This is a genomic window from Caulobacter sp. Root1472 (genome assembly GCF_001426985.1).
Classification (GTDB): domain Bacteria; phylum Pseudomonadota; class Alphaproteobacteria; order Caulobacterales; family Caulobacteraceae; genus Caulobacter; species Caulobacter rhizosphaerae.
In genome coordinates this window covers 55,935-167,635 of sequence record NZ_LMFX01000023.1, presented here as the reverse complement: position 1 = coordinate 167,635, position 111,701 = coordinate 55,935, and the positions used below count along the sequence as shown (strand labels likewise).

Here is a 111,701-nt window from a genome sequence, read left to right as displayed (position 1 = left end):
GCTGGTGGTCACCGACTCGATCGAGGCTTCGGACACGGTCAAGGCGTGCCCCAAGATCCGCTACGTGTCCTGCGCGCCGCTGATCGGCGAGGCCATCCGCCGGATCGCCAACGAGGAATCGGTCTCCAAGCTGTTCGACTGAGGACGCTCGGCGAACCCGTCTCTTTGGGCTGAAACGCAACCTTGACGGTTGAGCTTGTCAAGACATGGTTAACGGGCTGACTGTCACAATATCGCCCGCGCGCCAGTGATAAGGCGGGCGCCTTATGTCATTGGGGATGTTTTCGGGATGCTTTCCACCACGCGTACGCGCGCCGCGCTGACGGCCATCGCCGTGGTCGCCGCCACCTTGCTGGCCAGCTGCGAGACGCCGCCCCCGCCTCCGCCGCCCCTGGTCGCCGCCCCGCCCGCCCCGCCGCCGATCACCCTGTCGTCCAGCATCGTCGAGAAGGCCAGCGCCTTCCGCGGCTACATGCAGCGGGCCGGCGCGATCGGCGCCACCTTCGAGAACCCCGACCAGATCCAGGCGTCGCTGAAGGTCGGCGTCGGCTACGAGCCCAAGCAGTTCCTGTCGGGCGCCACCGCCTATGCCGCCGTCCTGGCCCTGCAGGACCCGACCTACGTGGCCTCGGTGCGCGCGTTCGCGACCGATCCCGCTCAGCGCCAGTCGATCATCAACCAGCTCGTCGCCGATCCCGCCTACGCCGTCGGCTTCAAGGGCAGCGACACGGCCGCCGGCCGGATCATCGACACGCTCGGCGCCAGCGGCCTGCAGCTCTACACCGCCGGCAAGGCCGTGAAGCAGGCGGCCTATGACGTCCAGCGCGCGAAGTGGTCGACCCTGCCGGTCCTCGACCGCGACGGCCGCCTAGCCTACGCCAAGACCATGTCGGCGACCCCCGGCCTGGCCGACAGCGCCGACGTGGCGGCCCTGCAGCAGGCCTCGATGGGCGGCGTGCCGCTGGTGCCCGCGCCGCCGGCCGATCCCGCCGCCGCCGTTACGGTCTCCGGCCCCCGTTCGGCCCCGCCGCCCTACAAGCCGCTGGTGATCCGCGGCCTGGCCGTGGCCGCGCTGGCCGCCCTGGGCTACGCCGGCGACGACAAGTTGCCCCTGATCGAAGCCGTGATGGCCGAGCCGGCCAGCGCCATGTGCCTGAACATGGCCAAGCTGAACCTCTACCAGTGCCTGGCCGTGGCCAAGCCGCACTATGAGGACGTGTTCTGCCTGGGCCAGCACATCATGATCGACACCGGCATGTGCGTGCTCAAAGCTTCGGGCGCCGCCCTGCCCTACGAGCCGCCGCCCCCGCCCAAGCCGGAGCCGGTGGTGACCAAGAAGAAGCCCGTCGCCAAGAAGAAGGCGTCGGCGTCGGCAAAGAAGAAGAGCTAAGGCTGCTTCCTTCTCCCGCTGCGGGAGAAGGTGTCAGCGAAGCTGACGGATGAGGGGTCGCACCGGCCAGGGCCGTGCGGCCCCTTTTCGTTGGGCGTTTGAGAGAGCCCTCATCCGACCTCCTTCGGAGGCCGCCTTCGCCCGCAGGGGCAGAAGGCGCGATCTTGGGGCCCGTTGCATCGGACGGCCGCTGCGTGTATGGAGCGCGACCCAAAAACGTCGACCGGGCGAGGCAATCCAGTCTTGTGCGGCGGCTTCGCATTTCGAGAGCATGGGGCTCTCCAGAGAGACAAGACATGGCCGAGATCATTCTCAACGTCGAACTCCGCGACCGCGCCGGCACCGGCGGCTCGCGCGAAACCCGCCGCCAGGGCAAGGTCCCCGGCGTGCTGTACGGCGGCAACAAGGCCCCGGTGAACATCGCCGTGAAGGGCAACGAATTCCGCAAGGCGCTCTACACCGGCAAGCTGCTGGGCCACCTGGTGACCCTGCAACACGGCGACGAGAAGCAGTCGGTCATCGCCAAGGCCGTGCAGTTCCACCCCGTCACCGACGAGCCGATGCACTTCGACCTGTACCGCGTCGGCGAGCACCAGCTGATCAAGATCGAAGTGCCGGTGCACTTCAAGAACCACGACATCTCGGTCGGCCTGAAGAAGGGCGGCACGCTGGAAGTCATCCGCCACGTGGTCGAGCTGGCCTGCCCGGCCGACAAGATTCCCGAAGAGCTGGTCATCGACCTGGCCTCGCACGACATCGGCGACACCATCCGCATCTCGGAAGTGAAGCTGCCGGAAGGCGTGCGCCCGGCCCAGGACCGCGACTTCGTGATCGCCAACCTGAAGGCCTCGGCCGCTTCGCAATCGAACGAAGGCGACACGACGACCGCCGAAGCCTAAGGGCTTTTGGGTCGGGTCTCCGATCCGATATTCAGAACGGGCGGGCTTCGCGGCCCGCCCGTTTTTCGTTCCGGCGTGGGCCGTGCCACGAAACCTCGTCCTTCGACAAGCTCAGGATGAGGTTTTGAATGCGGGCTTTCCGTCGTCCTCATCCTGAGCTTGTCGAAGGACGAGGACGCCCCTACACGCTGGCCGTCAAAGTGGAAGCAAGCCGATGTCCATGCTGATCCTCGCCGGCCTCGGCAATCCCGAGCCGAAATACGAGAAGAACCGGCACAATGTCGGGTTCATGGCGGTGGACGCCCTGGCCCGCAAATGGGGCACGGCGCCGTGGCGCTCGCGCTTCCAGGGGCTGGCCTGCGAGGGCCAGGTCTCGACGCCGAACGGCCCCGTCAAACTGCTGCTGCTCAAGCCGAAGACCTTCTACAACGAGAGCGGCCGGGCCGTGGGCGAGGCGATGAAGTTCTTCAAGCTGGCGCCCAGCGACGTGATCGTCTTCCACGACGAGATCGACATGGCGCCCGGCCGTTTCCGGATGAAGGCCGGCGGCGGGGCGGCGGGCAACAACGGCGTGCGCTCGATCACCAGCCAGATCGGCGACGCCTTCCGCCGCGGCCGGATCGGCGTGGGCCATCCGGGCCACAAGGACGCGGTCATGCACTATGTGCTGGGCGACTTCCACAAGGTCGAGCACCAGTGGCTGGACCCGATGCTGGACGCCCTGACCGACGCCCTGCCCTTCGCGGCGGCCGGCGACGACGAGCGCTATCAGGCCGAGGTGCTGCGCCTGGCCCCCGCGCCCAAGGCCGATCCCAAGAAGGCGGCGCGCCAGGCCGAATAGTCGCTCTGAACGCGCCAAAGATTGACCTTCGCGCGCCGCCGGGACAAAGACCCAAGGTAGCGCTTGGAGTCTCCTATGCTACCCCTGATCGGTCCGTCCCTGATCTTCTCGATCATCCTGTGCGTCCACGTCGTGCGTACGCATCAGCAGATGTACTGGCTGTGGATCATCCTGGCGTTCCCCTATGTCGGCGGGCTGGTCTATCTGCTGGCGGTCGTGGCGCCGGAGTTCTTCGGCGGGGCCAAGGCGCGCCAGGTCGGCCAGGCGGCGCGCGACATCCTTGATCCGCAGCGCGAATACCGCGCGGCGACCCAGGCCGTCGACGACGCGCCGACCGTGGCCAACCGCGCCCGCCTGGCCTCGGCCGCGGCGGGCCTGGGCAGGCACGCCGAGGCCGAGCGCCTGTACGCCGAAGCCCTGCAGGGCATGTACGCCGACGATCCGCAGCTGCTGCTGGGACGGGCCAACGCCCTGATCGAGCTGGATCGCGCCGCCGAGGCGTTGCCGCTGCTGGAGGGCTTGAGCGCCCAGTCGCCGGCCGCGCGCACGCCGAACGTGGCCCTGGCCATGGGCCGCGCCTATCACGCCCTGGGCCGCCACGCCGAGGCCGACACCGCCCTGCGCTGGGCGGCGGCGCATCTGCCGGGCTTCGAGGGCATGGCCCGCTACGCGGTGTTCCTGGCCCAGACGGGCCGCAAGGACGAGGCGCGCGACGCCCTGGCCGAGATCGACAAGCGGCTGGCCAAGACCCATTCGCACTTCCGCAAGGAAGCCCGCGGCTGGCGCGACCTGGCGGCGGCGGCGATGGGGTGATCCTTAACGGTCGTCATCCTCGGACTTGTTCCGAGGATGACAGGCGAGGCTCAGCTGCGCTCGCGACCGTCACCGACCACCAGGTGGCCCAGCCAGCTGACCACGCCGACCACCACCGAGCCGAAGATCCCGGCCCACAGGCCGTCGACGGCGAAGCCCCGCAGCAGCCAGCCGACCAGGCCCAGCATCGCGGCGTTCACGACCAGCAGGAACAGGCCCAGGGTCACCACCGTGGCCGGCAGGGTGAGCATCACGACCACCGGCCGGACGACGGCGTTGACCACGCCCAGCAGCACCGCGGCGACCAGCAGGCTGGTCCAGCCGCCGGGCGCCCGGATTCCGGGGACGATCCTGGACGCCAGCCACAGGCCGAGGGCGGCGATCAGCGCGCGGACGATGAAGCGGATCACGGCAGGTCTCCCAGGGGTCAAGCACGACCATTAGAGGCGCGCCGCGCCCCTGGGACAAGCCCGTCCTCGTTCTGGAGGTGACGTCGCGTCCGCCTGACATTTTTGGCTTGAACTTTTGAGAATGAACGTTCATTCTCACTTCCGAAGCGCCAATACCCGACTCCGGGCGTCGGACATTACAAATACGTTATCGACCTTACCTTAGCCGCAACGCATTCCTATCTGACCCATTCCGGTGGGGATGAAGGCGCGCGATTGACGGGCGGATCCGCACCAAGGGGATAGTTTTTATGGCCGTGAATTCTCTATCGGTGATGTCGCCGGACGGCGGCCTGTCGCGTTATCTCACCGAAATCCGCAAGTTCCCGATGCTGGCCAAGGACGAGGAGTTCATGCTCGCCCAGCGCTGGAAAGAGCATCAGGACAGCGAAGCCGCCCACAAGATGGTCACCAGCCACCTGCGTCTGGTGGCCAAGATCGCCATGGGCTATCGCGGCTATGGCCTGCCAATCGGCGAAGTCATCTCCGAGGGCAACGTCGGCCTGATGCAGGCCGTCAAGAAGTTCGAGCCCGACAAGGGCTTCCGCCTGGCCACCTACGCCATGTGGTGGATCCGCGCCTCGATCCAGGAATACATCCTGCGCTCGTGGTCGCTGGTGAAGATGGGGACGACCGCCGCGCAGAAGAAGCTGTTCTTCAACCTGCGCAAGGCCAAGAGCCAGATCGAGGCGTTCCAGGACGGCGATCTGCGTCCCGAGCAGGTCAGCGCCATCGCCACCAAGCTGGGCGTGCTGGACAGCGAGGTCATCTCGATGAACCGCCGCCTGGGCGGTCCGGACGCCTCGCTGAACGCGCCGCTGCGCGCCGACGGCGAAAGCGAGTGGCAGGACTGGCTGGCCGACGACGACCAGGTTTCGCAGGAGACCGTGGTCGCCGAGAACCAGGAAAAGTCGCTGCGGATGAGCCTGCTCGAGGAGGCTATGGTTGAACTCACCGACCGTGAGCGCCACATCCTCACCGAGCGGCGCCTGAAGGACGACCCGACCACCCTGGAAGACCTGGCCGCGCAATACGGCGTCAGCCGCGAACGCGTCCGCCAGATCGAGGTCCGGGCGTTCGAGAAGCTGCAGAAGTCGATGCGCGAAGCCGCCATCGCCAAGAACATGGTCGAAGCCTGAGAAGGCCTGGACCTGAAGGCTAGATGCTCCCCCTCTGGGGGAGCTGTCGGCGAAGCCGACTGAGGGGGCTTTGCGGCGTCGGCCGCGCCGCCCCCTCCGGCCCTTTGGGCCACCTCCCCCAAAGGGGGAGGATCGTCGTATAGGATCGCCATGACCGATCCCCTTCCCCAACTGATCCTCCTGCCCGGCCTGCTGAACGACGCCGAGCTCTGGCGCGACCAGGTCACGGGCCTGGCCGACGTCGCCCGCTGCCAGGTCGCCGACCTGACGCATGGCGAAAGCCTGCGCGACCTGGCCGAGCAGGTGCTGGCCGAGGCCGCGCCGACCTTCGCCCTGGCCGGCTTCTCGATGGGCGGCTACGTGGCCCAGGAGATCGCCCGGATCGCGCCCGAGCGGATCGAACGCCTGGCCCTGATCGACACCGCCATCCGCGCCGACACCCCCGAACGGGCCGCGCAGCGCCGCGCGGTCAACGCCGCGGCCAGCCACGAGGGCGCCTTCCTCGGCGTCGCCGATCGGCTGATGGCCAGCTATGTCGACGCCTCTCGGCTGGACGACAAGGACCTGACCGGCCGCATCCAGGCCATGACCCAGCGCCTGGGCCGCGAGGTGTTCCTGCGCCAGAACGGCCTGGCGCGCGAGGACGGCGCGGCCGCCTTGCGGGCCCTGCGCTGTCCGATCGTCATCATCTGCGGCGAGCACGACGCGATCACCCCGCTGGCCGGCCAGCACGAAATGGCCCACGCCATCGGCTGCTCGCACATGGTGATCATTCCCAACGCCGGCCACATGACGCCGATGGAAGCGCCCGAGGCGGTCAACGCCGCCCTGCGCCGCTGGCTGGCGCGCTAGAGCAAGCCGCGCAATATAGGAATCGCTCGGCTTGCTCTAGGTTTTTGTTTTCGCATCGCTTTTGCGGAAAACCGGAACCCACTTTTCCGCGCGATGCTCTAGGGACGCTGAGGCTCAGAGCCCCAGCGCCGCCTTCACCGCCCGCCAGTCCGCCAGCTTGAAGTTCTGCCGCACGCGCGCGGTGGACGGGGCCTCGCCGTCGACATCGACATCGTCCTGCATGACGACCAGTCCCTCGGCATAGGGTCCGACCGCCCCGCCCAGCGCCGCGACGCCGTCGGTGCCGGTCACGCCGTCGACGCCCTTGGCGGCCACCACCGAGAAGCGCCCGGCATAGGCCGGCTGGGCGCCGTCGACTCGCCAGACCGCGAAGGCGCTGTCGCCTTGGCTGGAGGCGATCAGCCAGGTCTTTTCGCCCTCGCGCAGCAAGGTCAGGCCCTCGACGTCGGGCTTCAGCATGATCGAGGGCGCGCCGGCCACCAGGACGCGCGCGGCGCCCTTGGCGGGGTCCAGGTCGTAGCGCCAGATCCCCTTGGCCTCCTCGCCGATATAGAGCACGCCCTTGGCGTCATCGACGACGCAGCCTTCGGTCTGGCTGCCGACCGCGAAGCGCTGCTCCTCGGTCGCCGCCGGCTTGCCGTCGGCCCCGACGGCGATGCGCAGCTGCCGCACCTGGCCGTCCGTGCCGTTGACGATGACGATGAAGCCGTCGCCGCGCCGGCCCATGCACAGGCCGTAGGGCTCGGCCAGATCCAGCGGCGCCAGGCCCCAGGGCTCGACCTTCAGGGTGGCCGGATCCATCAGGTAGAGCGCCGCGCCGATTCGGCCGCGATCGCTGGCGGCGACCAGCACGCGCTCGCCATTGGCCGTGGCCAATCCGCCACGCAGGTCGACATTGTTCAGCCTGCCGTCCGGGATGAAGCCGGTGACCGCGCCGCTCAGGTCGTAGGTGTAGAGACCCGCCTGCTTGTCGGTGCCGAAGATCACGACGCGCGAGGGATCCTTGGGGTCGACCCAGATCTCGGGGTCGTCGGCCGCATCCGCACGTTGCGTGGCCACGGATTGGGTCTCGCCCGCCGCCGGGACCGGGGTTCCGACGCCGACCAGGATCTTGCCGGAGTCCGACCGAGCCTCCGGATCGAACGCCGCGCAGCCCGCCAGCAGGATAGATATTCCCGCCACCGTCACAAAGTTGAAACAAAAGCGTCCAAGAAACATCACTAGCCCCAAGATCGAGGCGAATTTATGCCCCGCCGCGTGAAATCACGTGCGAACGGCCGCGTCAACGGCCGCGCCGGCGATCGGGGATACTGACGATGAAGAAGACCGCACTGTTCGCCTTGGCCGCCTTGGCGCCCTTGACCTTGGCCGCGACGGCCTCGACCGCCGCCTGGGCCGCCGAGGCCGATGCGCCGATCGCCACGGCGGCGGAGACGCCAGCCACGGCGTCCGAACTGGTGGTCCAGGCCCAGATCGCCTACCGCAACCGCACCGATCAGGCCGCGCCGGTCCTGAACTACGACCTCGACTATTTCCAGCGCTTCGAGCCGTTGACCGCCGGCGACGCCCTCAAGCGCGTGCCCAGCGTCGCCTTCCTGTCGGACGTGCTGGAATCGGACGGCGTGCGCCTGCGGGGCCTCGACCCCGCCTACACCCAGATCCTGATCAACGGCGAGAAGGTTCCAGGCGCCGGCTCGGGCTCAGGCGCGTTCGGCTCGGGCGCCGACTCGGCCTTCTTCGTCGACCGCATCCCGGCCGAGCTGATCGAGCGCATCGAGATCGTCCGCAGCGCCTCGGCCAACCGCAGCGGCGACGCGGTGGCCGGCGCCATCAACATCGTGCTGCGCGACGCCTACGCCCTGGACGGCGGCTTCGTCCGGGCCGGCGCCCTGATGTTCGACGACAGGCGCATCCGCGAGACCGTCGGCGGCGTCTGGGGCGGGCAGGTCGGCCCCGGCCGCCTGCTGGTTGGCGCCAACCTGCAGGGCCGCCGCAACCCCAAGAACAAACTCAGCCTGCGCTATGGCGAGCCGGGCGCGCCGATCGACAACAGCGAACTCCAGACGGATGTGCGCAACGGCACGGACTATTCGTTCAATACCAGCTACCAGACCCCGCTGGCCGGCGGGGACCTGGACCTGAGCGGCTTCTATGTCCACACCGACCGCTACCAGAACGAGGACTCGATCGAGTACAACAACGACATCCGCGACAACGCCCACCTGTCGACCCTGAACGACAACGACGTCGACATCGAGCAGGACAGCTACTCGGTCAACGGCAAGTACGGCCACGACATGTTCGGCGGCCAGACCAGCGTGAAACTGGGCTACGCCTCGTTCAAAGACAAGGAGACCGAGTTCGAGGACGAGACCGAATACCTGCGCGACGCCGCCCCCTATCCCGATGGCGACCGCATCACCCGCGACAAGTCCAGGACCGAGCTGGAGGACACCGAGTTCTCGGCCAAGCTGGAACACAAGCGCGACCTGACCGACGGCGTGCAACTGCAGTTCGGCCTTCAGTACGAGAAGAAGCAGCGCGACCTGCTGGTCACCGAGGTTCCGCGCAACCGCTACAGCCTGCCCAGCGCCAACCCGCCCGCCTTCAAGCCCTATGCGGTGGTCGACGGCGGCGACGCTTCGTTCGAGCAGACCCGCCTGGACCCCTATGTGATGCTGGACGGCAAGTCGGGCGCGCTGAAGTGGGAAGCCGGCCTGCGCTACGAGACCACCGACGTCACCCTGCGGGACCGCACGGTCCCCTCGACCACCGATACCGACTACAACGTCCTGCTGCCCTCGGCCTCGCTGCGCTACAACCTGACCACCGAGGATCAGGTCTATGTCTCGGGCGCGCGCACCATCCGCCGCCCCAGCTTCGACTACCTGTCGCCAGCCCTGCTGACCGCCGAGCTCGGCGACAACGACTTCATCGGCAATCCGCGACTGAAGCCGGAAACCGCCTGGGGCCTGGACGCCGGTTACGAGCGGCGGATGGGTAAGCAGGGCGTGGCCGGGGTCAACGTCTTCTACCGCAAGGTCAAGGACCTGATAGAGCTGACCAACACCGGCGACGAGGGTGACGAGGGCCCCGGCACGTTCGTCTATTCCGCCCGCAACACCGGCGACGGCAAGGTCTGGGGGATCGAGTTCGACCTGTCGACGCCGCTGACCGTGATCGGCCTGGAGAACACCGGCGTGTTCCTGAACTACTCGTGGCTCGACAGCGACGTGAACGACGAGTTCGGCTCGCGCAAGTTCAACAGCCAGTCGGACTACGTGCTCAACGTCGGCTTCATCCAGGACCTGCCGACCTGGGGCGCCTCGTTCGGCGCGACTTACCGCAAGCAGGGCGAAGCCTATAGCCGCGTGGTCGGCGAAGAGGTCACCACCACCTATGGCGGCGACCTGGAGATCTTCCTCGAAAAGCGAATCGGCAAGGATCTGACGATCCGCCTGACCGGCTCCAACCTGCTGGACGCCAACAAGAAGGAAAGCTTCAACAAGTTCACCACCATCGAGGATCAGAACGACCGCAACTTCGATGAGTACGAACTGGAGCGCGAGAACGCCGGTCCGGTCTTCCAGCTGATCGCCCGCCTGGCCTTCTAGGCAGGTTCGGGGGTCCAAAACGACGAAGGGCGGCGTCCGTGGACGCCGCCCTTTTTTCGTGACCGATGATCCGGAGTGTCAGGCCGCGCCGCGGTCGCCGCTGTCCTCGACCAGGAAGCCCATCAGGCCGTCGATGCGCTTGATCAGTTCGGCTCGCGCCATGCCGCCGGCCGTGCAGGCCTCCAAGGCGGCGGCGGCCTCGAACAGGCGGGCGTCCTTGATCGCCTCGCCGACCTTCTTGAGTTCGACCGCCTGGGCGGCCAGGGCGCGCCGGGCCTGGGCCGGGTCGCTGTCCAGCGCCTGGGCGGCCGATTTGACGATTCGCAGGGCCTGGGACAGGCGGGCGGCCGGCGCGCCGCTGGCGTCCGCCTTGCGCTTGCGCGGACCCTTGTATTCGGCCGAGTTGAAGCGGCGGCGGTCGGGCCCGACATATTGCACGGCCTCGACCCAGTCGCGGGGCTTCAGTGTCACCGCCTCGAGCCGGCGCTCCAGGTCCTTGATCGTGAACGGCTTGCGCATGAACTCGTGGATGCCCGCGTCCCGGGCTCCGAAGATTGCGTCGGCCGTGGCCTCGGCGGTGCACATGATGATCGGGTTCTCGCGGCAGGCCAGGTCGCTGCGGCGGATCTTGCGGGCCAGGGCCTGGCCGTCGCAGCCGCTGGAGGCGTGCTCGACGAACATCAGCATCGGGTCGACCGTGCGGGCCATGCCCCAGCCGGCCTCGGCCGAAACGGCATGAAAGATCTGGACATTGCCGACATGGCGCAGCTGGTCGGCCAGCAGGCGCACGGCCGCGGTGTTCGGGTCGACGATCAGCACGCGCTGCATCTTCGCCGCGATACGCTGCAAGGTGCGGATGTTGCTGTCGAACACGGGACCCGGAAGCTCCAGAAAATCACTTGCCCGCAGACTAGCCGGGCGATGGTAAAAATCCGCTTAGTCTTCGCTCCTTGCGACAGAAAGTCCCGGATTCAGGCCGCCAAGCTGACGCTTAGGCCCGCGTCGAAGTCCTGCAGGAGGTCGATCGCGTCCTCGATGTCGGCGACCAGCGGCATGCCGGCCGGGAACCGGTAGCGCCAGAAGCTGGCGATGTGGGCGATCACCCCGACCTTCTCGCCCAGCGACAGGAACATGTCGGGCGCGCGCAGCAGGAACGCGCGGAACGCCTGGGGCCTGCCATTGTCGATCAGGTCGTTGAAGGCCCGGTCATAGACGTCCAGGGCCCGCATGATCGCCCGGCGCTCCAGCAATATGCCGCGCCGCAGGCGCTTGCGGGTGTCGTCCAGGAAGCGCTGGGTCCCGGCGTCGCGGTTGCCGGTGATCGTCAGCCGGGCGATCTCGCCGCCGACGGTGTCCAGCTCGGTCCACAGCCGGGTCAGCATCCACTTGTAATAGAGAAAGCCCTTCCAGCTGAAGACCCCCTCCTTGAAGCTCTCGCCGTCCATGATCAGCGTCTCGCGCAGCGGCTCCAGCCGCTCGTCGACGTCGGTCGACAGCAGGGCCTCGACCAGGCGTGCAGCGTGCGCGCCCGGCACGGCCCGGCCGGCGTCGCGATAGGCCAGGTCGATCAGCAGCGAGATCTGGGCCGAGACGAAGCTCTGCATCTGCTCCATGTCGGCGGTCGACAGGGCGAAATAGGTGGAGGCCACCGAGAGGCCATGGCGACGCAGGTGCTCGCGCAGCAGGAACGGGTCCAGGGACGGCAGCTGGTCGATCAGGCGCAGGGTGGCCAGGTCGCGCGCCATGTCGGTGTGTTCGTTGCAGGCCTCGCGCAACAGATCGACCCAGCCGCGCTGCCCCACGAAGAACGACTGGCCGCCCAGGCCCAGGTCGCTGCGCTCGAACGGGATGATGATCTTGGTGGCGTTGGGCCGGATCTCGTCGAACAGGAAGATGTCGTCGGCGCGCAGGCGATGCTTGACCACCAGGGCGGTGTTGAGGATGCGGTTGCGGAACAGCGGCGCCTCGCCGTGTTCGGGCCGGTGGCCGCTGCGGGCCTCGATGGCCACCAGGTTGAGCACCCGGCTGGTCGAGGCCTCGCGATCCAGCGCCCGCAGGCTGCGCGTCAGGCGATCCGCCTTGTTGGCGGACTTCATCAGGCGACGCGCAACGGCCAAGGGCGGCGAACCTCCGTTAGGATCCGGCCGTCATAAACCTTGGCCTGCTAAGCAATCGCTAATCCGCGACAAGCTTGACCGGCGCAGGCTTGGCCAGCGCGGGCGCGCGCCGCCAGGCGATGGCCTGGATCAGGCCGGCGGGCTGGATCGGCTTGGGGTGGGCGTCGTCGAAGCCGAGGCCGATCAGGCGCTCGACCTCGCCGGACATTGCATCGGCGGTCAGGGCCACGACCGGCATGTCGCGACGCCCGCCCTCGCCGTTCCGCAGGCGCCGCAGGGCCTCGACGCCGTCCATGACCGGCATGTGGACGTCCATCAGCACGACGTCAAAATCCTCGACCCGCAGCCGCGCCAGGGCTTCGCGACCATCGCCGGCCGTGGCGACCAGCACGCCGACCGCCTCCAGGATCGCCCGGGCGACGGCCTGGTTGGCCAGGTTGTCGTCGACCACCAGCACACGCGCGCCGGCCACGTCCAGCGCGACATCCGGGGCCGCCTCGGGCGCCGGCGCTTCGGCCGTCGCCAGGCCCAGGACGACGGTAAAGGTCGAGCCTTCGCCTGGCCGGCTGACCATGCCGACCCGGCCGCCCATCATCCCGGCCAGTTCGCGGCAGATCGACAGCCCCAGGCCGGTGCCGCCGAACCTGCGGGCGATCGACCGGTCGCCCTGGACGAAGGGGGTGAACAGCTTGGCCTGCTGCTCGGACGTCATGCCGACGCCGGTGTCGGACACCGTGATCTCGACGCCTCCGGCGGCGTGAGGCGCGATGGCGATGTCGACCCGGCCGTCCTGGGTGAACTTCAGCGCGTTGGACACCAGGTTCAGCAGGATCTGGCGCACGCGGATCGGATCGCCCGACAGCCAGCGCGGCGTGTCCGGCGCGATCTGCAGCGACAGCGCCAGGCCCTTGGCGCGAGCGGTCTCCCGCCACACCCTCTGGAGCTGGCGCCCCAGGACCCGGATCTCGAACGGCGCGGCTTCCAGCTCCAGCTTGCCGGCCTCGATCTTCGACAGGTCGAGAATGTCGTTGAGGATCGCCATCAGCCCGTCGCCCGACTCGACGATGATCTCCAGATAGTCGGCCTGGCGGGCGTCGAGCTTGGTCGAGCCCAGGGCGTGGGCCATGCCCAGCACCCCGTTCATCGGCGTCCGCAGTTCGTGGCTCATCATCGCCAGGAACGCCGACTTGGCGCGGCTGGCCTCCTGGGCCTCCACCTGGGCCCGCTCCAGAGCCAGTGCGTTGGCGCGCAGCAGGCGGGCCGCGTCGACCAGATAGCCGCCCAGGCCCAGCAGGGCCAGGGACGAGGCCAGAATCTCCATCCACAGCGGCTTGCCGACCGAGAACGGCATCGCCGCCAGGGCGATCACCGGCGGCGGCAGCAGGGAGACGGTCGCCGAGCGGCTGAGGGCGGCGTATTTCAGGCTTTCGACGATCAGACCCAGCAGGGTCAGCAGGGCCGCGAACTTCATGATCGGCGGGCCATGCTGCCAGGCCAGCAAAGCGCTCACGGACCAGACGCTGCTGAAGATCAGGGCCGGCGCCAGTCTGGCCGCCAGAGGAAGCGGCCTCTCGGCCCGTCCATCGAGGCCGTGCAGCAACCGCACCAGCCACAGCTCCAGGCCCAGGTTCGTCGCCACCCACGCCAGGGCGGGCGGCGGACCGAAGATGGCGGCCAGGAAGCCCGCCATCACCACCATGGCGATCAGGCGGCTGTTGCGCCCCCGCCGGCTCATGGCGAGGCTGTCGCTGTCGCGGCCGTCGTCGAGAAAGTCGCGCAGCCTCAATCGCCGCCCCTTCGCGCCTGAATTCGCGCGAAGCTTGGCCGAACAAGGTTCACAAGCGTTTACCGTGCGGCCGGTTGTCGCGGCCTTCTCGCCGCCGTCCGGACGCCCTGTCGAGCGCCCGGACGGCGGGAAGCGTGATTAGCCCTGGAACGGGTCGCGCATCAGGATCGTGTCGTCGCGCTCGGGGCTGGTGGACAGCAGGGCCACCGGGGCCCCGATCAGTTCCTCGACGCGGCGCACGTACTTGATGGCGTTGGCGTTGAGGTCCTTGAACGAGCGCGCGCCGGCGGTGCTTTCGCTCCAGCCTTCCAGCTCCTCGTAGATCGGCTGGGCGGCCTTCTGGTCGCGCATGCCGGCCGGCAGGTAGTCGACGACCTTGTCGCCGATCCTGTAGCCGACGCAGATCTTCAGGGTCTTCAGGCCGTCCAGCACGTCCAGCTTGGTCAGGGCCACGCCGTGGATGCCGTTGATGGCCACCGACTGGCGGACCAGCACCGCGTCGAACCAGCCGCAGCGGCGGGCCCGGCCGGTGTTGACCCCGACCTCGCGACCGACGGTCGACAGGTGCTTGCCGACCTCGTCATCCAGCTCGGCGGCGAACGGGCCTTCGCCCACGCGGGTGGTGTAGGCCTTGACGATGCCCAGCACATAGCCGGTCGCCGACGGGCCCATGCCGCTGCCCGCCGAGGCCTGGCCGGCCACGGTGTTGGACGAGGTGACGAACGGATAGGTGCCGTGGTCGACGTCCAGCAGCGCGCCCTGCGCGCCTTCGAACAGGATCTTGCGGCCGTCCTTATAGGCCTTGTCCAGCAGGCGCCAGGCCGGCTGGGCGTAGGCCAGGATGCGCGGGGCCAGGGCCATCAGGGCGTCGAACAGCTCGGCCGCGTCGGTCTCCGGCAATCCAAGCCCCCGGCGCAACGCGCCGTGGTGGGCCAGGAGCCGCTCGATCTTCGGCTTCAGGGCTTCCGGATCGGCCAGGTCCGCGACGCGGATGGCGCGGCGGCCGACCTTGTCCTCGTAGGCCGGGCCGATGCCGCGGCCGGTGGTGCCGATCTTCTGGGTCGAGGCGGCCTCGCGGGCCTGGTCCAGGTCCTTGTGCAGCGGCAGGATCAGGCAGGCGTTGTCGGCCAGCACCAGCAGCTCGGGCGTGATCGCCACCCCCTGCTCGGCGATCTTGTCGATCTCGGTCAGCAGGTGCCACGGATCGACCACCACGCCGTTGCCGATGACCGACAGCTTGCCCTGCACGACCCCCGACGGCAGCAGGGCCAGCTTGTAGACCTTGCCGTCGACCACCAGGGTGTGGCCGGCGTTGTGCCCGCCCTGGAACCGCACCACGACATCGGCCCGGTTGCTGAGCCAGTCGACGATCTTGCCCTTGCCCTCGTCGCCCCACTGGGCGCCGACAACGGTCACATTGGCCATGTTCAGATATGCCTTATCACCTGCCGAAAGGCGCCCGCGGCCCTTCGACAGGACTCGGCGGCGGACGTTTCATCTCTTGTGATCGGCGTGACGGCCTCACCCTTGAAGGGAGGCCGCCCGGTTCAGAACTTGTAGACCAGCCGGACCCCGGCGTCGTCAAGCCCCTGGTTCTTGCCCTGGTGGAAGATCTGGCCGTTCGACAGGTGAGTGTAGCTGAGCTCGGCCGACCAGCTGTCGTTGATGTCGTAGCCCAGGGCCAGTTCCGGCTCGAACAGCACCTTCGAGCCGAAGTCGATGCGGTGATAATAGAGGTAGGTGCGGCGAGCGCGTTCCTCGTCGCTGATGTTCGGGGCGTTGGCCGGCGGCAGCTGGGTTTCGCCGTCCGTATAGGCCAGGCCCATCCCCGGACGCAGGTAGAAGCCGCCCGGCTGGCCCAGCTCGATCCGCCAGTCGAAGCCGGCGGCCACGAAGTTGGAGGTGTTCTCGCTGTTGATCGAGACCATCGCGTGGACCTGGGGCTTGCCCAGCCAGCGCAGGCTTTCGATCCGGTTCGTGCGATAGCCCAGATGGACGTCGACGCCGTCCTCGCGGCCCGCGGCGCCCAGGCCGACGGCGTCGCCGATGAAGGTGACGTCGTGCTTGTAGACGCCGACGAAGGCTTCGCCGGCCAGGGCGGGCGCGGCGACGGCCACGGCGGCGCAGGCCGCGGCGGCGAACAGGGCTTTTTTCACGGTATATTCCCCAGCGGTCTTGTTGGTCCTCTTATGGCTTGAACGGCGCCGCTGGCAAAGGGTTTCGGCGCCGCTTGCGGGACGATAGACCTGGAGTCCATGACTATCGCCCTTTCCGACATCCAAGCCGCCGCCGCCCGCCTGGAAGGCCAGGCCGTCCGTACCCCGCTGATCGAGAGCCCGGCGCTGAATCAGCGGCTCGGCGGCCGGGTGCTGATCAAGCCGGAAACCCTGCAGCGGGCCGGGGCCTTCAAGTTCCGCGGCGCCTATAACCGCCTGTCCCAGCTGACCGACGACGAGCGCCGGCGCGGGGTGGTGGCCTTCTCGTCGGGCAACCACGCCCAGGGCGTGGCCCTGGCGGCCCAGCTGCTGGATTGCCTGGCCCTGATCGTCATGCCGTCCGACTCGCCGGCGGTGAAGGTCGAGGGTACGCGCGGCTTCGGGGCCGAAATCCGCTTCTACGACCGCTTCACCGAGGACCGCGTCGCCATCGCCGACCAGATCGCCGCCGAGCGCGGCTGCGTGGTCGTGCCGTCCTATGACGACCCGCACATCATCGCGGGCCAGGGCACGGTCGGGCTGGAGATCGTCGAACAGGCCCGGGCGCTGGGCGTCGAACTGGACAAGGTGCTGAGCCCGGTCGGGGGCGGCGGGCTGATCGCCGGCGTCTCGACGGCGGTCAAGGCGCTGTCGCCGGCCGCCGAGGTCTGGGGCGCCGAGCCGGTCGGCTTCGACGAGACCCGCCGCTCCCTGGCCTCCGGCAAGCGGGAGACCGTCGACCCGGACGCCCGCTCGATCTGCGACGCCCTGCTGACCCCGATCCCCGGCGACCTGACCTGGCCGATCAACAGCAAGACCCTGACGGGGATCGTCGCGGTCACCGACGCCGAGGTCACCGAGGCCATGCGCTACGCCTTCTCGGTGCTGAAGCTGGTGGTCGAGCCCGGCGGCTGCGTGGCCCTGGCGGCGGCCTTGGCCGGCAAGATCGACCTGAACGGCGCGAGCGCGGCCATCGTCTGCTCGGGCGGCAATGTGGATCCGGGACTGTTCGCTCGGGTGTTGAACGGCGAGCTTTAAAAGAACCGACCCGAACTCAGCGCGTGGTCCTCGTCCTTCGACAAGCTCAGGATGAGGACCATTGACAGGATGGGACCATTGATAAGCCCGAGCGCCCGAAAAACCTCATCCTGAGCTTGTCGAAGGACGAGGTTTTCGCCCCGGATCGATCCGGCCTAGAGATCCAGCTCCACCCACACCGGCGCGTGGTCGCTGGCGTTCTCCTCGCCACGCGCCCAGCGGTCGACGCCGGCGTCGACCAGCCGCTCGGCCAGGTCGGGCGTCAGCAGCAGATGGTCCAGACGCAACCCCTTGTCGTTGGGCCAGCGGTTGCGCAGATAGGCCCAGAACGTCCATAGCGGTCCGTCCGGATGAACGGTCCGCAAGGCGTCGGCCCAGCCTTGGTCGAGCAGGGCGCGGTAGGCGGCGCGGACCTCGGGCTGCAGCAGGGCGTCGTCCTGCCAGCGGTGCGGCTGGTAGATGTCGGCCTCGGTCGGCGCGACGTTGTAGTCGCCGGCCAGCACGACCGGCGCGCCCGACGCGCGAAGGTCGGCGGCATGGGCGATCAGCCGCGCGAACCAAGTCAGCTTGTAGTCGAACTTGGGTCCTGGCCGGGGATTGCCGTTGGGCAGGTAGAGCGAGGCGACAAGCACCCCGTCCACCGCCGCCTCGATGTAGCGAGCCTGGCTGTCGCCGCGATCCCCAGGCAGGGCTGTGCGGGTGACCACCGGCTCGGCGCCGCGCGCCAGGATCGCCACGCCGTTCCAGGTGCGCTGGCCTCGCCACACCGCATGATAATCCATCTGCGCCAGCGGCTCGGCGGGAAACCAGCCCTGCTCGGCCTTCAGCTCCTGCAGGCAAACCACGTCGGGCTCGGCCTCGGCCAGCCACGAGACCAGGTTGTCCAGTCGTTTGACGACGTTGTTGATGTTGAACGTGGCGATCTTCACGGGGTCCAAACGCGGCGGAACGCGGGTCGGTCCATCCGGCCTTCACGCTGAAGTCGGAGGATGACGGGCGCGGCGCCGGCGGCTAGGGTCCGCGCCAAGATCTGCTCCAAAAGAGAGACTCGATGAAACGCCTGCTGCTCGCGACCGCCCTGATCGCCGCTCCCATGCTCGCGCACGCCGCGGATGCGCCCAAGATCGACCCCGCCAGGCTGTCGGCCCACATCAAGGTGCTGTCGTCCGACGATTTCGAAGGCCGCGGCCCGGCCACCGCCGGCGAGACCAAGTCGGTGGACTATATCGTCGGCCAGATGAAGGCGATCGGCCTGGAGCCGGCGGGCGACCCGAAGGCGGACGGAAGCCGCGCCTGGACCCAGGACGTGCCCTTGGCCAAGTTCGACATCAAGGGCCCGGTCACCGCCCAGTTCACGATCGGCGGCAAGGCCGTCCCCCTGGCGCAGGGCGAGCAGATCGCCATCCGCGCGGCCATGACCAATGTCGACCAAGTCGCCATCAAGGACGCCCCGATCGTCTTCGTCGGCTACGGCGTCAAGGCGCCCGAGCGCAATTGGGACGACTTCAAGGGCCTGGACCTGAAGGGCAAGATCCTGGTCGTGCTGATCAACGATCCCGACTTCGAGACGGGGTCCGGCGACTTCGGCGGCAAGGCCATGACCTATTACGGCCGCTGGACCTACAAGTTCGAGGAAGCCGCCCGCCAGGGCGCGGCCGGCGTGCTGATCGTCCACGAGACCGCCCCGGCCTCGTACGGCTGGGCCACGGTCAAGAACTCCAACACCAACACCATGTTCGACATCGTCCGCAAAGAGCCGGCCAAGAGCCACCCGGCCCTGGAATCCTGGATCCAGCGCGACGTGGCCGTCGACCTGTTCAAGGCCGCCGGCCTGGACTTCGACACGCTGAAGACCCAGGCCCGGAGCCGCGACTTCAGGCCGGTGGAGCTGAAGGGCGCGACCTTCTCCGCCAGCTACGCCGTCGACCACGCGGTGATCGTCTCCAAGAACATCGCCGGCCGGATCAAGGGAACGGCCCGCCCCGACGAGACGGTGATCTACAGCGCCCACTGGGACCACCTGGGCGTCGGCCAGCCGGACGCCAAGGGCGACCGGATCTACAACGGCGCGATCGACAACGCCGACGGCATCGCCGCCATCCTGGAGCTGGCCCGCGCGTTCAAGAGCCAGCCGGCCCCGCAGCGCTCGATCCTGTTCCTGGCCGTCACCGCCGAAGAACGCGGCCTGCTGGGCTCGGAATACTATGCGGCCAACCCGCTGTTCCCGCTGTCCAAGACCGTCGGCGACCTGAACATCGACGCCCTGTCGGCCGCCGGTCCGGCCAAGGACATCACGACCTCGGGCGACGGCAAGGTCGACCTGCAGGACCTGCTGGTCGCCAAGGCCAAGGCCCACGGCCGCTACTTCACGCCCGACCCGTCGCCCCAGGCCGGCCACTTCTACCGCTCGGACCACTTCCCGTTCGCCAAGCGCGGCGTGCCGGCCATCTCGGTCGGCTCGGGCGAGGACCTGGTCCAGGGCGGCAAGGAAGCCGGCCAGAAGACCGAGGAGGACTACACCGCCAATCGCTACCACCAGCCGGCCGACGAGTGGCGCGCCGACTGGGACCTGACGGGCCAGGCCCAGGACATCGGCCTGTTCTACGAGATCGGCGCCGACCTCGCCAATTCGAAGACCTGGCCGCAATGGCAGGCGGGCTCGGAGTTCAAGGCGCTGCGGGACCAGACCAAAGCCGACCGGAAGTAGCTCGCGGCGCGAAAACCCTCGTCCTTCGATAGGCTCAGGATGAGGGTTTCGACTGCAAGTTTCCGTAGCCTTCCAGCGTTAGAAGCAGCCCTCATCCTGAGCTTGTCGAAGGACGAGGGCGGATCACAAGCATGACAGCCTCCGTCTTCGACCTGTTCAAGCTGGGCGTCGGCCCGTCGAGCAGCCACACCATGGGGCCGATGACGGCCGCGGGGCTGTTCGTCGGCCGGCTGCGCGACGCCGGCAGGCTGGCCGACGTCGCCCGGGTCGAGACGCGGCTCTACGCCTCCCTGGCCCTGACCGGCCGCGGCCACGCCACCGACCGCGCGGTGATCCTGGGCCTGATGGGCTTTCTGCCGGCGGAGCTCGACCCCGACGCCGGCGAGGCGGCCCTGCTGGAGGCCAAGGCGACCCAGTCGCTGAAGCTGGGCGGCTTGGTCGATATCGCCTTCGACGAGGCGCGCGACATCGTCTGGGCCGGCCATGAACGCCTGCCCCAGCATCCCAACGGCCTGACCTTCACGGCCTACGACGCCGCCGGCGCCGTGTTGGCCGAGCGCACCTATTTCTCGATCGGCGGCGGCTTCGTGCGCGACGAGAGCGAGATGGGCCGCAACACCCCGCCGGACGAGGGTCCGCGGGTCCCCCACCCGTTCGAGAGCGGCGCCGACCTGCTGCAGCGCGCCGCCGACGCCGGCCTGTCGATCGCCGGGGTGATGGGCGCCAACGAGCTGGCGCGGATGGAGCCGGCCGAGCTCGACGCGGGCCTCGACCGCATCTTCCAGGCCATGGAGGCCTGCATCGACCGCGGCATGCGCGAGACCGGGACCCTGCCCGGCGGCCTGGCCGTCAAGCGTCGGGCCCGCCAGATCCACCAGACCATCCAGGGCCGGATGGAGCGCCAGATCAGCGACCCGCTGGCGGCCATGGACTTCGTCAACCTGTGGGCCATGGCGGTCAACGAGGAGAACGCCGCCGGCGGCCGGGTGGTCACCGCCCCGACCAACGGCGCGGCCGGCCTGATCCCGGCGGTGCTGCGCTTCTACCACCGCTTCCACCAGGGCACGCCGCAGGGGGTGCGGGTGTTCCTGCTGACGGCGGCGGCGATCGGCGCGCTCTACAAGCGCAACGCCTCGATCAGCGGGGCCGAGGTCGGCTGCCAGGGCGAGGTGGGCGTGGCCTGCTCGATGGCTGCGGCCGGGCTGTGCGCGGCGCTGGGCGGCACCAACGACCAGATCGAGAACGCCGCCGAGATCGGCATGGAGCACAATCTGGGCCTGACCTGCGACCCGATCGGCGGCCTGGTCCAGATCCCCTGCATCGAGCGCAACGCCATGGGGGCCATCAAGGCCATCGACGCCGCCCGTCTGGCCCTGCTGGGCGATGGTCAGCACTCGGTGTCGCTGGACAAGGTGATCGCCACCATGAAGCGCACCGGCGAGGACATGAGCGAGATCTACAAGGAAACTTCGCTCGGTGGGCTGGCGGTGGGGCTGTCGGTGAACCGGGTGGAGTGCTGAGGGGGCGGAAAACCCCCTCAGTCGCTTCGTGACAGCTCCCCCAGAGGGGGAGCATCTCGCGCGAACCAGATCCTCCCCTCTGGGGGAGGTGGCCCGGAGGGCCGGAGGGGGCTTGCGGACGACCGAACCTCCCCATACCTTGCCGCAAGAACAGGAAGGGAACACGTGCATGCCCGGGACCATTCGCGCCGGCATCGGCGGCTGGACGTACGAGCCCTGGCGGGGCGGCCCCTTCTATCCCGACGATCTCAAGCAGAAGGACGAGCTGAAGTACGCCAGCCGGCACGTCACCAGCATCGAGATCAACGGCACCTACTATTCCACCTTCAAGCCCAACAGCTGGCAGAAGTGGCGCGACGAGACGCCCGACGACTTCGTGTTCTCGGTCAAGGCCAGCCGCTACTGCACCAATCGCAAGGTGCTGTCGGAGAACAACGACTCGATGGACAAGTTCCTGGCCCAGGGGCTGGAGGAGCTGGGTCCGAAGCTCGGCCCCATCAACTGGCAGTTCATGGCCACCAAGAAGTTCGACCCGGTCGATTTCGAGGGCTTCCTGAAGCTGCTGCCCAGGGAGATCGGCGGCCGGCCGGCCCGCCACGCCCTGGAGGTTCGCAGCCCGACCTTCGCCACCCAGCAGTTCTACGACCTGGCGGCCCAGTACGGCGCGGCCATCGTCTACGCGGTCGACGACGAGGAGCCGACCTGGCCCTGCATCGACGCGCCGACCGCCGACTTCACCTATGCGCGGCTGATGTCCAGCAAGCCCGACGAGCCCACCGGCATGACCTCGGACGAACTGGACGGCATCGCCAAGCAGACGCGGGACTGGGCCAAGCGCGGCGACGTCTTCGCCTATTTCATCGCCGGGGCGAAGGTGCGCAACCCGGCCGCGGCCATGGCGCTGATCGAGAAGCTGAAATAGGGCCCACCGAAGAGGCTACCGCATTTACACAAGTTCAAAATCAACTTGTTGACGAGCAACTTGCGTCGCCGAGCAGACCCTTCCTTCTCCCCTTGCGGGAGAAGGTGGCCTCCGAAGGAGGTCGGATGAGGGGTCACACCGACCTGTCCACCGAACCCTTGAAGAATAGGCGGCAATCGCGCGTCGACCCCTCATCCGTCGGCTTCGCCGACACCTTCTCCCGCAAGGGGAGAAGGATACCGCGCGGCAAGAGCGACACTACCCTTCGAGAGGTGTGAATGCGGTAGCTTCCTCATGGCGAGGGCGGTCTAGACACCCCAGCCCCCGCAGGCTTGCCGCCACCGCTGCATCCAGTGGCGTGTGTGGAACCTCCCCCAGGAACGTCCGGAGCTTGCGGTCGTCCAGCACCAGCGGCTCGCGCCACAGGTAGCGCATCTCCGCCATCTCGCGGAACAGCGGCACGACGGGCGACAGGGCCATGACCAGCCACCAGGGAAAGCCCATGACCGGCAGCCGGGGCTGGTCCGTCACTCGCCGCACCGAAGCCGCCATCTCGCCCCAGGCCAGGTGGTGGCCGCCGAAGTGGAAGACCTCGAAGGCCGAGAGGCGATCGGCCTGGTCCAGCAGCCGGGCCATGGTCTCGGCCAGGTCCGGCAGATAGGCCCAGGCGTGGGCGACGCCCCGGGTGGAGGGCTCGGTCACCGACTTCAACGCCGCGCCCGGCTTGATCACCGCCTGGCCGAACCAGGTGTTGCCGGCGTGCGGGCCGAAGAAGTCACCGGCCCGGACGATCAGCACCGGCGCCCCCTCGGCCGAAGCCGCCTTCAGCCGCCGCTCCATCTCGACCCGGATCCTGCCCTTGCGCGTGGCCGGGGCCTGCGGCGCGGTCTCGTCGATCCGCGGGAAGGTCTCGACGCCGAAATTGTAGACCGTGCCCGGCAGCAGGATCCGCGCGCCCTCGGCCTTGGCGGCGGCGATGGTGCTGTCCAGCATTGGCAAGACCAGCTTGCCCCAGTTGCGGTAGCCGGGCGGGTTGGCGGCGTGGACGATCAACTGGACGCCCCGGGCGGCGCCGGCGACGTCGGCGGCGACCATGGCGTCGCCCTTGATCCAGTCGATTCCCGCCCCCTTTGCGGTTTTGGGGGCCGGCTGGGCGCGACGGGTCAGGGCGCGGACCGTCCAGCCATGGCGGAGCAGGGCCGAAGCGGCCTCGCCGCCGATGCCGCCGGTCGCGCCGATCACCAGGGCGGTGCGTTGCTGGGTCGTGGTCATGTCGCTCTCTCCATCGGTTGTGAGGACAAGATCGGCCACGACAGCCCAAACGAGAATTGACGAACCTTCTTGATTTGCCATGCATGAATGCATGAGCGAACCGGACTGGAGCCTGTACCGCGCCTTCCTGGCGGTGATGACCGAGGGCAGCCTGTCGGCCGCCGCCCGCGCCCTGGGCCTGACCCAGCCGACGCTGGGCCGCCAGGTCGCCGCGCTGGAGCAGGCCCTGGGCGTGGCCCTGTTCACCCGCTCGCCCCAGGGCCTGAAGCCCACCGACGCCGCCCTGGACCTGCAGCCGCACGCCCAGGCCATGGCCGGGGCGGCCAGCGCCCTGGTCCGCGCCGCGTCCGGCGCCGGCGACACCGCCCGCGGCGTGGTCCGTCTGACCGCCAGCGAGATCATCGGCGCCGAGGTGCTGCCGCCGATCCTGGCCGACTTCCGTCCCAAACATCCCGGCGTGGCCGTCGAGTTGTCGCTGGACAACCAGCAGCAGGACCTGCTGCGCGGCGCGGCCGACATCGCCGTGCGCATGGTCCGCCCGACCCAGGAGGCCCTGGTCGCCCGGCGGCTGGCCGACACCCACCTGGGGCTCTACGCCCATCGCCGCTATGTCGAGGCCGAGGGGGCCCCCGCCACCCTCGACGCCCTGCCCGACCATGCGGTGATCGGCTTCGACAAGGGCACGCCGTTCCTGCGCGGCCTGGTCCAGCGCGTGCCGCTGCCGCCCCACGGCTTCGCCTTCCGGGCCGACAGCGACCTGGCCCAGCTGGCCGCCGTGCGAGCGGGCTTCGGGATCGGCTTCATTCAGCACGGGGTGGCGCGCCGCGACCCCGACCTGATCCCGGTCTGCCCCGGCCAGATCGGCTTCGACCTGCCCGTCTGGCTGGTCATGCACGAGGACCTGCGCGCGACGTTGCGGATGCGGGCGATGTTCGACCACCTGGCCGAGGGGCTGGACGCGTTCCTGGCGACGTCGCAGCCGTGACTGGGGACAGGCGCAGGCGCCTGTCCCCAACGGGTCTGGAGCTCGAGCGCCGAATCAGGGCGCTTAGCCCGCTGGAGCGAGGCGGGGAAAATCAGATGATGAAAGTTTCGAGCGCGCTCGCGGCGCTGCTGTCGCTGGCGGCCGGATCGGCCCTGGCGCAGGACACGCCGACGGCCCAGTTGCCCGCCCAGGTCACGGCCCTGACCGGCTGCTGGCGGGGCTCGGGCGAGGTGATGGGCAAGCCCGTGACCCTGACCCTTTCCGCCAAGCCGATCGCCCTGGGCGCGATGTTCCTCATCGAGACGGAAAGCCAGGCCAAGGCCGACCCGGCCGACCGCTACGCCGCTCACCTGGTGATCGGGACCCACGCGGCCAAAGGCGGCGTTCCCGCGACCCTGACGAGCTATTGGGCCGACAGCTTCGGCGGCGACTACACCGCCACGGGCGCGGGCTCGGTGCGCGAGGACGGTTTCGAGATCGCCTATCCCTACCCGCCCTCCAGCTTCCTGAACCGCTGGACCGGGGCGGGCGACCGGCTGGCGTGGCGGATCACCGCCCGCGAGGGCGACAAGGACCAACCGTTCGCCCATTACGAGGCCACGCGCGTGGCCTGCTCCTCGACCGAAAAACGTGGTTAACCGAACCTCAACGGGGCGCGGCTAGACTTCTGCTCATGCGCCGCGCCCTCGCCTGCCTGCTGATCCTCGCCACCCTGGCCGGCTCCGCCACGGCCCAAACGGCCAAGCCGACGCGGGTCGTCCCCTCGACCGCGACTCGCGCCCCGGTCCAGGACGACACCCCGGCCCTGCCGCCGCCGCTGATCCCGCTGACCGGCGCCGCCCAGGCGCGCGACCCCGACCAGTGCCGCTCGTCCTGCAACCGCACCTACTTCTTCTGCCGGGCCAATGGCGACGACGACAGCTGCCCCACCCAGTGGATGCAGTGCAAGTCGCGCTGCACGGCCACCTATTCCCCGCGACCGCTCGGCAACTGAACGCGCCGACCCAAGGCGGTTTGACGGCTGGCATAACGCTGATACGTTCACCTGAACAACGATAAGTCAGGGAGGAGGCGATGACCTCCGCTACGCCATCCGCACGGCTTCCCAAGGCCTGCATCATCGGCGCGGGCTGCAGCGGCTTCACCACCGCCAGGCGGCTGAAGGACGCCGGCGTCCCCTATGACTGCTTCGAGGCCTCCGACGACATCGGCGGCAACTGGTACTACAAGAACCCCAACGGGCTGTCGGCCTGCTACGAAAGCCTGCACATCGACACCTCCAAGTGGCGACTGGCCTTCGAGGACTTCCCGGTCCCGGCCGACTGGCCCGACTTCCCGCACCACAGCCAGGTCCTGGCCTACTTCAAGGCCTATGTCGCCCATTTCGGCCTGCGCGAGACCATCACCTTCAACACCAAGGTGCTGCGCGCCGAGCGCAACGCGGACGGCCTGTGGTCGGTGAGCCTGTCGACCGGCGAGACCCGGCTCTACGACGTGCTGATCGTCGCCAACGGCCACCACTGGGACCCGCGCGTTCCGGACTATCCCGGAACCTTCGACGGCGTCGCCTTCCACGCCCACGCCTATAGCGACCCGTTCGACCCCGTCGACATGCGCGGCAAGACGGTCGTGGTGGTGGGCATGGGCAATTCGGCCATGGACATCGCCAGCGAGCTGGCTCAGCGCCCGATCGCCGGCAAGCTGATCGTCTCGGCCCGGCGCGGGGTCTGGGTCTTCCCCAAATATCTGAACGGCAAGCCGCTGGACAAGTCCGCCATGCCGCCGTGGATGCCGCGCGGGCTGGGCCTGAAGATCGTCCGCGCGCTGGTCCGCAAGCACCTGGGCCGGATGGAGGACTATGGCCTGCCCAGGCCCGATCACCAGCCGCTGGAGGCCCATCCCTCGGTCAGCGGCGAGTTCCTGACCCGGGCCGGCTGCGGCGACATCACCTTCAAGCCGGCGATCAAGGCGCTGGAGGGGCGCCAGGTCCGCTTCGCCGACGACAGCGTCGAAGCCGTCGACGTGATCGTCTTCGCCACCGGCTATAGGATCAGCTTCCCGTTCCTGGACGACCCGGCCCTGGTTCCCGACGCCGACCACCGCCTGCCGCTGTTCAAGCGGATGATGAAGCCCGGCGTGCCCGACCTCTTCTACATGGGCCTGGCCCAGGCCCTGCCGACCCTGGTCAATTTCGCCGAGCAGCAGTCCAAGCTGGTCGCCGCCTACCTGACCGGCCGCTACGCCTTGCCGACGATCGCCGAGATGCGGCGCATCACCGCCAAGGACGAGGAGCGCCACACCGGCCACTATTACGCCTCGGCCCGCCACACCATCCAGGTCGACTTCGGGGTCTATTGCGCCGACCTGAAGACGGAGATCGCGGCCGGCGAGAAGCGGGCGCGAGCGACGGGCGGCGCCCTGCCCGTGCCGGCCCGCGCGCCGGACGCCTTGCCACTGGCGGCGGAATGAGATGGCGCCTTGCGTCCTTCGAGGCCCGCTGCGCGGGCGCCTCAGGATGAGGAACTCTGTCGCTGAATCCCTCATCCTGAGGTGCGCGCCGAAGGCGAGCCTCGAAGGACGCACGGTCTCGCCGCGAGCTGGAGCTTGCTCCCACCGCGGAATGAGGCTGAAATCATGACGGGGCGTCATCTGCGCCTCGCCACGAGTCGCGTCCGATGTCGAACATCGCCTATTTCCCGGTCCGTCCGTCGCCGGAGGACAACCGCCCCGGCAAGCGCGAGCGCACCAAGGTGGCCAACCGCCAGGCGATCCTCGATGCGGCGCGGGCGGTGTTCGGCGAGCTGGGCTACGAGGCCGCCACGGTCCGCGACATCATCCGCCGCACCGGCTTGGCCTCCGGCACCTTCTACAACTACTACAAGTCCAAGGAGGAAGTGTTCGACGCCCTGGCCGACGACGGCGCGCGGCGCTTCCGGCCCATCCTGCGGACCGAGTTCGAGAAGGCGGTCGACTTCGAGAGCTTCCTGCGCGGCGCGATCCGCGCCTATTTCGAGTTCCTGGCCGCCGAGCACGAGAGCTGGCGGATCAACCGGCCGGCCGGCGAGGTCTTTCCCCACGCCCGCGCCACGCCCGAGATCCAGGCCGTGTTCGACGAGGTCCATGCGGCCTTCGCCAAGGTGCTGGAGCACGACAACGCCCCGGCCGTCGACCTGGACTACTTCGCCGCCGCCTGCATCGCCGTGGCCCGCGAGGTCGGCGACAAGATGCTGGAACGCCGGCCGGTCGACGTGGACGGCGCCGCCGACTTCGCCGTCCGGATGATCCTGGGCGGCCTGCCCGCCCTGCCGCGTCCGTGAAGACGGAGCCGAGATCCTCGTCCTTCGACAAGCTCAGGATGAGGATCTCTACTGAAACGCAATAGCCCTCATCCTGAGCTTGTCGAAGGACGAGGGCGGCCCAAGAAGTCGAAGAAAGAGCCCGAATGGCCGACCCCGCCGTCCAGAAGTTCATCCTCAAGGCGCTGATGTCGCTGCCCAGCCCGGTGCTGCGGGCGATGTCGGGCGGCGGGACGGTCTATCGCGGCGGACGGACCCTGGATCCGCGCTTCCAGTTCCTGGCCGCGGCGGCGGCCAAGATGCCGTCGATGACCACCCTGTCGCCGGACGAGGCCCGCGCCGCCAGCGCCAAGGGCCTGGCCGCCATGAGCGGTCCGGCCGAGCCCGGCGTGCGCAACGAGAGCCTGTCGATCGACGGCCAAGACGGCCCGATCCGGCTGCGCGCCTACCGTCCGGCCGACCAGGACGGCGGCGCTCCGCTGATCGTCTTCGCCCACTTCGGCGGCGGGGTGATCGGCGACCTGGAGACCTGCCACGCCTTCTGCGGGATCCTGGCCCGCATCGCCCGCACGGCGGTGCTGTCGGTCGACTATCGCCTGGCCCCCGACCACCGCTTCCCGGCCGGGTTGGACGACGTGCTGGCCGCCTTCCGCTGGGGCCGCGACAACGCCGCCCGCTTCGGGGCCCTGCCCGGGACGGCGGCGATCGGCGGCGACTCGATGGGCGGCAACTTCGCCGCCGTCATCGCCCAGGAGATGCAGCGCGCGGGCGAGGCCCAGCCGGCCCTGCAGCTGCTGATCTATCCCGCCGTCGACGTGGCCAGCGAGACGCCGTCGATGACGACCTATGCCGACGCCTATCCACTGAGCGGGCCGGTCATGGACTGGTTCATGGGCCACTATATCGGCGCCGACGCCGACCCGGCCGATCCGCGCCTGTCGCCCGACCGGACCGCCGACCTGTCGGGCCTGGCGCCGGCCGTGGTGGTCACCGCCGGCTTCGACCCGCTGGTCGACCAGGGCGAGGCCTACGCCAAGCGCCTGATCGCGGCGGGCGTGCCGACCACCTACCGCTGCTACGACAGCCTGGCCCATGGGTTCACGGCGTTCACCGGGGTGGTCCCGGCGGCGGATGCGGCCTGCCGGGAGATCGCGCGGCTGGTGCGGGCGGCGTTGGAGAGTTCGAAGCTCTAAGCTTTTAAATCCGCTCATCCCGGCGAATGCCGAGACCCAGATGGACTGGCTTGGCGGCTGACGCCAAGGGCTCCAGCTCTTCCAATCCGCCACACAGCTAAGGGATCTGGGTCCCGGCGTTCGCCGGGATGAGCGGAGATTGAGGGAATCCATGACAGCCACCATGCGCGCCCTTGTCGTCGAGACCCTGGCCCCCGACTTCGCCGGCTGCGCCGTCCGTGAAGTCGCCACGCCGCAGCCGGGTCCCGGCCAGGTGCTGGTCCGCGTGCGGGCCGCCAGCGTCAACTTCCCCGACCTGCTGATGACCCGGGGCGAATACCAGTTCAAGCCGCCCCCGCCCTTCACGCCCGGCCTGGACCTGGCCGGCGAGGTCGCGGCGCTGGGCGAGGGCGTCACGGGCTGGAGCCTCGGCGAGGCCGTGGTCGGCGGGGCGCGGCTGGGCGGGTTCGCGCAATATGCCGTGCTGGCCGCCGAGGCCCTCAAACCCAAGCCCGCTCGGCTGTCGTTCGCGGAAGCCGCCGCCTATGGCGCGGCCTACCTCACCGCCTATGTCGCCCTGGTGCGCCGGGCGCGGCTGGAGCCCAGCGAATGGGTGCTGGTGCATGGCGCGGCCGGCGGGGTGGGGCTCGCGGCCGTCGACCTGGCCAAGGCCCTGGGCGCGAAGGTGATCGCCGCCTCGGCCTCGGACGAGAAGCTGGCGCAGATCCAGCGCCTCTACGCCCCGGACGCCATCGTCAACGTGACCGGCGGCTTCAAGGACGAGGTCAAGGCGATCACCGGCGGGCGCGGGGCCGACGTGATCTACGACCCGGTGGGCGGCGACGTGTTCGACGAGAGCGTGCGCTGCATCGCCTTCGACGGCCGGCTGCTGGTGATCGGCTTCACCTCGGGCCGCATCCCGACCGTCTCGGTCAACCTGCCGCTGATCAAGGGCTTCTCGGTGATGGGCGTGCGGGCCGGGGAATACGGTCGGCGATTTCCGGAGAAGGGACGCGAGAACACCGAGGCGGTGTGGCGGATGGCCGACGAGGGCGTGATTTCGCCGCATGTGCACGCCACGTTCAAGCTTGAGCATTGGCGCGAGGCGTTCGACCTCCTGGCCAACCGGCAGGTGGTCGGCAAGGCGGTGGTGCAACCGAACGAGGTTTGAAGGAGCTTGCGATGATCCGCGAAGTGACGCTGGCGGCAGCTCTCGCGCTGACGGCGAGCATGGCACACGCCGACGAACCGCCCCTGTACTTGAAAGGCGTGCTGATCAAATCCGTCGAGCGCTCCAGAGTCGGCTCGGGGATATTCGTTTTCTGGCATCGCTGGACCGTGGAACCGCGGGCCGGCGATACGATGTCGCTATTCTCTCTGAGCCTCTCCACCGAAGAGCCCCTGCCGAGCCCTGGCCAGCTTTGCGACGTGCGCTATCATTTGGGTAAGTTGGGAGGCATGCCAGGCCCTGCTTTCGATACGGCCAAGGATTGGCCGATCGTGGATGACTTCACCTGCGCACCGCTCTCGCAGAAACCCGGCCCGCCAAGCCCCTGATCCGACTCGGCTTCGTGTCGGACTCCGGTTGACAGCGCCCGCCCCTTCCCTTATCCACCGCCCCTCACTCGCGGCGGCCCTCCGGCTTCCGCGTCCCATTATTATCGGAGCCACCTCGTGAAGCGGACATTCCAGCCGTCGAAGCTCGTGCGAGCCCGCCGTCACGGCTACCGCGCGCGTATGGCCACCAAGAACGGCCAAAAGATCGTCGCGCGTCGCCGCGCCAAGGGCCGCAAGCGCCTGACGGCCTAACAGCCTTTCTCCCGTCTCCATTTCGACGGGATCCAGACCATGATGAAAGCCGCCCTTTCCTCGAACCAGGCCCAGCGCCTGCGCCGGAAAGGGCGGCTTTTTTCATGACCGACGCCTCGGTTGCGCCGCCGGCCAAGGCCGTGAAGATCGAGCGCCTGAAGAAGCGCCCCGACTTCCTGAAAGCCGCCAAGGCGCCCAACCTAGCGCGCGGGGCGGTGTTCATGCAGATGCGCCCGCGCCACGACGACGACCCGCTGATCCGGGTCGGATTCACCGCCACCAAGAAGATCGGCGGCTCAGTCCAGCGAAATCGCGCCAAAAGACGCCTGCGCGAGGCCGCCAGGCTGCTTCTCCCCCTTCATGGCCGCCCGTCTTGCGACTATGTGTTCATCGCCCGCGGCGGAACTGGCCAGCGGGACTGGGGGCGTTTGCTTGACGATGTTAAAACCGCGCTGATAAGCCTCGCCGCCGACCTCGATCGCGCGGGCCCGGGCGCGACGCCCGCTCCGCACGCCCCCGCCGCGTCCGATTCCTCCGTTTCTGGTTAAGTCCAACCCATGCAGAACGACTCCAACAAAAACACGCTGATGTTCATCGTCTGCGCGTTCGCGATCCTGATCGGCTACCAGTTCCTGGTGCTGGGTCCGCAGCAGAGGAAGGCCGAGGCCGAGCTTCGCGCCAAGAAGGTCGCCGAGGCCCAGGTCGCGGCCCAGCCAGGGATGACCCTGGGCGCCGACGGCCTGCCCCAGCCGCTGAAGCTGTCGCGCGACGAGGCCAAGGCCCAGAGCCCGCGCATCGCCGTCGACACCCCGGCCCTGTCGGGCTCGATCGCCCTGAAGGGGGCGCGGATCGACGATCTCTGGCTCAAGCGCTACACCCAGACGGCCGACAAGAACTCGCCGCCGGTCGAGCTGTTCCGCCCCGAGGGCGCCGAGCACGCCTGGTTCGCCGACTTCGGCTGGGCCGGGATCGCCGGCATGACCGGCCTGCCCACGCCCCAGACCGTATGGACCGCCGCGCCCGGCCAGGTGCTGCGTCCGGCCACGCCGGTCGTCCTGACCTATGACAACGGCCAAGGCCTGGTGTTCACCCGCACCATCTCGGTCGACGCCGACGCCATGTTCACCGTCGCCGACACCGTCCGCAACCAGGGCGGGGCGGCCGTGGCCCTGGCGCCCTACGCCTCGGTCCAGCGCCAGGGCATTCCGACCGAAGGCCCGCACGGCCTGGGCAAGACCCAGATCGTCTACGAGGGCGGCATCGGCGTGCTGGGCGGCATCGACGGCGTCGAGAGCGGAAAATACATCCTGCAGAACAAAGCCAAGTACCCGAAGTGGAAGAAGGACAAGCCGCTGCAGGACAACCTGGAGTCCAAGGGCGGCTGGATCGGCATGACCGACAAGTACTGGCTGGCGGCCCTAGTTCCCCAGCAGTCCGAGATGATCAAGGGCCGCTTCCAGGTGAAGCCGGTCAGCGGCGTCGACGTCTATGAATCGGCCTTCACCGGTTCGCCGCGCTCGCTGGCGGCCGGCGCCACCGTCACCAGCACCACCCGCCTGTTCGCCGGCGCCAAGACCGTGCCGCTGCTGACCCGCTACGAGTACGGCGGCAAGCCCGTGGTCTGGTGGCAGTTCTGGAACCGCCCGGCCGCCGCCATCCCCAGCTTCGACAAGGCCGTCGACTGGGGGATGTTCGAGGTCATCACCCGGCCGATCTTCAACGTCCTGGAGATCTTCTACAAGCTGGTCGGTAACTTCGGCGTGGCCATCATGCTGCTGACCGTCACCCTGAAGCTGATCCTCTTCCCGCTGGCCGACAAGAGCTACGAGTCGATGGCGAAGATGAAGAAGATCGCCCCCGACGTCGAAAAGCTGAAGGCCAAGCACAAGGACGATCCGGCCAAGCAGCAGCAGGAGATGATGCAGCTGTACGCCAAGGAGAAGATCAATCCGATGATGGGCTGCGTGCCCATGCTGATCCAGATCCCGATCTTCTACTCGCTGTACAAGGTGCTGACGGTGACCATCGAGATGCGGCACGCACCGTTCTTCGGCTGGATCGTCGACCTGTCGGCGCCCGAGCCGACCACTCTGTTCAACCTGTTCGGGCTGATCCACTGGGATCCGGCCACCCTGCCGATCCTGGGCGCTTCGGTCGCCCACCTTGGCGTCTGGCCGCTGCTGTACGGCTTCACCATGTGGCTGACCACGGCGATGAACCCGCCGGCTGGCGATCCCATCCAGCAGAAGATCTTCCAGTTCTTCCCGATCGTCTTCACCTTCACCCTGTCGAACTTCGCGGTGGGCCTGGTGATCTACTGGTGCTGGAGCAACGTGCTGACCATCATCCAGCAGTACATCATCATGCACCGCTACAAGGTCGAGAACCCGATCGACAAGCTGATCGCCCGCTTCAGCGGCAAGTCCGTCGGGGCCACCTGATGAGCGAGCTGGGTATGGACGAGCTGGGTTACGGCGAAGAGGAGATCGAGGCCGCCCGCGTGCTGTTCGCCCAGCCGGCGACCTTCATGATGGGCGCGGTCAAGATGGACGGCATGCCGGCCCCGACCCTGCCGGAAGTGGCCTTCGCCGGTCGCTCCAACGTCGGCAAGTCCAGCCTGATCAACGGGCTGGTCGGCCAGAACCACCTGGCGCGCGCCTCGAACTCGCCGGGGCGCACGCGGGAGGTCAACTTCTTCGTGCTGGCCGAGAAGCTGCGCCTGGTCGACCTGCCGGGCTACGGCTTCGCCCGGGTGTCCAAGAGCATCGCCGACAAGTTCCAGGACCTGGGCCGGGCCTATCTGCGCGGCCGGGTGAACCTCAAGCGGGTCTATCTGCTGATCGACGCCCGCCATGGCCTCAAGTCGGTGGACGCCGAGGCCCTGGACGCCCTGGACATCGCGGCGGTCTCCTACCAGATCGTCCTGACCAAGGCCGACAAGATCAAGCAATCCGAGCTGGACGTCACGGTCGACAAGACGCTGAAGGCGATCGCCAAGCGTCCGGCCGCCTTCCCCAAGGTCCTGGCGACCTCGTCGGAGAAGGGCTACGGCCTGCCCGAGCTGCGCGCCGAGATCGCCCGGACCTGCCTGAGCTGAAACGGCTCAGCCGCGGGCCGAGGACACCACCCAGCGGGCCGCGCCGACCGTGATCGCGTCTTCGACGAGACCGGTCGGCGTCTGGCCGAACCGGCGCATGGCCCGCTTTCGCAAGCCGAAGGTGACGTAGGCGGACACGACGGCCGCCGCCGCGCCCAGGGCCGCGCCCTCCAGCGCCCGCCGACGGGGAGCCAGGGCCGCGCCGGCCAGGCCGCCGCTGACGAGGCGCGCGAGGATGCCGGCCAGCACGATACGGTCCGGCGCCGAACGCAGCTTGTCGCCCCATAGCTCGCCGCCCGCCAGGATCGTCGAGCCGGTCGCCACCAGCGGATCGCCCAGCCAGGACGGCGCGCCGGTGTCGCGCGGCAGCTGGCCCTTGCGGGCGGCCTCGCTGACGGCGGCGAAGGGGGTGACCGCGCGGGCGCCCGCGACCAGCCCGATGAGGAAGGATCGGATCATGTCCACACAAACCCGCCGGTCGCCGGTTCGATCCCGCGACGCGCGGCCTGCGTGATTGCTATAGAGTCCGGGCTCGGCTAAGAGCGCCGCCCCGTCCCTGAAGAACCCGCCCATGACCCGTCACGAACTGAAGACCTGGCCCCAGTATTTCGCCGCCGTCCGCTCGGGCAAGAAGCGCTTCGAGATCCGCCGCAACGACCGCGAGTTCGCGGTGGGCGACGTGCTGGTGCTGCGCGAGTTCGATCCGGAGCAGGACGTCTATACCGGCCAGGTCGAGGAACGGCAGATCACCTTCCTGCTGTCGGAAGAGGACTACGGCGTCATCCACGGCTTCGTGGCCATCGGCTTCGGCGAGGTGGTCCATCACGGCGACATGCCGGCCGACGGCGCCCTGACGGCGGCGCAGCTGGCCCACTGGCACGAGACCGTCTCGAACAACGCCGCCCTGCGCGCCCAGGACGCCCGCAAGGTGGCCCAGAGCTACGCCGCCCCGACCACCGGCCGCGCGGCCATGCCGGTCGCCGCCGATCGCCACAGCGCCGTGGCCGCCGCCGCCGAGACCGAAGCCGCCTTCCACGCCGCGGCCGCGAAGATCGTGCGGGGGAAGTAGGTTGCATCGGTTGGGGACAGGCGCATGCGCCTGTCCCCAGTCCGGGGCGCTGAATCAAAAAGGGCGGACCTCACGGCCCGCCCTTTTTCGTTGCGCGATGGGGCGACGCCTTACGCCGCCTGGCTGACCTGGGCCGGGAAGACGTCGTCCATGCGCAGATAGGTGATCAGGCGGCTGTCCAGCGAGATGATCGCCTGGATGAAGCGCAGTTCGTCGGTCCCCAGGTCCGGGGTCGGCTGCAGGTGGTCGCGCGACACGGTGAAGGTCTCGCTGACCGCGTCGACCAGGATGCCGGCCAGGCGGTCCTGGCATTCGACCACGACGATGACGTGGCGGGTCTCCGGGACGGTGACGCCCAGACCCAGGCGATTGCGCAGGTCGATGACCGGCATGATCGCGCCGCGCAGGTTGATCACGCCCTTCAGGAAGGCCGGGGCGTGCGGGATCGGGGTGGCCGGGGTCCAGCCGCGGATCTCGCGGACCGTCTTGACGTCGATGCAGAACTCCTGCTCGCCGATGCAGAACGAGATCAGCTCCAGGGCGGGTTCGGCGTGGTCGGTCATGGTCGGGTCCCGAGGGTCGAAGGTCTTCGCGGCGAAGGCCGAAAACCGGCTTCGCGTCGTCTGTCACAAGAGCCCGAGCGCCGTTTAATAACGGTTAATGCAGCGCTTGCGCGACGGCGTCGAATTGTCGCGCGCGCTGGTCCTCCTCCCGTGGGGGAGGATCACGGCTCCGACGCCCCGACATCGCCCTCGTCGGTCAGGTTGAACTCGTACCAGACGCCGTTCAGTACGCCGAAGGCGACGGCCAGGCCCAGGCCCAGCACCCAGGTGAAGTACCACATGGCTTGAAACTCCTCAGTACAGAGCCGGGTCGGTCTTGAGCGCCGCCGTGCTGGTCCGGCCCCACAGCACCTTGAACACCCAGGCGGTGTAGAGCAGCACGACCGGCATCAGCACCGCCACGACGATCAGCATGATGAACAGGGTCAGGTGGCTGGATGAGGCGTTCCACACCGTCAGGCTCGAGCGCGGATCGATGGTGCTGGGCAAGATGAACGGGAACATCGACAGGCCCACCGTGGCCACGATCCCCGCCGCCGAGGCCGACGAGCCGCCGAACGCCAGCGCCGCCGACCGCCGCCACAGGCCCAGCAGGGCCAGGATCGCGCCGCCGAGGCCCATCACCGGCGCGACCAGCATCCAGGGATGGCGGCCGAAATTGTCGAACCAGGCGCCCGGACTGGCGACCGCGGTCCCGCGCAGCGGATTGGAAGGTCCGGCGGGGTCGAACGCCCCCTCGATGCGGAAGCCCAGGCGCGTGGCCAGCAGGCCCCCGACCACGAACAGGGCCAGGCTGGCGATCCCGGCGCCCGCGCCGAACCGGCGGGCCCGGTCCCCGACCACGCCCTGCTCGGCCTTGATCCCCAGCCAGGCCGCGCCATGCAGCACCAGCATGGCCACCGACAGCAAGCCGCAGACCAGGGTGAAGGGGGTGAACAGGCCGAAGAAGGCGCCGTGATAGGAGGCGCGCAGGTCGCCATCCAGCTTGAACGGCGCGCCCTGCAGCACGTTGCCCACGGCCACGCCGAACACCAGCACGGGCACGAAACTTCCCGTGAACAGCGCCCAGTCCCAGAACGCCCGCCAGCGAGGATCCGGCCGCTTGGACCGATACTTGAAGCCGACCGGCCGCAGGATCATGGCCACCAGCACCGCGAAGATGGCCAGGTAGAAGCCCGAGAAGCTGACGCCATAGACCAGCGGCCAGGCCGCGAAGATCGAGGCCCCGCCGGTGATGAACCACACCTGGTTGCCTTCCCAGGTGGCGCCGACGGTGTTGATCACCATGCGGCGTTCCTCGTCGGTGCGGGCGACGAAGGGCAGCAGCGCGCCCACGCCCATGTCGTAGCCGTCGGTCACGGCGAAGCCGATCAGCAGCACGCCCAGCAGGCCCCACCAGATGATGCGCAGGGTCGGATAGTCGAGGGGAAGGTCCATGATCCGATCTCCTTTAAGCGACGGCTTCGCCGGCGGGGGCGGCCCCGGGACGTCCGGGCGCGCCGGACGGGAAGGCCTCCTGCTCGGCGAAGGGGCCCTTCTTGATGGTCCGCAGGATCAGCCCGACCTCGACCACCGCCAGGGCGCCGTACAGCAGGGTGAACACCACGATGCTGGTCAGGATCTGGCCCACGCTCAGCGACGACGGGGCCAGGAAGGTGGGCAGCACGCCCTCCACCGCCCAGGGCTGGCGCCCGACCTCGGCCAGCACCCAGCCCAGCTCGGTCGAGATCCACGGCAGCGGAATGGCCGCCACGGCCAGCATCAGGAACCAGCGCGTATTGTGCCGCCGCAGGGTGACCAGCACGAAGGCGGTGGCGAACATCGCGATCATCAGGAAGCCGATACCGGCCATGATCCGGAACGACCAGAACATCACCGGCACGTTCGGCACCGTGTCCCAGGCGGTCTTCTGGATCAGCGCCTTGTCGGCGGTTCGCGGGTCGGCGACGTGGCGTTTGAGCAGCAGGGCGTAGCCGAGGTCGCGGCGGTGCATCTCGAAGACGCCGCGCGCCGCCAGGTTCTTCGGATCGGCCTTCAAGGTCTCCAGGGCGTCATAGGCCACCACCCCGCTCTCGATCCGGGTCTCGGCCTGGGCCACCAGCTCGAAGATGCCGGCGACCGGCCGGTCCAGGCTGCGGGTGGCGATCAGGCCCAGGACATAGGGGATCTTGATCTCGTCGTGGGTCTTGCGGGCCTTCAGGTCCGGGATGCCGAAGGCGGTCAGGCCGGCCGGGGCGGGTTCGGTCTCCCACATGGCCTCCAGGGCGGCGAGCTTCATTTTCTGGTTGTCGGTCAGGGCGTAGCCGCTCTCGTCGCCCAGCACGACCACCGACAGGGACGAGGCCAGGCCGAAGGCGGCGGCCACGGTCAGCGAGCGCTTGGCGACGCTGACATAGCGGCCCTTCAGCAGATAGAAGGCGCTGACCCCCAGCACGAAGACCGCGGCGATGGTGTAGCCGGCGCTGACCGTGTGCACGAACTTGGCCTGGGCCACCGGGTTGAACAGCACCGCCCGGAAGTCGGTCACCTCCATGCGCAGGGTGTCGGGGTTGAAGGCCGCGCCGACCGGGTTCTGCATCCAGCCGTTGGCGACCAGGATCCACAGGGCCGACAGGTTGGTGCCCAGGGCGACCAGGAAGGTGACCAGCAGGTGGGTGACCGGCCGCAGCTTATCCCAGCCGAAGAACATCAGGCCCACGAAGGTGGCCTCGAGGAAGAAGGCCATCAGCCCCTCGATGGCCAGCGGCGCGCCGAAGATGTCGCCGACATAGTGCGAGTAGTAGGACCAGTTCATGCCGAACTGGAATTCCATCGTCAGGCCGGTGGCCACGCCGAGCACGAAGTTGATGCCGAACAGCGTGCCCCAGAACCGCGTCGTGGTGCGCCAGATCGGCCGCTTCGTCATCACATAGACGCTCTCCATGATCACCAGCATGAAGGACAGGCCCAGCGTCAGGGGCACGAACAGGAAGTGGTACAGCGCCGTCAGGGCGAACTGCAGACGGGAGAGGTCGACGACGGCGGGGTCCATGCAGCGCTCCGGTGGTCGTTGGCGATCGCGCCAAGGACCTTCTACCCCTAGACGCATCAAGGCCAGGGCGCTTTGATCCTGATCAAGGACGCGCCCGTCCCCCGCCCCTAACAACGGCCGATGACCGCCAGTTTCACCGCCCAGCTCGACGCCGTCGCGCGACCCTGGCTGCAGGCGATGGGCCCGGCCGGCGGCCGCGCCGTGCGGACCGCGCCGCTGTGGCTGCTGGCCGACGCGCCCGCCGCGGTCGCCTTCGCCGCCGGCCTGGCCCTGGCGATCGACGCCCTGCCGCGGGGCCTGGCCGCCGCCGCGCCCTGGCTGGCCCTGCTCGCCCTGGCGGCCGCCGCGCGGGGCGGGCTGGCCAAGCGCGCCGCCGAGGCCGGAGCCCTGGCCGCCGCCGGGGTCAAGGCCCGGGCGCGCCAGGACGCCGTCGCCTCGGTGCTGGGCGGTCGCGTCACCGGCGGCGAGGCCCTTTCGGCCGTGGTCGAGGGGGTCGAGGCCCTGGACGGCCACGTCTCGCGATTCGCGCCGGCGCGAATGGCCGCCGCCGTCGCGCCGCTGCTGGTCATCGCCGCCATCGCCGTCGCTAGCCCCGTGGCGGCGGGGATCCTGCTGGCGACCCTGGTCCCGTTCGGCCTGGTCATGGCCCTGGCCGGCGGCGCGGCGGCCGAAGAATCGCGGCGGCAGTTCCTGGCCCTGGAGCGGCTGTCCGGCCTGTTCCTCGACCGGGTCCGCGCCCTGCCGTTGGTCCTGGCCTTCCAGGCCGAGGGCGCGGTGACCCGCGACCTGTCGGTCGCCGCCGACGACCTGGCGCGGCGGACGATCCGTGTGCTGAGGGTCGCCTTCCTGTCGTCCGGCGCGCTGGAGTTCTTCGCCGCCCTGTCGGTGGCCCTGGTGGCGGTCTATTGCGGCTTCAACCTGCTACGGCTGCTGCCCTTCCCGGTTCCCGAGCAGCTGGACCTGAAGCGCGCCTTCTTCGCCCTGGCCCTGGCCCCGGAGGTCTACGCCCCGCTGCGCCGACTGGCCGCCGCCTATCACGACCGCCAGGCCGCCGAGGCCGCCGCCCTGACCCTGGCCGCCCTGCCGCTTCCGCCGCCCGCTCCCCCAACCACCTCGTTCGACGCCCCGCCCGCCCTCCGCTTCCAGGCCGTGACCGTGACCTACGCGGCCGGCGAGGCTTCGGTGTTCGACGGCTTCGACCTCGATGTCGCGCCCGGCGAGGTCGTCGCCCTGCTGGGCCCCAGCGGCAGCGGCAAGACCACCCTGCTGAACCTGCTGCTGGGCCTGGCGCCCCTGAGCGGCGGCGAGGTGTCGATCGGCGACCAGCGCCTGTCGCACCTGGGCTCGATCGCCGCGTCGGTCGCCTGGGCCGGACAGTCGCCGGTGGTGCTGCCCGGAACCCTGGCCGACAATCTGGCCCTGGCTCATCCGGGCGCCGCCCGCGAAGACCTGGTGCGAGCCGCTCGCGCCGTCGGCCTTGACGCCGTGCTGGACGACCGGAACGGCCTCGACACACGGCTGGACGAGCGCGGCGCGGGCCTGTCCGGCGGCGAGCGGCGGCGGCTGGGCCTGGCCCGGGCGCTGCTCAAACCCGCCCCGATCCTGCTGCTGGACGAGCCGACCGCCGACCTCGACGCGACCTCGGAACAGGCCCTGCTGCCGATCCTGCGCCAGGCGGCGCGCGGCCGCACGACCCTGATCGCCACCCATTCCGAGGCCGTCGCCGCGCTGGCGGATCGCGTGGTGCGGCTGTGAAGCGGCTCGCCGGCGGTCCCCTCGCCGACCTGATCCGCCAGCAGCGTCGGCGCCACGCCGACGGCCTGCGCCTGGCCGCGCTGTCGGCCGCCATCGTCGGGGCGGGATCGGTGCTGCTGCTGGGCCTGTCGGGGTGGTTCCTGACCGGGGCGGCGATCGCCGGCGTCGCCGGACTGGCGGCGGCCCAGGCCTTCAACGTGCTGCTGCCCAGCGCCGGCATCCGCCTGCTGGCCATCCTTCGCACCGCCTTCCGCTATCTGGAGCGCCTGTCGGGCCACGCCGCGGCCCTCAAGGCCCTGGCCGCCATCCGCCCGACGCTCTACGCGTCCCTGGCCGCCGCCCCGCCGGCCCAGGCCCTGGCCCTGTCGCGCGGCGAGGCCTCGGCCCGGCTGGTGCAGGATGTCGACGCGGTCGAGACCCGGCTGATCCGCCTCTCCGCCCCCTGGGGCGCCGGGGCCGCCGTCGCCGCAGGCCTGGCCATGGCCGCTCCCACCGGCTGGGCGAGCGCCGTGGTCGTCGCCTTGGCTGTCGCCGCGACCGTGCTGGGCGTCCGCGTCCTGACCCGCCGCCTGACCGCCCGCACCGGCCCGGCGATCCAACAGGCCGCCGGCGACCTGAAGGACGCCCTGGCCGCCTACGCCGCCGCCGCGCCCGAACTGCGGGTCTACGGCGTCCAGGACCGCGCGGCCGCCGAGATCGCCGCCAAGGGCGCGCGGCTGGACGCCCTGAAGCGCCAGGCCGTGGCCGCCGGCGGCTGGGTGATGGGGCTGCAGGGCGCGATCCTGGGCCTGGCCGTCGCCGGGGTCCTGGCCTTGGCCCACGAGGCCGCCACGCCCCTGGCGGCCATGGCCGGGCTGGCGACCGCCATGGCGCTGGAGGGCCTGGCGGGACTAGGCAAGGCGTTCGAGCAGGCGTCGGGCGCCGACGCGGCGGCCGAACGGTTGGACGCGGTGCTGGGGCATGAGCCGACGGCGGCGGGCGCCCAGGCCTTATTGGATTGTCCAAGCCTGAACGTCGGCGATCTCATCCTCGAACCGGGCGCGCGTCTGGTCCTGACCGGCCCGTCGGGTTGTGGCAAGACGACGGTGCTGGAGCGACTGCTCGGCCTGCGCTCTTTAAACTCCACTCATCCCGGCGAAAGCCGGGACCCAAGCGGTATCGGCCCTGTAGATGCCGAGCGAAACCACCCCCTCGGCTTGGGTCCCGGCTTTCGCCGGGAGGAGCGGAGTGTGGGGGTGGCGCTCGCGCTGAACGGCCACGCCATGGAAGCCCTAGATCCGACCACCCCCCGCGCCGCCTTCGCCCACGCCCCGCAGGACGCGGCGATGATCGCCGGCACGGTGCGCGCCAACCTCGCCCTGGCCGGCCCGCACGCCGAGGAAGCCGTGTGGGACGCCCTGGCCGACGCCGCGCTGGAGGCCCGGGTCCGCGCCCTGCCCCAGGGCCTGGACACCTGGATCGGCGAGAACGGCGAACGGCTGTCGGGCGGCGAGCGGCGGCGGCTGTCCCTGGCCCGGGCCCTGCTGCGCGACGCGCCCTGGCTGCTGCTGGACGAGCCCACCGAGGGCCTGGACGCCGCCACCGAGGCCCTGGTGGTCGCGCGCCTGGACGCCCGCCTGAAGCGCACCGGCCAGGGCCTGGTGCTGGTCAGCCACCGGCCCGCGCCGCGCGCCTTGTGCGATCGGGAACTGCCAATCGCTCCGCCCCGCGCTATAGGGTAGTCGACCTTGCGCAGCGGAGGCCGCTATCACGTGATGACCACGGTTTCGGCCGGGACGCTGCACAGCGACCTGCGGCCCCGGGCGTATCTGGCGGCCATGGCCACGGTGCTGGCCTGCTGCCTGATCCAGCTGGCCCTGCCGCCCGGCTTCACGGCCCCGTCGGCCTTTCTGCTGTTCGTGCCGTCCGTGCTGATCAGCGCCGCGGTCGGCGGCCTGGCGCCGGGCCTGTTCGCCACGGTCCTGGCGGCGGCCTCGGTCTGGATGCTGAAGGTGCAGGGACGGCCCGACCAGGCCACCGCCCTGTCCAGCCTGGTGTTCGTGATGATCGGCTCGGGCATGTCGGTCGGCGGCGGCTGGTTCCACGCCGCCCGCTCGCGCGCCGCGGCCATGACCCATCACCTGCAGTCGATCCTCGATTCGGCCCCCGACGCGGTGATCGTCATCGATCCGGCCGGGGTGATGACCTCGTTCAGCCCGGCCGCCGAACGGCTGTTCGGCTGGACCTCGGCCGAGGCGATCGGCCGCAATGTCAGCCTGTTGATGCCCGAGCCCGAGCGCAGCGCTCACGACGGCTTCCTGGCGCGCTACGCCCAGACCCGCGAAAAGCGGATCATTGGCATCGGCCGCGTGGTGGTGGGCCAGCGCAAGGACGGAAGCACCTTCCCGATGGAGCTGGCGGTCGGCGAGACCCGGGGCCAGCAGCCGTTCTACACCGGCTTCATCCGTGACCTGACGGAACGCCAGCAGACCGAGGCCCGACTGCGCGACCTGCAGACCGAACTGGTCCACGTCTCGCGCCTGACCGCGATGGGCGAGATGGCCTCGACCCTGGCCCACGAGCTGAACCAGCCGCTGTCGGCGATCGCTAACCTGCTCACCGGCTCACGCCGGCTGATCGACCGCGGCCGGCCCGAGGACCAGGCCAAGGTGCGCGACGCGGTCGACAAGGCCTCGGCCCAGGCGCTGCGGGCCGGCGACGTGATCCACCGCATGCGCGAGTTCGTGCGGCGCGGGGCCAGCGAGCGTGCGCCCGAAAGCCTGTCCAAGGTGGTCGAGGACGCCGCCGCCCTGGCGCTGATCGGCGCACGCGAGCACCTGGTGACCACCCGCCTGCAGCTCGATCCGGCCGCCGACGCCGTCTACGCCGACCGGGTGCAGATCCAGCAGGTGCTGGTCAACCTGATCCGCAACGCCGTCGACGCCATGGCCGACTCGCCGAGACGTGAGCTGACGATCGCCAGCCAGCGGCTCGAAAACGGCTCGGTTCAGGTCAGCGTCACCGACACCGGCTCGGGGATCAGCGACGATTTCCGCGAGCGCCTGTTCCAGCCGTTCATGACCACCAAGGCCGAGGGCATGGGGGTGGGCTTGTCGATCTCGCGCTCGATCATCGAGGCGCACGGCGGGCGCATCTGGGCCGATCCGAATCCGAAGGGCGGCACGGTGTTCCACTTCGTCCTGCCGCCGCGTAGAGATGAGGACGAGCACAACAGGCCAGGGACGTGATCGATGAGTGAAGCCGTGGTCCACGTGGTCGACGACGACGAGAGCGCCCGCGAGTCCCTGGCCTTCCTGCTGGAGGCCGCCGACTTCGAGGTGGTCAGCCACGCCTCGGCCCTGGCCCTGCTGGACGCCTTGCCCCTGGACGGCGCCGGCTGCGTAATCACCGACATGCGCATGCCCGACATGACCGGCCTGGAGCTGGTGCGCGAGCTGGGCGCCCGCGGCTGCCGCGTGCCGATCATCATGATCACCGGCCATGGCGACATCCCCCTGGCGGTCGAGGCCATGCGGGCCGGGGTGGCCGACTTCATCGAAAAGCCGTTCGGCGAAAGCCGGATCCTCGACGCCCTCAACCGGGCCCTGGAGGCCGGGCCGCCGCCCCTCGCCCAGAACGGCGCCCCGACCGCCGCCTCGGACGAGGCGGCGCTGGTCCGCCAGCGGCTGGAGACCTTGTCGGAGCGCGAGCGCCAGGTGCTGGACGGCGTCGTCGACGGCCAGCCCAACAAGGTGATCGCCCGCGAACTGGGCATCAGCCCCCGCACGGTCGAGATCTATCGCGCCAAGCTGATGGCCAAGATGCACGCCGACAACTTGGCCGCGCTGGTGCGCATGACCCTGTCGATTCGCCGGGGGTGAGCCCGCGGCGATCGCGGCGTTCAAGCCAGCCTAGGTAGTCCCCCTTAGGCATAGGACCCGACTGTACCGCCAGGCTCCCGCGACGGAGATTGGGCGGGCCAAAGAGATCGGGAAACCCTCATGCTGTCCGTGATCCAGACCGCCGCCCCCATCGTTACGCGTCCGCCCGCGACGATCGCGCTGGACGGCCTGCGCCAGAGCTACGGCCCGGGCGAGACGATCTTCGACGAGGGCCAGCGGGCCGACCGGGTCTATCAGCTGACCTCCGGAAGCCTGCGCACCTGCAGGATTCTGCGCGACGGACGCCGCCAGATCGAGGCCTTCCACTTCGCCGGCGACGTGTTCGGCCTGGAGGGCGGCGAGACCCACCGGGTGGCCGCCCAGACCCTGGGTCCCGCCCAGGTGCGGGTGATGCCGCGCTCGGCCCTGGAGGCCCTGGCCCACGAGCATGCCGACGTCGCCCGCCGGCTGCTGGCGCTGACCACCGACAACCTGCGCCGCTGCCAGGACCACGTGCTGATGCTGGGCCGCCGCACCGCCTGCGAGCGGGTCGCGGCCCTGCTGCTGGACCTGGCCGAGCGGACAGGCGCGGACGCCCTGCTCGACGTGCCCATGACCCGCCAGGACATGGCCGACTATCTGGGCCTGACCATCGAGACCGTGTCGCGCACCTTCACCCAGTTCCAGCACGACGGCCTGATCGCTCTGCCGACCACCCGCAAGGTGCTGCTGCGAGATCGGGCGGCGCTGGAGGCGATGGTGGATTGAGGCTCGGCCTTCATCTTCCCTCTCAACCGTCATTCCGGGCCTTGTGCCCGGAACCCCTCTGTCCGCCGCAGGTGCGGAAGGGTGGCGCGCCGGCGCGCCACGGCGCTTCACCGTCGGCTGAACCAGGGGTCCCGGGCACGAGGCCCGGGATGACGACCAAAAGAGTAGGCCCTAGCTCGACGCGACGTTCATCCACACCGACGCCGTCTCGCCCGGCGCCAGGACCTTGATCCCGCTGTCGTCGCCGGTGAACGGGTCCGGGCGGTTGGCCACCGGTTCGGCGCAGACGAAGTCGGCCCCCGGCGGCGAATAGACGTGCAGCCAGCGGCACTCGGGCGACGCCGTCAGGGTGGTGCTCGCCCCGCCCGGCGCCGACAGGGTCGCGACGCCGGTCCAGCCCGTGTAGCAGTTGTCGATCAATTCGCCGACCGCGGTCGGGGCGCCGGCCGCCCAGTCCGAGCGCCAGACGCCCTCGACATGGCGGGTGGGCAGGCAGTCCTCGTCGGTCAGCCAGACGCCGGTCACGCCCGCCTGCAGCCGCTCGCCCGCGCGGGCCGGGAAATAGGGGTGGAAGCCCAGGCCGACAGGCATCGGCTGGTCGCCGGTATTGGTCACCGACAGGTCCTGGCGCAGGCCCGCCTCGCCCAGGATGAAGCGCTGCTCGGCGCGCCAGGCCCAGGGCCATTCGCCGGGCGGATGGTCGAAGGCGAGAACCGCCTGCGTCTCGTCCGCTGAGACCACGCTCCAGGCTCCGCGCCAGGCCTGGCCGTGCAGGGCGTGCGGATGGTCGCCCAGGTTCGGCGACAGGGCGACGTCGCGGCCGCCGAAGCCGAAGCGCCCGTCGCGGATGCGGTTGCAGAACGGGACCAGGGCGAAGTTGCCGGTGTCGAGCACCTCGGTGGTTCCGGCCGGCGCCGGCCGCAGCAGGTCGCGGCCGTCCCAGGTGAACCGGCCCACCGAACCGCCCAGGGCGGGCAGCAGTTCGACGCGGGCGCGGGCGGTCTGCAGGACGACGACGGTCATGGGAAAGCCTCGGGAACTGGCGGTGACGCGGCCTGCCTACGCACATCGCCCGGCCGAGACAAGCATGGCGAAACGGGCGGACGCCCCAAAAGGATCGTCATCCCGGACGCCTCGTGAGGCTGTCCGGGATGACGACGGCGGGTTCAACCCTTTCGGGCTGAAGCGCCTACTCGACCTCCTCCGCTGCCCGCTGGTCGCTGGCGTCGACGGCCAGGCCCAGCTTCTCGGACATCAGCAGGGTCAGCAGGGCCTGCATGACCCCGCCATTGGCCCCGCCCTCGCCGCCGGCCCCGGTGATCGAGACCTTGGGCACCACGTCGACGCCGCTGGTCTCCAGGGCCTCGGCGAAGCGCTCGGCCACCTGGCGGGCCAGCTGGTAGCGGGCGCCGCCCGAGGCCTCGACCTGGCTGGCGATGGCCTCGGCGGTGGCCAGGCCCACCTTGCTGACCCGCTCGGCCTCGGCCCGGGCCAGGGCCACGACCTTGCCGGCCTCGCCCTCGCCCAGCAGGCGGGTGGCGTCGGCGTCGGCCTTGGCCAGGGTCCGGCGCTGCTGGGCCTCCTGTTCCGAGCGGGCCAGGCTGGCCTTGCCGGCGTTCTGCTGCACCTGGATCGACAGCTGGCTTTCGGTGATCGCCGTCTGCTGCTTGGCCAGGGCCTCGGCCTCGCGCAGCTCGCGCTCCTTCTGGGCGGCGAACTTCTGCCGCTCATAGGTGCCGATCTGCTCGTCGGCGATCTGCCGCTGGCGAAGCTGGGTCAGGATCTTCTCGATCTGGTCGTCGCCGCTGGCCGCCGGGCGCGGCGTGCCGATCAGCACCTCCTGGAGCTCGAGGTTATAGAGGCCGAACTTGGCCTTCATCTCCTCGCTCGACTGGCTCTGGATGGCGCTGCGGTCCTGCAGCAGCTCGATCAGGGTGCGGGTCTGGCCGATGTTCTTGAAATAGGCGCTGACCATCGGGTCCAGGGTCTGCTCGACCAGCTTCTTGATGTCGCCGAACCTTTGGATGACCAGCGGCGCCTTGCGGTAGTCGATGTGCACCACGACCGAGACCGGCAGGGTCGGCTCGAACGCGTCGCGGGTGATCAGCGACACCTCGGCCAGGTTCTCGTCGAACTTGTGCGAGCCCACGGCCATCGTCTCCCACTTCAGGATGAAGTTGGTGGTCGGCACCATGGTCACGCGCCCGGCATAGGTGTTGAAGGCGTACTTGCCCGGCAGCAGCGGGTCGCGCCACACGCCGCGCTCGCCGTTGGCGACCAGTTCCCCGTGGCGATAGCCCTCGCCCGAGGTGTCGGCGCCCAGCGCGCCGGTATAGGACACCACCACGCCCACCTGGCCGACCTCGACCACGGTCTTGTCGATCCGTTCGACGGTCGCGAACAGGCGGTTGATGTAATAGGTGCCCTCGACCAGCACCTGCAGCTGGCGACCCTTGCGACCGCCGGCGGCCAGGAACTTGCCGGCCTCCTGGAAGCTGTTGTGATAGGTCGTCGTGTCCTCGGGATCGACGCCGACCAGCGGCGCGATCAGCTCGCCCGACGGCAGGCCGGGGCCGTCATGGACGGTGATCACCCCGATCTGGTCGTCGGCGTCCTTGATCACGACCGGCTCGAAGCCGCCGCGTTCCTCGATGATCTCGGCCATCTGCTCCAGCAGGTCGGCCTCGCTGCGCTCCAGGCTCAGCGCGAAGGTGCGGTCCTTGGTCACCACCACGAACTGGGCCAGGTTGATAGCGTAGGCGCCCTCGCGCAGGATCTTGCGCTGCGGGCCCTTCTGGCCGCGGGCCTCGAGGAACTTGCGCGCGTCCTGGAAATCGACGCCGGCCGGGTGGGTGGCCAGGGTCTGGTCGGCCTCCAGCGGCGCGCCGTCACGGGCGAAGACATAGCCGATCCGGCCCTGGGGAATGGTCACCAGGGACTGGACGTGCAGGCGGTACTGGAACGGAAAGAAGAAGTGCAGGCCGCCGCGCAGGACGTCGGGCTGGAAGCCCGCCTCCTCCTTCAGCGCGATCAGGCCGCCGGCGATCGAGCCGCGTCGGCTCCACAGCTTCTCGACCACCGCCACGCGGTTGTTGCCGATGTAGCGGACCATGCCCGACGCGGCCACGAACACCGCCGCGAGCACGACGAAAAGCGCCGAACCGACCAGCGGTCCCAACGCCAAGAGGTTAGACATTTAGGTAGCCCCATGTGGCCGCCTGGGAAGCGATGATCGCTCCATGAATCAGCGGCCACGCTTCAAGTATGCATGCCGCGGCGCCGCGCAATCATGGGGCGATCACATCGGATCACGGACGCGAGAACTCCGTTACATGAAGTTCACGAAGGCCCGTTCGCCCGGTCCCAATCCGTCTTGTTTGACCTGGGCCTTGTCGCCGCGGCGCTGGACGGGCGTCAGGGTGTTGGGGCACAACTCGCGGCTGACAGGCCGGGGGGCCTGGGTAGGGGCGTATCCGTGACCTGGCTGATCATCGTCGCCCTGGGCGTCTGGGCGCTGTACCTGAATCGACGGCTGGACAAGCTGGAGGCCAAGGTCCGCATCCTGTCGAGCGCCCCGCCGACGGTCGCTCCGCGCCGCTCCGACCAGGCCGCGCCGCAGGTCCAGGCCGCGCCGGCGGCCGCGTCGCCGAAGCCGTCCGAACCGACGTTGACGGCCCAGGACTCCGCCGACGCGGCGCGGCCGATGACCATCCCGACAATGGCCACGGGGCCCGACGCGCCGCTCGCGCCCGCCCGCCGCCAGCCGCCCCCACTGGCCTCCCAACTGCGGCCAAGCGTCACCTGGGCCCAGGCCTCGACCTGGCTGGCCGAGAACGGCCTGGCCTGGCTGGGCGGCGGAGGATTGGCTCTGGGCGGCCTGCTGCTGGTGGTCTACGCCGCCCAGCGGGGGGTGTTCACCCCGCCGTTCCGCATCGCGGCCGCCGTCGTCATGGGCTTTCTGATGATCGCCGCCAGCGAGTGGATCCGCCGCCAGACCAGGGCCCCGGGCGGACGCCACGCCCTGGCCGCCGCCACCGCGGCCGGAGCGGGCGCGGTCACGCTCTATGGCGCGGTCTGGGCCGCCCACGTGCTTTACCAACTGATCCCGCTCCCGCTGGCGGCGGTGCTGATCACGGCGGTGTCTGGCGGCCTGCTGGCCCTGGCCCTGTTGCACGGCGAGGCCCTGGCCCTGCTGGCCCTGCTGGGCGCCTTCCTGGCCCCGGCCATCACCCGCCAGGGCGCCTGGCCGCCGCTGGCCTTGCAAGGCTACCTGATGCTGCTGGGGGCGACCGGGCCCACCGTCGCCGCTCTGCGCCGCTGGGGACCGACCGGCCTGGCCACCCTGGCTGGCCTGGCGTTCTGGAGCCTGGCGGCGCTGGCGCGAGGACGCGAGGCCGATCTGGCCCTGCTGCTGGCCGTCGCCCTGGCCGGCCCGGCGCTGGCCACGCTCCGGCCCGACCCGAGGCCCGCGGCCGCCGGAACTGACCTCTTCCAGCGCCTGCCGCTGATCGCCCTTCTCGCCGTCAGCCTGGGAGCGCTGGGCCTCTGGCGGCTGGGCGACGCCGACGCCGCGCCGATCCTGGCGGCCCTGCTGATCTTGGCCGCCGCGACCCTGGCGGCGTTCGGCCGCGCGCCGGCCTGGGCCTTCGCCGCCCCGGCCGCCTCGGCGATCCTGGGCCTTCTGTCGGCCCATCGGCTGGGGGTCTCGCACCCGACCACGCCGAACGGGGCCTGGCCGATCTTCGCCGAGGTGTTCGGCCTGACCGTCGTGATCGCCGGCGCCGGCCTGGCCGCGGCGCTAAGCCGTTCGGCAGCGGTCCAGGTGCGCACGACGCTGCTGGCCATCGCCGGCATCGGAGCCATGGCGCTGGCCAATCTCGCCTGGCCGCTGCTCGATGGCCTGCCCGGACGCTTCGACGATCATGCCGCGGCTCTGGCCAGCGGCCTGGCCGCCGCCTTGCTGGCCGCCGGCGCGGTCCTGCTGGCCCGCCGGGTCGAGGACCCGAAGCAGGACGTCGGCCTGGGCCTGTGGATCGCCGCCGCCGCAGAGCTGCTGTTCCTGACCGTCCATGGCCTGACGCCGCATCATGCCGAACCCGCGGCCATGGCCCTGGCCGCCCTGGCCCTGGCGGCGGTCGCCAACCGCCGACCCTGGCGTGGCCTGGCCGCCACGGCCGTGGCCGGAGCTGTCGTCACCCTGGCCACGATGCTGCGCCCAAGCTTCGTGCTGGACGCGGCGAGCGGCGCCCTGTCCCTACCGCGCCTGGCCCTGGTCACCGCCGTGGCCGTCATCGCCCTGGCCGCCGCCGGGCGGACCGTCGGCGCGGCGCGACGCGACCACCGAACGGAGGCCGAGGCCCTGTCGACCGCCGCCCTGCTGACCCTGCTGGCGGGCCTGTTCCTGATCCTGCATGCGGTGCTGGCCCGCTGGACCCCGCCGTCCGCCGGCGCCGAGCCCCTGCTGGAAGCCTCGCTGCGCACGGCCCTGGTGCTGAGCGCCGGCCTGCTGCTGGCCCGGCGCGGCCGCACCGACGATGGTCCGATCGCTCGCTGGCGGCTGATCGTCGTCGTCACCCTGGGGGCGTCCTACGGCCTGCTGGCCGGCGGCCTCTTCCTGCATCCCTGGTGGGGCGAAGGCCGGATGGCCGCCGGCCTGCCGCTGCTCAACGACCTGTTGCTGACCTTCCTGGCGCCGGCCCTGCTGTTGGCGGCGACCGCCCACTTCCGGCCCGATCCGGCGGACCGCTGGAGCCGCGGCTGGTTCGCCGCCGCGGCGGTCTTCGCCCTGTTGTGGGCGGTGACCGTCGTCCGTCACGCCTTCCACGGCGCGGCCATGGATATCGCCGCCATCGGCCGGGCCGAGGCCTGCGCCTATGCGGTGATCGCCCTGCTGACCGCCCGGGCCTTCCGCCTGGATCGCCTGCGCGCCTCGCGGGCCGCCTGGCTGCACGCCGCCGCGCCCGCCGCCGGCTGGACGGCCCTGGCCGTGGCTCTGCTGGTGTTCGGCTGGCTGGCCAGCCCGTGGTGGGGACCATCCGAAACGCCGATGGCCTCGGCCCACGTGGCGCTGGTCCTGGCCCTCTACGCCGGCGGGGCCGGGGCGGCGCTGAGCCTGCGACGAGGGCACGGCGCCCTTGATCGCGCCGCGCTGTGCGCCTCGGTCGGCGCGTTGTTCGCCCTGGTCACCTTGCTGATCCGCTTCGCGTTCCATGGCGCCGATATGCGCCAGGGCCTGGATCGCGGCGGACTGGAAACCTGGACCTTCTCGGCGGTCTGGACGGTGTTCGGCCTGATCGTGCTGTTCCGCGCCTCGGCCCGCAAGGATGCGGCCTTGCGCTGGTTGGGTCTGGTCGTGCTGCTGGCCACCGCCGCCAAGGTGCTGCTGTTCGACATGGCCACCCTGGACGGCGTGGTCCGCGCCGCCTCGTTCCTGGCGGTCGGCGCCCTGTTCATCGCCGGCGCCCTGGTGGCGCGTCGGCTCAACGCGGGGCACAAGATCAAGGCTGACGATTCGCCGACCGCCCAACCCGACGACAGGAGCCCCGCCCCGTGAGCCAAGCCTTGCCGATGACCCGCCGCGGCGTGGCGGCCTCGATCCTGACCCTCGCCGCCGCGCCCGTGCTAGCCAAGACCCAGGTCTACCCCGTGGTGGGCAAGGTCGAGCGCCTGGACCCGGCCCTGGACGCCTTGGTCGACGCCGACGCGCCGGTCGAGCAGGTGCTGGACGGCTTCACCTGGAGCGAGGGGCCGGTCTGGGTCGGCGGCAAGGACGGCTTCCTGCTGGTCTCGGACGTTCCGGCCAACAAGATCCTGCGCTGGTCGCCGTCGGCGGGCGGAGCGGTCTGGCTGTCGCCCTCCGGCTATGCCGGTCCGGAGACCAACAGCCTGCGCGAGGCCGGCTCGAACGGCCTGATCCTGGCGCGCGGCGGGCTGGTGGTCGGCGACAGCGGCAATCGCTGCGTCTCGCGCATCGACCTGAAGACCAAGAAGAAAACGGTGCTGGCCGCCAGCTTCGAGGGCAAGCGCCTCAACAGCCCCAACGACCTGGTCCTGGCCCGCGACGGGGCGATCTACTTCACCGATCCGCCCTGGGGCCTGAAGGGCGACTGGCGCTCGCCCTACCGCCAGACCGACTATGCCGGCGTCTATCGCCTGGGAGCCGACAACAGCCTGACGATCATCGACAGGACCGTCGAGCCCAACGGCATCGGCCTGTCGCCCGACGGCCGGACGCTGTACGCCACCGACCGCAAGTCCGGCTGGGTGGCCTGGGACCTGGACGCCAAGGGCGCGCCGACCGCCCGCCGGCAGTTCGTCGACCGCGCCGCCAGCGGCATCGACGGCGGCGACGGCCTGAAGGTCGACCGGGCCGGCAACCTGTGGGCCTCCAGCAAGGACGGGATCTCGATCTTCACCCCAGCCGGCAAGCGGATCGGGATCATCCGGGCCGACGACGTGATCTCCAACTGCGAACTGGCCGCGGACGGCCACCTCTACATGTCGTCCAACCACCGTGTGGTCCGGGTGCGGATCAAGGCCCGGAAGCTGGCGGTCTGAGCCCTATTGCTGCACCTCTCGGCGCCAGGCGGCCGGACTGGCCCCGACCTCGCGGGTGAACACCCGCGTCAGGTGGCTCTGGTCGGCGAAGCCGCAGCTGAGCGCCACGTTCGACAAGGGCATGCGGCACGAGCGGATCAGGTCCTTGGCCGCTTCCAACCGCCGCTGGACCAGCCACTGGTGCGGCGTGGTCCCGAACGATTGCCGGAACGACCGCGAGAAATGTCCCACCGACAGACCGCACTGACGCGCCACCTCGGCCAGCGGCGCCCCGCCATCCAGGTTGGCGGCGAGGATCTCGCGAGCCCGGCGCGCCTGCCACGGCGCGAGCCCGCCCCGCACGGCGCGCGGCTTGGCCGTCATGCCGCCATAGCGGGCGGCCACATGAGCGGCCAGGGCCAGGACCAGGTGGTCGACGAACGGCTGGTTCCGGGCCTGGCCCACCCGCAGGCCGGCCAGGATCGAGGCGCCCAGGCCGGCGATCGTCGAGTCCTCGAGACCCACGCCCGGGGCGTAGTCGAGATCACCGATCGGAACGGCGTTGGAGTCCGCGGCGATCGCGTCGAAGGCGGCGCGGGGAATGTGGACGTGCAGCGCGTGATAGGACTGGTCGAGCACCAGTCGCGGGCCGCGCCGCAGATCGTGGAACAGGATCTCGCCCGCCGCGATGTCACGGATCGGGGCGGCCACGCCGTCCTCCCAGTAGCGCTGCCCGCGATAGTCGCTCAGCTGCAGCCGGACGATCAGGGCGTCGATCCGGGGCGGCGGGGGCGTGACGTCCAGCGACGGCTCCGGCAGCCGGATCTCGACCGCCGCCACCTTCAGCTTGCCCGCCCGGGCCGGGGCGGCGAAGACGTCCGCGAGGCCGGATTGCTTTTCCGCGACGCTACCAACGGTCATGGCATGCTTCCCCTGGTGGCAAGGACATGGCCGGACGATCGGTCGAAGGCGAGATCCGGTAAATCCCGAACGGGTAGGCGCCCGTCGCCCGATCGGGTGGCCGGGTCAGTCGTCCAGCCGGATCACGCGCCGGCCGAACAGCCGCGCGTCCAGCGAATAGGCCCCTCCTCCGGTGAGCACCAGCCCGACGACATGCAAGGCGTTGAGCGCCAGGACGGCGGCCATCGCTCCGTCCGCTCTCGCCGCGCCGACCGTCACCAAGACCGCACAGCAGGCCGCGGCGAAGCGGGTCAGAAGCCCGGCCGCCAGGCTGGCCGCGAGAACAATGATCGGAAAGACCGCCCACGGCGGGTCCTGCACGAAGCCGCGCATCACAAGGGCCAGCACCGCCGCGGCGGCCAGGCGCCCGAGCAGCAGCGCCACGCCGACCAGACCGCCCGGAAACATGGCGCCGAGAAACATGGGACGCGTCCTGTTGCAGGCCACAGCGCTATCCCGTTCTCGCCTCTCCCGTTAAGCTCCCGACGGGGGAGCCGCGCGTCACCCTTTCGAGATTTCGCGCGACCTCGGCTCGTGAAAACAAGGCCTGGAGCGTTGGCGGCCGGCGGGGGCGATCAAGCATGAAGACGGCCGCCAGACTTCTCCTCGCGATCGTCCTGCTGCTGAACCTCGGCGGCCCAGCCCTGGCCCTGGATCCGGCCCGCTCGATCCTCCAGTTCAAGCACACCAGCTGGACGGCCGAAGACGGCGCGCCGACCAATGTCTGGGCCCTGGCCCAGACGCCCGACGGCTATCTGTGGTTAGGCGCGGCCAGCGGCCTCTATCGGTTCGACGGCGTCACGTTCGAAGCCGTTCCCCTGGCCGACGACGACTATTCCCACTCCCAGCACGTCAATGCGCTGGTCGTCACCGCCTCGGGTGAGCTCTGGGCCGGCTATCGGCGAGGCGGCATCGCCGTCTTTCGCGACGGCAAGCTGCGCGAACTTCCCAGCACTGACCGCGACGGCGTCCTGACCATGACCGCGGCCCCGGACGGGACCGTCTGGGCGGCGCTCAACAGCATCCAGCACAACCTCGCCCGGTTCGTCGGGGGCAAGCGCCAGGACATCGACCCGTCGTGGAACCTGCCCGAAGGCTACATCATGGACCTGAAGGCCGCCCGCGACGGCACGCTGTGGGTGGCGATCGACGGCAGCCTGTCCTTCCTGCGGCGTGGGGCGCGGCGTTTCGAGCGCGCCGACGTGGTCATGGGCGCCGGGGCGGGTCTGGCCGAGGACGCCGGCGGCCGGCTGTGGGTCTCGGACTCGCTGGGCGCCCGCCCTCTGCCCAACGTGGCGAAAGGGGAGAAGGCCAAGCCCGGCATGGCGGGCTACGCCGTCTCGGACTCCGCCCGCTACGCCCGCATCCTGTTCGACCGGGACGGCGCCCTGTGGGGCACGACGTTCTCGACCGGGGTCTTCCGCGTCGCCCGACCGGACGCCGCCCTCACGGCCGGCGCGTCTCGGCCGCACGCCGAGACCTACGAGGCCAAGGACGGGCTGAGCTCCAACAAGGCGGTGCCGATCCTGGAGGACCGGGAGGGCAATATCTGGATCGGCGCCTCGGCGGGCCTCGATCGCCTGCGGGCCGCCAATGTGGTGGTCGAGCCCGGGATCGCCCGCTCGTCGCGCTTCGGCTACATGCAGTTTGCCGATCGGGACGGGGCGGTCTGGGCGGCCGACAGCGACAGCGTCTACCAGGCCCTGCCGGGCCAGGCGCCGAAGCGGGTCCGCGACCGGCTCGACAACCCCACGGCGCTTTGCCAGGACAAGGCCGGGGCGATGTGGCTGGGGTCGAGCGACGCCCTGACCCGACTGGGGACCCCGCCGCGCACCGTCGCCCCGCCGGTTCCGCCCGCCTCGCCCTATTTCGGATGCGTGATCGACGGTCGCGGAGACCTCTGGCTGGCCCTGTTCGCGACCGGATACGGCCGGCTCGACGCCCAGGGCCGGTGGACGGTGTTCCCGCCGCTGGCGCCCGAGGCGGTCTACAACAACATCGGGATCGACCGAGAAGGCCGCGTGCTGCTGCCCAGGGCCAGGGCGCTGACGCGGCTGGCCGCCGACGGGGCGGTGCAGACGCTTCGCCCGCCGCCCAAGCTGGCCGTCGGCGGCATGCGCGCCTTCTACCAGGGGCCCAAGGACTTCCTGATCGGCTGCGAGTTCGGCCTGCTGCGCCTGACCGGCGACCGCTTCCAGGCCCTGCAGGTCGCGCGTTTTCCCTGGGCCAGGGGCGTCCAGGGCATTGTGCAGACGCCGGAGGGCGAGACCTGGATCCTGGGGGCCCTGGGCGTCGTGCAGATGCGGACGCAGGACCTCGACCGCGCCTTCGACGACCCCGCGCGACCGCTGGACTATCGACTGTTCAACATGAAGGACGGCCTGCCCGGCCCACCGCAGCAGAACGGCGCCCGCGACGTGGTCAGGGGCGGCGACGGGCGGATCTGGCTGCTGACCCTGGAGGGCGTGGCCTGGATCGACCCGGCCCGCATCGCCCGCAACGCCCTGCCCCCGCCAGTGTCGATCCGCGCCCTGACGGTCAACGGCCAGGTCCGCCGCGATCCGCGCGACCTGGTCCTGCCCAAAGGGGCCTCGAAACTGCAGATCGACTATACGGCGCTCAGCCTGAGCATTCCCGAACGCGTGCGCTTCCGCTATCGCCTGGAGGGGGTCGACAAGGACTGGGTCGAGGCGGGCGGACGGCGGCAGGCCTTCTACACCAATCTCAAGCCCGGCCGGTATCGCTTCCAGGTCCTGGCCGCCAACAACGACGGCGTTTGGAATGATCGGGGCGCGGTCCTGACGTTCCAGATCTCGCCGACCTTCGTCCAGACCAACCTGTTCCGCGCGCTCTGCGCCTTGGCGGTGATCGGGTTGCTGTGGGGTCTCTACGCCCTGCGGCTGCGCCAGATGTCCGACCGCATCCACGGCCGGCTGCAGGACCGCATGGCCGAGCGCGAGCGCATCGCCCGCGAACTGCACGACACCCTGCTGCAGGGCGTCCAGGGCCTGATGCTTCGCCTGCAGTCCGTGGTCGATCAGATCCCGGCCGACCAGCCGGCCCGGCAGGCGTTGGAAAGCGCGCTGGACCGCGCCGACGACGTCATCGTCGAGGGCCGCGACCGGGTGAGGAGCCTGCGCGCCGACCGGGCCGGCGACCTGCATGAGATCCTGGCCGAACAGGCCGAACGCCTCGGCCTGGAGCCGGCGATCAAGGTGCGGCTGGTGGTCGAGGGAACGCCGCGGCGCCTGCACCCGCTGGTCTGCGAGGAGATCGAGCGGATCGCGTCGGAGGCCCTGTTCAACACCCAGCGCCATGCCCAGGCCCGCAATGTCGAGATCACCGTCGGCTATGGCAGCGGCGCGCTGACCGTCCTGTTCCGCGACGACGGGGTCGGCCTGGACCAGGCCGTGCTCGACAGCGGCCGACGCGAGGGGCATTTCGGCCTGACGGGCATGGGCGAACGGGCCCGCAAGATCCAGGCCGAGTTCGAACTGCGCAGCCGCCCCGGGGCCGGGACCGAGATCGAGTTGACCGTCCCGGGCGGCGTCGCCTACCTCAGCCCCGGCCGACGCGCCTGGCCCTCCCTGCGGCGCCGCGCCCTGACCAGCGAGACCTGACATGACCGCCGCCCCCACCGGCCCGCAGATCCGTGTCCTGGTCGTCGACGACCATCCGATGCTGCGCGAAGGTGTGGCCGCCGTCCTGGCCCTGCAGCCGGACATGGTGCTGGTCGGCGAGGCCGAGAACGGCGCCGAGGCCGTGACTCGCCACCGGGAACTGCGGCCCGACGTGACGCTGATGGACCTGCAGATGCCCGGCATGAGCGGGCTGGAGGCCATCGAAGCCATCCGCGCCGAGGTCCCGGCCGCCCGGATCGTGGTGCTGACCACCTATGCCGGCGACGTCCAGGCCCTGCGCGCCCTGAAGGCCGGCGCCACCGGCTATCTGCTCAAGAGCACCCTGCGCCGCGAACTGCTGGACACCATCCGCAACGTCCACGCCGGCCGCCGCCAGTTGCAGCCCGAGGTCGCCCACGAGATCGCCATCCACGCCATCGACGAGGCCCTGAGCGAGCGCGAGATCCACGTGCTGCGCCTGGTCGCCGCGGGCCGGGCCAACAAACAGATCGCCTGGGACCTGTCGTTGTCGGAAGACACGGTGAAGGCCCACCTGAAAAGCATCTTCGCCAAGCTGGACGTCGCCGATCGCACCCATGCGGTCACTGTGGCCGCCCGGCGCGGAGTCATCGAGATTTGACCTGAATCCTAGCGCCCCGGCTCGCTCATGGCCGGCGGGTCGCTGGCCGGGAAGCTGTCCTCCAGCGCCTCATCGAGCCGGGCTTCCCGCTCGGCGCGCAATCGCGCGTTGAGCGCCACGCTGGTCTCCATGCGGGACAGCTGCTCTGGCGTCGCCGGTTCCTGGTGGCGCGCCTTCCATTCGGACTGCGGCATGCCGTAGATCGCCTCGCGGGCCTGATCCCGGCTCAGCACGCCGTCCGAGGCCTCGCTGACCCAGTCGCCCAGGCAGTTGCGACAGAAGCCGGCGGCGCCCATCAGGTCGATGTTCTGGACGTCGGTCCGCAGGCGCAGATGCTCGACCAACCTATGAAAGGCGGCGGCGGCGAGACGGTCGTCGATCGGCGTGGTGGTCATGGCGTAGCCCGAACTGTCGTGCGCCCACCATTTGGCGGCTCGCGGCCCGCTCGGCAACTCCCGTTCAGCCGTTCCTGCGCCTCAGGCGAAGATCTTGACGATCATCGCCAGGATCTCCTCCTTGGAGCGGACGTCCATCTTGCTGTGGATGTGCTTGATATGGGTTCGCACCGTCAGGATCGAGATGGCCTTGCTGTCGGCGATCCGCTCGGCGCTGGCGCCCTCGATGATCAGCTGCAGGATCCGCGCCTCCATGGCGCTGAGGCCAAACAGCCGCTCGAGCCGCGGGATATGGACCGGCGCCTCGAAGTCCTTGAGCGTGATCACCACCGCCCGCTCGCCGTCCTCGTCGACCGGACGCATGCGCAGCAGGAAGCGGCGCTCCTGATCCGTCTCGATGAACTGGCAGATTTCCTCGCCCGCGAAGGCCTCGTCCAGCCGCTCGTTCAGGAACTGCTGGGTGCGGCGATCGACGCCGCCCAGCTTGCCGGCTCGATCGACCAGCGGACAGTCCCCGTGCAGCAGCAAAATCGCCGCCGCCCTGGACCGCCACAGGAGCAGCCCCTGGGGATCGACCACGATCCGGGCCACTTCATCCTCGTCGAGACAAAACCTTATGATCTCGAAATCTCGTAACGCGGCCAGCGAATGCGTGCCGTCCATGCCCTGCCCCTTCTCCCTGTCCGCTGGTCTTTGGCGCCAGCATCTAGCCGAACCCTTGTTTCCGGGTTCGTGCGTTCCTCATCTAAAGGCATATTAGGCAAGAATTTCCACAACCTGAGATTAATGAATACATAATAGCGTCGGTTTGACGCAGGATAAATGCACATTGCTCTCAACAGGCGTAGTCTTTAGGATATTTGTATTATTAAAGTCACCATAACAAATAAACCCTCGGGACAATTCCCCATATAGGCGAAACTACTACGCATACCCAAGCTGGGGGATTTCACACTTCTAGATCTCTGCAATCGTCTTCCAAGCATTAAGAACTTGTTAATCAACAAGGGCTGGGCGATGGCAGGCAAACGCATAATGATTTCCCGGGCTATGCGCTCGGAACGCAAGCCGCGGCGGCTGGATTGGCTGGTCGGCGGCGGCATGATCCTGTTGGCGGTCTTGGCCGCGGGCGCTGATCGGGCCCACGCCCAAGTCACGGCCTATGCCGGCGGATCGCCGTCCAATATCGTGCTGTCCATCCCGGTCACCGCCTCGGTGGGCGGCCGCTGCGGTTTCGCCCCGGGCCTGGCCCCCAACGGCTCGACCGACGTGGGCGAGGTCAACAACGCCTTCTCGGCCGACTTCCCGTTCACACTGGAATGCACCGTGCCGTTCCGGGCGGCGGTGATCTCGCAGAACGGCGGCCTGCTGGCGTCCAGCGTCACGCCGTCGACCGGCTACACCAACCTCGCGCCCTATCTGGTCGACCTGAACCTGGTCGGCGACGTCGGGGTCACCCCGGTCAGCGCCACCTGCGACACCGGCGACCTGAAGACCAGCTCAGGCGCGACCTGCACTTTCAAGGGACCCGCCACCGCCAGCCAGGGGCTGCGGTTGAACGGCTCGTCCTACGACGTCTCCGGCTCATACCTGCGGGTCCGCCGCGCCGCCTATGCCGGCGCCCAGATCCTGGCCGCGGCCAACACCTACGCCGACTCGCTGACCGTCACGGTCACCGTCTCGCCATGACGCGCTTCCGGGTCCGCTCCCCCGGCGGATCCGATCGTCTTTCCGGGGGAACTGGGGCTCGCCCCACAAAACCAGGCCGGTTCGCCGGTGCAACATTTGGGAGTGAAACGACATGAACAAGACCATCCTGATCGGCGCCGCCCTGCTGGGCCTCGCCGCCGCCCCCGCGGCCATGGCCCAGACGGTCACGGGCACCGTCAATGTCACCGGCAGCGTCGCGGCCAAGTGCGTGGTGATCACCGGCGGCGCCGGTTCCAGCTTCAGCGGCTCGATCCCGCTGGGCGAACTGGCCGGCACGGACGGCGCGCTGTCGCCCACCCTAGCCGGCTCGACCAACGCCGCCCCCGGCGGCTCGACCCAGTTCCGGGTCAACTGCAACAGCGCCGCTCCGAAGGTGACGCTGAGCTCGACCCGCCTGGCCCTGGCCCCGACCGCCACCGCCCCGACCGGCTACGCCAACGTCATCGACTACACCGCCGCGCTGGACGCCAGCCTGGCCTCCGGTTCGACCCAGACGGTCAGCTACGTCACCGCCGCGGCCCTGCCCGCCGCCACGGTCCAGTCGCTGTCCAGCAGCCTGGCCAACGTGGCCAACAACCTGACCGTCAAGGCCTACGCTCTGAACACCGCGTCGGGCGCGCTGCTGATGGCCGGCAACTATTCCAGCGTCATCTCGATCACCATCGAACCGGTCTGACCCGCCAGGCGACAGGAGCACGATCATGCGACATCCGATCATCCTGTCCGCCGCCGCGGCGAGCCTCGTGCTCGCCTGCGGAGCGGGCGCGGCCCAGGCCCAGACGGCGACGGGCACGGTGCAGGTCAACGGCACGGTGGCAAACCGCTGTCTGTTCGTGACCGGCGACGTGGTGCTGAACCTGGGCGAACTGTCCCTGCTGGCCGGCGACACCGCCGCCATCGGCCGGCTGGACGGCGCCAAGCTGACCAGCCGCACCGCCACCCTGAACGGCTGGTGCAACGGGGTGTCGGCCAGCATGGCCGTCGAAGCCCTGCCGATCCTCAACACCAGCTTCACCGACGCCGCCCCGAACGGCTTCGACCGCCGGGTCGACTATACGGCCACCGCCACGGCCTCGCCGGCCAGCGGCGCGGTGTCGGCCAGCGACAGCACCCTGGCCGCCGGCGGCGGCGTGGGCGGCACGACCGGCGTCTTCAGCAGCGACATCGTCGTCGGCTTCGCCGATCCGGCCACCCCGACCGGCGGACGGCTGGTGGCGGGATCCTACGCCGGCTCGGTGATCGTCACCCTGTCTCCCGCCACCTGAACCCTGGGCCCGCAAGGAGGTCGTCATGATCCAGCATCGAACCGTCGGACTCGCGGCGACCACCCTGGCCCTCGCCGCCTCCCTGGCCGCCACGTCGGCCAGCGCCCAGGACCCGGCCCGTGGCAATGTCGGACTGGACGCCCAGGTCGGCCGGGTCTGCATGCTGGGCGAACCCAACCCGGCCGGCCTGGCGCTGGGCCAGATCTCGGAGGCTTCGGGGACCCGGGTCGGACGGCTGGCGGCGATCCCGGCCCAGACGATCCAGCTGCCGGGGACCTTCTGCAACTACGGCGGCGCGGCCCTGGCCATCAGCGCCTCCCCCCTGGCGGTGACCAGCGGCGTCGCCCAGACCGGCTTCACCGGCGCGGTCAACTACACCTGCTCGATCAGCGCCTGGGGGGCGACGGCCGCCACCGTCCGCACCAGCGCCACCAACGCCGCCGGCGACGGCGCGCGCTCGACCAGCGCAGCGCCGAAGGCGACGGACCTGACCCTGGTCGTCTCGGACTTCGCCACCGCCGCCGACGACCTGCTGCAGCCGGGCGCCTACCTGGCCCTGGTCACCATCACCCTCGGGCCCGACGCGGGCCTGAACGCCTCGGGGAGCTGAGCCATGCATCGCACCCTGTCCCTGCTGATCGCGCCGCCGGTCCTCCTGGTCCTGGCCGCCGCCGCCCACGCCCAGACCGTCGGCCCTTCGGACTCCGCGGGCCCGATCCAGATCACCGGCAACGTGCCCAACAATGTCTGCACCCTCGGCGCGCTCAGCGACGGCGACAACCTGTTCGACGTCGGCGTGCTGATCGACACCAGCACCGGCCTGCTGCGCCCCGACCTGGCGGCGCCGCCCAAGGTGCTGACCGGCACCCAGTGCAGCTCGCGCAGCCAGCTGACCATCGCCGCCACCGCCATGACGGCCCAGGCCTTCGTCACCACGCCGCCGACGGGTTTCTCGCGCGGCGTCGACTACACGGCCACGGCCTCGGGCTGGACGCCGATCGAGGCCAGCTACTCGACCGGAGCCGCCGCCAACGCCGCGGCCTCGCAGGTGCGCGAAACGGCGGGCAGCGCCGACATCACGATCAGCCTCTCGGGCTTCGCCACCGCTGGCGGCCCGGCGCTGCGCCCCGTCGCCGACGACACCTACCAGGGCGCCGTCGTCGTCACCCTGGCCGCGGCCAGCTGAAGGAGGACGATCATGCGCGACACCCGATCCATCGCCGTCGCCACCCTGGTCACGGCCTCGGCCGTCACCCTGCTGCTGGTGGGCCAGCTAGCCAGGGCCCAGACCGACGACAACACCCGCGAGATGGTGGTGCGCGGCCGAGTGCCGAAGGTCTGCACCCTCGCCGCTCCCACGCTCAGCTCGGGCGCCCTGGTCAATTTCCGGACCCTGAACGGCTCCAGCCTCGAGGTCGACGCCCTGACCGACCCGGTCACCCTGTCGACCCGCGCAGCCTCGGCCCAGGTAACCTTCGCGGCCGTCTGCAACTACGCCCACCAGATCGTGCTGGAGAGCCAGAACAACGGCCTGTGGCGCGCCGAGCTTGGACTGACGCCCGCGCCGACCGGCTTCAGCGACGGGGTGCCCTACACCGCCACCCTGATCTGGGGCCCGGTCACCAACACCTTCGAGGCCGACGCCAGCGCCCGGCGACTCCGCGACAGCGCCCAGGCGGTCGACCAGCCGGTCGTCGGCGACATCGTCCTGCGGCTGGATATCCAGCCCGGGGCCACGAACCTGCAGACCAATGCGCCGCTGGTGTCGGGCGTTTACCGCGACACCCTCAGGCTGACGGTGGAACCCCAATGAACGCCGCCCTCGTCCTCGCCCCCTTCATCGTCGGCGCCGCGCTCGGCGCGGCGGCCCCGGCCCAGGCCCAGACCGCCTCGACCGGAGACCGGGCCAGCAACACCCTGGACCTGTTCGGCGTCGCGCCCAGCGCCTGCGTGCTGTCGCCGCCGTCGAGCGCCGCCGGGACCAACGCCAGCTTCACCGCCCAGGGCGCCCAAGGCGTGGTGCGCTTCACCCAGTTCATCGATCCGCAGACCGCCCAGCCGCGCGACGCCGTGATCAGCCTGGGCTTCCCGGTGGTCTGCAACTCCGCCCACCGCCTGGTGGTGCGCACCGACGGCGCAGGCCTGGCGCGCACGGCGGGACCGGCCCCGGCCGCCGGCTTCCGCGACAGCCTGGGCTTCCAGCTTTCGGCCGACTGGGCGGGGCTGACCGCCACCGGCCCCAGCACCTCTCTCACCCCTATCAGCCTGCAGACCGCCAACGGCGCGGCCGGGCTGATGAACCTCACCGTCAACATCACCGGCGGGGGCGCGCCGATGGTCGCCGGCGACTACGCGGGAACGCTGGTCGTCGAGATCGAAGCCTCGAACTGAACCGAACTGAACCACAAGGAGCGGACCCCATGTTGCGTTCGAACAATCATCGCAAGCGTTGGCTGGGAGCGGTCGCCGCCGCCAGCCTGGCGCTGGCCGGAACGGCCGGAACGGGGACGCCCTTGCTGGGCGGCGCCGCCCTGGCCATGACCGTCCAGCCGGTCGTCATCGACCTCAAGCCCACCGGGCGCGGCATGTCGCAGATCGTGACCGTGCAGAACACCTTCGCCAACCCGTTGCCGGTGGAGCTGCGCGCCGAGGAGCTGACCTTCGACGACAAGGGCGCCCATCCGGGCGACACCCAGACCAACGACCTGCTGATCTTTCCGCCCCAAGCGGTGATCCAGCCCGGCGAGACCCAGTCGTTCCGCATCCAGTGGGTCGGCGACCCGGCCCTGGCGCAGAGCAAGCACTACTACGTCACCGTCGCCCAGATGCCGGTGAAGCTGCCCGAGGGCCAGTCGGCGATCCAGATCCTGTACAACTTCCAGGTCCTGGCCAGCGTCGCCCCCAACGGCGGCAAGCCGAACCTGGCGCTGTCGAAATCGGAGATCGGCGCCGACGCCAACGGCAAGCCGATCCCGATCGTCTATGTCGCCGACACGTCCAACACCCACGGCTACCTGTCCCGCGGACGGCTGAAGATCACCGAGAAGGACGCCGCGGGAAAGGTCGTCTTCCAGCGAACCCTCCCCGGCCCCGAGATCCAGCAGACGATCGGCTTCGGCCTGATCGCCCCCGGCCAGACGCGCCGGATCGCCGTTCCCATCGAACTGCCGCTGACGGCGGCAGCAGGAGGCTCCCTTGAGGCTCAATTCTCATCCGACGAAGGGCGCTAGGACCCGCGCCTATCGGCGCTGGTTGCTCGCTGGCTGCCTGGTCGCGGCCGCGGCTCCCGTCGCGGCCCTGGCCGAACCGATCCCGTACCTCGCGCTCGCGCAGGAACCGACGGCCACCCCGTCGAACGGCCCCGCCTCCGCCGACGCCCTGCGCCGGCTGAACCCCACGGGCCGCGATGTCAACCTGACGGTCCCGCTGAAGGACGGGGACTTCTACCTGGGCGACATGCCGCTAACGATCTCGGCGGACGGCCAACTATCGATGCCGTCCGAGCGGTTGCTGGGCCTGCTAGCTCCGGTGCTGGACGCCGCCTCGGTGGCCGCCCTTCGCTCAGCCTTCAACGGCCGCGCCCTGGTCGGGCCCGAGGCCGTCACCCGCGCCCAGCTGCAAATGACCTACGACCCCAAGGCCCTGGAGCTGCGGATCAACATCCCGGCCGAGCTGAAGGCCGTGCGCAGCCTGCAGGTCACCCCCATGGACCATGTGGGCCTGGGCAGCTTCACCCCGCCGGCCGGCTTCAGCGGATACCTGAACGTCCGCGGGTCGGTCGACTATGTGGAGCAGGGCGTCGACAACGGGCTGGGCGACCCGACCTTCCTGCTCGACAGCGCCATCCGCCTGAGCGGCCTGGTGCTGGAGAACGAGGCGGTCTGGCAGCCGGGTGGGCGCAACGACTACCAGCGACTGGGCACCCGCGTCGTCTATGACGACCTGAAACACACCGCCCGCTGGACGTTCGGCGACCTGCAGGCCACCAGCCGCGGCTTCCAGTCGGCGCCGGACGTCGCCGGGATCTCGGTCTTCCGCTCCTACAGCGTGCTGGCCCCACAGACGATCGCCCGGCCCCGCGGCCGGGAGAGCTTCACCCTGGCGCGGCCGTCGGACGTCAGCGTGATCCTCAACAACCAACTGACGCGTCGGCTGCACCTGGATCCGGGTCGCTACAACGTGCGCGACTTCCCGTTCGCCCAGGGCGCCAACGACGTGCGCCTGGTGGTCGAGGACGACACCGGGCGGCGCGAGGTGCTGCAATTCAACGTCTTCTTCGATCGCGCCCAGCTGGATCCGGGCCTGTCGGAGTTCGGCGCCTATGCCGGCGTCAAGGCGCCGCTGCTGGCCGACGGGCCCGACTACACCCAGAACTTCACCTTCAGCGGGTTCTATCGGCGGGGCATCACCGATCGGGTGACCCTGGGGGTCAACGGCCAAGGCGACGAGGACACCGTCATGGCCGGGTTCGAAGGCCTGTTCGGCCTGCCGGTGGGGACGCTGGGCGTCGACTTCGCCCTGTCTCACATCGACGGCTTCGGCTCGGGCTATGCCACGACCGTCACCCTGCAGCGCCTGTTCCAGTTCGCCGGCGGTCGCGCCGACGCCCTGAACCTGTCGTTCGAGAGCCGCAGCCGCGAGTTCGGACCGGTGGGGACCTTCATCCCCGACAACCGCTACGCCTACGAGCTGGGGGTCGGCTATTCGCACGCCTTCAGCGACGCGATCTACGCCAGTTTCGACGGCCGTTATTCGCATGGCCGCGACAACTTCGCCGACTCCAGTTCCTACCGGGCCGGCATGGGCTATCGCCTGACCTCGAACCTGGCCCTGACCGCCAATCTGATGTACGATGACGTGCCCGGACGGCGCGAGACCACTGCGTTCATCTCGCTGTCCTGGCAGTTCTCCAACAATTCCAGCCTCAGGGCCGAATATGACGGCCGCGACGACCGCGCGCGGCTCGTCTACCAGACCCTGCACGGCCAGGGGGTAGGCTCTTACAACGCCTATGGCGAGGTTTCGCGCTCGCCGACCGACGCGGCGTTCAACGGCAGCCTGAACTACATCGCCAACCGCGCCGAGCTGGGCCTGTCGCACTTCACGGCGTTCGACGGCCCGGACAACGGCCGCACCTCTCTGCGGCTCGGCACGTCCCTGGGCTTCGCCGACGGCGCGGTCTCGGTCGGGCGTCCGATCTATGACAGCTTCGCGATCGTCGAGGGCCACAAGAGCCTGAAGGGCGCCGACGTCACCGTGAACCCGACCCCGTTCGGCTACACCGCCAACACCGGAGCCCTGGGCACGGCGCTGGAGACCAACCTCAGCGCCTATGCCGAACGGACCATCACGGTGGACGCCCCCAACGCGCCGGCCGGCTACGATCTCGGCTCAGGCTCGTTCCGGATGTTCCCGCCGTATCGATCGGGCTACCGGCTGGTGGTGGGGTCGGACTATTCGATCACCGCGATCGGCCGGCTGCTGGACGGCGACGGCCAGCCCCTGGCCCTGATCGCCGGCGGCGCCACGGAGGTGGCCAAGCCCGGCCAGCCGCCGGTGGTGCTGTTCACCAACCGAACCGGCCGCTTCGGCGCCTCGGGCCTGCGCCCGGGTCGCTGGCGGATCGAGATGGGGACCACGCCCCCCACCGTCTATTTCCTCGACGTCCCCGCCAGCGCGGAGGGTTTCGTCAAGGCCGGCGACCTCAAGCCCAGCGCCTCGGGAGGCTGACATGAAACGCGGCATCAGCATGCTGATCCTGGCGCTCGCCGCCGGCGCGGCCTCGTTGACCGCCCACGCGGTCCAGGCCCAGTGCGTGATCTTCGACCCGGTGGTGCTGTCGGGCAGTTTCGACCCGTTCAATCCCAGCGGCACGACGGTCCAGACTCTGACGATCACGGCCCGCCGCCCGCCGGCCGTGGGCGGCAAGAAGACGCAGGAGGTCGACTTCATCTACCTGCGCCGTCCCGACACGCCGGCCAGCCTGGCGATCGTCCAGACCTCGACCGGCGGCCAGATCCTGGAAAACCCGCCCGGCCACGTGCTGGACCCCAACAACACCAATCCCAACGAGGTCGAGCTGAACTTCGGCGGCGTCGGCCAGCCCGACGTCAAGACCTTCGCCGTGACGATCACCGTGCCCAGCGGCGCGGACCTGGCGGCGGGCACCACCGACCTGTTCGTCGACCAGAAATACTACTGCAAGCGCACCGGCGGGGCGGCCGACGAATCCGGCGTGGTCCCCAACTCGCTGGACATTCGGATCAATGTGCTCAGCGCCCTGCAGGCCAGCTTCGTTGGCCCGGCCCTGGACTTCGGCGAGATCGGCGCGCTGACGACCGCCGCCCTGCCCTCGACCCCCAACTCGGTCAAGCAGCGGACGGGCAATGTGCGGGTGGCCAGCTCGGGTCCCTATTCGGTGGCCCTGACCTCGGCCAACCAGTTCCGGATGACCTATCCCGGCGGCAACCTGGCCACGGCCAACCAGCGGATTCCCTACCAGCTGGACTTCCTGGGCCAGACACGATCGAACGCCTCGCCGACCTTCAGCACGGTGACGTGTCAACGGGCCGGCCTGGGCGGCCAGTATCTGGCCATCACCCCCACCCTCCTGGAGGGCGGCGCCGGCAAGGCCCCGGCGCCCAACTACCAGGACATCCTGACCGTCACGGTGACCCCTCTTGCCGTGCCGCCAGCGACGACGCCCGTGGCTTGCATGTAGTTCGTTCCCGCGGCGGCGATCGCCAACTGAACCCCGCCGGACCTGGTCCGGCGGGGTTCTTCCTGTCGGTGGCGGACGCCTGCCAGGGCGCGACGTCTCAGAGGGCGGTGATGCGCAGCGACAGGTCGCCGACCTGGCCGGCGTCGGCGCCGGGCTCCAGGCGCAGCACGTGCGAGCGCGAGGCCGCGGTCGCCGAATGACTGATCAGGGTCTGGCCCGAGGCCGACAGCTGGATCTTCTGCCCGTCGACATAGACCGCGGCGCCGCTCAGGCCCTGGGCGTGCGACAGCCAGACATCGTAGCCCGCGGCGCTGTTGCAGAACTCGGTCATCTTGCCGAGGTCGGTGGCCTGGTCGGCCGAGGCGCTGCTGGCCTGCAGGTCCACGCGGCAGATCACCGGCACATGGCCCTCGAGGCGGAGCTCGTAGCTGCTGGGCGCGGCGACCGCGCTGGAGGCGAGACCGAGGAAGGCCATGGCGGCCATGAAAATCTTCGTGCGCATTGCAAACCCCGAGAGAGAAGATGATGGGAGATCATCCAGCGCGAGGGTTAAGCAGCACACCATAAGGCATGGTAAACAGATTTCCTAATAAGGATGATAGAATGTCGCAATTAAATATAGAGTAAATATGAGTCAGTAGTCAAATCGGCATAATACATTCTTACTATGCTTGCATAGAGGATTGCTGGAAAGGCAAGAATGAGAATCCCCCGGCAACTCATAGCTGCTGGCGGATCGACCGGCGCCGGATCGAGGCGGTGGGGGTGCTGAACCTCGATCCGACGCTCGGCGGGCGGAGCCGCTGGAGTTCACCGATGACGTTGCGGACCACATCGGTGAGCCGGTCATATCGCTGCAGACTATACCGGGAGGGCTTTCATCTGGCGACAAAGTAATATTACCATCTATTCAGCGGCGACCAATAATGCAGCTTTGTTAATCGGAGAAATAAATCACGGAAATTTATCAATCACTCCAGTACGTCAGCTGACGAAAGTACGGAGACAAGCTCAGCTTGACGGTGAACGCCGACTTTGACCATGGCCGAAGCCATCTGAACCCGCAGAGTATTGATGCTGACGCCGCGCTCCGCGGCGATTTCGGACGGCTCGCGGCCCTGGGCGACCCGAGAAACGATCTCGGCTTCGGCGGGCGAGAAATTGAACATCATCCGGGCCCGCTCGACCGCGTGGACCGAGGATCGCCCCACCTCGCGCACGGTGATCAGGGCGCAGCGGAAATTGCTGTCGTCCGTGCTGAAGGGCTCGATCAACAGCACCAGCGGCTTCTGGCTGCGCGAGCGGTGCACCAGCATGGCGCCGGGGCGTCCCTGACGGACCGCGCTGGCGATCCGGCTGCGGAGCCCTTCGGCCTCGAAGTCGTTCTCGGCGTTCAGCAGGCCGCCCTTTTCGCCCAGGCCGTCGCCATGCTGGACATAGCTCCAGGCCAGGTCGTTGGCGGCGTAGACGCAGCCCTCGCTGTCGGCGACGATCACGCCGAAGTTCACCAGGTTGAGGATGGCGTTGGCCACGTGCGCCTCGAAGACGCCGCGCTCAACTTCTGAATCCACGACCTCGATCATCTTGATCAATCCCATCTGCGGCGCCCACGCTGTTATGTGCGATCGCGGCCTGTCGGATTATCTTGAAGTACTTTCCGGTGTAAATCGTCGGTTGTGTAGTGTAATTTACACTTTTTTGTATACTTCTATATCCATCACGCCTTGATCGCTCCTATCAGCATTTGATATTATTTCTTCACTGCAATCGTACCCTGGATTGGGTAGTCAATCGTTGAGATACAGATTGAAAAAATCTCGCTTTCCGAGAGAAATTCCCTCAAAGGAATACATGTACGCAAAAGCCGTATGCTGGTTTCAGGGCCCCAGATCGATACGGACCAAGTGCTGGGTGAGCGTGAACAGGCCCGCATTCCAGCCCGCATAGATGGCGCCGGCGGCGATCGCGACGCCGTAGGGAACACCGGGGCGCAATCGGGGCCAGCCGGCGGCGGCCAGCGCCGGGGCGTAGGGGCGCGCGGTCAGAGCCAGCAGCGCCAGAGCGCCCCCCGCCATGGCGGTGGCCACGAACAGGAGCAGCAGGTGGTCCAGGCCCATGAAAAGGGCGGCGGCGGCCAGCAGCTTGACGTCCCCCGCGCCCACCAGCCGGGCCGCGAACATGGGAAATCCGATCGTCAGGGCCAGAGCCATGGCGCCCAGGCAAGCGGCCCAGGAGGCGACCGGCCAGCCGAACGGCAGGCCGACCAGGAACAGGCCGGCCATGGCCAGCACCGACCAGTTGGGGATCCGGCGGCTCCAGGCGTCGCTGCCGGCCGCGATGAGCAGCAAGCCGGCATAGGCGCCCGCCCAGATCAGGCGTCCGTAATCAGTTTCCATGGCCGACCTGCCCGCTCGCCGCCGGCGCTCCGGCCGCGGCCCCATCCAGGCGCTGGTCCTGGGACTTGAGGCTCAAGGCCAGACGCCGGTTCTCGCCGGCCCTGGCGTAGTAGACGCTACGCGCCTTTCCGGCCTGGTCGAGCAGGGCGACGGCGGTGTCGTAGTCGCCCCGCAACAGGGCGGCGAAGCCGGCGTTGTTGAGCAAGGCCGCGGGATCGTCGCCGCCAGCGCCGCGCGACGAGGCCCGGGCGTAGTCTCCCCGCAGCGCCAGGACCAGGCGCAGGTTGTTCCGCGCGGCGGCCAGGTCGGGCTTCTTTTCCAGCGCCGCGACCAGATCGGTCGAGGCCTCCGGCAACCGGCCCTGCAGGAGCCGGGAATAGCCGCGATTGTTGAGCGCCAGGGCGTCGCGTCCGGAAGCGTCCAGGGCGTGCGCGTAGGCGTCCTCGGCCGCCGGCCAGTCGTGGCGTCGATCGTATTCGCGGCCCAGTCCGTTCCAGGCGCGCCAGAGGCGAGGATCGCCGGCGACGGCGGCGTGCAGAGCCTGAAGCGCGGCGTCCGAGCGTCCCAGGGCCGACAGGGCCAGCCCCTCGCCCTGCCGCGCCCGGGGGGCCGAGGGATCGCCGACGGGAACCCGGGCGAAGGTCGCCAGGGCGGCCTGGGCGTCGCCTCGCGCCAGGCACGTCTCGCCCAACAGCGTGAGCAGGCGCGGATCGCCGCCGTTGGCGGTCAGGGCCTGGCCGAGCAGGCTGGAGGCGTCCACAAGGCGATCCTCGGCCAGGGCGGTCTCGATCGCCAGCGCCGTCGCCTCGCGGGTCGCCGGATCGGCCGCCGCGGCGCCGGCCGGCAAGGCGGAAGGCGGGGCGGCGGGCTTGGCGCGTCCCCAGCCGCCGGCCGCGGCGACAGGCGTGGCGGCCAGCAGGAGGACGCAGGCGGCGGCGGGGAACAGGATCTTGGCCATCACGGCGCCCCCACCGGAATTGCTCCGCCATTCCCGGCGGCGGGTCCCTCGGGCGGACCGCCCGCCAGGAGACGACCGGTGTCGACCGCCCGCCCGCTCAGCCGGGCCGAATAGGCGATGTTGTGCGCGACGATCGACGAACCCGGGTCAACCGCCAGGGCGCGAGCGTAGTAGCGGGCGCTGAGATCGAACCGCCCCAGCTTGTCATAGATCACGGCCTGGGCGTTGAGCACCCTCACGTCGGCGGGCGCACGGGCCGCGGCGACCTGCAGCAGCTCCAGCGCCAGGGCGTAGTCGCGGACGCGGATGGCGTCGGCGGCGCGGGCGTACAGTCGATCGGCCACGGCGGTCAGTTCCGGCGCGACCAGGCCGGGGGCGGGGACGGCCCGAACCTCGGCGACCTGGGGGTCCGGCCGGACCAGGTTGGCCACGCCGCGCCAGACCACGCAGCCGCCCAGGCTGGGAAGGAGCGCGCAACAGACGATCGTCAGCAACAGGCGTCGCATGGTCAGTGCCTCTTGAGAGCGGGAAGCAGGTTGTGGGCCACGTCCAGGCCCGCCGGCAGCAGCAGGGCCGTGATGATCACGGGCAGGATGCAGGCCACCAGCGGCAAGGTCAGCAGCACGGGAATGCGCATGGCCTTCTCCTCGCCGCGCAGGAACCGCCGCTCGCGCATCTCGGCCGAATAGGTGCGCAGGGTCTGGCCGACGCTGGCGCCCAGGCTGTCGGTCTGGATCATCAGGGCGGCGAAGGCGCGCAGGGCGTCGACATTGACCCGCTCGCTCATCCGCCGCAGGGCGTCGGGGCGGGACCGTCCCGCGCGCAGTTCCTGCGAGACCCGGCCGAACTCGAAGGCGATGTCGCGGTGCGAGGCGGCGATTTCCTGCGACACCCGCACGAAGGCCGCGTCGAATCCCAAACCAGCCTCGATGCAGACCACCATCAGGTCCAGGGCGTCGGGGAATTGGTTCTCCAGCCGCTCGCGGCGGCCGGCGGCGCGCAGGTCTACGATCATCGCCGGCACGACCAGGCCCAGGCCGCACAGCACCAGGGCGGCGACGACCAGTTTCAGGCCGGTAATCGGCGCCGAAGACAGCTTCTGGGAAACGAGCAGGATCAGCGGCAGGCCCACGGCCGAGCCAATGCGGGCCAGGGCATACCAGGCGGGCGCGGACGGCGCGGGAAAACCGGCCTCGGCCAGGGTGCGGGCCAGGCGCGAAGGCTGGTCCTTCCGCGCCGCCGGCAGACGGGCTTGCACCCAGGACAGCAGGGGATTGGCCGGGCGAGCGACCTTGAACAGCGTCTCGTCGGGCGCGCCCTGGACCGCGGCCGGCCCGTCCTTCATCCGGCGACGGATCAGCGCGCCCTGCTCGAGACGCCAGACCACGGCCAGGACGCCGCCGACGACGGCCGCGAAGACCGCGATCTGCAAAGTGATGCTCAGCGCGTCGTCCATGACGTCCTCAATATTTGAAGGTGACGATCCGGCGGATCATCAGCTGGCCGACGCCGTAGAGCAGCACGATGCCGGCGACGATCGGCCAGAAGGCGGGATCGGAAAACTTGCTGGTGTAGAACTCCGGGTGGAACAGGCTGACCGCCGAGACGCAGACCAGGGGCAGCAGCGAGAGGATCAGCGCCGACATCCGCCCTTCGCTGGACAGGGCGCGGATGCGCTTGTTCAGCGAGGCCCGGCCGCGGATCACGGTGGCCAGGCCGGACAGGATCTCGGCCAGGTTGCCGCCGGTTTCGGTCTGGATGGCGATGCTGACGGCGAAGAAGGCGATGTCGGCTGAGCCGGTCCGACGGGCCAGGCTGCGCAAGGCGTCCCGGAACTCGCCGCCATAGGTGGTCTCGTCCATCACCAGGCCGAACTCGCTGCCGATCGGATCGGGCATCTCCTGGGTCACCAGATTGACCGCGGAGATCACCGGATGGCCGGCCCGCAGGGCGCGGATCATGACGTCCAGCGCCAACGGCAGTTGCTCTTCCAGCTTGGCCAGGCGCGCGGCGCGACGGCGAGCGATCCACAGCGCCGCGACCGCGAAGCACAGACCGGTCGCACCGAAGCCCGCCATCAGCACCTGCGGAAAGGGCGAGGCGACCGACACGCCGCGCAGGAAGACCATCGCCAGCAGCCAGAGCGTGGCCGCCGCGCCGCCGGCCACGCCCAGCACCTGCATCGGCCCGGCCGACAGTCCGGCCTGGCGGCAATAGAGCAGGGCCCGCGTGTGCAGGGCCGCGTAGGGCGTGCGGCCGATCCAGCTGTCGCGCGGCTTGCGCACCAGCGTCTGGTAGACCGCCTCCTGCGACAGGCCGGTCGCCATCAGAGTCAGGCGACGGTTGACGCGCTGGGTCTGTTCGCGCGCGCCGAGGAAGAGGCCGATCAGGGCCTGGCCGGCCATCGCCACGGCCACGAAGGCCAGGACCAGCGCCATGGGGAAGAAGAGCGTGTCCATCGCGTCACGCCGAGACCCGGCCGACCGCGAACAGGTCGGTCGGCAGACTGATGCCCCGCGCGGCCAGCGCCTCCATGAACCGGGGCCGCACGCCGACGGCCTCGTACTGGCCCAGCACCCGCCCGTCGCTCCCGCGGCCGACACGTCGGAAGCGGAAGATCTCCTGCATGCAGATCACGTCCTCCTCCATGCCCGAAATCTCGGCCACGGACACGATGCGGCGCGTGCCGTCCTCCATGCGCTCGGCCTGGATCACGACGTGGATCGCCGAGGCGATCTGGCCGCGGATCGAGCGGGCGGGAATGTCCAGCCCGGCCATGCCGACCATCTGCTCGACCCGCGACAGGGCGTCGCGCGGGGTGTTGGCGTGGACGGTGGTCATCGAGCCGTCGTGACCGGTGTTCATCGCCTGCAGCATGTCGAAGGCCTCGCCCGAGCGGACCTCGCCGACGATGATGCGGTCGGGGCGCATGCGCAGGGCGTTGCGGACCAGCTCGCGCTGCTGCACCTCGCCCTGGCCTTCGATATTGGCCGGGCGGGTCTCCAGGCGACCGACATGCGACTGCTGCAACTGTAGCTCGGCGGAGTCCTCGATGGTGATGATCCGCTCGTGGTCGTCCACATAGGCCGACAGGGCGTTGAGCAGGGTGGTCTTGCCCGAGCCGGTGCCGCCGGAGATCAGCACGTTGCGGCGCGCCTGGACCACCGCCTGGAGCACCTGCGCCATCTCCCGCGAGATGCTGCCGAGCTCGACCAGGCGGTCCATGGCCAGGGGCGAGCGGGCGAACTTGCGGATCGAGACCAGGGGCCCGTCCACCGCCAGCGGCGGGATGATGGCGTTGACCCGCGAACCGTCGGCCAGGCGGGCGTCGACCATCGGCTGGCTCTCGTCGACCCGCCGGCCCACGGCGGCGACGATCTTGTTGATGATCCGCACCAGGTGGCGGGTGTCCTGGAAGCGGACATTGGTGCGCTGCAGGCGGCCGGCCCGCTCGACATAGACCACCTCGTGGGTGTTGATCAGGATGTCGGTGACGCTGTCGTCCTTGAGCAGGGGCTCTAGGGGGCCCAGGCCCAGCAACTCGTCGAGGATCTCCTCGACCAGCTGGTCGGTCTGGCCGGGGGTCAGCAGCCGCTTTTCCTCCATCAGCAGGCCGGTGACCGCGCCGCGGATGTCCTGCCGCAGGGCGTCCCGCGGCGTGCGGTCCAGCAGGTTCAGATTGAGCAGGTCGATCAGCCGCTGGTGCAGCCGGACCTTCAGCCCCAGGGCGTCGTCGATAGGCGCCCCTTGCGGATAGGCGGCGGCCACGGCCGTGGCCTCGATATGTCTGGTTTCATCGCCCCAAAGCATGACTTACCTTTCCGCTCCCACCGCCGCCGCGACACGCGCCGGCGCCACCATGTCCGCTAGGCGGTCGATCGCCGCCTCGATCTTGCTGCCACGCCGCACCGACGCCAGCGACACGCCCTGGTCGATGGCCTGGTGCATCAGGCGGCGATCCTCGGGGATGACCAGGTCGAAGGGCCGGCCGATCGCCTGCTGCGCCGCCTTCAGCGTCAGGCCGCCGGCCTCGGCCTCGACCTGGTTGCAGATCAGCGTGACCGGCACGTCGTCCAGCCGCTGGGCGGCCAGCATGTGCAGCTGCCGGCGAACCATGTGCACGTGCGGCACCGACAGCCGGGTGACCAGCAGGATGCGCTGCGACTGGCGCAGCAGGCGGTTGGTCCAGGCGGTCCAGACGGTAGGCGGATCGACCAGGGTGATCTCGAAGTCCCGGCGCAGGGCGGCCGTCAGTCCGTCGATCAGAGCCGGGTTCAGGCTCTCGACGGGCATCAGCTCGCCGGGGGCGGCCAGCACGCTCACTCCGCTGCGGTGCGCGGTCAGGGCCGTGGCGAAGGACATCTCCTCGACCGCCCCGCCGGCCGCGAGCACCTGAGCCACGGTGACCGGGTCGGGAATGTCGAGATAGAGCGCCGCGGCGCCCATCTGCAGGTCGAGATCCGCCACGCAGACCCCCCCAGAGGCTGGGTTGGCGGCCAGCCGCACGGCGGTCTGCACCGCCAGCGAGGTGGCGCCGACGCCGCCGCCGGCCTTCAGCAGGGTGATGATCTCGCCGCTGCGACGCTGGGCGCGGCCGGTGTCCAGGCGGCAGAAAATCCGCTCCAGGGCGATGGCCAGGGCCGTGTCGGTGACGGGCGCGGGCAGCACGTCGGCCGCGCCCTGGTGGATCAGGCGGCGGGTCAGTTCGACGTCGGCGTCCCGCATCACGACCAGCACCTCGATCCGGCCGGCGCAGGCCGACAGGCGCGTGGTCAGGCGATCGATCTCGGCAGGATCGGCGGCGTCCAGGCCGACGATCAGCAGGTCGAAGGTCTGGGCGGCCCGCTCGGGCCAGGGCGTGTCCAGCCCGCGGAAGGTGACGGCCGGAAACATGGCCGACAGCATCGCCAGAGGCGGATCCGCGCCCAGGCCCGGCAGGCACAGCCCTACCCGCCACGCGCAGGACCGCTGCGGCGGGGCCGGCGCCGGGGGCGGCTTGATCCGGTTGAAGGGGAGCAGGCTCATGACAGGCTTTCTCCGCTGAGGGTCGAAGCCATGTTCGGCAGGGCGAAGGGCGTGACCCCCACGACCTGGAGGGCGGCGCTCTGGAAGGTCATGCCGGTTAGGCTGACGGTCACCAGGGGCTCCATGTCCGGAGCGAAGGGGTTTCCCACCTTGCCCAGGCCGACATGACGATAGGTGATCACCACGTTGGCGGCGGTGATGTCGGGATCGTAGGACTGCATCCTGGCCAGCAAGGCCGCGAACGTCGTGGCGTCGAAGCCGGCGGTTCCGCCGCTGCCGACGATCTGCGTGCAGGTCGAGCTGGCCCCGGAGCATCTGAACGCCATGTCCGGGACCGTCCCGCCGCCAGGGATGTTCTGGTTCAGGCCGTCGTAACCGGCCATGTAGGTGGAGATGATCGGGCTGACCACGGCCAGGCGTACGCCCTCGCGGGTGGCGGCCTTGGCGGCGTTGATGGTCCAGGCCAGGCGGCCCATGTCGATGACGGCCAGCAGCATCGAGATGAACACCAGGCAGACCAGGCCGAACTCGGCGGCCGCGGCGCCCCGCTCGTCGCGCACCAGTCGAAAAAGTCGGCGGGCCCGGGCGTTCATTCGGTCCACGCCTGCTGGGCGCTGACCGTGAAGCTGGTCAGCGTCACCCCGGTCAGGGGACCAAAGGAGTCGATATAGGGCGGCGAGGCGCTGACCTGGACGATCGGCACGCCGGTCATGTCCTCGTAGCGGCCGGAATAGGCGCCGCCGGCGTTGCTGACGCAGGACACCGTGACGACGACGCTGGCGTTGCTGGTCCAGTTGGCGATCAGCGGCGAGCCGACGCCGTCGCCAACCCCGGTCCGGGCCACGTTCTGGACCTTGGTCGTGTCGCCGGCGTTGGTCAGGCCGGCGCAGGTCATCGGCAGGCGGGCGGCGTAGCGCGCCGCGTCGCGCACCGCCGAAACGGCGATGTGGTAGTTCCAGAACAATCGCCCCGCCCCGACGAAGGCGAAGCACAGCAGCGTCATGAACGGCAGGATCAGCGCGAACTCCACCGCCGCCGAGCCGCCGCAGCCGGCCAGCAGCCGGCGAAGCAAGGGGATCGGGCGGCTAGTCATAGAGCCGCACCGAATAAAGCTTGGTCTCCGCCCCGACCGCCGACACGTCGGTGGTGGTCCCGATGACCTCGCCATAGATCGAATTGCTGACGGCCGGGGCGGTCAGGAACAGGTCGACATAGGCGATGATATGCACGGTCGAGCTGCCATGGACGTTGTCGGCGTGGCAGTTGGCGATCACCGCCGAGATGGTGCGGCGGTCGGGCGCGACCTGGGCGCCGGTCTTGTTGCACTGGGGCGCGGCGTAGTCGTGCGACCCGCTGGTCGCCGTCTGGCCGTCGGAGAAGGCCCCGGCCGGCTTGGCGATCGAGCCGTCCAGCATCGCCAGTTCCCACTTGTAGACCTGGTAGCGGGTCGGGCTGGTTCCACCGGCGGCGGGCGCGGGGCCATAGGCGGCCCAGCCGGTCCCGCTCGATCCCGCCGGAACCTGGGGCGTGTAGGTGGTCGGATTGATCCCCGAATGGTTGGTGGCGAAGTACTGGGCCGCGTTCCACACGCCGCTGCCCAGCACGCCGGTCTGGCCACAATCCAGCGGGAAGCCCGTGCCGCTGGCGAGGGCCGCGGCGCTGGCGCACGAGTTGCTGGGCGCGGAGACCGAGGGCGAGCAGGCGCTGTTGCCCGCGCCGGTCTTGGCGCCCACCATGGTGTTCATGGCCGGCAGGAACAGCGGGTCGTTCTGGTTGCCGCCCGCCGACGACTTGTAGATGTCGAAGCGGACATTGAACCAGTCGTCGGCCGAGGCGATGTTGCCGGTCTGGGTCTGGGCCGTGGCGCCGAAGCACTCAGTCAGCGGCGGACTGCGGCCCATGGCGTTCTTGACGTCGGCCGCGCCCGACCCCACCGACAGGAAGCCGAAGTTGCCAGGGCCCCAGGCCCCGTTGCCGCCCGGCGGCGGGGTCAGCAGGACGCTCTTGCCGATATAGGCGTCGCCATCGAAGGTCAGGCTGGTGGCCTCGTTGGGATTGCACAGCAGCAGCGGCGGCACCTTGCAGATCGCCGTGCCGTAGCCGGCCACCGCGCGGGCCGTGGCGTTGAAGCCGCCGACGCCGGTCAGCGCCCCGAACACCAGGCCCAGGGACCGGGGCGTCAGGCTGATGCGGATGAAGCTGGCGTTGGCGTTGCTGGTCGCCGCGACGTCGGGATCGTGGGCGCTGAGGAAGGCGATGTCGCCGGCGCTGATCGCGACATTGCCCTCGAAGGCGTCGGCCAGGGCCCCGCGGTTGCTGACCAGGCTGCCCATGGCGGCGGTCTGGGCGCGGCCCATGGCCCCCGCGCTTCCATCCAGCTGGCTGGCCCCGGCGAGGGCAGCCGCGTCGACCGCGCTCTCCAGCTCGGCCCGCAGGGCGTAGGCCCGACTGACGTCGTAGGCCAGGCCGCCGATCGCCACCAGGCCGACCAGGGCCACCCCTGTGAGGGCCGCCACGGCGCCGGATTGATCATGAAGGAAACGTCTTGTGAGGGACATGTCAGTTGGCGGAGCCTGGGCCCTTCGCCCCTCCCTTGGAGTCGACGCTGGAGGTGGCGGCTTGGGCCGGCTGGACGACCTGGTTCTTGCCGTAGCGGCTGGCGGCCAGGGCGGCGCGGACGCCGTCGCCGCCTGGTTGCCCGACTCCCTCGTAGCGCGCCTCGGGATCGGCGATCTGGGCGGCGAGGTTGGTGCGCACCGCCGCGCCAAAGTCCGGCGAGAGGTCGCGCTGCGCATCGGCGCAACCGGCCAGGGCGACGACGGCGGCCAGAACCGCCAGGGGGATCATTCTAGTGCAGGACATGGCCATAGGGTCCTTCGACCCCTCCCTTGCCGGCGGCGCCGGTCAGCAGCACGCGATCCTCGGGCGACAGAGCGCCCTGGTTCGCCTGGCCACGGCCCAGCAGGAAAAGTTCGGTGTCGGACGGCGGCGTGAAGCGGTCCGCCGGTGTCGCCATCCGCGCTCGGGTCGGCTTGACCAAGTGCGGCGTGACGACGATCACCAGTTCGGTCTGGTTGCGCTGGTAGCTGGTCGAGCGGAACAGCGCGCCCAGCACCGGCAGGTCGCCCAGCATCGGAAACTGGCGCACCTGGTTCTGGTAGTCGTCGCGGATCAGCCCGGCGATCGTGAACGACTCCGCGTCGCGCAGCTCGACCGTGGTCTTGGCGCGACGGACCTTGATGCCCGGGATGCGCAGGCCGTTGCTGACGAACGAGCTGTTGGGGTCGATGCTCGAAACCTCGGGATTGACCACCAGGTTGATCATCCCGTCCTGCAGCACCGTCGGGGTGAAGGCTAGGCCGATGCCGAACTGCTTGAACTCGACCGTGATGGTCGTCAGGCCGCCGCTCTGGTTCTGAGCCACCGGCACCGGAAACTCGCCGCCGGCCAGGAAGCTGGCCGTGTCGCCCGACATCGCCGTCAGGTTCGGCTCGGCCAGGGTCTTGACCAGGCCCTTGGTTTCCAGGGCGTCGAACAGCACGTTCAGGTCCACGTCGCCGGCCCGCAGGGGGAACTTCAGCAGGCCGAAGCTGTCGAGCACGCTGCTGAGCACGCCGGTGTCGCCCGTGCCGATCTCGAAATTGTGGTAGCCGGGCGCGGTCGGGTCGGCGGTGGCGACGTTCAGGCGCAGGGCCTTGGCCGTGGACCGCTCCATCTCGACGATGCGCACCGACAGGGTGACCTGCTGGGTGCCCTGCACCGACATCATGTTGACCACCTGACCCGGCGCGAAGCTTTCGGCCAGGGCCACGGCGCGGCCGGCGGCCGCCCCGCTGCTGATGGGTCCCGACAGCACGACCGACTGGTTGCTGGCGCCGACCACCAGGCCGTCCTCTCCGGGCATGGTGTCGTGCAGCCTCTGGCGCAGGCTGTCGACGTCGGCCGAAATCACCACATTGGCGGCGGCCACCAGCTGGCGGCCCGGGCCGTAGGCGGTGAGCGTGGCCGAGCCCAGCTTCTTGCCCACCACATAGACCGAGGTCCGGGTCAGGGGCAGGACGTCGGCGGTCTCCGGATTGGAGATCATCAGGTCCACATAGGGGGCGGGCAGTTCCAGCACCTGGGCCTTGCCGACCGGCACCGTGACCTCGACCTTGCGCAGGGCCGACGCCGACAGGGCGGCGGGCTGAGCCTGGGCGGGAGGCGAGATCGCCACGGTGGAGGCGACGGTGAGCAGGGCGACGGCGGCGGCGACCCCGCGCAGCAGCACGATCTTGCGGTTCATGAATTGAGGTCCGATGGGGCGCGGCGCGGGCCGGCGCGGACGGAAGGGGAAGGGCGCGAGCGGGACCAGGGTCATGACCCCACCTCGTAGCCGGTGGTGACGACGCCGCGGGTGACCCGCACCTCGGTGGTGCGGGGCATGGCGGGCGCCGTGGCGCGAATGACGGGAGCCCGGACGCGGACGCTGGCCCGGACGGGCGTGATCGACGCCGCGGCGCGCGGGGCGCCGCCTCGCGACAGGTCGGCCAGGGTGGTCACCTGCCGGGTCAGCGGCGCCTGGTCGGAGATCTGACGCAGGACCAGGGAGACCGCGCCGACCGCCTGGGCCAGGGTGATCGCCTGGGCCTGGTCGGGGGTGACCTCGACGGTGATGGCCTTGACCACCACCGGCTTGTCGGCCGACTGGTTGTCGGACTGGTCAACGCCGACGACGCGGACGTTCTCGGCCAGCACCTGGGTCAGGCTGGTGTCGGGCTGATTGTTGTCCCGGCTGCGGGTCAGCAGCACGTCGACCCGATCGCCCGGCAGCACGAAGCCGCCTACCCCGGCCACGTCGTTGGCGCGCAGCGACACCGCTCGCATGCCTTCGGTGAGCGATCCGGACAGATTGGCGCGTCCGCCCGGACCCGAGACGCGGTCAGGCAGGATCGGTTCGTTGGCGGCGATGTCCTTGAGCACGATGCGCGCGCCGCCCTGACCGGTCGAAGCGGCGGCGACGGTGGCGAAGGCGCCCAGCGGCACGGAATCGGCCGGATAGCGGACCACCTTCAGGACGGCCGGCTGCAGCTTGAAGCCGCGCGTCAGCGGCTGGGAGGCGACCACGACGGGCGCCGAAGCGCTTTCGCGCACGGCGGGTCCGGCGTCTCGGCCAGCGCTCATATAGACCCTCGCGGCCAGCACCGCGCCCAGGCCGAGCGCCACGGCGCCCGCCAGTGAAATGACGGTTCTCGTTTGCATTGGGGGCAACCCCTCCCCAGAACGGCGACAGGCTTTCGCAGGCCCGTCGTCCGGAACCGGCGGCGCGGCGCTAAGGCCGCGCCGCCGAAGATCGGCGGCCGACCGTCAGCAGTTGGCGGCCGACGGATTGGCCACGCAGGTGGCCGCGCTGGTGATCGCCACACCGATATTGGTGCCCAGCAGCAGGGCGGCCACCGCGATGGCGCTGCCGATGATCGCCAGGATCAAGGCGTACTCGGCCGCGGCCGCGCCCTCTTCTTCGCGAATAAAGTTATGCAAAATATTCATTTGACCTATCTCTCCTCCAGATCTACCCCGCGCCGCTTTTATCGACCGAGATTGAAAGAAAGGGGGGATCCCCTTCGGAGATATTTAAATTCTTAAAGGAGCATTAAGTAAATACATCGCGATTAGTAACTAATATTACCTATGGTTTTGGCAAAACGGTACGCATTTTGCATTACAAAATGTCTTAATATTATTTCGAGATCCCGCACACGACGAACTTATCAACCTTTCGGAACTTAAAGACCACTCTGGATAGATAATATTGACAGGCATTCCAGGGTTGAGCTCACGTTCCAAAGCCCGAATTTCGCCACCCGCGACACTCCGCCCCGTCCCGCGGCAGAGCTTTCTTAACCGTGATCAGTCATAGGCTGTGGTCCCATCGGGGACGGCCGGAGCATGTCGGGGTCTTGCAACCAAGCCAGCACATCAATCTCGAGAAGGCGCGAGCGCTGATCGTCGACGACAATCACCAGTCGCTCGATCTTCTGGTCGGCGTGCTGACGAGCTTTGGCCTGCGCAATGTCATCCGCAAGGAATCGGGCCGGGAGGCCCGCGACGAACTGGAGTTCCAGCAGGTCGACCTGATCCTGGCCAACGCCCACTTGCCCGAGATCGACGGCTACGACCTGATCCGTTGGCTGCGCCGCGAGGCCGACGAGGCCAGCCGCATGACGCCCGCCATCATCGTGTCCGCCCACACGCGCCGCAGCCAGGTCGAGAAGGCCCGCGACTGCGGCGCCAATTTCATCATCACCAAGCCGATCTCACCGGCCGTGATGCTGGAACGCATCCTCTGGGTGGCCCGGAGCGATCGGCTGTTCATCGAGACCGAAAGCTATGTCGGGCCCGACCGGCGCTGGCGCAACGCCGGCCCGCCAATCGAATTTCCGGACGGCCGTCGCCGGGACGACCAGTCCATCGAGCTGAGCGACGGAGAAGGCTTCAACATGAGCCAGGACGAGCTCGACATGCTGATCAAGCCGCTGAGGTCGCTGGCATGACCGACGCTCCCGCCGCCAGCCAGGTCCGCAAGATCCGCATGCGGCCGCGCCTCGCCCAGCTGATGGCCGAGAAGAGCGGCGGCATGTATGTCGCGGAGGCCCTCAAGCGCGCCGACGCGACGCTGGAGACCCTGCGCGAACCTTCCCTGACCGGGATCGACGAGCTGATCGTCGCGTTGGACGCCCTGCTGGCCGCGGAGGCCGAGCCCGCGGCGCGGATCGAGGGCCTGTATCAACTGGCGGCCAACATCGTCGGCCTGTGCGGTGCGGAGCGCAACGTGGCCGTCCAGGTCGCCGCGCGTTCGCTGTGCGAGCTGCTGGACGAGGCCGACGGTCTGTCCCCTTCCATTCTGGCCGGCGTCAAGGTGCACATCGCCTCGATCAAGCTGCTGCACCGCGCCGCCGACAACCCCGCTCTCCAGGGGCCGATCCTGCAGGGCCTGGCCAGCGTGCTGGAAAAGCGCCGCGCCGAGAGCAAGGCGCAGGGCTGAGGGTCGCGCCGTCGCGCTACCGCTTGCCCCGCAGCCAGGGGGCCAGCCGGTCCTGCAGCGGCTGGTCGACATAGGTGTGGAACAGGAAGGCCGCGCCGATGGCGATCGGGAACGAGGCCAGCCACATCAACCACTGCCAGCCGATGCCGATCGGCACGGTCTCGATCAGCTTGTGCACCGCGCTCCAGTAGATCACGCCCACGAAGATGTGGGTGATGAACAGGGCGAACGACAGCTTGGCCCCCTCTTCGATCCAGGCCTTGGGATGGCGCACCGGCAGCCGGCCCGCGCCCAGCACGATCGCGGCGATGGCCGTCAGGCAGGGCAGGTCGAAGATCAGCTCGTCGGGCAGGGCGTAGCGGTCCAGAGGCTGCATGGCGAGCAGCCCGACGCAGCCGCCGACCAGCAGGGCCTTGGCGGCCTTTTCCGACGGCCAGTCCATCTCGACCGCCCGCGCCAGGCAGACGCCCAGGATGAACAGCGGCAGGGCCCGCACGACTCCGAAGCGGAACTGAAGGTCTGACAGGGCGTGGTCGAACATCGTCCGCGCCACCACCTCGCAGGCCGCGAAGGCCAGGGCGCCGATCACCGGCAGGACCCACGGACGCCGCACCTTGGCGACGGCCCGCCACAGCCAGGGGAACACCGCATAACAGACGACCAGGGCCGACAGCGACCAACTGGGCAGGTTCCAGCCGTCGCTGTTGAAACCCCAGGCGTGGACCAGCAGGGCCTGGACCGGCAGCTGGTCCCAGGCGAAGCGCGACGGCTTGTGGGCGTCGGTGCCCAGGGCGTTCAGCACCAGCACCAGCACGGCCATCATGGCCAGCACGATCAGGTGCCCCGGCCAGACCCGACCCACCCGGCGCATCCAGAAGCGGCCGTGGCTGATCCGTCCGGTCAGGGTCGAGGCCCCGTAGGCCCGGCCCAGCACGTAGCCCGACAGCATCAGGAAGAAGTCCGTGGCCAGGAAGCCGCGCGAGAACACCTGGCCGAAGCGCTCGATGCGCATCGGGCCCTCGGCCCCGAAATGGTAGATGACGATCAGCAGCGAGGCGAGCAGCCGCAGCAGGTCCAGCGCGCCGCCCCGGGTGGAGGCGCGGAGCGGCTTGGCCACCACCGGTTCGGGGGACGGCCGAGATGCCGGAATCGGGGATTGGACGGGTACGTTCACAACGTCCGTTGCCTTAACAAAGCTGGGCGACGCGGGAAAGCGCGTGTGACCCCTGGGCGCGCGTCAGGGGGTCACAGCCCAAGACTGTGGCGAGACGGACCCAGCGACCGCCCGACCGTTGAATATCCGGAGCGCGACGCCATCTGTAACTTTGTCAGTGTCTAATTGAAAGACTCAGCCATGAGCGCCCGCCTGCCCGTCCTGTTCCTCGGCCACGGCTCCCCGATGAACGCCATCGAGGACAACGCCTGGAGCCGCGCCTGGGCGGCGCTCGGGACCGAGCTGCCGCGCCCGAAGGCGGTGCTGATGGTCAGCGCCCACTGGGAGACGCGGGGGGCCAGCGCGGTCAGCGCGTCGGACCGTCCCGAGACGATCCACGACTTTGGCGGCTTCCCCCAGGCGCTGTTCGACGTGCGCTATGACGCGCCTGGAGACCCCGCCCTGGCCGAACGGGTGGCGCAGCTGCTGTCGCCCGATCCTGTCGTCCAGCATCCGACCCGCGGCCTGGACCATGGGGCCTGGGGCGTGCTGCGGCCGATGTATCCGGACGCCGACGTGCCGGTGGTGCAGCTGAGCCTGGACCGCGGCCGCCCCGACCGCTGGCACTACGAAGCAGGCCGACGCCTGGCCGCCCTGCGCGACGAGGGCGTGCTGATCGTCGGCAGCGGCGACATCGTCCACAACCTGCGCGCCGTGAACTTCCGCACCGGCGAGACGCCCGACTGGGCCCCGCGCTTCAATGAAACGGCCAAGGCCCTGATCGCGGCCGGGGATCACGATCCGCTGATCGACTGGCGCGCCCTGGGCCCAGACGCCGACGCGGCGATCAACAGCGCCGAGCACTACCTGCCCCTGCTCTACGTCCTGGGCGCACAAGCCCCGGGCGAGCCGGTCTCGTTCTTCACCGACGACGTGTTCGCGGCGATTTCGATGACCAGCGTGCGGGTGGGGTGACGGCGTTTATCCACGACCTCTCAAATCCCGCCGTCATTCCGGGCCTTGTGCCCGGAACCCCTGGTTCAGCTGACGGTGAAGCAAAATGGCGCGCTGGCGCGCCACACCCCCTCACCTACGGCGGACAGAGGGGTTCCGGGCACAAGGCCCGGAATGACGGCTGAAAGGGGGGCAAAGCGGTCACGCCGAGCGCGCATCCTTTCCGCCCTCCACCTGTTTCTCCCCACATGACCTACCAACTGCATTACTGGCCCACCATCCAGGGACGCGGCGAGTTCGTGCGGCTGGCGCTGGAGGAGGCCGGCGCGGCCTATGCCGACGTGGCGCGCGGCGACGGCGAAGACGGCGGCGAGCAGGCCCTGATGGAGGACATGGCCGGCCACGACCGTCCGCCCTTCGCCCCGCCCTATCTGGTCGACGGCGACCTGGTGATCGGCCAGACGGCCAATATCCTGCTGCATCTGGGCCTGCGCCACGGACTCGCGCCGCGCGGCGAAGGCGGGCGGCTGTGGGTCAACCAGCTGCAACTGACGATCGCCGACCTGGTGGCCGAGGCCCATGACGTCCACCACCCGGTGGGCCTGGGCCTCTACTACGAGGACCAGAAGGCCGAGGCCGCCCGGCGGGCCGAGGAGTTCCGCACCCACCGGATGAGGAAGTTCCTCGGCTGGTTCGAGACGGTGCTCGCGCGGGCGCCGCCAAAAACCGAGGGGGGAGGGGGCTGGCTGACCGGCCAGGCTCCCACCTACGCCGACCTGTCGCTGTTCCAGGCGGTGGAGGGCCTGCGCTACGCCTTTCCGAACGCCATGAAGCGGCTGGAGCCGAAGCTGCCGCGGGTGATCGCCGTCCGCGACGCGGTGGCGGAACGGCCGAATGTCGCGGCCTACCTGGCGTCGGAGCGGCGGATCCCCTTCAGCACCGAGGGGATCTTCCGGCGCTATCCGGAGCTGGACCCGTAGGTCCCGTCTTCCTCGGACTTGTTCCGGGGATGAGGGCTTAGGAGGCGGATCGTGGGTGGGAGCCGCCTCTAGCTCGACGGCGTCCCGCGCGCCGCCACGTCCACCCGCCGCCAGGTCTGCGACTTGCACAGGAAGCCGCCAATCAGGCAGCCCTTGGCCTTCATGGTGGTGGCGTCGGGAAAGTCGGCGGTGCCGTTGAAGTTCATGTTGAGGTCGGGGACGAACACCTTGCCCTTCCAGCTGCCGTTCTTCTGCAGCTGGAAATCGCGCAGCAGCTGCAAGCCGACCAGGTCGGGCGTCCCGCCCTTCCGGGCGTCGGCCTTGGCGTCGTCGTTGGCCCAGACCACGACGCCGCAGGCGCGACCGCCGCCGCAGGGCTTGATCTCGACATGGACGCTGTTCTTGGGATTGCGCCAGACGCCGTAGGTGAACGGCGCGTCCTGGGCCGAGGCCGGCGAAACGGCCGCCAAACCAGCCGCCAGACTGGCGGCCGCGGTCAGTCCGACGAGAAACGACTTGATCCGACGCATTCACGATCTCTCCGCTTGAGAGCGTTGTGAGGCAGGTTCGTGTCCGGATCAAGTCGGCCGGGTCTATTGAACCCGCAACGCCTCCCCCGCCCTGCGCGCCGCCGCCCACCGCTCGTCCATGCCGCGGTCATAGATCGCCTGGACGCGCTCCAGCACGGCTGGCGGGGCGGTCTCGGGGCGGCCGGCGTGGAACGGCGGATCAGGGGCGTATTCCACCGCCAGCTGGACGGCCTGGGCGGTCTCCGCGCCGGCGATCTCGGCCACGACCGTTAGGGCGAAGTCGATACCGGCCGTCACCCCGCCGCCCGTGAAGACATTGCCGTCGCGCACCACCCGGGCCGGATCCGGCGTCGCGCCGAACAGGGCCAGTTGGTCGCGCCAGGCCCAGTGGCAGGCCGCCTTTCTCCCCTGCAGCAGCCCGGCCGCGCCCAGCAGCAGCGAGCCGGTGCAGACCGAGGTGACGTAGCGCGCGCCGGCCGCCAACCGCCGCAACGCCTTCAGATAGGCCTCGTCGGCCATCGCCTGGGTCACGCCGAAGCCGCCCGGCACGCACAGCAGGTCGCAATGCTCGATATCGGCCAGCCGCGCCACGCGGGAAAACACCAGGCCTTCGGCCTCGATCTCGCCGCCCGCCTGGCTGGCGATCACCACCCGGGCGCCGGGCAGGCGGCTGAGGATCTGGTGCGGGCCGGTGAAGTCCAGGTGGGTGACATCGGGAAACAGGGCGAACACGATGTGGAACGGCGGCGGTTTCGGCATAGGAGCCCTCCTGTTGACGCCGCAGCATCGCCCGCCTAGCGTTCGGCATAAATGACATAGTTCCCTCGAAATCCGCCAATCCCGAAAGACGACGCCATGACTCGCGACATCGGCTTTCTGATCTTCCCGGACTTCCAGTTACTGGACGCGGCGGGACCGATCGCGGCGTTCGAGATCGCCGAACGGTTCGCGCCCGGCGCCTATCGCCTGCATGTCCTGGCCCGTGAGCCAGGAAGGGTGGCCAGTTCGTCTGGAGCGGCGATGTATGCCGGGGCCTTGGAAGACGCGCCGCCGCTGGACACTCTGATCGTCTCGGGCGGCGAGGGAACGCGGTCGCCGGCGATCTGCGAGGCGACCCTGGCCTTCGCCCGCGCCACCTTCCGCACCGCCCGTCGCACGGCCAGTGTCTGCTCCGGAGCCTATGTCCTGGCCGCCGCGGGCCTGCTGGATGGTCGCCGGGCGACAACCCACTGGCGGCGTTCCAAAGACTTCCAGCGCCGCTATCCGGCCGTGCGGCTGGAGCCCGACAAGATCTTCGTCCAGGATGGGTCGCTATGGAGCTCGGCGGGCATCACCGCCGGCATCGACATGGCCCTGGCGATGATCGGCGCGGATCTGGGCGAGACGATCGCCCGGGGCGTCGCCCAGCAGTTGGTGGTCTATCACCGCCGGCCGGGCGGCCAGTCCCAGTTCTCGGCCCTGCTGGAAATGCAAGGCGGGCGGTTCGACGACCTGCTGGCCTGGGCGCGCGAGAACCTGGCCCTGCCGCTGACCGTCGACCAGATGGCCGAGCGGGCGGCGATGAGTCCGCGCAACTTCGCCCGGCTGTTCGCCACGGAGACGGGGACCACCCCGGCCAAGGCGGTCGAGCGCCTGCGCGTCGAGGCCGCACGCGCCCTGCTCGACAGCCAGCCCCTGCAGGTCGAGGACGTGGCCCTGGAGACCGGCTTCGGCGACCCGGAACGCATGCGTCGCGCCTTCCTGCGGGCCTTCGGCCAGCCGCCGCAGGCGCTGCGGCGCGCGGCCCGCGGCGCGCAACCGGATGTTGCAGCGGCGCCATAGCGCGCAACAAACAGCAAAGCTTGGACAACCTGAGATTTACGCCGCTGGCGAAGCCCCCTATCGCGACGCGGTCCGATCCCGGACCAGTACCTTTTCGGGGGATTTCATGCGTCTGTTCATCACCACCGCCGTGGCCGCCCTGGCCGTGGCCGGCGCCGCCGCGGCCCAGACCGCCGGCTCGCCGCCCGCCTCGGCCGCGCCCGCCAGCGGCCAGTACATCGCCGTCTCGGGCGGCCTGATCGGCAAGACCGACTACGACTACGGCTTCGCCAACGGCTGGTCGGTGGACGCCGACGTCAAGTCCGGCGCCCAAGGCGCCATCGCCTGGGGTTCGTCGATCGGCGCCAACTGGCGCGGCGAGATCGCCCTGGGCTATCGCAGCCAGAAGGTCGACTCCGCCCTGACCTCCAATGTCGGCGTGTTCGCGGCCAGCGGCGGCAAGGTCAAGGCGCTGAGCGTCGACCTGAACGGCTATTACGACTTCCCCGTCTCGGGCCCGGTGAAGCCCTATCTGGGCGCCGGCGTCGGCGTGGCCCAGGTGAAGATCGACGACGGCCTGCTCGACGACAAGGGCGACGCCCTGACCCTGCAGGCCATGGCCGGCGCCAGCGTCGCGGTCTCGCCGCGCATCTCGCTGTTCGCCGAAGGCCGCTACCAGTACACCGGCTCGATCAAGGTCAAGACCACCAGCCCGGCCGGCGAGCGGCACGAGAAGCTGAACATGACGGCGCCCGGCGCCGTGGTCGGCGCGCGCTTCGCGTTCTAGGTGTCGTTTCCAAGAAGGTTGTTCACACGCTGCCAGGGTGTGAGGCCTTTGATGCCGGAGTGGGGTCGGGCGAGATTGTAGCTGTCTGTCCAGGGCTTGATGGCCTTGGCGCGATCGTCCGAGCAGGCGTAGGGCCGGCCATAGGCCCATTCTCGCAGGCTGGTCTGGATGAAGCGCTCGGCCTTGCCGTTGGTGCGGGGCGTGTAGGGCCGGGTTCGTACGTGCTTGGCGCCGGCGGCCTGCAGGGCCTGGGCGAACAGCTGTGAGCGATAGGCCGAGCCGTTGTCGGTCATCACCCGCTGGACGGCGACGCCATGGGCGGCGAGCCAGGTGATGGCCCGCTGGAGGAAGGCGGTGGCGTCGTGCTGGCCTTCAGACGGCAGGACCTCGGTGTAGGCCAGGCGCGAGGCGTCATCGACGCAGACATGCAGGAAGTCCCAGCCAGCCTTGCGCGAGCGGCCTTTGCGGCGGTCGCCGGTGACGCGATGGCCTTCGACGTTGAATTTGCCCAGCTTCTTGATGTCCAGGTGGATCATCTCGCCGGGCGCGGCGCGCTCATAGCGGACGATCGGCGCCTTCGGATCCAGGGCCGACAGCCTGCCCAGGCCCAGCCGGCGCAGGATCAGCCCCACGGTCGAGCGGGCCAGGCCCAGGGCCCGGGCGATGGCGGGGCCCGTCATGCGCTGACGACGCAGCGCCTCGATCTGGCCGACCACCCCGGCGGAGGTCCTGCGCGGACATCGGCGCGGCGCCGAGCTGCGGTCGTGAAGCCTTCGCTCGCCGCCCCGCCGATGCCGTTGCAACCACTTGCTGGCTGTGCGCCGCGACACGCCCGAGGCTTCGGCGGCCCGCGCCACCGACCAGCCTTGCTGCTCAATACGGGCAATCATCAGGGCTCGACCAACAGGCGTCAGCCGAGCATTCTTGTGGATGTTCATCCGGGGGGACCTCCGGCCAAGGTTGGTGCTTCGCAACCCCAGCTTCTCAGCCGCTCCTCGGGTGAACAACCTTCATAGCTTCGACATCTAGGCCGCGGCGTAAGGCGGGGACAGGCGCATGCGCCTGTCCCCGACCGCGCCCGAACTCAGCCCGACCTCAGCCCCGTTCTTCCGCCATCTTGGCCACCTGGGCCTTGAGGATCTCCAGCGTCTCGGTGTTGCAGCGCAGGATCTCGACCATCTCGGTCTCGCGCAGGGCGTCCAGCTTGTCGTGCAGGCGCATGATCTCCAGTTCGGCGCGCAAGTTGACGACATAGTCGTGCTCGGCGTTCAGCCGGTCCTTCGTGGCCTGGCGGTTCTGGCTCATCATGATCACCGGCGCCTGGATGGCGGCCACGGTCGACAGGATCAGGTTCAGGAAGATGAACGGATAGGGGTCGAACGACAGGTGGAAGGGCTTGAGCCCGACGTTCAGCGCGATCCACAGCGCCAGGCAGGCGCAGAACCCGCCGATGAACGCCCAGGAGCCGCCGATCGCCGCGACCCGGTCGGCCAGCCGGTCCCAGAAGCTTCGGTCATCCACCAGCAGCGCCTTGTTGAGCCCGGTCGGAGCCTCGGCGGCGATCAGGTCGATGACGCTCCTCTGCACCGCCGTCAGGCCGCTATAGGGCGTGGCCAGCAGGTCGCGCGACAGCTGGTCGAGGCGTTGGTCAGGGGTCATGGGGCGCTGGTCCGTGAAGGTTTGTAAAAGATGTGTCCTCCAGATGAATTGTGAAGTCTTGCGCGATTGACGCTCAGCTTTGCCGGAGCGACGCTGCGGGGTCGGTTCGTCGACACAACAAAGAGTCTCAAGGGAGCCCCCCATGGCCCACAAGTTCCAGATCAAGAAGAACAAGGCGGGCGAGTTCGTCGCCTATTTCGTCTACAACAGCGAGACCATCTTCTGGACCGAGGGCTACGCCTCGAAGGCCTCGGCCAAGAACGCGATCGACTCGATCATCAAGAACGGCCCTGGCGCCGAGGTCGACGACCAGACCGACTGAGCCGCTCCAATGCAGCGTCATCCCCCGCGCGAAGCGGGGGATGACGCTATCGCGGGACGCTTGACCCCGCCGCCTTCTCCGGCGTCTGATCGCTGATAACAAACAAGGGGAGGCGCGCCATGACCACCGCTAATGACCGCAAGGCCGTCTTCATCACCGGCGCCGCCAGCGGCATCGGCCTGGCCAGCGCCAAGCGCTTCGCCGCCGAGGGCTGGTTCGTCGGCCTCTCCGACATCGACACGACAGGCCTGAAGGCCGCCCTGGCCGCGGTCGGTCCCGGCAACGGCGCGACCTTCGCCCTGGACGTCCGTGACCGCGCCGCCTGGACGGCCGTCTTGGCCGACTTCTCCGAGCTGACCGAGGGCCGCCTGGACGTATTGCTCAACAACGCCGGCGTGGCCCGGTTCGGGCCGTTCGACAGCCATCAGGACGTCGACATCGACCTGCAGCTGGACATCAATCTCAAGGGCGTGATCAGCGGCGCCCGGGCCGCCCTGCCCTGGTTGAGGGCGACGTCCGGCTCGCGGCTGATCAACATCTCGTCCTGCGCGGGCCTCTACGGCTCGCCTGGCCTGGCGGTCTATTCGGCCACCAAGTTCGCGGTGCGGGGACTCTCAGAGGCCCTGGACATCGAGTGGAAGCCGCATGGCGTCAGTGTCGCCTGCGTGATGCCATGGTTCGTCGAGACGCCGATCCTCAACACCGGCGCGCCCGGCAGCAACCAGAACATGGCCGACGCCCTGCGCGGCGGCGGCCTCCCGGTCTATCTCGTGGAGGACGCCGCCGAGGTGATCTGGCGGGCCGTCCACGGGAAAGAGCTGCACTATTTCGTCGGCAAGCGGGCCCGGCAAATGCGCTTCGCCAGCAACCACATGCCGAGCGTGGTCAGGAAGCAGCTCCGCTCGCGGCCGGTCCTGCAGCAGCCTTGACCGCGTCGCCCGACGGGGACGAGGTCTTGGTCGGGTGCATGGCGGGCGCGGAAGCCGGCTCGGAGACCGGGCCCAGCGGACCGCCCATGCCGCCGGCGACGGTGGCGGGCTTGTCGGACGAGACCACCACGGCGCTGGCCAGCTGGATCGGGGCCGACTTGCCGTCGGCGGACGGCGGCGGCGTCAGGTTGACCAGGGTGATGGTCGGCAGATCGTCGGCCGACGACGGGCGCGGCGTGCGGCTGAAGGCGTCGGGCGCGCCGGAGCGGCCGCCGAAGCGATAGAACACGTGCATGCCCACCTGGGCGACGCGCAGCAGGCGCGGTCCCCAGCCCGGCGCGACGCCGGTGGTGTGGAAGTGGGTGGCGGCCCCGACCTCGGTCATCACCGCGCCGGACAGCGCGCGAGCGGCGACCTTCTGAGCCCGGTTCCAGGCCCCGCGTTCACGCGGCGCGCGCATCGAACCGTTGCAGGCGAAGCTGAACTGGCAACCGCGCGTCGAGGCGCCCTGGAACACCACGCCGCAGATCGATTTCGGGAACGAAGGGTGGCGTACGCGGTTTAGAACCACTTGAGCCACGGCCGCCTGGCCGCTCGGGGTCTCGCCGCGGGCCTCGTAATAGACCGCCTCGGAAAGGCACTCGAGTTCACGCGAGCTTTCCAGAGCGTTTGTCAGGCGAAACGGGGCGACGGCCGGATTGAACGGGCCTCCGAAGCTGGCCCGCAGCAACAGCGGCTGGCGCTGGCTGTCGGATTGCTGGCGCTGTTCGAGGCGCTCGACCAGCAGGGCCGACTGTCGGTCCCGCTGGGCGCCGCCGGCGACGGTGTAGGGATCGTGACGACGGGCGATAGCCAGCGCGCCGGCGTCCATCCGCGACGCGGCCTGATACAGCGCCGCATCGGAGAAGTTCCCCTCGGCGCCGTCGGCCAGGCGAGATACGCGTGCGTGCTGACTAGCGGCCTGGGCCATGCCCCCCGCAAGGTAAACGCCGCCGAGGGCCAGACCCGTGGCCGACCCAACCAATACGGCGCCGATCAGCGCGCGCGCGTCTGCGCACGTCTGCGACTTGATATTCAAAACTCGTGTCCTGCGCGGCGAGGGCGGTCCGCCCCCCGACAAAAACGCCTTCAGAGACCCGGAAAAAGCACTGTCGGGCAGCTCTGAAAGCGGAGGTTCGGCCGGTTCACGATCGTGGCCGAAGTCCTGCTTATGACCGCCTTATGACGCATCCGGCCACGAGTCGCAAGCGCACGCGGCGCCGCAGCCTGAATTTTGGCCGCCCGCGCGACAGATGGATTGGTTAATTGTTTGATTCTAACGAAAAAACGCGACAGTCCCGAAATTCCGGTCCGCGACGAATATTCACCTCCGAGGATAGACTTCCGCCGCGTCGCTCTCAACGGAACCACCGCTCCGGATCGCCGTTACTCTACCGCACAGGTGTAATTGTCCTGGAGGACATAATGACTGCTCTGCGCTGGGTTCCGCTATGGGTTGCGACGGCGTTAAGCCTGTCGGCCTGCGGACACGACATGGAGCAACGCGCAGCCAGTGGCGCGCTGGCTGGAGCGGTGGTGGCGGGCCCCGTGGGCGCGGTGGTCGGAGCCAGCGCGGGGGCCGTGGTCAACACGGTAGCGAAGTAGGGCGGGCTGCTCAGAACCGCTTCACGCAGGTGACGCCGGCGCGCACATTTTGATCGTCTCCGCGGGCGTCCGCATCCCCGGTCATCCTCAGGCGGCAGCCCTTCTCGGGACGGCGCACCAGATAGGGCGTGGGATCCTTCGCGAAGCGGCCGGAAGGGTCCAGATTCAGCCGTGCGGTGGCCGGTGCGACGCCAGCCCAGCGCTCCGCCTCGCAACGTTCGCGCTCCTGTCGCGAGAACGTCGGCCGATTGCAGCCGCCCAGCCCGCGGAGGGCTTCCCGCCCACTCGCGGCAAGACCACCCGCGCCCTGCGCGGCCGCTTCGGGCGCGGCCCCTTCGAGCCCGACGTCAGCGACCGCGGTCCCTTTCGGCCTGGAAGGCGCGATGTTCGACATGGACGACAAGGACGATCCGGGCGGGATCGGAAGCGCGTCGCTGGTCCGCGCCACGACACGGCGGCGAACCGGACGAGGCGTCTCGCGATCTCGGTCCAATCTTGAGGGCGTGATCAGGACGACCTGGAGAGGCGGCGGCTGATCGTAGGCGGGCATGTCCCGCGCGGCGTAATGCAGGAGACAGGCGAGCAGAACGGCGTGCAGCAGGGCGGAAGCCACGAACCCGGCGACGCGCCAAGTTCCGTCCCGGCCCGCTTGGCCTCCTCGCGTCATGTTCCCGCGCCCCCACCCGACGCGCGTACTCCGCTGGAAGTTGCAGGCCGAAGTATGGCCCGTTCATGGCCCCACCGGAGCGCGGCCGGGTGACGATGCGACCGCAGACGCCGCGCTCATGTCGATCCCGGATCTTCGCGCCGCGGCTGTCCGGAGCGGCCGCGAAAATGGAACGAAAGCCCTAAGCCGACCTTAAGCGCCGGAGCCGCGGCGTCGCCGGCCCGGTCGCCTCGACCTCGGCCTTGGGAACCGGGACCGTGATCTCGACCGTGAAACGGCTGCCCTGGCCTAAGGTGCTCTCGACCCCGATTTCGCCCTGCATCAAGGTGACGATCTGCCGGCTGATGCTCAGCCCCAGGCCCGTGCCCTCGTTTCGGTCCGCCGCGTCGCCCGCCTGCTCGAACGGACGGAAGACGCCGTCCAGCTGGTCCGGCGCGATCCCGACACCGGTGTCGTCGACGGCGAAACGCAGGCGCGCGGTTTCCCCCATGGCTTCGACGAGACTGACCCGCAGGTCGACCCGACCGCTGGCGGTGAACTTGATCGCATTGCCCAGCAGGTTGATCAGGATCTGCCGAACCCGCTTTTCATCCGCCTCGACTCGCCGCGGGACGTCCGGATCCAAGCCGACGGCGAAGTCCAGGCCTTTGTCACGCGCCGGCAACCGGAACATCTCGCCCGCGCCCGCGACGCAATCATGCAGGTCGAAGGGCGCGACCAGCAGCTCGAACTTGCCGGCCTCGATCTTGGCCACGTCCAGGATGTCGCTGATCACGGCCAGCAGGTGCTCGCCGCTGGCCTGCACCGTCTTGACCGCCGCGCGCTGCTTGGCGTCCAGCGCGGTGCGCTCCAGCCAGTAGGCGTAGCCGATGATGGCGTTGAGCGGCGTGCGCAGTTCGTGGCTCATATTGCCGAGGAATCGCGACTTGGCGCTGCTGGCGGCCTGGGCGGCGGCGTGGGCCTCGGCCAGCCGGCCGGCCTCCTCCGCTTGACGACGCCTCCGGGCCTCGTAGTCGCCGCGCATGTGCAGGAAGCGCCAGACCAGGAAGCCCGCCGACAGCACCAGCCAGAGCCCGAGGATGACAAGGTAGAACTGCTCGGTCGAAAGGTACGATCCTTCGAAGGTCAAGTCGTCGACCAAGATCGCCAGATGGCCGACCTTGGCGCCGCTGGTGGAGATGGCCACGGAACGGACCGTCTCGAGGTTCGGCGCGGCCTCGGCGGTCGAAAGGCCGTGGCTGGCCACCCACCATTCCTCCGGCGCCAGCTGGTTCAGCGGCAGGCGCACTTCGTTACGGCCCTGGACGACAGGGATGTCCATCGCCAAGGGCATCTGCTCGCCCTTCAGTTTTGCCTGTACGGCCGCATTCGGCGAGGTCTTCACGACCAGCCTCAGGCGGTCGCCCTGCCCCTGGTAGGAAAAGCGCAGGACGATGGTCTGGAAGCGCGAGAGGTCCAGGCCGTCGGTCTGGCCCCCGACGTCCAGCGCCAGACCGTAGCCGCAATAGGGATAGGCCGCGTCCTGGCGGATGTCGCACGACCAGGACAGGGGCTTGCGCGGATCGACGGAGACGATGGTGCGCCCGCCGTTTTCAGCGTCGGAATAGCCGTAGGTCGCGAACCGGCCCGACTGTGAGGACAGGACCAGGGTCTGGCTGGTGATGGCGCTCTTGCCCAGCACAGCGGCGAACGACACGGCCACCAGCAGGAAGATCGCGGCTTCCAGGCGCAGATCACCGTAACCCCGCCACGGCTTGCGAGCGCCTTGGGCGGCGACGCCGAGATCCGTTGGTTGCCGCAAGACGCCCTCCCCTTCCCCGCGCTCGCAAGGAAGCCCACACACCAAAGGGCAGCCTTAGGGGAAGCATCGTTTCCCGCAGGTTTAAGGATCGCCGGGTGCGACATTTTGTTAGGGCGGCGCCGGCCCCTCGAAATCACATAAAGATATCCTTATGTCCCTCTTGACGCCGGGCGGGAACGCGCGCCTTCTGGGCGGGTCGTGGTCTGCGGGCGTTCGCGCGTCCGCAGCTAAGAGGGAAGTCGGTGAGGGTCTTGAAAGCCCGAATCCGGCGCTGCCCCCGCAACTGTGAGCGGCGAGCCGCTGTCCGATACGTGTCACTGACGCGCCGAGCTGGATCGGTGGCGTGTCGGGAAGGCCAGGACAGGGGCGCTGACCCGTGAGCCAGGAGACCTGCCCCGACAGATAACGTCCTCCGGCGGGGTGTCCGGTCTGGTCGCATGCCAAGGCGTGACCGGACCCCATGGCCCGTGCGCGTCCCCTCGCGCGCGTCCCGACCCGCCTCCGCCATCACACCGGCAGAGGCTTTTCGAACATGACCGTCACCGTCGCCACCCTGGGCTTTCCCCGCATCGGACCGCACCGCGAACTGAAGTTCGCGCTTGAGAACCATTGGGCGGGCAAGACCAACGCCCAGGCGCTGCTCGCCACGGCCGCCGCCCTGCGCGCCGGCGCCTGGACCCGCCAGGCCGCCCTCGGCGTGGTCCATGTGCCCAGCAACGACTTCTCGCTCTACGACCATGTGCTGGACACCAGCGTCATGGTCGGGGCCATTCCGGCGATCTACGGCTGGACAGGCGGCCCGACCGACACCGCCGGCTACTTCACCATGGCGCGCGGCGCGCAAGGCGGCGCGACCGAGGCGGCCTGCGCCCACGGTCACGCGCATCACCAGGGTTCCGGCTTGCCGGCCCTGGAGATGACCAAGTGGTTCGACACCAACTACCATTACCTGGCCCCGGAGGTGTCGCGCGACCAGGCCTTCGCCCTGACCTCCACCAAGCCGATCGACGAGTTCCTGGAGGCCCGGGCGCTGGGCGTCCACACCCGCCCGGTGCTGCTGGGCCCGGTCACCTTCCTCAAGCTGGCCAAGACCAGGGACGAGGACTTCTCGCCGCTGTCGCTGCTGTCGGCCCTGGTCCCGGTCTATGCCGAGATCCTGGTCCGGCTCCAGCAGGCCGGCGCCGACTGGGTGCAGATGGACGAGCCCTGCCTGGCGCTGGATCTGACCGACTTCGAGCGCGGCGAGCTGCGCCGCGCCTATGGCGCCCTGACCCATGCCGCGCCCGGCCTGCGCCTGATGCTGACCAGCTATTTCGGCGCCTATGGCGACAACCTGGCCACGGCGGTGAACCTGCCGGTCGACGGCGTCCACGTCGATCTGGCGCGCGCGCCAGAAGAGCTCGACGCGGTCCTGGCCCTGGCGCCCGAAAGCCTGGTGCTGTCGCTGGGGGTGATCGACGGCCGCAACGTCTGGCGGGCCGACCTGCCGGCCCTGCTCGATCGCCTGGACCCGATCGTCTCGCGGCGCGGCGGCGACCGGGTGATCCTGGCGCCGTCCTGCTCGCTGCTGCACGCGCCGATCGACCTGGACCTGGAGACGGCGATCGATCCGGAGGTCCGCCAGTGGCTGGCGTTCGGCGTCCAGAAGATCGAGGAGCTGGTGGTGCTGGCCACGGCGCTGAACCGGGGCCGGGCCGCGGTGGCGTCCCAACTGGCCGCCAGCGCGGAGGCGGCAAAGGCGCGGCGCGCCTCGCCCAGGATCCACGACGCGGCGGTGGCCGCGCGCCTGGCCGCCACCACGCCGGACATGGCCCGGCGCCGCTCGCCGTTCGGCCGTCGGCAAGCGGTGCAGATCGCGCGCCTGGACCTGCCGGCCTTCCCCACCACCACCATCGGCTCGTTCCCCCAGACCGAGGCGGTGCGCCAGGCGCGCTCGGCCCACGGCAAGGGCCAGCTGAGCGACGTGGACTACACGGCGTTCCTGCGCGCCGAGACCGCCCGCACTGTCGCCTGGCAGGCCGAGATCGGGCTGGACGTGCTGGTCCACGGCGAGTTCGAGCGCAACGACATGGTGCAGTATTTCGGCGAGCAGCTGTCGGGCTTCGCCTTCACCCGCCACGGCTGGGTGCAGTCCTACGGCTCGCGCTGCGTGCGGCCGCCGATCCTGTTCGGCGACGTCTCGCGCCCGGCCCCGATGACCGTGGACTGGTGGGCCTACGCCCAGTCCCTGACCGACCGGCCGGTGAAGGGCATGCTGACCGGCCCGGTGACCATCCTGAACTGGTCGTTCGTGCGGGACGACCTCCCCCGGTCCGTGGCCTGCCGCCAGATCGCCCTGGCCATCCGCGACGAGGTGGCCGACCTGGAAGCGGCCGGGGCCAAGGTCATCCAGATCGACGAGGCGGCCCTGCGCGAAGGCCTGCCCCTGCGCCGGGGCGACTGGGCGGCCTATCTGGACTGGGCGGTCGACTGCTTCCGCCTGGCGGCGTCGGGGGTGGCCGACCACACCCAGATCCACACCCACATGTGCTATTCGGAGTTCAACGACATCATCGCCGCGATCGGGGCGATGGACGCCGACGTCATCTCCATCGAGACCGCCCGCTCGAAGATGGAACTGCTGGACGCCTTCGAGGCCTACGCCTATCCGGCGCAGATCGGTCCAGGCGTCTACGACATCCACTCGCCGCGCGTGCCCGCCGTCGGGGAGATCACCGACCTGCTGAAGGCCGCCGAGGCGCGGCTGTCGGCCGGCCAGCTGTGGGTCAATCCCGACTGCGGCCTGAAGACCCGCCAGTGGCCCGAGACGCAGGCCGCCCTGGCCAACATGGTCGAGGCGGCGCGGATCGTCCGCCGGTCCGTCGTTCCGGCCTGACGGCGGCGGGAACCTCTGCTCGCCAGGCTCAGGATGGCTTGGCGAGCGGGGCCGACCCGCCGCCGGGATTTCGACAAGCCCGGGCGGCGCTGGCATTCTGGCCCGATGACGGAGCTCTTCCGACTTGCCGGCGCGGTGCGGAGAGACCCTGGGGCCGGCCGATGGACGCCGCCGCGCTGAACGCCCTGGTCGCCGCGGCCTACCAGGACGTTCGCGCGCGGCTGCGGTCCGAATAGATCAGTTCGGCATGCCGTCGAACTGCGGCAGGTCCAGCGGCCTGTTCCAGTCCAGCCGGCGCGCGGTGAACATCTCCAGCTTGGGCGCGATCAGGTCCGGCCGATCCAGGCTGCCCAGTTGGACGAAGACCGCGCCGGGAAAGCCGTCGAGATTGCTGGTGAAGACCCGTGACCCGCAGTCCGGACAGAAGTTCCGATCCAGCCCGTTGCCGGAATTGGCGACATAGTGGAACGCCTTGGGCTGGCCGCTGAGCAGGTCGAAGTCGTCGGCCGGCACCGCGAAGAAGGTCGCCATCTCGCCGCCCGAGGCCCGCTTGCAGTCGTTGCAATGGCAGTTGGCGACGAACGTCGGGTCGCTGTCGAACGCGAACTTCACGGCGCCGCAGGCGCATTGGGCCGTATATTTCTTGGGCATTGTCTTCTCCATTCGGTCTGACGAGGAAGGCGAGAAGTCACGCAAGGGGGGAGACGCCCCAGCGGCGATTTTCCATCGCCGTCCGCGTCGCGCAAGCGGGCCTCAGCGATCGAACTTGGTCGACAGGATGATCGACGAGGTCGTGCGCTCGACCCCCGCCACATGGCCGATCCTGTCGAGCACCTCGTCCATCTGCGCGACCGTCGCGGTGGCGGCGATGGCGATCATGTCGTAGTCGCCGCTGACCGAGTGCAGCAGCCGCACCTGCGGGATCGCGCGCAGCGCCGCCTCGACGGCGCGGGCCTCCTTGGGACCGATCTTGATCATCACGTGCACGCGCACCGCGCCATGGGCGTGGTCGGGCGCCAGGCGGGCCGTATAGCCGACGATCACCCCGCTGCGTTCCAGCCGCTCGATCCGGCTTTGCACCGTGGTGCGCGAGCGGCCGACCCGCCGGGCGAGTTCGGCGGTCGAGGCCCGGCCGTTCTCCCGCAAGGCGGCGATCAGCTTCTCGTCGATGGCGTCGATCGTCATTATGTTGGCGGAAGACTGCATTTCGCCGAGATCCTGCCGTCAAACCGACGATCCCGCCACTAGGATTCGACGGAATGGCGGAGATGATGGCCGCCCCTGGAGTTTGCGCTTTCGTGCTGGACCAAGTTCACCAAGACGCCCTGGCCGCCCTGGTCGGTCCCGGCGGCCTGATCCTCGATCCGGCCGACCGCGCCGCCTACGAGACTCCTGCGCGCTACGCCGGCGGGGCGGCGGCGGCGGTCGTCCGCCCGGCGACCACGGCGCAGGTCTCGGCGGTGGTCGGCTATTGCGTGCGCTACGGCCTGAGGTTCGTGCCGCAGGGGGCCAATACCGGCCTGGCCGAGGGCTCGACGCCGGACGCCAGCGGGACGCACCTGGTGCTGTCGCTGGATCGCCTGGCCGGGCCGCTGGAGATCGACGTCGCCGACCGCACGGCCACGGTCGGGGCCGGCGTGCGGCTGTCGGCGCTGAACGCGGCGCTGGAGCCGCATGGCCTGTTCCTGCCCATCGACCTGGGCGCCGATCCCACCCTGGGCGGCATGGCCGCCACCAACACCGGCGGGGCGCGGTTCCTGCGCTATGGCGACATGCGCCGCCACGTCCTGGGCCTGGAAGTGGTGCTGGCCGACGCGGCCGGCACGACGCTCCAGCTCTCGCACGGCCTGCGCAAAGACAACGCCGCCGTCGCCCTGCGCCAGCTGTTCGTCGGCGGTTGTGGCGCGTTTGGGATCATTACCCAGGTGACCGTCGAGGTTCACCACCGCCCCCGCCAGACCGCCGCCGCCCTGCTGGTCCCGCGCGACATCGAGGCGGTCCTGCCGCTGCTGCAGGCGTTCGAGGTCCAGGCCGGCTCGACCCTGACGGCCTTCGAGGGCCTGTCGAAGGCGGCCATGACCCGGGCCATCGACCACGTGCCGTCGCTGAACAACCCGTTCGCCGGCGGCGTTCCCGACTACGCCGTATTGGTCGAGTTGACCCGAACCTGGGCCCCGCGCGAGGGCGAGGTCTCGCTGGACGAGGTGCTGCAGCAGATCGCCGGCGACTTGCTGGAACGCGACGACGGCCTGCTGGTCGACGCCCTGTTCGGCCCGGTCGAGAAGATGTGGGCCCTGCGCCATTCGCTGTCGGAAGGCCTGCGAGCCAGCGGGCCGGTCGTGGGCTTCGACCTCAGCTTCCGCCGCCGCGACCTGGCCCGCTTCCGCCGCGAGGCCGTGCTGATGCTGGAGGCCGACTTTCCCGACTACGCCCTGTGCGACTTCGGCCACGTGGCCGACGGCGGGGTGCACTTCAACCTGGTCGGCCCGGTCGAGCCGGGGCGGCGCGCGGCCCTCCGCGAAGCGGTGCTGACCCTGGCCGTCGACGGCTTCGGCGCCAGCTTCAGCGGCGAGCACGGCCTGGGCCGGGCGTTCCAGGACGCCTACGACCGCTTCACGCCGCGCCTGGTCCAGGACTATTCGGCGACGGTGGCGGCGGTGTTCGGGACGGGATCGGCGGCGGTTCGGCTGGGGCCGGCTTTGAGATCGTGAGCTTTCCCCTTACCACCGCTCATCCCGGCGAATGCCGGACCCAGATGGAATGGCTTTGAGGTGGGTTCCTCAAACTCAGTGCTGATCCAGCCCCACACACCGCCATGGGATCTGGGTCCCGGCATTCGCCGGGATGAGCGGATCGAAAATAGATTTTCCAGGACTATCTGATGACCACCCTGCCCTCCGCCGTTTCCGAAGCCCGCGCCATCCTGCAGCGCTTGGGCGTCACCACCGCTCTCGACGGTGGAACCCTGGCGGCGCGCTCGCCGGTCACCGGCGAGATCCTGGCCAGCCTCCCCGAGCACACCCCCGCCCGGGCCGCGGCCGCCATCGACGCCGCCCATGGCGCCTATCTCGCCTGGCGCCAGGTCCCCGCCCCGCGCCGCGGCGAGCTGGTCCGCCTGCTGGGCGAGGAACTGCGCGCCGCCAAGGACGACCTCGCCGCCCTGGTCACCCTGGAGGCCGGCAAGGTGATCTCCGAGGGCCTGGGCGAGGTGCAGGAGATGATCGACATCTGCGACTACGCCGTGGGCCTGTCGCGCCAGCTGTTCGGCCTGACGATAGCGAGCGAACGTCCTGATCACCGAATGATGGAGACCTGGCGCCCGCTGGGCGTGGTGGGCGTCATCAGCGCCTTCAACTTCCCGGTCGCCGTCTGGTCGTGGAATGCGGCCCTGGCTTTCGTCTGCGGCGACAGCGTGGTGTGGAAGCCGTCGGAGAAGACCCCGCTGGTCGCCCTGGCCGCCCAGGCCCTGTTCGAGCGCGCCGCCGCGCGGTTCGGTCCGGACGCGCCTTCCGGCCTGTCGACCCTGCTGATCGGCGGCCGCGCGGTCGGCGAGGCGCTGGTCGACCATCCGAAGGTCCCGCTGGTCTCGGCCACCGGCTCGACGGCCATGGGGCGGGCGGTTGGGCCGAGGCTGGCCGCCCGCTTCGCCCGCGCCCTGCTGGAGCTGGGCGGCAACAACGCCGCCATCGTCGCGCCGTCGGCGGACCTGGACCTGACCCTGCGGGGAGTGGCCTTCGCCGCCATGGGCACGGCGGGCCAGCGCTGCACCACCCTGCGCCGGCTGTTCGTGCACGACAGCGTCTATGACACCTTCGTCGACCGGCTGAAGAGCGCCTATCCGTCCGTGCCGGTCGGCGATCCGCGCGCGGCGGGCGTTCTGGTCGGTCCGCTGATCGACAAGGCCGCGTTCGACGCCATGCAGTCGGCCCTGGACGCCGCGCGCGCCGGCGGCGGCCGGGTGGTCGGCGGCGACCGCGTCGAGGTTGGCGGGCCGAACGCCTTCTACGTCGCTCCCGCCCTGGTCGAGATCGACCACCAAGCCGAGATCGTGAAGGCCGAAACCTTCGCCCCGATCCTCTACGTGATGCGCTACACCGAACTGGCCGACGCCATCGCCGCCCAGAACGACGTGGCCCAGGGGCTGTCATCGTCGATCTTCACGCTGAACCTGCGCGAGGCCGAGTTGTTCCTGTCGGCGCAAGGCAGCGATTGCGGCATCGCCAACGTCAATATCGGCCCCTCGGGCGCGGAGATCGGCGGGGCGTTCGGCGGCGAGAAGGAGACCGGCGGCGGCCGTGAAGCCGGCTCCGACAGCTGGAAGGCCTATATGCGCCGCGCCACCAACACCGTGAACTACGGGACCACCCTGCCGCTGGCGCAGGGGGTCACGTTCGACGTCTGATCCTCCTTCAACCGCTCATCCCGGCGAACGCCGGGACCCAGATGGAATGGCTTTGACGCGGGCTCCTCGAGCTCTGAGTTCGTCCAACCCGACACGCCGCTAAGGGATCTGGGTCCCGGCATTCGCCGGGATGAGCGGATCAAATTGGTTTCAAATTCCAGGACCACAAATGTCGCATCTCTCCACCCTCGTCGCCTCGGCCATCGGCCAGAAGGCCGCCGCCACGATCCTCGACGTGCTGGACATCGCTCCGCCCCTGGCGGCCGAGACAGACGGCCCGGTGTCGCGCGCGGTGTTCGCCATGGCGCTGAACGCGGTGCTGTTCCACGACATCATGGGCCGCGTGCCGCTGGGCGCGGCCTATGTGTCCGAGCGCCGCGCGGCGGGCCGCAAGGTGCTGTTCGACCACGGCGCCCTGCGCACGATCGACTTCGGTGACGGCGCCCCGACCGGCGCGTTGCCCGCCGGCCATCTGGCCTTCGCGCGGATCCTCGAGCCGCTGGGCTACGCGGTCGCCGACCTCTATCCGCTGGACCGGCTGAAGATGACCGGCCGGGCCTTCGCCCATCTGGACCATCCCGAGGCGATCCCGCAGTTCTTCGTCAGCGAACTGCATGCCGAGCGTTTCTCGCCGGCCTTTCAGGTGATCGCCCATGCGGTGTTCGACTCCACCGCCGACGTCCTGGGCGTGGAGGCCCAGCGGGCCCTGGCCGCCTTCGCCACCAAGGGGTCCTGCGACCTGGACGCGGCGCGCGCCGCCCTGCCCCAGGTGGTCGCGGCCTTCGAGCGCACCCACGGCGCCCTGCGGCTGGAGCACTACAAGGCCCTGCTGGCTGAGTCGGCCGAGGCCGCCTGGATCGCCACCGAGGGCCAGGCCTTCAACCACGCCACCGACCGGGTCCCCGATGTCGAGGCCGTGGCCGAGGGCCAGAAAGCCCTGGGCCGACCGGTCAAGGACAAGGTCGAGGTCTCGGGCTCGGGCCGCGTACGCCAGACGGCGTTCAAGGCGCAGCCGGTCGAGCGCGTGTTCGTCACCGACGCCGGAGAGGTGACCCTGACCGTCCCCGGCTCGTTCCACGAGTTCATCTCGCGCGACCGGTTCGTGGACGAGGCCGGCGTGAAAAGGCTGGACCTGCGGTTCGACAGTTCGAACGCCCAGGGGATCTTCAAGATGACCCGGACGGGGTGAGCCGGCGCCACGCGCAAGGCGAAGCGGGCGCGGACATGCCGCGCCCGCCGGGCCTCGCGTCGTCGCCCCGCTTTAGTCTTCGGGACCGATGAAGGTGTAGTCGCCCATCGGCACGCGGACCGGCTGGCCTGACGCGAGGGCGTCGAAGTCGCCCACCAGCCGGGCGGCGTGGGGGTGATACGGGTGGCCGACCGGCAGCACCCAGTACTTGTAGAAGGTCACGGACGAGCCCGGCGGCAGCTTGCCGAACCGCACCGCCAGTTCGCCGACGTGATGCGGCGGGGCCTCGACCTCGGCGCTGACCACCTGGTAGTCGGCGGTGATCGCCGCCTCGGTCGACCGCAGCAGGCCGTCGATGGCCAGCGACACCTTGGCGCCCTTGTCCACCTGGTGGCAGTGGGCCTCGAACGCGAAGCGCTCGGCGCTGTCGTCCTGGTTATAGAACTTCAGGAAGGCTTCGCCCGTGCTGGAGACGTCGAGATTGTGCCAGCCGGCCGCGCCGTTGCACTGCAGCCAGGTGGCCGAATCCCAGTTGCCCTGCCCGGCGTTGGGCTTGTTGGCGAAGTATTCCGACGCCGCGGCCGTGATCATGCAGTAGTGGCCCGTGCCGGGGAAGTTGACCCCGAACGCCAGCTTGCTGGCCGACCGGGTTCCCGGGACCAGGGTCTGACCGCCGTTGATGTCGACGAGCGGCGAGCTTTCCAGCTGGTCGTCATAGGTGAAGACCTGGATCCAACTGCTGGGCGGCGGCACGAAGCCGGCGTCGGTATAGTACATCCGCACGGTCGGCTGGGTGATCGGCACGCCGATGTTCAGGCTCTGGGACCGGCCGTAGGCGTAGTTCTTCAACCCCGGCTTCGGCCCCCAGGTGTCCTGGTTCCAGTTGGTGATGATCAGGCGAGGGATCATCGGCGACGAGCCGTTGACCAGCACGTCGGGACTGGAGGTCAGCGTGCCCTGCTTGGGGATCTCGCCGCTGTTGGCCATGTTGCCGCGAACGAACAGGCCGTACCAGCGCGAGAAGGCGAACTGGGCCGCTCGGGTGGCGTCGGACAGGTTGACCCCGATCGCGGCGCTCAGGTCGTTGGCCAGCTGGGTGACCGACATCCGCTGGCCGTCGCTCGGCAGGGCGGCCCAGTAGGTGTCGGCGTACAGGGCGCCGATGATGGCGGCCAGCGATCCCAGGTCGAACGGCGGCTTCCAGTCCAGGTACAGGTTCTGGATCGCGGTGGTCGCGTCGTCGCCATTGGTGAAATACTTCAGGCCCTTGTCCCAGTAGACCTGGGAAATGCCCACGGCGGCGGCATCAGCATCATAAGCCATCGCTTACTCTCCTTTGATGAGTTGGTTGGCGGGCGCGCCCAGACGGCTCCGCCTGACGCATCCCTTTGGTGTAGGAGGGGTTTAAGCTACTTATGATTGCGTAACAGGCGACGACCCATCAGGACGTGCAGAAATGCACCCTCTTGTAACAATTTTTAATATTTCAACCAAAAGGAGAAGCCGCTGCTCCACGACGACGCTGATGCGATCGTCGGCGACTTCGGTGCGCGATAACGAACGTCGCTCCGCCGGGTCGGCCAGCGTTCTTGAAAAACAAAACCGGCCGACTCCGCGGGGAGCCGGCCGGTCGTTGGCGACACGGTTCGTAGGGGGGAGGACGAACCGCGCCGCCAGGACTCGGGTCCGCGATTTAGCCGAACAGCTTGGCCGCCGTCTTTGCGACCAGTTCGCCCTGGTGGCGGGCGCCGGCCAGCTCCAGCTCGCTGGGCTGGCGCGAACCGTCGCCGCCGGCGATGGTGGTGGCGCCGTAGGGCGCGCCGCCGGTGATCTCCTCCAGGGTCATCTGGCCCTGGTGGCTGTAGGGCAGGCCCACGATGGTCATGCCGAAGTGCAGCAGGTTGGTGATGATCGAGAACAGGGTGGTCTCGTTGCCGCCGTGCTGGGTGGCCGACGAGGTGAAGGCGCCGCCCACCTTGCCGTTCAACGCGCCGCGGGCCCACAGGCCGCCGGCCTGGTCGAGGAAGTTGGCCATCTGCGAGGCCATGCGCCCAAAGCGGGTGCCGACGCCGACGATGATGGCGTCGTACTCGGCCAGATCCTCGATCTTGGCGACCGGCGCGGCCTGGTCCAGCTTGTAGTGCGACTTCACCGCGATCTCCTGCGGCACCAGTTCCGGCACGCGCTTGACATCGACGGTCGCGCCGGCGGCGCGGGCGCCTTCGGCGACGGCGTTGGCCATCGTCTCGATGTGGCCGTAGGCGGAATAGTAGAGGACGAGAACCTTGGCCATGACGGCCTCCTTGTGAGTGTTTGGAAGGGGTGGGGACAGGCGCATGCGCCTGTTCCCGTCAGGGGGTGTTGATTAAGCGGCGTCGACGAGCACCAATTCCGCGTCTTCCAACGCTTTCACGCGGATCACGGCCTCGTCTTGAATGGCCGCGCCGTCGCGGGTGTTCAAAGCCACGCCGTTGACCTCGACCTTGCCGGTCGACGGCACCAGATAACCCTTGCGGTCGGCGCCGATGGCGTACTCGGCGGTCTCGCCAGCCTTCAGCGTCGCGCCCAGTACGCGGGCGTCGGTGCGGATCGGCAGGGCGTCCGTATCACCGTCGAAGCCGCTGGCCAGCGCCACGAACTTCCCGCTGCGGTCGCCCTTGGGGAAGGGCTTGGCGCCCCAGGCCGGGCCTTCGCCGCGCTTGTTGGGGATGATCCAGATCTGGAAGATCTTGGTCGTGGTGTTTTCCAGATTGTACTCGGAATGGCGGATGCCGGTGCCAGCGCTCATCACCTGGACGTCGCCCGCCTCGGTGCGGCCCTTGTTGCCCAGGCTGTCCTGGTGGGTGATCGCGCCCTCACGGACATAGGTGATGATCTCCATGTCGGCATGGGGATGGGGCGGAAAGCCCGTGCCGGCCGCGATGGTGTCGTCGTTCCACACCCGCAGGGCGCCGTGATGGACGCGCGAAGGGTCGTGGTAGTCGGCGAACGAGAAGTGGTGCTTGGCGTCCAGCCAACCATGGTTGGCGCCGCCCAGGCTGTCGAAGGTTCGAACGTCGATCATCTCGGTCTCCTGAGAGCATCTTGAAGGAGAAGGCCGGGGCGGCCGTCTCTGTTGAGGGGAAGATGGCCCCTTGCGCTTCGATCCGAAATGGAAATGATCGAAACAAACCGTTTCGGAAATCGCACCCATGAAACTCCCCGACTTCGAGGCCTGGGCGGTGTTCGCCAAGGTGGCTGAGACCGGCTCGTTCGTCGGGACCGCCGAACAGCTGAACCTGTCCAAGGCCACGGTCTCCAAGGCCGTCTCGCGGCTGGAGACGCGGCTTGGGGCGACACTGTTTCATCGCACCTCCCGGCGACTGTCCCTGACCGAGGCCGGCCGCGCCTCGCTGGACCGCGCCGCCCGGATCCTGGCCGAGGGCGAGGCGCTGGAAGCCGAGGCCTCGGCCCAGTCGGCCACCCCGCGCGGCCTGGTGCGAGTGGCCGCGCCGATGTCGTTCGGCATCGCACATCTGGGACCGGCCCTGCCGGAATTCTTCGCCCTCTATCCGGAGGTCTCGGTCGAGCTGTCGCTGTCGGACCAGCTGGTCGACATCGTCGAGGAGGGATTCGACCTGGCCCTGCGGATCTCGGCCCTGGAGGATTCCAGCCTGCTGGCCCGGCGGCTGTGTCCGGTGCGGGTGATGCTGGTCGGCGCGCCGGCCTATTTCGACAAGCATGGCCGGCCCGGCCACCCCAAGGACCTGACGGTCCACCAAGGCCTGTTCTACACCGGCGGCCGTTCGCGGGACGTCTGGCGGTTCGAGCACGCCGAGCACGGACAATATGCGGTCAGCGTGCCCTCGCCCCTGCGGGTCAACAACGCCGACATCCTGCGCCCTTCCCTGCTGGCCGGCCTGGGCCTGGCCATGCAGCCTGACTTCCTGTGCTGGGAGGACGTGAAGAGCGGCTTGCTGGAAGAAGTCCTAACGGATTGGGCCCCGCCTCCGATCGCCTTGCACCTGGTCACCCCGCCCAGCCCGATCCGTCCGGCGAGGGTGGAGGTGCTGATCGCGTTCCTGGCCCGACGGATGGCCAGCGCGCCGTGGTTGGTTTGATGCTCCCCCTCTGGGGGAACTGTCGCGTAAGCGACTGAGGGGGCCAGCGCGGCGGCTCCCCCTCCGGCCCTACGGGCCACCTCCCCCAGAGGGGGAGGATCAAGCCATCTCGTGCTTGTCGCTCAGGCACTCGCCAATGGCGCGGGCGCAGCCCGGCAGGCCCAAGGCGCCGATGAACGACATGGCGACCGCGCAGACCAGCATCACGGGTTGGAAGAAACGCATGCGAAATTCTCCACAGGCCAGTTCGTTCGTGAGGCGAGTTTCAGCCCAGATAAGGCCGAAGCTTGACGTTTGTTCCTACGAACCTCGGATCTACGTCGGAAAAGCTCAGCATGCGGCAGATATGTCTCACCCGTATGTCAGTCTCCCAACGCATAGGCGACACGCGCGGCCTCAATTCGGGCCAGTTTTCCTTCGAGCGGCGCCCAGTCGTCGGCTTGCGCGATCGGCGCCCACAGGGCCTCCACCTCGTCGATCAGCAGCTCCTCGGGCTCCAAGCCGTTGAAAACAGGACTTTCCAGACGTTCGGGACGCTTAGGCTCGAACGCCGACAGCCGGCGGCGGAAGTCGAGAAAGGCTTCCTGGCCGTAGAGGTCCGCGCGCGGACCGGCCAGGGCGCGGGCTTGCGACGCCTCGCCTCCGAACCAATCGAAGAAGAACGGCTCCCAGCGCAGCGATTCGCCGCCGGCGGCCAGGGCCGTGAACGCGGCCTGGACCAGGTCGATATCGTCGTCGGCCGAGCGGCTCGTCAGGCCCAGGCGGTCCAGCATCGCGGCGCGCAGGGCGTCGCGATAGAGACCGGAGAAGCTGTTGAGCGCCGCGATCAGTCCCGCGTCGTCGGTGACCAGGGCCAGGCAGCCGGCCAGCTGCTGCAGGTTCCAGAACACCGCCAACGGCTGGCGGCCGAAGCTGTAGAGGCCCGAGTGGTCGAAATAGGCCGCGGTGAAGTTGGGGTCGTTGCGCGGCAGGAACCGCCAGGGGCCGTAGTCGAAGCTCTCGCCCGTCACGACCATGTTGTCGGTGTTGAGCACTCCGTGCACGAAACCGGCCGCCATCCAGCGGGCCAGCAGGCGGGCGCTGGCGGCGACCGCCTGCTCCAGCAGCACCTTGGGCCGGTCCGGCTGGTCAGCGACCTGCGGGAAATAGGTCTCGACCGCATGGTCGACCAGCACAGTGATATTGTCTCGCCGCTCCAGGAAGGCCTGGCGCTGAAAGGTCCCGAACCGGATGTGGCTGTGGGACAGGCGGGTCAGCACCGCCGAGCGGGTCGGGCTGGGCTCGTCGCCGCGCACCAGGGCTTCGCCCGTCTCGACCAGGGAAAAGGCGCGGGAGGTCGGAACGCCCAGGGCCTCCAGCATCGCGGCCGCCAGGATCTCGCGCACTCCGCCCTTCAGGGTCAGCCGCCCGTCGCCGGCCCGCGACCATGGCGTCTGACCCGAGCCCTTGGTGGCCAGGTCCAGCAGCCGGCCGCTTCCGGCCTCCCGAAGCTGGGCGAACAGGAAACCGCGCCCGTCGCCCAGGTCGGGGTTGTAGCTGCGGAACTGATGGCCGTGATAGCGCATGGCCAGGGGCCCGGGCTGGTTGTCCGGCAGCGGTGCGAAACGGGCGAAGTGAGCCAGCCATTCGGCCTCGGCCAGGTCCTCCAATCCCACGCTGGCCGCCGCGCGGTCGTTGCGGAACCGCAGGCGGGTCTGCGGGAAGGGCGCGGGGGCCACCGGATCGGCGAACTCCGCCCCCAAGCGCATGAAGACCGGATCAGGACGATAGGTGGCGGAGAGGGGCATGGCGGGGACATGAGCCGCCCGGCCGCCCGACGCAAGCGCTCCGCCTCATTTGAAGGCTGACGGAAGGTTGGGGATGCTCGCGTAACGCTGTCGCTTCCGCGCAACAGCCGTTCTCGAACCGTTAATCCATAAGGTTTCTCCTTGCCGAGACACCGGCGGAACCGTAACCCTTGCGTGTCAATTCGAACAATCGTTCGGGTCAAGACCAAATCAAAAGGCGGGGGCGGTGCAAGCGCTCACGCCATAAAACGAACCGAGGTAGGAAATGCGCTTTACTCAGGTGCTTTGCGGCACGGCGTCCGCCGTCGTGCTCGCCGGTCTGACCCCACTGGCGGCTCAGGCCCAAACCGCCGCCCAGGACACCGAAATCCCCACCGTCGACAGCATCGTCGTCACCGCCCAGAAGCGCGAGCAGAACCTGCAGGACGTGCCGGTGGTGGTCACCGCCGTCAGCGCCAAGCTGCTGCAGGACACCGGCGTCAAGGACATCAAGGACCTGACGATCCTGACCCCCGGCCTGACCGTCACCTCGACCTCGTCGGAAGCCTCGACCACCGCCCGCATCCGCGGCGTCGGCACGGTCGGCGACAACCCCGGCCTGGAAAGCTCGGTCGGCGTCGTGATCGACGGCGTCTATCGTCCGCGCAACGGCGTCGGCTTCGGCGACCTGGGCCAGATGGAACGCATCGAGGTCCTGAAGGGCCCGCAAGGCACGCTGTTCGGCAAGAGCACCTCGGCCGGCGTCATCAACATCGTCACCAAGGAGCCGGAATTCGGCTTCGGCGCCGAGGCCGAAGCGACGATCGGCAACTTCAACGCCCACGGCCTGGCCGGCTCGGTGACCGGGCCGCTGTTCGGCAGCGAGACCCTGGCCGCCCGGCTGTACGTGGCCGCCCGCGAGCGCGACGGCTAT

108 protein-coding genes, 3 pseudogenes and 1 riboswitch (2 of these 112 cut by a window edge) are annotated in these 111,701 nt (G+C 69.5%); of the genes and pseudogenes, 59 read left to right on the top strand and 52 right to left on the bottom strand.

Translation table 11 applies throughout. From position 1 onward, the window contains the following. From ASD47_RS15770 to ASD47_RS15750, 6 genes and pseudogenes are all read left to right on the top strand, one after another. A protein-coding gene (locus ASD47_RS15770) for a ribose-phosphate pyrophosphokinase (protein ID WP_056758528.1) crosses the window boundary here: on the top strand, positions 1-142 show its end. It extends 797 nt beyond the left edge of the window; only the last 142 of its 939 coding nucleotides appear in the window; its start codon lies beyond the left edge, outside the window; it ends in the stop codon at positions 140-142. A 147-nt stretch (positions 143-289) separates the two neighbouring features. After that, a complete protein-coding gene (locus ASD47_RS15765) occupies positions 290-1,390 on the top strand; it encodes a hypothetical protein (protein WP_056758525.1) in 1,101 nt (366 codons plus the stop codon). A gap of 296 nt (positions 1,391-1,686) precedes the next feature. Further along, the gene (locus ASD47_RS15760; RefSeq protein WP_056758520.1) at positions 1,687-2,289 is read left to right on the top strand and encodes a 50S ribosomal protein L25/general stress protein Ctc; all 603 of its coding nucleotides are present in this window, start codon (positions 1,687-1,689) and stop codon (positions 2,287-2,289) included. 82 nt (positions 2,290-2,371) lie between these two features. After that, a pseudogene (locus ASD47_RS28250) lies at positions 2,372-2,468 on the top strand (hypothetical protein); the annotation flags it as partial. Positions 2,469-2,509: 41 nt separating this feature from the next. After that, on the top strand, positions 2,510-3,130 hold the full coding sequence (gene pth / locus ASD47_RS15755; RefSeq protein WP_056759054.1) for an aminoacyl-tRNA hydrolase: 621 nt from the start codon (positions 2,510-2,512) through the stop codon (positions 3,128-3,130). A 75-nt stretch (positions 3,131-3,205) separates the two neighbouring features. Next, entirely contained in the window at positions 3,206-3,943 is a 738-nt protein-coding gene (locus ASD47_RS15750) for a hypothetical protein (protein ID WP_162251656.1), read from the top strand. A gap of 50 nt (positions 3,944-3,993) precedes the next feature. Here the strand turns inward: ASD47_RS15750 and ASD47_RS15745 are convergent, their stop codons facing one another. Further along, complete coding sequence (locus tag ASD47_RS15745; protein WP_056758515.1) at positions 3,994-4,353, bottom strand: phage holin family protein; 360 nt, start codon at positions 4,351-4,353, stop codon at positions 3,994-3,996. A gap of 290 nt (positions 4,354-4,643) precedes the next feature. On the opposite strand from ASD47_RS15745, the gene rpoH reads away from it, so the two are divergent. Next, complete coding sequence (gene rpoH, locus ASD47_RS15740) at positions 4,644-5,531, top strand: RNA polymerase sigma factor RpoH (protein WP_056758512.1); 888 nt, start codon at positions 4,644-4,646, stop codon at positions 5,529-5,531. Between the two features lie 150 nt (positions 5,532-5,681). Further along, positions 5,682-6,383, top strand: coding sequence for an alpha/beta fold hydrolase (locus ASD47_RS15735; protein WP_056758509.1), 702 nt, complete (start codon positions 5,682-5,684; stop codon positions 6,381-6,383). A gap of 114 nt (positions 6,384-6,497) precedes the next feature. Here the strand turns inward: ASD47_RS15735 and ASD47_RS15730 are convergent, their stop codons facing one another. Next, on the bottom strand, positions 6,498-7,601 hold the full coding sequence (locus tag ASD47_RS15730; protein WP_082564640.1) for a phytase: 1,104 nt from the start codon (positions 7,599-7,601) through the stop codon (positions 6,498-6,500). Positions 7,602-7,699: 98 nt separating this feature from the next. Between ASD47_RS15730 and ASD47_RS15725 the strand changes: the two genes are divergently transcribed. Then, positions 7,700-9,997, top strand: coding sequence for a TonB-dependent siderophore receptor (locus tag ASD47_RS15725; RefSeq protein WP_056758506.1), 2,298 nt, complete (start codon positions 7,700-7,702; stop codon positions 9,995-9,997). Positions 9,998-10,075: 78 nt separating this feature from the next. Here ASD47_RS15725 and ASD47_RS15720 read toward each other — a convergent pair whose 3' ends face one another. From ASD47_RS15720 to ASD47_RS15700, 5 genes are all read right to left on the bottom strand, one after another. Then, a complete protein-coding gene (locus ASD47_RS15720; RefSeq protein WP_156402265.1) occupies positions 10,076-10,870 on the bottom strand; it encodes a response regulator in 795 nt (264 codons plus the stop codon). Between the two features lie 98 nt (positions 10,871-10,968). Further along, the gene (locus ASD47_RS15715; RefSeq protein ID WP_056758503.1) at positions 10,969-12,093 is read right to left on the bottom strand and encodes a hypothetical protein; all 1,125 of its coding nucleotides are present in this window, start codon (positions 12,091-12,093) and stop codon (positions 10,969-10,971) included. Between the two features lie 79 nt (positions 12,094-12,172). Beyond that, positions 12,173-13,900 carry an ATP-binding protein gene (locus tag ASD47_RS15710; protein ID WP_056758501.1) on the bottom strand — a complete coding sequence of 576 codons (1,728 nt, stop codon included), beginning with the start codon at positions 13,898-13,900 and terminating at the stop codon, positions 12,173-12,175. A 138-nt stretch (positions 13,901-14,038) separates the two neighbouring features. Further along, the gene (locus ASD47_RS15705; protein WP_056758496.1) at positions 14,039-15,325 is read right to left on the bottom strand and encodes an adenylosuccinate synthase; all 1,287 of its coding nucleotides are present in this window, start codon (positions 15,323-15,325) and stop codon (positions 14,039-14,041) included. Positions 15,326-15,447: 122 nt separating this feature from the next. Next, positions 15,448-16,056: an acyloxyacyl hydrolase gene (locus tag ASD47_RS15700; protein ID WP_056758493.1), complete on the bottom strand. Its 609-nt coding sequence runs from the start codon at positions 16,054-16,056 to the stop codon at positions 15,448-15,450. Between the two features lie 99 nt (positions 16,057-16,155). On the opposite strand from ASD47_RS15700, the gene ASD47_RS15695 reads away from it, so the two are divergent. Continuing rightward, positions 16,156-17,133, top strand: coding sequence for a threonine/serine dehydratase (locus tag ASD47_RS15695; protein WP_056758490.1), 978 nt, complete (start codon positions 16,156-16,158; stop codon positions 17,131-17,133). Between the two features lie 155 nt (positions 17,134-17,288). On the opposite strand, the gene ASD47_RS15690 is transcribed toward ASD47_RS15695, so the two are convergent. Beyond that, on the bottom strand, positions 17,289-18,062 hold the full coding sequence (locus ASD47_RS15690) for an exodeoxyribonuclease III (protein ID WP_082564656.1): 774 nt from the start codon (positions 18,060-18,062) through the stop codon (positions 17,289-17,291). Between the two features lie 122 nt (positions 18,063-18,184). Between ASD47_RS15690 and ASD47_RS15685 the strand changes: the two genes are divergently transcribed. From ASD47_RS15685 to ASD47_RS15675, 3 genes and pseudogenes are all read left to right on the top strand, one after another. Beyond that, positions 18,185-19,840: a M28 family metallopeptidase gene (locus tag ASD47_RS15685; RefSeq protein ID WP_056758481.1), complete on the top strand. Its 1,656-nt coding sequence runs from the start codon at positions 18,185-18,187 to the stop codon at positions 19,838-19,840. 131 nt (positions 19,841-19,971) lie between these two features. After that, entirely contained in the window at positions 19,972-21,360 is a 1,389-nt protein-coding gene (locus ASD47_RS15680) for an L-serine ammonia-lyase (RefSeq protein WP_056758479.1), read from the top strand. Positions 21,361-21,525: 165 nt separating this feature from the next. Next, positions 21,526-22,282 (top strand): annotated as a pseudogene (locus ASD47_RS15675) (DUF72 domain-containing protein). 258 nt (positions 22,283-22,540) lie between these two features. On the opposite strand, the gene ASD47_RS15670 reads toward ASD47_RS15675, so the two are convergent. Next, entirely contained in the window at positions 22,541-23,554 is a 1,014-nt protein-coding gene (locus ASD47_RS15670) for an NAD-dependent epimerase/dehydratase family protein (RefSeq protein WP_056758473.1), read from the bottom strand. 91 nt (positions 23,555-23,645) lie between these two features. Between ASD47_RS15670 and ASD47_RS15665 the strand changes: the two genes are divergently transcribed. From ASD47_RS15665 to ASD47_RS15650, 4 genes are all read left to right on the top strand, one after another. Continuing rightward, complete coding sequence (locus ASD47_RS15665) at positions 23,646-24,539, top strand: LysR family transcriptional regulator (RefSeq protein WP_056758470.1); 894 nt, start codon at positions 23,646-23,648, stop codon at positions 24,537-24,539. A gap of 98 nt (positions 24,540-24,637) precedes the next feature. Then, on the top strand, positions 24,638-25,177 hold the full coding sequence (locus tag ASD47_RS15660; protein WP_056759048.1) for a hypothetical protein: 540 nt from the start codon (positions 24,638-24,640) through the stop codon (positions 25,175-25,177). A gap of 35 nt (positions 25,178-25,212) precedes the next feature. Then, complete coding sequence (locus ASD47_RS15655) at positions 25,213-25,533, top strand: hypothetical protein (RefSeq protein WP_056758467.1); 321 nt, start codon at positions 25,213-25,215, stop codon at positions 25,531-25,533. A gap of 80 nt (positions 25,534-25,613) precedes the next feature. Next, a complete protein-coding gene (locus ASD47_RS15650; protein ID WP_056758464.1) occupies positions 25,614-27,008 on the top strand; it encodes an NAD(P)/FAD-dependent oxidoreductase in 1,395 nt (464 codons plus the stop codon). A gap of 4 nt (positions 27,009-27,012) precedes the next feature. On the opposite strand, the pseudogene ASD47_RS27670 reads toward ASD47_RS15650, so the two are convergent. Then, positions 27,013-27,153: pseudogene (locus tag ASD47_RS27670) on the bottom strand (hypothetical protein); the annotation flags it as partial. A 61-nt stretch (positions 27,154-27,214) separates the two neighbouring features. Between ASD47_RS27670 and ASD47_RS15645 the strand changes: the two are divergent. The 8 genes from ASD47_RS15645 to yihA all read left to right on the top strand — a co-directional run bounded on the left by ASD47_RS15645 (position 27,215) and on the right by yihA (position 33,913). Next, positions 27,215-27,856, top strand: coding sequence for a TetR/AcrR family transcriptional regulator (locus ASD47_RS15645; protein ID WP_056758460.1), 642 nt, complete (start codon positions 27,215-27,217; stop codon positions 27,854-27,856). A gap of 125 nt (positions 27,857-27,981) precedes the next feature. Beyond that, the gene (locus ASD47_RS15640; RefSeq protein WP_056758456.1) at positions 27,982-29,028 is read left to right on the top strand and encodes an alpha/beta hydrolase; all 1,047 of its coding nucleotides are present in this window, start codon (positions 27,982-27,984) and stop codon (positions 29,026-29,028) included. A 151-nt stretch (positions 29,029-29,179) separates the two neighbouring features. Continuing rightward, a complete protein-coding gene (locus tag ASD47_RS15635) occupies positions 29,180-30,178 on the top strand; it encodes an NADPH:quinone oxidoreductase family protein (protein WP_162251655.1) in 999 nt (332 codons plus the stop codon). A gap of 11 nt (positions 30,179-30,189) precedes the next feature. Next, the gene (locus tag ASD47_RS15630) at positions 30,190-30,564 is read left to right on the top strand and encodes a hypothetical protein (protein ID WP_056758454.1); all 375 of its coding nucleotides are present in this window, start codon (positions 30,190-30,192) and stop codon (positions 30,562-30,564) included. Between the two features lie 117 nt (positions 30,565-30,681). After that, positions 30,682-30,816 carry a 50S ribosomal protein L34 gene (gene rpmH / locus ASD47_RS15625; RefSeq protein ID WP_012284717.1) on the top strand — a complete coding sequence of 45 codons (135 nt, stop codon included), beginning with the start codon at positions 30,682-30,684 and terminating at the stop codon, positions 30,814-30,816. Between the two features lie 104 nt (positions 30,817-30,920). Further along, positions 30,921-31,364, top strand: a complete 444-nt coding sequence (gene rnpA / locus ASD47_RS15620) for a ribonuclease P protein component (RefSeq protein WP_056758451.1) — start codon at positions 30,921-30,923, stop codon at positions 31,362-31,364. 9 nt (positions 31,365-31,373) lie between these two features. After that, positions 31,374-33,257: a membrane protein insertase YidC gene (gene yidC / locus ASD47_RS15615; RefSeq protein ID WP_056758446.1), complete on the top strand. Its 1,884-nt coding sequence runs from the start codon at positions 31,374-31,376 to the stop codon at positions 33,255-33,257. After that, positions 33,257-33,913 (top strand): ribosome biogenesis GTP-binding protein YihA/YsxC, encoded by a 657-nt coding sequence (gene yihA / locus ASD47_RS15610; RefSeq protein WP_162251654.1) that lies wholly within the window; start codon positions 33,257-33,259, stop codon positions 33,911-33,913. The genes yidC and yihA overlap by 1 nt, the downstream gene beginning before the upstream one ends. 6 nt (positions 33,914-33,919) lie before the next feature. On the opposite strand, the gene ASD47_RS15605 is transcribed toward yihA, so the two are convergent. Next, positions 33,920-34,372, bottom strand: coding sequence for a hypothetical protein (locus ASD47_RS15605; protein WP_056758443.1), 453 nt, complete (start codon positions 34,370-34,372; stop codon positions 33,920-33,922). A 112-nt stretch (positions 34,373-34,484) separates the two neighbouring features. Here ASD47_RS15605 and ASD47_RS15600 point away from each other — a divergent pair, with 112 nt between their 5' ends. After that, positions 34,485-34,982, top strand: a complete 498-nt coding sequence (locus ASD47_RS15600; protein ID WP_056758439.1) for an ASCH/PUA domain-containing protein — start codon at positions 34,485-34,487, stop codon at positions 34,980-34,982. A 110-nt stretch (positions 34,983-35,092) separates the two neighbouring features. Here the strand turns inward: ASD47_RS15600 and ASD47_RS15595 are convergent, their stop codons facing one another. The 4 genes from ASD47_RS15595 to ASD47_RS15580 all read right to left on the bottom strand — a co-directional run bounded on the left by ASD47_RS15595 (position 35,093) and on the right by ASD47_RS15580 (position 38,576). Further along, positions 35,093-35,545: a chemotaxis protein CheW gene (locus tag ASD47_RS15595; protein ID WP_029911988.1), complete on the bottom strand. Its 453-nt coding sequence runs from the start codon at positions 35,543-35,545 to the stop codon at positions 35,093-35,095. 161 nt (positions 35,546-35,706) lie between these two features. After that, a complete protein-coding gene (cydX, locus tag ASD47_RS15590) occupies positions 35,707-35,826 on the bottom strand; it encodes a cytochrome bd-I oxidase subunit CydX (protein WP_035071806.1) in 120 nt (39 codons plus the stop codon). 13 nt (positions 35,827-35,839) lie between these two features. Beyond that, positions 35,840-36,982: a cytochrome d ubiquinol oxidase subunit II gene (cydB, locus tag ASD47_RS15585; protein WP_056758436.1), complete on the bottom strand. Its 1,143-nt coding sequence runs from the start codon at positions 36,980-36,982 to the stop codon at positions 35,840-35,842. A gap of 13 nt (positions 36,983-36,995) precedes the next feature. Further along, a complete protein-coding gene (locus ASD47_RS15580) occupies positions 36,996-38,576 on the bottom strand; it encodes a cytochrome ubiquinol oxidase subunit I (RefSeq protein ID WP_056758433.1) in 1,581 nt (526 codons plus the stop codon). A gap of 120 nt (positions 38,577-38,696) precedes the next feature. On the opposite strand from ASD47_RS15580, the gene cydD reads away from it, so the two are divergent. The 5 genes from cydD to ASD47_RS15555 all read left to right on the top strand — a co-directional run bounded on the left by cydD (position 38,697) and on the right by ASD47_RS15555 (position 44,959). Continuing rightward, on the top strand, positions 38,697-40,331 hold the full coding sequence (gene cydD, locus ASD47_RS15575) for a thiol reductant ABC exporter subunit CydD (RefSeq protein ID WP_056758430.1): 1,635 nt from the start codon (positions 38,697-38,699) through the stop codon (positions 40,329-40,331). Continuing rightward, positions 40,328-42,052, top strand: a complete 1,725-nt coding sequence (locus ASD47_RS15570) for an ATP-binding cassette domain-containing protein (protein WP_082564638.1) — start codon at positions 40,328-40,330, stop codon at positions 42,050-42,052. The genes cydD and ASD47_RS15570 overlap by 4 nt, the downstream gene beginning before the upstream one ends. A 33-nt stretch (positions 42,053-42,085) precedes the next feature. Beyond that, the gene (locus ASD47_RS15565) at positions 42,086-43,558 is read left to right on the top strand and encodes a PAS domain S-box protein (protein WP_235525900.1); all 1,473 of its coding nucleotides are present in this window, start codon (positions 42,086-42,088) and stop codon (positions 43,556-43,558) included. A 3-nt stretch (positions 43,559-43,561) separates the two neighbouring features. After that, positions 43,562-44,191 carry a response regulator FixJ gene (gene fixJ, locus ASD47_RS15560; protein ID WP_056758424.1) on the top strand — a complete coding sequence of 210 codons (630 nt, stop codon included), beginning with the start codon at positions 43,562-43,564 and terminating at the stop codon, positions 44,189-44,191. 120 nt (positions 44,192-44,311) lie between these two features. Then, on the top strand, positions 44,312-44,959 hold the full coding sequence (locus ASD47_RS15555; RefSeq protein WP_056758421.1) for a helix-turn-helix domain-containing protein: 648 nt from the start codon (positions 44,312-44,314) through the stop codon (positions 44,957-44,959). A gap of 171 nt (positions 44,960-45,130) precedes the next feature. Here the strand turns inward: ASD47_RS15555 and ASD47_RS15550 are convergent, their stop codons facing one another. Next, positions 45,131-45,982, bottom strand: a complete 852-nt coding sequence (locus ASD47_RS15550; RefSeq protein ID WP_056758416.1) for an aldose 1-epimerase — start codon at positions 45,980-45,982, stop codon at positions 45,131-45,133. 166 nt (positions 45,983-46,148) lie between these two features. Then, a complete protein-coding gene (locus ASD47_RS15545; protein ID WP_056758413.1) occupies positions 46,149-48,155 on the bottom strand; it encodes an SPFH domain-containing protein in 2,007 nt (668 codons plus the stop codon). Positions 48,156-48,434: 279 nt separating this feature from the next. Between ASD47_RS15545 and ASD47_RS15540 the strand changes: the two genes are divergently transcribed. Next, complete coding sequence (locus ASD47_RS15540) at positions 48,435-51,512, top strand: DUF2339 domain-containing protein (protein ID WP_056758411.1); 3,078 nt, start codon at positions 48,435-48,437, stop codon at positions 51,510-51,512. Beyond that, positions 51,509-52,516, top strand: coding sequence for an SMP-30/gluconolactonase/LRE family protein (locus ASD47_RS15535; protein ID WP_056758408.1), 1,008 nt, complete (start codon positions 51,509-51,511; stop codon positions 52,514-52,516). Before ASD47_RS15540 ends, ASD47_RS15535 begins: the two co-directional genes overlap by 4 nt. Positions 52,517-52,519: 3 nt before the next feature. Here ASD47_RS15535 and ASD47_RS15530 read toward each other — a convergent pair whose 3' ends face one another. Both ASD47_RS15530 and ASD47_RS15525 read right to left on the bottom strand, forming a co-directional pair. Further along, a complete protein-coding gene (locus ASD47_RS15530) occupies positions 52,520-53,416 on the bottom strand; it encodes an AraC family transcriptional regulator (RefSeq protein ID WP_056758405.1) in 897 nt (298 codons plus the stop codon). Positions 53,417-53,521: 105 nt separating this feature from the next. Then, on the bottom strand, positions 53,522-53,878 hold the full coding sequence (locus tag ASD47_RS15525; RefSeq protein WP_056758402.1) for a hypothetical protein: 357 nt from the start codon (positions 53,876-53,878) through the stop codon (positions 53,522-53,524). Between the two features lie 158 nt (positions 53,879-54,036). On the opposite strand from ASD47_RS15525, the gene ASD47_RS15520 reads away from it, so the two are divergent. Both ASD47_RS15520 and ASD47_RS15515 read left to right on the top strand, forming a co-directional pair. Beyond that, positions 54,037-57,075, top strand: a complete 3,039-nt coding sequence (locus tag ASD47_RS15520; RefSeq protein ID WP_056758399.1) for a sensor histidine kinase — start codon at positions 54,037-54,039, stop codon at positions 57,073-57,075. 1 nt (position 57,076) lies between these two features. After that, the gene (locus tag ASD47_RS15515; protein WP_056758397.1) at positions 57,077-57,715 is read left to right on the top strand and encodes a response regulator transcription factor; all 639 of its coding nucleotides are present in this window, start codon (positions 57,077-57,079) and stop codon (positions 57,713-57,715) included. Positions 57,716-57,723: 8 nt separating this feature from the next. Here the strand turns inward: ASD47_RS15515 and ASD47_RS15510 are convergent, their stop codons facing one another. Continuing rightward, on the bottom strand, positions 57,724-58,110 hold the full coding sequence (locus tag ASD47_RS15510) for a DUF1244 domain-containing protein (RefSeq protein ID WP_056758394.1): 387 nt from the start codon (positions 58,108-58,110) through the stop codon (positions 57,724-57,726). A gap of 81 nt (positions 58,111-58,191) precedes the next feature. Then, positions 58,192-58,773, bottom strand: a complete 582-nt coding sequence (locus tag ASD47_RS15505) for a helix-turn-helix transcriptional regulator (RefSeq protein ID WP_057182086.1) — start codon at positions 58,771-58,773, stop codon at positions 58,192-58,194. Positions 58,774-59,145: 372 nt separating this feature from the next. On the opposite strand from ASD47_RS15505, the gene ASD47_RS15500 reads away from it, so the two are divergent. From ASD47_RS15500 to ASD47_RS15455, 10 genes are all read left to right on the top strand, one after another. Further along, positions 59,146-59,799 carry a hypothetical protein gene (locus ASD47_RS15500; protein ID WP_156402263.1) on the top strand — a complete coding sequence of 218 codons (654 nt, stop codon included), beginning with the start codon at positions 59,146-59,148 and terminating at the stop codon, positions 59,797-59,799. A 112-nt stretch (positions 59,800-59,911) separates the two neighbouring features. Beyond that, positions 59,912-60,496 carry a hypothetical protein gene (locus tag ASD47_RS15495; protein WP_056758384.1) on the top strand — a complete coding sequence of 195 codons (585 nt, stop codon included), beginning with the start codon at positions 59,912-59,914 and terminating at the stop codon, positions 60,494-60,496. 25 nt (positions 60,497-60,521) lie between these two features. Continuing rightward, the gene (locus ASD47_RS15490) at positions 60,522-61,085 is read left to right on the top strand and encodes a hypothetical protein (protein WP_056758382.1); all 564 of its coding nucleotides are present in this window, start codon (positions 60,522-60,524) and stop codon (positions 61,083-61,085) included. A 25-nt stretch (positions 61,086-61,110) separates the two neighbouring features. Continuing rightward, complete coding sequence (locus ASD47_RS15485; protein ID WP_056758379.1) at positions 61,111-61,695, top strand: hypothetical protein; 585 nt, start codon at positions 61,111-61,113, stop codon at positions 61,693-61,695. A 3-nt stretch (positions 61,696-61,698) separates the two neighbouring features. Further along, a complete protein-coding gene (locus ASD47_RS15480) occupies positions 61,699-62,271 on the top strand; it encodes a hypothetical protein (RefSeq protein WP_056758376.1) in 573 nt (190 codons plus the stop codon). A gap of 12 nt (positions 62,272-62,283) precedes the next feature. Next, on the top strand, positions 62,284-62,898 hold the full coding sequence (locus tag ASD47_RS15475; protein ID WP_056758373.1) for a hypothetical protein: 615 nt from the start codon (positions 62,284-62,286) through the stop codon (positions 62,896-62,898). Next, entirely contained in the window at positions 62,895-63,476 is a 582-nt protein-coding gene (locus tag ASD47_RS15470) for a hypothetical protein (RefSeq protein WP_056758370.1), read from the top strand. Before ASD47_RS15475 ends, ASD47_RS15470 begins: the two co-directional genes overlap by 4 nt. A gap of 29 nt (positions 63,477-63,505) precedes the next feature. Continuing rightward, positions 63,506-64,315: a fimbria/pilus periplasmic chaperone gene (locus tag ASD47_RS15465; protein WP_056758369.1), complete on the top strand. Its 810-nt coding sequence runs from the start codon at positions 63,506-63,508 to the stop codon at positions 64,313-64,315. Then, positions 64,281-66,815, top strand: coding sequence for a fimbrial biogenesis outer membrane usher protein (locus tag ASD47_RS15460; protein ID WP_056758366.1), 2,535 nt, complete (start codon positions 64,281-64,283; stop codon positions 66,813-66,815). The genes ASD47_RS15465 and ASD47_RS15460 overlap by 35 nt, the downstream gene beginning before the upstream one ends. 1 nt (position 66,816) lies before the next feature. Then, positions 66,817-67,806 carry a hypothetical protein gene (locus tag ASD47_RS15455; RefSeq protein ID WP_056758362.1) on the top strand — a complete coding sequence of 330 codons (990 nt, stop codon included), beginning with the start codon at positions 66,817-66,819 and terminating at the stop codon, positions 67,804-67,806. Between the two features lie 97 nt (positions 67,807-67,903). Here ASD47_RS15455 and ASD47_RS15450 read toward each other — a convergent pair whose 3' ends face one another. From ASD47_RS15450 to ASD47_RS15375, 16 genes are all read right to left on the bottom strand, one after another. Then, positions 67,904-68,308 (bottom strand): hypothetical protein, encoded by a 405-nt coding sequence (locus ASD47_RS15450; RefSeq protein ID WP_056758358.1) that lies wholly within the window; start codon positions 68,306-68,308, stop codon positions 67,904-67,906. 469 nt (positions 68,309-68,777) lie between these two features. Next, positions 68,778-69,377 (bottom strand): LuxR C-terminal-related transcriptional regulator, encoded by a 600-nt coding sequence (locus ASD47_RS15445; protein WP_230983852.1) that lies wholly within the window; start codon positions 69,375-69,377, stop codon positions 68,778-68,780. A 306-nt stretch (positions 69,378-69,683) separates the two neighbouring features. Then, positions 69,684-70,202 (bottom strand): prepilin peptidase, encoded by a 519-nt coding sequence (locus ASD47_RS15440; protein ID WP_056758352.1) that lies wholly within the window; start codon positions 70,200-70,202, stop codon positions 69,684-69,686. Then, the gene (locus ASD47_RS15435) at positions 70,192-71,160 is read right to left on the bottom strand and encodes a tetratricopeptide repeat protein (protein WP_056758349.1); all 969 of its coding nucleotides are present in this window, start codon (positions 71,158-71,160) and stop codon (positions 70,192-70,194) included. The genes ASD47_RS15440 and ASD47_RS15435 overlap by 11 nt, the downstream gene beginning before the upstream one ends. Next, positions 71,160-71,666, bottom strand: a complete 507-nt coding sequence (locus ASD47_RS15430; RefSeq protein WP_056758347.1) for a M48 family metallopeptidase — start codon at positions 71,664-71,666, stop codon at positions 71,160-71,162. The genes ASD47_RS15435 and ASD47_RS15430 overlap by 1 nt, the downstream gene beginning before the upstream one ends. Positions 71,667-71,668: 2 nt before the next feature. Beyond that, entirely contained in the window at positions 71,669-72,616 is a 948-nt protein-coding gene (locus ASD47_RS15425) for a type II secretion system F family protein (RefSeq protein WP_056758344.1), read from the bottom strand. A 7-nt stretch (positions 72,617-72,623) separates the two neighbouring features. After that, complete coding sequence (locus ASD47_RS15420; protein ID WP_056758341.1) at positions 72,624-73,619, bottom strand: type II secretion system F family protein; 996 nt, start codon at positions 73,617-73,619, stop codon at positions 72,624-72,626. Positions 73,620-73,623: 4 nt separating this feature from the next. After that, entirely contained in the window at positions 73,624-74,970 is a 1,347-nt protein-coding gene (locus ASD47_RS15415; RefSeq protein ID WP_056758338.1) for a CpaF family protein, read from the bottom strand. Positions 74,971-74,973: 3 nt separating this feature from the next. Beyond that, positions 74,974-76,185 carry a hypothetical protein gene (locus tag ASD47_RS15410; protein WP_056758335.1) on the bottom strand — a complete coding sequence of 404 codons (1,212 nt, stop codon included), beginning with the start codon at positions 76,183-76,185 and terminating at the stop codon, positions 74,974-74,976. Then, positions 76,182-76,778, bottom strand: coding sequence for a TadE/TadG family type IV pilus assembly protein (locus tag ASD47_RS15405; RefSeq protein WP_056758331.1), 597 nt, complete (start codon positions 76,776-76,778; stop codon positions 76,182-76,184). Before ASD47_RS15405 ends, ASD47_RS15410 begins: the two co-directional genes overlap by 4 nt. Further along, positions 76,775-77,278 carry a TadE/TadG family type IV pilus assembly protein gene (locus ASD47_RS15400; RefSeq protein ID WP_162251653.1) on the bottom strand — a complete coding sequence of 168 codons (504 nt, stop codon included), beginning with the start codon at positions 77,276-77,278 and terminating at the stop codon, positions 76,775-76,777. The genes ASD47_RS15405 and ASD47_RS15400 overlap by 4 nt, the downstream gene beginning before the upstream one ends. Then, a complete protein-coding gene (locus tag ASD47_RS15395; RefSeq protein WP_162251652.1) occupies positions 77,271-78,701 on the bottom strand; it encodes a pilus assembly protein TadG-related protein in 1,431 nt (476 codons plus the stop codon). The genes ASD47_RS15400 and ASD47_RS15395 overlap by 8 nt, the downstream gene beginning before the upstream one ends. A gap of 43 nt (positions 78,702-78,744) precedes the next feature. After that, a complete protein-coding gene (locus tag ASD47_RS27020; RefSeq protein ID WP_162251651.1) occupies positions 78,745-79,047 on the bottom strand; it encodes a hypothetical protein in 303 nt (100 codons plus the stop codon). After that, positions 79,034-80,470 (bottom strand): type II and III secretion system protein family protein, encoded by a 1,437-nt coding sequence (locus ASD47_RS15385; RefSeq protein WP_162251650.1) that lies wholly within the window; start codon positions 80,468-80,470, stop codon positions 79,034-79,036. Before ASD47_RS15385 ends, ASD47_RS27020 begins: the two co-directional genes overlap by 14 nt. A gap of 71 nt (positions 80,471-80,541) precedes the next feature. Further along, positions 80,542-81,426, bottom strand: coding sequence for a Flp pilus assembly protein CpaB (gene cpaB / locus ASD47_RS15380; RefSeq protein WP_056758315.1), 885 nt, complete (start codon positions 81,424-81,426; stop codon positions 80,542-80,544). A 105-nt stretch (positions 81,427-81,531) separates the two neighbouring features. Further along, entirely contained in the window at positions 81,532-81,714 is a 183-nt protein-coding gene (locus ASD47_RS15375) for a Flp family type IVb pilin (RefSeq protein ID WP_056758312.1), read from the bottom strand. A 410-nt stretch (positions 81,715-82,124) separates the two neighbouring features. Between ASD47_RS15375 and ASD47_RS15370 the strand changes: the two genes are divergently transcribed. Continuing rightward, positions 82,125-82,718, top strand: a complete 594-nt coding sequence (locus ASD47_RS15370) for a response regulator (protein ID WP_056758309.1) — start codon at positions 82,125-82,127, stop codon at positions 82,716-82,718. Then, a complete protein-coding gene (locus tag ASD47_RS15365; protein WP_056758306.1) occupies positions 82,715-83,209 on the top strand; it encodes a hypothetical protein in 495 nt (164 codons plus the stop codon). The genes ASD47_RS15370 and ASD47_RS15365 overlap by 4 nt, the downstream gene beginning before the upstream one ends. Positions 83,210-83,225: 16 nt before the next feature. On the opposite strand, the gene ASD47_RS15360 is transcribed toward ASD47_RS15365, so the two are convergent. Beyond that, positions 83,226-84,359, bottom strand: coding sequence for an acyltransferase (locus ASD47_RS15360; protein WP_156402285.1), 1,134 nt, complete (start codon positions 84,357-84,359; stop codon positions 83,226-83,228). Positions 84,360-84,563: 204 nt separating this feature from the next. Here ASD47_RS15360 and ygiD point away from each other — a divergent pair, with 204 nt between their 5' ends. Together ygiD and ASD47_RS15350 are read left to right on the top strand one after the other, a co-directional pair. After that, complete coding sequence (gene ygiD, locus ASD47_RS15355; RefSeq protein ID WP_056758300.1) at positions 84,564-85,337, top strand: 4,5-DOPA dioxygenase extradiol; 774 nt, start codon at positions 84,564-84,566, stop codon at positions 85,335-85,337. Between the two features lie 227 nt (positions 85,338-85,564). Next, positions 85,565-86,296 carry a glutathione S-transferase gene (locus tag ASD47_RS15350; RefSeq protein WP_056758296.1) on the top strand — a complete coding sequence of 244 codons (732 nt, stop codon included), beginning with the start codon at positions 85,565-85,567 and terminating at the stop codon, positions 86,294-86,296. 68 nt (positions 86,297-86,364) lie between these two features. On the opposite strand, the gene ASD47_RS15345 is transcribed toward ASD47_RS15350, so the two are convergent. Continuing rightward, positions 86,365-86,826 carry a DUF2147 domain-containing protein gene (locus tag ASD47_RS15345; protein WP_056758293.1) on the bottom strand — a complete coding sequence of 154 codons (462 nt, stop codon included), beginning with the start codon at positions 86,824-86,826 and terminating at the stop codon, positions 86,365-86,367. 63 nt (positions 86,827-86,889) lie between these two features. Continuing rightward, complete coding sequence (locus ASD47_RS15340) at positions 86,890-87,585, bottom strand: DJ-1/PfpI family protein (protein WP_082564634.1); 696 nt, start codon at positions 87,583-87,585, stop codon at positions 86,890-86,892. Positions 87,586-87,681: 96 nt separating this feature from the next. Here ASD47_RS15340 and ASD47_RS15335 point away from each other — a divergent pair, with 96 nt between their 5' ends. Both ASD47_RS15335 and ASD47_RS15330 read left to right on the top strand, forming a co-directional pair. After that, the gene (locus tag ASD47_RS15335; RefSeq protein ID WP_056758290.1) at positions 87,682-88,647 is read left to right on the top strand and encodes a GlxA family transcriptional regulator; all 966 of its coding nucleotides are present in this window, start codon (positions 87,682-87,684) and stop codon (positions 88,645-88,647) included. 106 nt (positions 88,648-88,753) lie between these two features. After that, complete coding sequence (locus ASD47_RS15330) at positions 88,754-89,413, top strand: outer membrane protein (protein WP_056758287.1); 660 nt, start codon at positions 88,754-88,756, stop codon at positions 89,411-89,413. On the opposite strand, the gene ASD47_RS15325 is transcribed toward ASD47_RS15330, so the two are convergent. Beyond that, positions 89,410-90,351, bottom strand: coding sequence for an IS481 family transposase (locus tag ASD47_RS15325; RefSeq protein WP_056758285.1), 942 nt, complete (start codon positions 90,349-90,351; stop codon positions 89,410-89,412). The two genes, ASD47_RS15330 and ASD47_RS15325, sit on opposite strands and share 4 nt — an antisense overlap. A gap of 157 nt (positions 90,352-90,508) precedes the next feature. After that, positions 90,509-91,072: a DUF1003 domain-containing protein gene (locus ASD47_RS15320; protein ID WP_056758283.1), complete on the bottom strand. Its 564-nt coding sequence runs from the start codon at positions 91,070-91,072 to the stop codon at positions 90,509-90,511. Between the two features lie 142 nt (positions 91,073-91,214). On the opposite strand from ASD47_RS15320, the gene ASD47_RS15315 reads away from it, so the two are divergent. Together ASD47_RS15315 and ASD47_RS15310 are read left to right on the top strand one after the other, a co-directional pair. Further along, entirely contained in the window at positions 91,215-91,394 is a 180-nt protein-coding gene (locus ASD47_RS15315) for a DUF1508 domain-containing protein (RefSeq protein ID WP_056758280.1), read from the top strand. Positions 91,395-91,513: 119 nt separating this feature from the next. Beyond that, positions 91,514-92,323 carry an SDR family oxidoreductase gene (locus ASD47_RS15310; RefSeq protein ID WP_056758278.1) on the top strand — a complete coding sequence of 270 codons (810 nt, stop codon included), beginning with the start codon at positions 91,514-91,516 and terminating at the stop codon, positions 92,321-92,323. Here ASD47_RS15310 and ASD47_RS15305 read toward each other — a convergent pair. The 3 genes from ASD47_RS15305 to ASD47_RS15295 all read right to left on the bottom strand — a co-directional run bounded on the left by ASD47_RS15305 (position 92,280) and on the right by ASD47_RS15295 (position 96,435). Then, positions 92,280-93,401, bottom strand: a complete 1,122-nt coding sequence (locus tag ASD47_RS15305; RefSeq protein WP_056758275.1) for a cell wall hydrolase — start codon at positions 93,399-93,401, stop codon at positions 92,280-92,282. The genes ASD47_RS15310 and ASD47_RS15305 overlap by 44 nt on opposite strands. Positions 93,402-93,977: 576 nt before the next feature. Then, on the bottom strand, positions 93,978-94,580 hold the full coding sequence (locus tag ASD47_RS15300; RefSeq protein ID WP_156402262.1) for a hypothetical protein: 603 nt from the start codon (positions 94,578-94,580) through the stop codon (positions 93,978-93,980). 235 nt (positions 94,581-94,815) lie between these two features. Continuing rightward, the gene (locus ASD47_RS15295; protein ID WP_056758268.1) at positions 94,816-96,435 is read right to left on the bottom strand and encodes a HAMP domain-containing sensor histidine kinase; all 1,620 of its coding nucleotides are present in this window, start codon (positions 96,433-96,435) and stop codon (positions 94,816-94,818) included. A 182-nt stretch (positions 96,436-96,617) separates the two neighbouring features. Then, positions 96,618-96,848, top strand: a riboswitch (cobalamin riboswitch). A gap of 119 nt (positions 96,849-96,967) precedes the next feature. Here ASD47_RS15295 and metE point away from each other — a divergent pair. After that, positions 96,968-99,310, top strand: coding sequence for a 5-methyltetrahydropteroyltriglutamate--homocysteine S-methyltransferase (gene metE, locus ASD47_RS15290; protein WP_056758265.1), 2,343 nt, complete (start codon positions 96,968-96,970; stop codon positions 99,308-99,310). 237 nt (positions 99,311-99,547) lie between these two features. Here the strand turns inward: metE and ASD47_RS15285 are convergent, their stop codons facing one another. Together ASD47_RS15285 and ASD47_RS15280 are read right to left on the bottom strand one after the other, a co-directional pair. Next, positions 99,548-99,961 carry a GFA family protein gene (locus ASD47_RS15285; protein WP_056758262.1) on the bottom strand — a complete coding sequence of 138 codons (414 nt, stop codon included), beginning with the start codon at positions 99,959-99,961 and terminating at the stop codon, positions 99,548-99,550. 102 nt (positions 99,962-100,063) lie between these two features. Continuing rightward, positions 100,064-100,516 carry an Lrp/AsnC family transcriptional regulator gene (locus ASD47_RS15280; RefSeq protein ID WP_235525898.1) on the bottom strand — a complete coding sequence of 151 codons (453 nt, stop codon included), beginning with the start codon at positions 100,514-100,516 and terminating at the stop codon, positions 100,064-100,066. 92 nt (positions 100,517-100,608) lie between these two features. On the opposite strand from ASD47_RS15280, the gene ASD47_RS15275 reads away from it, so the two are divergent. The 3 genes from ASD47_RS15275 (at position 100,609) to ASD47_RS15265 (ending at position 104,901) form a co-directional block, all read left to right on the top strand. Continuing rightward, positions 100,609-102,021 (top strand): FAD-binding oxidoreductase, encoded by a 1,413-nt coding sequence (locus ASD47_RS15275; RefSeq protein ID WP_056759039.1) that lies wholly within the window; start codon positions 100,609-100,611, stop codon positions 102,019-102,021. A 170-nt stretch (positions 102,022-102,191) separates the two neighbouring features. Continuing rightward, complete coding sequence (locus ASD47_RS15270; RefSeq protein ID WP_056758256.1) at positions 102,192-103,712, top strand: aldehyde dehydrogenase family protein; 1,521 nt, start codon at positions 102,192-102,194, stop codon at positions 103,710-103,712. A 169-nt stretch (positions 103,713-103,881) separates the two neighbouring features. Further along, on the top strand, positions 103,882-104,901 hold the full coding sequence (locus ASD47_RS15265; protein ID WP_056758253.1) for a 2-oxoadipate dioxygenase/decarboxylase family protein: 1,020 nt from the start codon (positions 103,882-103,884) through the stop codon (positions 104,899-104,901). A 72-nt stretch (positions 104,902-104,973) separates the two neighbouring features. On the opposite strand, the gene ASD47_RS15260 is transcribed toward ASD47_RS15265, so the two are convergent. From ASD47_RS15260 to ASD47_RS15250, 3 genes are all read right to left on the bottom strand, one after another. Continuing rightward, the gene (locus tag ASD47_RS15260; protein WP_056758250.1) at positions 104,974-106,224 is read right to left on the bottom strand and encodes a hypothetical protein; all 1,251 of its coding nucleotides are present in this window, start codon (positions 106,222-106,224) and stop codon (positions 104,974-104,976) included. Positions 106,225-106,594: 370 nt separating this feature from the next. Then, a complete protein-coding gene (gene wrbA / locus ASD47_RS15255; protein WP_056758247.1) occupies positions 106,595-107,194 on the bottom strand; it encodes an NAD(P)H:quinone oxidoreductase in 600 nt (199 codons plus the stop codon). A gap of 72 nt (positions 107,195-107,266) precedes the next feature. After that, complete coding sequence (locus tag ASD47_RS15250) at positions 107,267-107,965, bottom strand: pirin family protein (protein ID WP_056758244.1); 699 nt, start codon at positions 107,963-107,965, stop codon at positions 107,267-107,269. Positions 107,966-108,092: 127 nt separating this feature from the next. Here ASD47_RS15250 and ASD47_RS15245 point away from each other — a divergent pair, with 127 nt between their 5' ends. Beyond that, complete coding sequence (locus ASD47_RS15245) at positions 108,093-109,001, top strand: LysR family transcriptional regulator (protein ID WP_056758241.1); 909 nt, start codon at positions 108,093-108,095, stop codon at positions 108,999-109,001. 99 nt (positions 109,002-109,100) lie between these two features. On the opposite strand, the gene ASD47_RS26685 is transcribed toward ASD47_RS15245, so the two are convergent. Further along, the gene (locus tag ASD47_RS26685; RefSeq protein ID WP_007667460.1) at positions 109,101-109,226 is read right to left on the bottom strand and encodes a hypothetical protein; all 126 of its coding nucleotides are present in this window, start codon (positions 109,224-109,226) and stop codon (positions 109,101-109,103) included. Positions 109,227-109,363: 137 nt separating this feature from the next. Continuing rightward, complete coding sequence (locus ASD47_RS15240; RefSeq protein ID WP_056758239.1) at positions 109,364-110,788, bottom strand: protein adenylyltransferase SelO; 1,425 nt, start codon at positions 110,786-110,788, stop codon at positions 109,364-109,366. 265 nt (positions 110,789-111,053) lie between these two features. Between ASD47_RS15240 and ASD47_RS15235 the strand changes: the two genes are divergently transcribed. Next, positions 111,054-111,701 carry the 5' end (the start) of a TonB-dependent receptor gene (locus ASD47_RS15235; RefSeq protein WP_056758236.1) on the top strand. Its footprint extends 1,878 nt past the window's final position, so the window shows 648 of its 2,526 coding nt (coding positions 1-648); it begins with the start codon at positions 111,054-111,056; its stop codon lies beyond the right edge, outside the window.

Bases quoted from the DNA above. Each gene is read 5' to 3' on its own strand.
- yihA (WP_162251654.1), top strand. From the start codon at position 33,257: ATGAGCGAGCTGGGTATGGACGAGCTGGGTTACGGCGAAGAGGAGATC.
- ASD47_RS15600 (WP_056758439.1), top strand. From the start codon at position 34,485: ATGACCCGTCACGAACTGAAGACCTGGCCCCAGTATTTCGCCGCCGTC.
- ASD47_RS15605 (WP_056758443.1), bottom strand. From the start codon at position 34,372: ATGATCCGATCCTTCCTCATCGGGCTGGTCGCGGGCGCCCGCGCGGTC.
- ASD47_RS15555 (WP_056758421.1), top strand. From the start codon at position 44,312: ATGCTGTCCGTGATCCAGACCGCCGCCCCCATCGTTACGCGTCCGCCC.
- ASD47_RS15415 (WP_056758338.1), bottom strand. From the start codon at position 74,970: ATGCTTTGGGGCGATGAAACCAGACATATCGAGGCCACGGCCGTGGCC.
- metE (WP_056758265.1), top strand. From the start codon at position 96,968: ATGACCGTCACCGTCGCCACCCTGGGCTTTCCCCGCATCGGACCGCAC.
- rpoH (WP_056758512.1), top strand. From the start codon at position 4,644: ATGGCCGTGAATTCTCTATCGGTGATGTCGCCGGACGGCGGCCTGTCG.
- ASD47_RS15430 (WP_056758347.1), bottom strand. From the start codon at position 71,666: ATGCGACGCCTGTTGCTGACGATCGTCTGTTGCGCGCTCCTTCCCAGC.
- ASD47_RS15310 (WP_056758278.1), top strand. From the start codon at position 91,514: ATGACCACCGCTAATGACCGCAAGGCCGTCTTCATCACCGGCGCCGCC.
- ASD47_RS15670 (WP_056758473.1), bottom strand. From the start codon at position 23,554: ATGACCACGACCCAGCAACGCACCGCCCTGGTGATCGGCGCGACCGGC.
- ASD47_RS15420 (WP_056758341.1), bottom strand. From the start codon at position 73,619: ATGGACACGCTCTTCTTCCCCATGGCGCTGGTCCTGGCCTTCGTGGCC.
- ASD47_RS15730 (WP_082564640.1), bottom strand. From the start codon at position 7,601: ATGTTTCTTGGACGCTTTTGTTTCAACTTTGTGACGGTGGCGGGAATA.
- ASD47_RS15595 (WP_029911988.1), bottom strand. From the start codon at position 35,545: ATGACCGACCACGCCGAACCCGCCCTGGAGCTGATCTCGTTCTGCATC.
- ASD47_RS15550 (WP_056758416.1), bottom strand. From the start codon at position 45,982: ATGACCGTCGTCGTCCTGCAGACCGCCCGCGCCCGCGTCGAACTGCTG.
- ASD47_RS15455 (WP_056758362.1), top strand. From the start codon at position 66,817: ATGAAACGCGGCATCAGCATGCTGATCCTGGCGCTCGCCGCCGGCGCG.
- ASD47_RS15505 (WP_057182086.1), bottom strand. From the start codon at position 58,773: ATGGACGGCACGCATTCGCTGGCCGCGTTACGAGATTTCGAGATCATA.
- ASD47_RS15495 (WP_056758384.1), top strand. From the start codon at position 59,912: ATGAACAAGACCATCCTGATCGGCGCCGCCCTGCTGGGCCTCGCCGCC.
- ASD47_RS15760 (WP_056758520.1), top strand. From the start codon at position 1,687: ATGGCCGAGATCATTCTCAACGTCGAACTCCGCGACCGCGCCGGCACC.
- ASD47_RS15735 (WP_056758509.1), top strand. From the start codon at position 5,682: ATGACCGATCCCCTTCCCCAACTGATCCTCCTGCCCGGCCTGCTGAAC.
- ASD47_RS15365 (WP_056758306.1), top strand. From the start codon at position 82,715: ATGACCGACGCTCCCGCCGCCAGCCAGGTCCGCAAGATCCGCATGCGG.
- ASD47_RS15245 (WP_056758241.1), top strand. From the start codon at position 108,093: ATGAAACTCCCCGACTTCGAGGCCTGGGCGGTGTTCGCCAAGGTGGCT.
- ASD47_RS15765 (WP_056758525.1), top strand. From the start codon at position 290: ATGCTTTCCACCACGCGTACGCGCGCCGCGCTGACGGCCATCGCCGTG.
- ASD47_RS15520 (WP_056758399.1), top strand. From the start codon at position 54,037: ATGAAGACGGCCGCCAGACTTCTCCTCGCGATCGTCCTGCTGCTGAAC.
- ASD47_RS15580 (WP_056758433.1), bottom strand. From the start codon at position 38,576: ATGGACCCCGCCGTCGTCGACCTCTCCCGTCTGCAGTTCGCCCTGACG.
- ASD47_RS15435 (WP_056758349.1), bottom strand. From the start codon at position 71,160: ATGGCCAAGATCCTGTTCCCCGCCGCCGCCTGCGTCCTCCTGCTGGCC.
- ASD47_RS15630 (WP_056758454.1), top strand. From the start codon at position 30,190: ATGATCCGCGAAGTGACGCTGGCGGCAGCTCTCGCGCTGACGGCGAGC.
- ASD47_RS15695 (WP_056758490.1), top strand. From the start codon at position 16,156: ATGACTATCGCCCTTTCCGACATCCAAGCCGCCGCCGCCCGCCTGGAA.
- ASD47_RS15715 (WP_056758503.1), bottom strand. From the start codon at position 12,093: ATGAAGTCCGCCAACAAGGCGGATCGCCTGACGCGCAGCCTGCGGGCG.
- ASD47_RS15490 (WP_056758382.1), top strand. From the start codon at position 60,522: ATGCGACATCCGATCATCCTGTCCGCCGCCGCGGCGAGCCTCGTGCTC.
- fixJ (WP_056758424.1), top strand. From the start codon at position 43,562: ATGAGTGAAGCCGTGGTCCACGTGGTCGACGACGACGAGAGCGCCCGC.
- ASD47_RS15500 (WP_156402263.1), top strand. From the start codon at position 59,146: ATGATTTCCCGGGCTATGCGCTCGGAACGCAAGCCGCGGCGGCTGGAT.
- ASD47_RS15400 (WP_162251653.1), bottom strand. From the start codon at position 77,278: ATGACTAGCCGCCCGATCCCCTTGCTTCGCCGGCTGCTGGCCGGCTGC.
- ASD47_RS15240 (WP_056758239.1), bottom strand. From the start codon at position 110,788: ATGCCCCTCTCCGCCACCTATCGTCCTGATCCGGTCTTCATGCGCTTG.
- ASD47_RS15320 (WP_056758283.1), bottom strand. From the start codon at position 91,072: ATGACCCCTGACCAACGCCTCGACCAGCTGTCGCGCGACCTGCTGGCC.
- ASD47_RS15525 (WP_056758402.1), bottom strand. From the start codon at position 53,878: ATGTTTCTCGGCGCCATGTTTCCGGGCGGTCTGGTCGGCGTGGCGCTG.
- ASD47_RS15515 (WP_056758397.1), top strand. From the start codon at position 57,077: ATGACCGCCGCCCCCACCGGCCCGCAGATCCGTGTCCTGGTCGTCGAC.
- ASD47_RS15465 (WP_056758369.1), top strand. From the start codon at position 63,506: ATGTTGCGTTCGAACAATCATCGCAAGCGTTGGCTGGGAGCGGTCGCC.
- ASD47_RS15510 (WP_056758394.1), bottom strand. From the start codon at position 58,110: ATGACCACCACGCCGATCGACGACCGTCTCGCCGCCGCCGCCTTTCAT.
- ASD47_RS15725 (WP_056758506.1), top strand. From the start codon at position 7,700: ATGAAGAAGACCGCACTGTTCGCCTTGGCCGCCTTGGCGCCCTTGACC.
- ASD47_RS15375 (WP_056758312.1), bottom strand. From the start codon at position 81,714: ATGAATATTTTGCATAACTTTATTCGCGAAGAAGAGGGCGCGGCCGCG.
- ASD47_RS15335 (WP_056758290.1), top strand. From the start codon at position 87,682: ATGACTCGCGACATCGGCTTTCTGATCTTCCCGGACTTCCAGTTACTG.
- ASD47_RS15655 (WP_056758467.1), top strand. From the start codon at position 25,213: ATGCGCCGCGCCCTCGCCTGCCTGCTGATCCTCGCCACCCTGGCCGGC.
- ASD47_RS15250 (WP_056758244.1), bottom strand. From the start codon at position 107,965: ATGATCGACGTTCGAACCTTCGACAGCCTGGGCGGCGCCAACCATGGT.
- ASD47_RS15635 (WP_162251655.1), top strand. From the start codon at position 29,180: ATGACAGCCACCATGCGCGCCCTTGTCGTCGAGACCCTGGCCCCCGAC.
- ASD47_RS15315 (WP_056758280.1), top strand. From the start codon at position 91,215: ATGGCCCACAAGTTCCAGATCAAGAAGAACAAGGCGGGCGAGTTCGTC.
- ASD47_RS15650 (WP_056758464.1), top strand. From the start codon at position 25,614: ATGACCTCCGCTACGCCATCCGCACGGCTTCCCAAGGCCTGCATCATC.
- ASD47_RS15665 (WP_056758470.1), top strand. From the start codon at position 23,646: ATGAGCGAACCGGACTGGAGCCTGTACCGCGCCTTCCTGGCGGTGATG.
- wrbA (WP_056758247.1), bottom strand. From the start codon at position 107,194: ATGGCCAAGGTTCTCGTCCTCTACTATTCCGCCTACGGCCACATCGAG.
- ASD47_RS15565 (WP_235525900.1), top strand. From the start codon at position 42,086: ATGACCACGGTTTCGGCCGGGACGCTGCACAGCGACCTGCGGCCCCGG.
- ASD47_RS15280 (WP_235525898.1), bottom strand. From the start codon at position 100,516: ATGCAGTCTTCCGCCAACATAATGACGATCGACGCCATCGACGAGAAG.
- ygiD (WP_056758300.1), top strand. From the start codon at position 84,564: ATGAGCGCCCGCCTGCCCGTCCTGTTCCTCGGCCACGGCTCCCCGATG.
- ASD47_RS15470 (WP_056758370.1), top strand. From the start codon at position 62,895: ATGAACGCCGCCCTCGTCCTCGCCCCCTTCATCGTCGGCGCCGCGCTC.
- ASD47_RS15475 (WP_056758373.1), top strand. From the start codon at position 62,284: ATGCGCGACACCCGATCCATCGCCGTCGCCACCCTGGTCACGGCCTCG.
- ASD47_RS15660 (WP_056759048.1), top strand. From the start codon at position 24,638: ATGAAAGTTTCGAGCGCGCTCGCGGCGCTGCTGTCGCTGGCGGCCGGA.
- pth (WP_056759054.1), top strand. From the start codon at position 2,510: ATGCTGATCCTCGCCGGCCTCGGCAATCCCGAGCCGAAATACGAGAAG.
- rnpA (WP_056758451.1), top strand. From the start codon at position 30,921: ATGACCGACGCCTCGGTTGCGCCGCCGGCCAAGGCCGTGAAGATCGAG.
- ASD47_RS15340 (WP_082564634.1), bottom strand. From the start codon at position 87,585: ATGCCGAAACCGCCGCCGTTCCACATCGTGTTCGCCCTGTTTCCCGAT.
- cydB (WP_056758436.1), bottom strand. From the start codon at position 36,982: ATGGACCTTCCCCTCGACTATCCGACCCTGCGCATCATCTGGTGGGGC.
- ASD47_RS15385 (WP_162251650.1), bottom strand. From the start codon at position 80,470: ATGAACCGCAAGATCGTGCTGCTGCGCGGGGTCGCCGCCGCCGTCGCC.
- ASD47_RS15750 (WP_162251656.1), top strand. From the start codon at position 3,206: ATGCTACCCCTGATCGGTCCGTCCCTGATCTTCTCGATCATCCTGTGC.
- ASD47_RS26685 (WP_007667460.1), bottom strand. From the start codon at position 109,226: ATGCGTTTCTTCCAACCCGTGATGCTGGTCTGCGCGGTCGCCATGTCG.
- ASD47_RS27020 (WP_162251651.1), bottom strand. From the start codon at position 79,047: ATGTCCTGCACTAGAATGATCCCCCTGGCGGTTCTGGCCGCCGTCGTC.
- ASD47_RS15440 (WP_056758352.1), bottom strand. From the start codon at position 70,202: ATGGAAACTGATTACGGACGCCTGATCTGGGCGGGCGCCTATGCCGGC.
- ASD47_RS15680 (WP_056758479.1), top strand. From the start codon at position 19,972: ATGACAGCCTCCGTCTTCGACCTGTTCAAGCTGGGCGTCGGCCCGTCG.
- ASD47_RS15265 (WP_056758253.1), top strand. From the start codon at position 103,882: ATGTCGCATCTCTCCACCCTCGTCGCCTCGGCCATCGGCCAGAAGGCC.
- cydX (WP_035071806.1), bottom strand. From the start codon at position 35,826: ATGTGGTACTTCACCTGGGTGCTGGGCCTGGGCCTGGCCGTCGCCTTC.
- ASD47_RS15485 (WP_056758379.1), top strand. From the start codon at position 61,111: ATGATCCAGCATCGAACCGTCGGACTCGCGGCGACCACCCTGGCCCTC.
- cydD (WP_056758430.1), top strand. From the start codon at position 38,697: ATGACCGCCAGTTTCACCGCCCAGCTCGACGCCGTCGCGCGACCCTGG.
- ASD47_RS15345 (WP_056758293.1), bottom strand. From the start codon at position 86,826: ATGCGTCGGATCAAGTCGTTTCTCGTCGGACTGACCGCGGCCGCCAGT.
- ASD47_RS15330 (WP_056758287.1), top strand. From the start codon at position 88,754: ATGCGTCTGTTCATCACCACCGCCGTGGCCGCCCTGGCCGTGGCCGGC.
- ASD47_RS15685 (WP_056758481.1), top strand. From the start codon at position 18,185: ATGAAACGCCTGCTGCTCGCGACCGCCCTGATCGCCGCTCCCATGCTC.
- ASD47_RS15285 (WP_056758262.1), bottom strand. From the start codon at position 99,961: ATGCCCAAGAAATATACGGCCCAATGCGCCTGCGGCGCCGTGAAGTTC.
- yidC (WP_056758446.1), top strand. From the start codon at position 31,374: ATGCAGAACGACTCCAACAAAAACACGCTGATGTTCATCGTCTGCGCG.
- ASD47_RS15530 (WP_056758405.1), bottom strand. From the start codon at position 53,416: ATGACCGTTGGTAGCGTCGCGGAAAAGCAATCCGGCCTCGCGGACGTC.
- ASD47_RS15270 (WP_056758256.1), top strand. From the start codon at position 102,192: ATGACCACCCTGCCCTCCGCCGTTTCCGAAGCCCGCGCCATCCTGCAG.
- ASD47_RS15545 (WP_056758413.1), bottom strand. From the start codon at position 48,155: ATGTCTAACCTCTTGGCGTTGGGACCGCTGGTCGGTTCGGCGCTTTTC.
- ASD47_RS15450 (WP_056758358.1), bottom strand. From the start codon at position 68,308: ATGCGCACGAAGATTTTCATGGCCGCCATGGCCTTCCTCGGTCTCGCC.
- cpaB (WP_056758315.1), bottom strand. From the start codon at position 81,426: ATGCAAACGAGAACCGTCATTTCACTGGCGGGCGCCGTGGCGCTCGGC.
- ASD47_RS15705 (WP_056758496.1), bottom strand. From the start codon at position 15,325: ATGGCCAATGTGACCGTTGTCGGCGCCCAGTGGGGCGACGAGGGCAAG.
- ASD47_RS15410 (WP_056758335.1), bottom strand. From the start codon at position 76,185: ATGAGCCTGCTCCCCTTCAACCGGATCAAGCCGCCCCCGGCGCCGGCC.
- ASD47_RS15645 (WP_056758460.1), top strand. From the start codon at position 27,215: ATGTCGAACATCGCCTATTTCCCGGTCCGTCCGTCGCCGGAGGACAAC.
- ASD47_RS15325 (WP_056758285.1), bottom strand. From the start codon at position 90,351: ATGAACATCCACAAGAATGCTCGGCTGACGCCTGTTGGTCGAGCCCTG.
- ASD47_RS15480 (WP_056758376.1), top strand. From the start codon at position 61,699: ATGCATCGCACCCTGTCCCTGCTGATCGCGCCGCCGGTCCTCCTGGTC.
- ASD47_RS15350 (WP_056758296.1), top strand. From the start codon at position 85,565: ATGACCTACCAACTGCATTACTGGCCCACCATCCAGGGACGCGGCGAG.
- ASD47_RS15260 (WP_056758250.1), bottom strand. From the start codon at position 106,224: ATGGCTTATGATGCTGATGCCGCCGCCGTGGGCATTTCCCAGGTCTAC.
- ASD47_RS15640 (WP_056758456.1), top strand. From the start codon at position 27,982: ATGGCCGACCCCGCCGTCCAGAAGTTCATCCTCAAGGCGCTGATGTCG.
- ASD47_RS15405 (WP_056758331.1), bottom strand. From the start codon at position 76,778: ATGAACGCCCGGGCCCGCCGACTTTTTCGACTGGTGCGCGACGAGCGG.
- ASD47_RS15425 (WP_056758344.1), bottom strand. From the start codon at position 72,616: ATGGACGACGCGCTGAGCATCACTTTGCAGATCGCGGTCTTCGCGGCC.